This is a genomic window from Roseateles sp. P5_E4 (genome assembly GCF_054049255.1).
Genome location: NZ_JBFUMS010000009.1, coordinates 222,472 through 317,665 on the forward strand (window position 1 = coordinate 222,472; position 95,194 = coordinate 317,665).

95 protein-coding genes and 1 tRNA gene (1 of these 96 cut by a window edge) are annotated in these 95,194 nt (G+C 67.7%); 31 read left to right on the plus strand and 65 right to left on the minus strand.

Going from position 1 to position 95,194, the window contains the following annotated elements; all coding sequences use genetic code 11:
- From ACXJLH_RS18825 to ACXJLH_RS18855, 7 genes are all read right to left on the minus strand, one after another.
- On the minus strand, window positions 1-398 hold the beginning of the coding sequence (locus ACXJLH_RS18825) for a DUF6445 family protein (protein ID WP_457445708.1). The gene continues 1,858 nt to the left of window position 1, outside the view; 398 of the gene's 2,256 nt are visible here — the first part of the coding sequence; the start codon lies at window positions 396-398; its stop codon lies beyond the left edge, outside the window.
- Entirely contained in the window at window positions 395-1,360 is a 966-nt protein-coding gene (locus ACXJLH_RS18830) for a cupin-like domain-containing protein (protein WP_457445709.1), read from the minus strand. The genes ACXJLH_RS18825 and ACXJLH_RS18830 overlap by 4 nt, the downstream gene beginning before the upstream one ends.
- Window positions 1,361-1,383: 23 nt before the next feature.
- Window positions 1,384-2,079 (minus strand): SapC family protein, encoded by a 696-nt coding sequence (locus ACXJLH_RS18835; RefSeq protein WP_457445710.1) that lies wholly within the window; start codon window positions 2,077-2,079, stop codon window positions 1,384-1,386.
- Window positions 2,080-2,095: 16 nt separating this feature from the next.
- Window positions 2,096-3,658, minus strand: coding sequence for a tryptophan halogenase family protein (locus tag ACXJLH_RS18840; RefSeq protein WP_457445711.1), 1,563 nt, complete (start codon window positions 3,656-3,658; stop codon window positions 2,096-2,098).
- 160 nt (window positions 3,659-3,818) lie between these two features.
- Window positions 3,819-6,899 (minus strand): TonB-dependent receptor, encoded by a 3,081-nt coding sequence (locus ACXJLH_RS18845; RefSeq protein WP_457445712.1) that lies wholly within the window; start codon window positions 6,897-6,899, stop codon window positions 3,819-3,821.
- 522 nt (window positions 6,900-7,421) lie between these two features.
- Window positions 7,422-8,111, minus strand: coding sequence for a response regulator (locus ACXJLH_RS18850; protein WP_056195288.1), 690 nt, complete (start codon window positions 8,109-8,111; stop codon window positions 7,422-7,424).
- Complete coding sequence (locus ACXJLH_RS18855) at window positions 8,108-9,610, minus strand: ATP-binding protein (RefSeq protein WP_457445713.1); 1,503 nt, start codon at window positions 9,608-9,610, stop codon at window positions 8,108-8,110. Before ACXJLH_RS18855 ends, ACXJLH_RS18850 begins: the two co-directional genes overlap by 4 nt.
- Before the next feature lie 104 nt (window positions 9,611-9,714).
- Here ACXJLH_RS18855 and ACXJLH_RS18860 point away from each other — a divergent pair, with 104 nt between their 5' ends.
- Window positions 9,715-10,950 carry a cytochrome-c peroxidase gene (locus ACXJLH_RS18860; protein WP_457321688.1) on the plus strand — a complete coding sequence of 412 codons (1,236 nt, stop codon included), beginning with the start codon at window positions 9,715-9,717 and terminating at the stop codon, window positions 10,948-10,950.
- A gap of 90 nt (window positions 10,951-11,040) precedes the next feature.
- Window positions 11,041-13,839, plus strand: coding sequence for a phosphoenolpyruvate carboxylase (gene ppc, locus ACXJLH_RS18865; RefSeq protein WP_457445714.1), 2,799 nt, complete (start codon window positions 11,041-11,043; stop codon window positions 13,837-13,839).
- Between the two features lie 8 nt (window positions 13,840-13,847).
- On the opposite strand, the gene ACXJLH_RS18870 is transcribed toward ppc, so the two are convergent.
- Window positions 13,848-14,918: a glycine zipper 2TM domain-containing protein gene (locus tag ACXJLH_RS18870; RefSeq protein WP_457445715.1), complete on the minus strand. Its 1,071-nt coding sequence runs from the start codon at window positions 14,916-14,918 to the stop codon at window positions 13,848-13,850.
- Window positions 14,919-15,158: 240 nt separating this feature from the next.
- Here ACXJLH_RS18870 and ACXJLH_RS18875 point away from each other — a divergent pair, with 240 nt between their 5' ends.
- Entirely contained in the window at window positions 15,159-15,953 is a 795-nt protein-coding gene (locus tag ACXJLH_RS18875; RefSeq protein WP_457445716.1) for an alpha/beta fold hydrolase, read from the plus strand.
- 1 nt (window position 15,954) lies between these two features.
- On the opposite strand, the gene ACXJLH_RS18880 is transcribed toward ACXJLH_RS18875, so the two are convergent.
- Genes ACXJLH_RS18880 through ACXJLH_RS18895 form a run of 4 tightly spaced genes read right to left on the minus strand, consistent with a single transcriptional unit; the run spans window position 15,955 to window position 20,513 of the window.
- On the minus strand, window positions 15,955-17,304 hold the full coding sequence (locus ACXJLH_RS18880) for a hypothetical protein (RefSeq protein ID WP_457445717.1): 1,350 nt from the start codon (window positions 17,302-17,304) through the stop codon (window positions 15,955-15,957).
- A 28-nt stretch (window positions 17,305-17,332) separates the two neighbouring features.
- On the minus strand, window positions 17,333-18,529 hold the full coding sequence (locus ACXJLH_RS18885) for a hypothetical protein (protein ID WP_457445718.1): 1,197 nt from the start codon (window positions 18,527-18,529) through the stop codon (window positions 17,333-17,335).
- A 35-nt stretch (window positions 18,530-18,564) separates the two neighbouring features.
- Window positions 18,565-19,407, minus strand: a complete 843-nt coding sequence (locus tag ACXJLH_RS18890) for a LytR/AlgR family response regulator transcription factor (protein WP_457445719.1) — start codon at window positions 19,405-19,407, stop codon at window positions 18,565-18,567.
- Window positions 19,404-20,513, minus strand: coding sequence for a sensor histidine kinase (locus ACXJLH_RS18895; protein WP_157281364.1), 1,110 nt, complete (start codon window positions 20,511-20,513; stop codon window positions 19,404-19,406). The genes ACXJLH_RS18890 and ACXJLH_RS18895 overlap by 4 nt, the downstream gene beginning before the upstream one ends.
- 87 nt (window positions 20,514-20,600) lie before the next feature.
- Here ACXJLH_RS18895 and argH point away from each other — a divergent pair, with 87 nt between their 5' ends.
- Window positions 20,601-21,998 (plus strand): argininosuccinate lyase, encoded by a 1,398-nt coding sequence (gene argH, locus ACXJLH_RS18900; RefSeq protein WP_457445720.1) that lies wholly within the window; start codon window positions 20,601-20,603, stop codon window positions 21,996-21,998.
- A 43-nt stretch (window positions 21,999-22,041) separates the two neighbouring features.
- Window positions 22,042-22,521, plus strand: coding sequence for a hemerythrin domain-containing protein (locus tag ACXJLH_RS18905; protein ID WP_056195262.1), 480 nt, complete (start codon window positions 22,042-22,044; stop codon window positions 22,519-22,521).
- On the opposite strand, the gene ACXJLH_RS18910 is transcribed toward ACXJLH_RS18905, so the two are convergent.
- Together ACXJLH_RS18910 and ACXJLH_RS18915 are read right to left on the minus strand one after the other, a co-directional pair.
- The gene (locus ACXJLH_RS18910) at window positions 22,522-24,492 is read right to left on the minus strand and encodes a M3 family metallopeptidase (RefSeq protein ID WP_457445721.1); all 1,971 of its coding nucleotides are present in this window, start codon (window positions 24,490-24,492) and stop codon (window positions 22,522-22,524) included.
- Between the two features lie 65 nt (window positions 24,493-24,557).
- Complete coding sequence (locus ACXJLH_RS18915; protein ID WP_457445722.1) at window positions 24,558-26,450, minus strand: propionate--CoA ligase; 1,893 nt, start codon at window positions 26,448-26,450, stop codon at window positions 24,558-24,560.
- Between the two features lie 237 nt (window positions 26,451-26,687).
- Between ACXJLH_RS18915 and ACXJLH_RS18920 the strand changes: the two genes are divergently transcribed.
- The gene (locus ACXJLH_RS18920) at window positions 26,688-27,407 is read left to right on the plus strand and encodes a C40 family peptidase (protein WP_457445723.1); all 720 of its coding nucleotides are present in this window, start codon (window positions 26,688-26,690) and stop codon (window positions 27,405-27,407) included.
- Here ACXJLH_RS18920 and ACXJLH_RS18925 read toward each other — a convergent pair.
- From ACXJLH_RS18925 to ACXJLH_RS18985, 13 genes are all read right to left on the minus strand, one after another.
- Complete coding sequence (locus tag ACXJLH_RS18925; RefSeq protein ID WP_457355892.1) at window positions 27,397-27,693, minus strand: MmcQ/YjbR family DNA-binding protein; 297 nt, start codon at window positions 27,691-27,693, stop codon at window positions 27,397-27,399. The genes ACXJLH_RS18920 and ACXJLH_RS18925 overlap by 11 nt on opposite strands.
- Window positions 27,694-27,719: 26 nt before the next feature.
- Complete coding sequence (gene paaZ / locus ACXJLH_RS18930; RefSeq protein ID WP_457445724.1) at window positions 27,720-29,762, minus strand: phenylacetic acid degradation bifunctional protein PaaZ; 2,043 nt, start codon at window positions 29,760-29,762, stop codon at window positions 27,720-27,722.
- Window positions 29,759-30,904, minus strand: a complete 1,146-nt coding sequence (locus tag ACXJLH_RS18935) for an ABC transporter substrate-binding protein (RefSeq protein WP_457355894.1) — start codon at window positions 30,902-30,904, stop codon at window positions 29,759-29,761. Before ACXJLH_RS18935 ends, paaZ begins: the two co-directional genes overlap by 4 nt.
- Window positions 30,905-30,933: 29 nt before the next feature.
- The gene (locus ACXJLH_RS18940) at window positions 30,934-31,551 is read right to left on the minus strand and encodes a TetR/AcrR family transcriptional regulator (protein ID WP_457355895.1); all 618 of its coding nucleotides are present in this window, start codon (window positions 31,549-31,551) and stop codon (window positions 30,934-30,936) included.
- Window positions 31,551-32,612, minus strand: coding sequence for a 1,2-phenylacetyl-CoA epoxidase subunit PaaE (gene paaE / locus ACXJLH_RS18945; protein WP_457445725.1), 1,062 nt, complete (start codon window positions 32,610-32,612; stop codon window positions 31,551-31,553). Before paaE ends, ACXJLH_RS18940 begins: the two co-directional genes overlap by 1 nt.
- A gap of 82 nt (window positions 32,613-32,694) precedes the next feature.
- The gene (gene paaD, locus ACXJLH_RS18950; RefSeq protein ID WP_457445726.1) at window positions 32,695-33,345 is read right to left on the minus strand and encodes a 1,2-phenylacetyl-CoA epoxidase subunit PaaD; all 651 of its coding nucleotides are present in this window, start codon (window positions 33,343-33,345) and stop codon (window positions 32,695-32,697) included.
- Entirely contained in the window at window positions 33,342-34,106 is a 765-nt protein-coding gene (gene paaC / locus ACXJLH_RS18955; protein ID WP_457445727.1) for a 1,2-phenylacetyl-CoA epoxidase subunit PaaC, read from the minus strand. The genes paaD and paaC overlap by 4 nt, the downstream gene beginning before the upstream one ends.
- Window positions 34,106-34,399 (minus strand): 1,2-phenylacetyl-CoA epoxidase subunit PaaB, encoded by a 294-nt coding sequence (gene paaB / locus ACXJLH_RS18960; RefSeq protein ID WP_457445728.1) that lies wholly within the window; start codon window positions 34,397-34,399, stop codon window positions 34,106-34,108. The genes paaC and paaB overlap by 1 nt, the downstream gene beginning before the upstream one ends.
- A gap of 11 nt (window positions 34,400-34,410) precedes the next feature.
- Window positions 34,411-35,415, minus strand: a complete 1,005-nt coding sequence (paaA, locus tag ACXJLH_RS18965; RefSeq protein ID WP_457445729.1) for a 1,2-phenylacetyl-CoA epoxidase subunit PaaA — start codon at window positions 35,413-35,415, stop codon at window positions 34,411-34,413.
- A gap of 114 nt (window positions 35,416-35,529) precedes the next feature.
- On the minus strand, window positions 35,530-36,828 hold the full coding sequence (gene paaK / locus ACXJLH_RS18970) for a phenylacetate--CoA ligase PaaK (protein ID WP_457445730.1): 1,299 nt from the start codon (window positions 36,826-36,828) through the stop codon (window positions 35,530-35,532).
- The gene (gene paaI, locus ACXJLH_RS18975; RefSeq protein ID WP_457445731.1) at window positions 36,825-37,253 is read right to left on the minus strand and encodes a hydroxyphenylacetyl-CoA thioesterase PaaI; all 429 of its coding nucleotides are present in this window, start codon (window positions 37,251-37,253) and stop codon (window positions 36,825-36,827) included. The genes paaK and paaI overlap by 4 nt, the downstream gene beginning before the upstream one ends.
- Complete coding sequence (locus tag ACXJLH_RS18980; RefSeq protein ID WP_457445732.1) at window positions 37,253-38,056, minus strand: enoyl-CoA hydratase-related protein; 804 nt, start codon at window positions 38,054-38,056, stop codon at window positions 37,253-37,255. The genes paaI and ACXJLH_RS18980 overlap by 1 nt, the downstream gene beginning before the upstream one ends.
- Window positions 38,057-38,130: 74 nt before the next feature.
- On the minus strand, window positions 38,131-39,072 hold the full coding sequence (locus ACXJLH_RS18985) for a carbohydrate kinase family protein (RefSeq protein WP_056195223.1): 942 nt from the start codon (window positions 39,070-39,072) through the stop codon (window positions 38,131-38,133).
- 72 nt (window positions 39,073-39,144) lie between these two features.
- Between ACXJLH_RS18985 and moaA the strand changes: the two genes are divergently transcribed.
- From moaA to ACXJLH_RS19000, 3 genes are read left to right on the plus strand one after another with little or no spacing between them, the layout of a single operon-like run.
- Window positions 39,145-40,257 (plus strand): GTP 3',8-cyclase MoaA, encoded by a 1,113-nt coding sequence (gene moaA / locus ACXJLH_RS18990; RefSeq protein ID WP_056195220.1) that lies wholly within the window; start codon window positions 39,145-39,147, stop codon window positions 40,255-40,257.
- Entirely contained in the window at window positions 40,250-40,810 is a 561-nt protein-coding gene (mobA, locus tag ACXJLH_RS18995; protein ID WP_457445733.1) for a molybdenum cofactor guanylyltransferase MobA, read from the plus strand. Before moaA ends, mobA begins: the two co-directional genes overlap by 8 nt.
- Before the next feature lie 16 nt (window positions 40,811-40,826).
- The gene (locus tag ACXJLH_RS19000) at window positions 40,827-41,327 is read left to right on the plus strand and encodes a GNAT family N-acetyltransferase (protein WP_056195214.1); all 501 of its coding nucleotides are present in this window, start codon (window positions 40,827-40,829) and stop codon (window positions 41,325-41,327) included.
- On the opposite strand, the gene ACXJLH_RS19005 is transcribed toward ACXJLH_RS19000, so the two are convergent.
- On the minus strand, window positions 41,313-41,885 hold the full coding sequence (locus ACXJLH_RS19005; protein WP_056195211.1) for a YceI family protein: 573 nt from the start codon (window positions 41,883-41,885) through the stop codon (window positions 41,313-41,315). The two genes, ACXJLH_RS19000 and ACXJLH_RS19005, sit on opposite strands and share 15 nt — an antisense overlap.
- A gap of 136 nt (window positions 41,886-42,021) precedes the next feature.
- Here ACXJLH_RS19005 and ACXJLH_RS19010 point away from each other — a divergent pair, with 136 nt between their 5' ends.
- From ACXJLH_RS19010 to ACXJLH_RS19030, 5 genes are all read left to right on the plus strand, one after another.
- Window positions 42,022-42,561, plus strand: coding sequence for an Mpo1 family 2-hydroxy fatty acid dioxygenase (locus ACXJLH_RS19010; protein WP_457445734.1), 540 nt, complete (start codon window positions 42,022-42,024; stop codon window positions 42,559-42,561).
- 346 nt (window positions 42,562-42,907) lie between these two features.
- Window positions 42,908-43,921 (plus strand): 2-dehydropantoate 2-reductase, encoded by a 1,014-nt coding sequence (locus ACXJLH_RS19015; RefSeq protein WP_457445735.1) that lies wholly within the window; start codon window positions 42,908-42,910, stop codon window positions 43,919-43,921.
- 85 nt (window positions 43,922-44,006) lie between these two features.
- Window positions 44,007-44,585 (plus strand): cysteine hydrolase family protein, encoded by a 579-nt coding sequence (locus ACXJLH_RS19020; protein WP_457445736.1) that lies wholly within the window; start codon window positions 44,007-44,009, stop codon window positions 44,583-44,585.
- Entirely contained in the window at window positions 44,578-45,555 is a 978-nt protein-coding gene (locus ACXJLH_RS19025; protein ID WP_457445737.1) for a GlxA family transcriptional regulator, read from the plus strand. Before ACXJLH_RS19020 ends, ACXJLH_RS19025 begins: the two co-directional genes overlap by 8 nt.
- A gap of 146 nt (window positions 45,556-45,701) precedes the next feature.
- Window positions 45,702-45,947, plus strand: a complete 246-nt coding sequence (locus ACXJLH_RS19030; protein ID WP_457445738.1) for a hypothetical protein — start codon at window positions 45,702-45,704, stop codon at window positions 45,945-45,947.
- A 53-nt stretch (window positions 45,948-46,000) separates the two neighbouring features.
- Here the strand turns inward: ACXJLH_RS19030 and ACXJLH_RS19035 are convergent, their stop codons facing one another.
- From ACXJLH_RS19035 to ACXJLH_RS19045, 3 genes are all read right to left on the minus strand, one after another.
- Window positions 46,001-47,140 carry a serine hydrolase domain-containing protein gene (locus ACXJLH_RS19035; RefSeq protein WP_457445739.1) on the minus strand — a complete coding sequence of 380 codons (1,140 nt, stop codon included), beginning with the start codon at window positions 47,138-47,140 and terminating at the stop codon, window positions 46,001-46,003.
- Between the two features lie 10 nt (window positions 47,141-47,150).
- Complete coding sequence (locus ACXJLH_RS19040; protein ID WP_457445740.1) at window positions 47,151-49,307, minus strand: TonB-dependent receptor; 2,157 nt, start codon at window positions 49,305-49,307, stop codon at window positions 47,151-47,153.
- A gap of 109 nt (window positions 49,308-49,416) precedes the next feature.
- Window positions 49,417-50,424 (minus strand): AraC family transcriptional regulator, encoded by a 1,008-nt coding sequence (locus ACXJLH_RS19045; protein ID WP_457445741.1) that lies wholly within the window; start codon window positions 50,422-50,424, stop codon window positions 49,417-49,419.
- A gap of 262 nt (window positions 50,425-50,686) precedes the next feature.
- Between ACXJLH_RS19045 and ACXJLH_RS19050 the strand changes: the two genes are divergently transcribed.
- The 4 genes from ACXJLH_RS19050 to ACXJLH_RS19065 all read left to right on the plus strand — a co-directional run bounded on the left by ACXJLH_RS19050 (window position 50,687) and on the right by ACXJLH_RS19065 (window position 52,810).
- On the plus strand, window positions 50,687-51,130 hold the full coding sequence (locus tag ACXJLH_RS19050) for a hypothetical protein (RefSeq protein ID WP_457323881.1): 444 nt from the start codon (window positions 50,687-50,689) through the stop codon (window positions 51,128-51,130).
- Between the two features lie 107 nt (window positions 51,131-51,237).
- On the plus strand, window positions 51,238-52,005 hold the full coding sequence (locus ACXJLH_RS19055) for a TerC family protein (RefSeq protein ID WP_056195180.1): 768 nt from the start codon (window positions 51,238-51,240) through the stop codon (window positions 52,003-52,005).
- Between the two features lie 29 nt (window positions 52,006-52,034).
- On the plus strand, window positions 52,035-52,412 hold the full coding sequence (locus tag ACXJLH_RS19060) for a DUF1801 domain-containing protein (protein ID WP_457445742.1): 378 nt from the start codon (window positions 52,035-52,037) through the stop codon (window positions 52,410-52,412).
- Entirely contained in the window at window positions 52,412-52,810 is a 399-nt protein-coding gene (locus ACXJLH_RS19065) for a hypothetical protein (RefSeq protein WP_457445743.1), read from the plus strand. The genes ACXJLH_RS19060 and ACXJLH_RS19065 overlap by 1 nt, the downstream gene beginning before the upstream one ends.
- Here ACXJLH_RS19065 and ACXJLH_RS19070 read toward each other — a convergent pair whose 3' ends face one another.
- From ACXJLH_RS19070 to ACXJLH_RS19080, 3 genes are all read right to left on the minus strand, one after another.
- Window positions 52,811-53,653 carry an urease accessory protein UreD gene (locus ACXJLH_RS19070; protein WP_457445744.1) on the minus strand — a complete coding sequence of 281 codons (843 nt, stop codon included), beginning with the start codon at window positions 53,651-53,653 and terminating at the stop codon, window positions 52,811-52,813. It lies immediately after the preceding gene.
- Window positions 53,643-54,287, minus strand: coding sequence for an urease accessory protein UreG (ureG, locus tag ACXJLH_RS19075; protein WP_056195175.1), 645 nt, complete (start codon window positions 54,285-54,287; stop codon window positions 53,643-53,645). The genes ACXJLH_RS19070 and ureG overlap by 11 nt, the downstream gene beginning before the upstream one ends.
- A 79-nt stretch (window positions 54,288-54,366) precedes the next feature.
- Window positions 54,367-55,053 carry an urease accessory protein UreF gene (locus ACXJLH_RS19080; protein WP_457445745.1) on the minus strand — a complete coding sequence of 229 codons (687 nt, stop codon included), beginning with the start codon at window positions 55,051-55,053 and terminating at the stop codon, window positions 54,367-54,369.
- Window positions 55,054-55,406: 353 nt separating this feature from the next.
- On the opposite strand from ACXJLH_RS19080, the gene ACXJLH_RS19085 reads away from it, so the two are divergent.
- A complete protein-coding gene (locus ACXJLH_RS19085) occupies window positions 55,407-56,234 on the plus strand; it encodes a hypothetical protein (protein ID WP_457445746.1) in 828 nt (275 codons plus the stop codon).
- 12 nt (window positions 56,235-56,246) lie between these two features.
- Here the strand turns inward: ACXJLH_RS19085 and ureE are convergent, their stop codons facing one another.
- Window positions 56,247-56,876 carry an urease accessory protein UreE gene (gene ureE / locus ACXJLH_RS19090; RefSeq protein WP_457445747.1) on the minus strand — a complete coding sequence of 210 codons (630 nt, stop codon included), beginning with the start codon at window positions 56,874-56,876 and terminating at the stop codon, window positions 56,247-56,249.
- Between the two features lie 60 nt (window positions 56,877-56,936).
- Between ureE and ACXJLH_RS19095 the strand changes: the two genes are divergently transcribed.
- The 4 genes from ACXJLH_RS19095 (at window position 56,937) to ACXJLH_RS19110 (ending at window position 59,415) form a co-directional block, all read left to right on the plus strand.
- On the plus strand, window positions 56,937-57,125 hold the full coding sequence (locus ACXJLH_RS19095; RefSeq protein ID WP_457445748.1) for an AbrB/MazE/SpoVT family DNA-binding domain-containing protein: 189 nt from the start codon (window positions 56,937-56,939) through the stop codon (window positions 57,123-57,125).
- A 7-nt stretch (window positions 57,126-57,132) separates the two neighbouring features.
- A complete protein-coding gene (locus tag ACXJLH_RS19100; RefSeq protein ID WP_457445749.1) occupies window positions 57,133-57,954 on the plus strand; it encodes a crotonase/enoyl-CoA hydratase family protein in 822 nt (273 codons plus the stop codon).
- The gene (locus ACXJLH_RS19105; RefSeq protein ID WP_457393051.1) at window positions 57,951-58,613 is read left to right on the plus strand and encodes a class I SAM-dependent methyltransferase; all 663 of its coding nucleotides are present in this window, start codon (window positions 57,951-57,953) and stop codon (window positions 58,611-58,613) included. Before ACXJLH_RS19100 ends, ACXJLH_RS19105 begins: the two co-directional genes overlap by 4 nt.
- A 145-nt stretch (window positions 58,614-58,758) precedes the next feature.
- Window positions 58,759-59,415, plus strand: coding sequence for an energy transducer TonB (locus ACXJLH_RS19110; RefSeq protein WP_457325044.1), 657 nt, complete (start codon window positions 58,759-58,761; stop codon window positions 59,413-59,415).
- Between the two features lie 88 nt (window positions 59,416-59,503).
- On the opposite strand, the gene ACXJLH_RS19115 is transcribed toward ACXJLH_RS19110, so the two are convergent.
- From ACXJLH_RS19115 to ACXJLH_RS19135, 5 genes are all read right to left on the minus strand, one after another.
- Window positions 59,504-61,384, minus strand: a complete 1,881-nt coding sequence (locus ACXJLH_RS19115; protein ID WP_457445750.1) for a hypothetical protein — start codon at window positions 61,382-61,384, stop codon at window positions 59,504-59,506.
- A gap of 57 nt (window positions 61,385-61,441) precedes the next feature.
- Window positions 61,442-61,648 (minus strand): TfoX/Sxy family DNA transformation protein, encoded by a 207-nt coding sequence (locus ACXJLH_RS19120; RefSeq protein ID WP_457445751.1) that lies wholly within the window; start codon window positions 61,646-61,648, stop codon window positions 61,442-61,444.
- Between the two features lie 9 nt (window positions 61,649-61,657).
- Window positions 61,658-62,470, minus strand: coding sequence for an alpha/beta hydrolase (locus ACXJLH_RS19125; protein WP_457445752.1), 813 nt, complete (start codon window positions 62,468-62,470; stop codon window positions 61,658-61,660).
- A gap of 44 nt (window positions 62,471-62,514) precedes the next feature.
- Window positions 62,515-63,192, minus strand: a complete 678-nt coding sequence (locus ACXJLH_RS19130; RefSeq protein ID WP_457445753.1) for an ion channel — start codon at window positions 63,190-63,192, stop codon at window positions 62,515-62,517.
- A 163-nt stretch (window positions 63,193-63,355) separates the two neighbouring features.
- Entirely contained in the window at window positions 63,356-64,255 is a 900-nt protein-coding gene (locus tag ACXJLH_RS19135) for a PEP-CTERM sorting domain-containing protein (protein WP_457445754.1), read from the minus strand.
- Between the two features lie 344 nt (window positions 64,256-64,599).
- Between ACXJLH_RS19135 and ACXJLH_RS19140 the strand changes: the two genes are divergently transcribed.
- From ACXJLH_RS19140 to ACXJLH_RS19155, 4 genes are all read left to right on the plus strand, one after another.
- Window positions 64,600-65,430 carry a spondin domain-containing protein gene (locus ACXJLH_RS19140; protein WP_457445755.1) on the plus strand — a complete coding sequence of 277 codons (831 nt, stop codon included), beginning with the start codon at window positions 64,600-64,602 and terminating at the stop codon, window positions 65,428-65,430.
- A gap of 359 nt (window positions 65,431-65,789) precedes the next feature.
- Window positions 65,790-66,458, plus strand: a complete 669-nt coding sequence (locus ACXJLH_RS19145; protein ID WP_457445756.1) for a choice-of-anchor J domain-containing protein — start codon at window positions 65,790-65,792, stop codon at window positions 66,456-66,458.
- 18 nt (window positions 66,459-66,476) lie between these two features.
- Complete coding sequence (locus ACXJLH_RS19150) at window positions 66,477-66,920, plus strand: post-PEP-CTERM-1 domain-containing protein (protein ID WP_457445757.1); 444 nt, start codon at window positions 66,477-66,479, stop codon at window positions 66,918-66,920.
- Window positions 66,907-68,343 (plus strand): PA domain-containing protein, encoded by a 1,437-nt coding sequence (locus ACXJLH_RS19155; RefSeq protein ID WP_457445758.1) that lies wholly within the window; start codon window positions 66,907-66,909, stop codon window positions 68,341-68,343. Before ACXJLH_RS19150 ends, ACXJLH_RS19155 begins: the two co-directional genes overlap by 14 nt.
- A gap of 141 nt (window positions 68,344-68,484) precedes the next feature.
- On the opposite strand, the gene ACXJLH_RS19160 is transcribed toward ACXJLH_RS19155, so the two are convergent.
- From ACXJLH_RS19160 to ACXJLH_RS19200, 9 genes are all read right to left on the minus strand, one after another.
- Entirely contained in the window at window positions 68,485-69,009 is a 525-nt protein-coding gene (locus ACXJLH_RS19160) for an REP-associated tyrosine transposase (RefSeq protein ID WP_457445759.1), read from the minus strand.
- 98 nt (window positions 69,010-69,107) lie between these two features.
- A complete protein-coding gene (locus ACXJLH_RS19165; RefSeq protein WP_457445760.1) occupies window positions 69,108-69,422 on the minus strand; it encodes a hypothetical protein in 315 nt (104 codons plus the stop codon).
- Window positions 69,423-69,615: 193 nt separating this feature from the next.
- Window positions 69,616-70,023 carry a hypothetical protein gene (locus ACXJLH_RS19170; protein ID WP_457445761.1) on the minus strand — a complete coding sequence of 136 codons (408 nt, stop codon included), beginning with the start codon at window positions 70,021-70,023 and terminating at the stop codon, window positions 69,616-69,618.
- A gap of 145 nt (window positions 70,024-70,168) precedes the next feature.
- On the minus strand, window positions 70,169-70,876 hold the full coding sequence (locus tag ACXJLH_RS19175; RefSeq protein ID WP_457445762.1) for a hypothetical protein: 708 nt from the start codon (window positions 70,874-70,876) through the stop codon (window positions 70,169-70,171).
- Window positions 70,873-71,787, minus strand: coding sequence for a HipA domain-containing protein (locus ACXJLH_RS19180; RefSeq protein WP_457445763.1), 915 nt, complete (start codon window positions 71,785-71,787; stop codon window positions 70,873-70,875). The genes ACXJLH_RS19175 and ACXJLH_RS19180 overlap by 4 nt, the downstream gene beginning before the upstream one ends.
- Window positions 71,788-71,967: 180 nt before the next feature.
- The gene (gene ureC / locus ACXJLH_RS19185) at window positions 71,968-73,686 is read right to left on the minus strand and encodes an urease subunit alpha (RefSeq protein ID WP_457445764.1); all 1,719 of its coding nucleotides are present in this window, start codon (window positions 73,684-73,686) and stop codon (window positions 71,968-71,970) included.
- A complete protein-coding gene (locus ACXJLH_RS19190; protein WP_457355940.1) occupies window positions 73,683-73,988 on the minus strand; it encodes an urease subunit beta in 306 nt (101 codons plus the stop codon). The genes ureC and ACXJLH_RS19190 overlap by 4 nt, the downstream gene beginning before the upstream one ends.
- The gene (locus tag ACXJLH_RS19195) at window positions 73,988-74,155 is read right to left on the minus strand and encodes a hypothetical protein (protein WP_457394616.1); all 168 of its coding nucleotides are present in this window, start codon (window positions 74,153-74,155) and stop codon (window positions 73,988-73,990) included. The genes ACXJLH_RS19190 and ACXJLH_RS19195 overlap by 1 nt, the downstream gene beginning before the upstream one ends.
- Before the next feature lie 9 nt (window positions 74,156-74,164).
- Window positions 74,165-74,467: an urease subunit gamma gene (locus ACXJLH_RS19200; protein WP_056195107.1), complete on the minus strand. Its 303-nt coding sequence runs from the start codon at window positions 74,465-74,467 to the stop codon at window positions 74,165-74,167.
- Window positions 74,468-74,690: 223 nt separating this feature from the next.
- Here ACXJLH_RS19200 and ACXJLH_RS19205 point away from each other — a divergent pair, with 223 nt between their 5' ends.
- A complete protein-coding gene (locus ACXJLH_RS19205; protein WP_457445765.1) occupies window positions 74,691-76,190 on the plus strand; it encodes a peroxidase family protein in 1,500 nt (499 codons plus the stop codon).
- On the opposite strand, the gene ACXJLH_RS19210 is transcribed toward ACXJLH_RS19205, so the two are convergent.
- The 15 genes from ACXJLH_RS19210 to apbC all read right to left on the minus strand — a co-directional run bounded on the left by ACXJLH_RS19210 (window position 76,174) and on the right by apbC (window position 91,114).
- A complete protein-coding gene (locus tag ACXJLH_RS19210; RefSeq protein ID WP_457445766.1) occupies window positions 76,174-76,758 on the minus strand; it encodes a nitroreductase family protein in 585 nt (194 codons plus the stop codon). The two genes, ACXJLH_RS19205 and ACXJLH_RS19210, sit on opposite strands and share 17 nt — an antisense overlap.
- Window positions 76,755-77,525, minus strand: a complete 771-nt coding sequence (locus ACXJLH_RS19215; RefSeq protein WP_457445767.1) for a PhnE/PtxC family ABC transporter permease — start codon at window positions 77,523-77,525, stop codon at window positions 76,755-76,757. The genes ACXJLH_RS19210 and ACXJLH_RS19215 overlap by 4 nt, the downstream gene beginning before the upstream one ends.
- Window positions 77,522-78,337 carry a phosphonate ABC transporter, permease protein PhnE gene (gene phnE / locus ACXJLH_RS19220; protein ID WP_457445768.1) on the minus strand — a complete coding sequence of 272 codons (816 nt, stop codon included), beginning with the start codon at window positions 78,335-78,337 and terminating at the stop codon, window positions 77,522-77,524. Before phnE ends, ACXJLH_RS19215 begins: the two co-directional genes overlap by 4 nt.
- Entirely contained in the window at window positions 78,337-79,143 is an 807-nt protein-coding gene (locus tag ACXJLH_RS19225; protein ID WP_457445769.1) for a phosphonate ABC transporter ATP-binding protein, read from the minus strand. Before ACXJLH_RS19225 ends, phnE begins: the two co-directional genes overlap by 1 nt.
- Window positions 79,140-80,012 carry a putative selenate ABC transporter substrate-binding protein gene (locus ACXJLH_RS19230; protein WP_457355946.1) on the minus strand — a complete coding sequence of 291 codons (873 nt, stop codon included), beginning with the start codon at window positions 80,010-80,012 and terminating at the stop codon, window positions 79,140-79,142. Before ACXJLH_RS19230 ends, ACXJLH_RS19225 begins: the two co-directional genes overlap by 4 nt.
- 30 nt (window positions 80,013-80,042) lie before the next feature.
- Complete coding sequence (locus ACXJLH_RS19235) at window positions 80,043-80,444, minus strand: DsrE family protein (RefSeq protein WP_457445770.1); 402 nt, start codon at window positions 80,442-80,444, stop codon at window positions 80,043-80,045.
- The gene (locus ACXJLH_RS19240) at window positions 80,423-80,854 is read right to left on the minus strand and encodes a glycine cleavage system protein H (RefSeq protein ID WP_457445771.1); all 432 of its coding nucleotides are present in this window, start codon (window positions 80,852-80,854) and stop codon (window positions 80,423-80,425) included. Before ACXJLH_RS19240 ends, ACXJLH_RS19235 begins: the two co-directional genes overlap by 22 nt.
- Before the next feature lie 12 nt (window positions 80,855-80,866).
- Window positions 80,867-80,962 (minus strand) — tRNA-Sec (locus ACXJLH_RS19245).
- 1 nt (window position 80,963) lies between these two features.
- Window positions 80,964-82,832: a selenocysteine-specific translation elongation factor gene (gene selB / locus ACXJLH_RS19250; protein WP_457445772.1), complete on the minus strand. Its 1,869-nt coding sequence runs from the start codon at window positions 82,830-82,832 to the stop codon at window positions 80,964-80,966.
- A complete protein-coding gene (gene selA, locus ACXJLH_RS19255) occupies window positions 82,829-84,253 on the minus strand; it encodes an L-seryl-tRNA(Sec) selenium transferase (RefSeq protein ID WP_457445773.1) in 1,425 nt (474 codons plus the stop codon). Before selA ends, selB begins: the two co-directional genes overlap by 4 nt.
- Complete coding sequence (fdhE, locus tag ACXJLH_RS19260; RefSeq protein WP_457445774.1) at window positions 84,253-85,251, minus strand: formate dehydrogenase accessory protein FdhE; 999 nt, start codon at window positions 85,249-85,251, stop codon at window positions 84,253-84,255. Before fdhE ends, selA begins: the two co-directional genes overlap by 1 nt.
- Window positions 85,238-85,864: a formate dehydrogenase subunit gamma gene (locus ACXJLH_RS19265; protein WP_457445775.1), complete on the minus strand. Its 627-nt coding sequence runs from the start codon at window positions 85,862-85,864 to the stop codon at window positions 85,238-85,240. Before ACXJLH_RS19265 ends, fdhE begins: the two co-directional genes overlap by 14 nt.
- A 12-nt stretch (window positions 85,865-85,876) precedes the next feature.
- On the minus strand, window positions 85,877-86,791 hold the full coding sequence (fdxH, locus tag ACXJLH_RS19270; protein ID WP_457445776.1) for a formate dehydrogenase subunit beta: 915 nt from the start codon (window positions 86,789-86,791) through the stop codon (window positions 85,877-85,879).
- Window positions 86,792-86,802: 11 nt separating this feature from the next.
- Entirely contained in the window at window positions 86,803-89,874 is a 3,072-nt protein-coding gene (fdnG, locus tag ACXJLH_RS19275) for a formate dehydrogenase-N subunit alpha (RefSeq protein ID WP_457445777.1), read from the minus strand.
- A 145-nt stretch (window positions 89,875-90,019) separates the two neighbouring features.
- Window positions 90,020-91,114: an iron-sulfur cluster carrier protein ApbC gene (gene apbC, locus ACXJLH_RS19280; protein ID WP_457445778.1), complete on the minus strand. Its 1,095-nt coding sequence runs from the start codon at window positions 91,112-91,114 to the stop codon at window positions 90,020-90,022.
- Window positions 91,115-91,230: 116 nt separating this feature from the next.
- Between apbC and ACXJLH_RS19285 the strand changes: the two genes are divergently transcribed.
- The 3 genes from ACXJLH_RS19285 to ACXJLH_RS19295 all read left to right on the plus strand — a co-directional run bounded on the left by ACXJLH_RS19285 (window position 91,231) and on the right by ACXJLH_RS19295 (window position 94,899).
- Window positions 91,231-92,121, plus strand: a complete 891-nt coding sequence (locus ACXJLH_RS19285; RefSeq protein WP_457355954.1) for a DUF3034 family protein — start codon at window positions 91,231-91,233, stop codon at window positions 92,119-92,121.
- 13 nt (window positions 92,122-92,134) lie between these two features.
- Window positions 92,135-92,584 carry a group I truncated hemoglobin gene (locus ACXJLH_RS19290; protein ID WP_457445779.1) on the plus strand — a complete coding sequence of 150 codons (450 nt, stop codon included), beginning with the start codon at window positions 92,135-92,137 and terminating at the stop codon, window positions 92,582-92,584.
- A gap of 62 nt (window positions 92,585-92,646) precedes the next feature.
- Window positions 92,647-94,899: a TonB-dependent receptor plug domain-containing protein gene (locus ACXJLH_RS19295; protein WP_457445780.1), complete on the plus strand. Its 2,253-nt coding sequence runs from the start codon at window positions 92,647-92,649 to the stop codon at window positions 94,897-94,899.
- On the opposite strand, the gene ACXJLH_RS19300 is transcribed toward ACXJLH_RS19295, so the two are convergent.
- Window positions 94,860-95,194 (minus strand): hypothetical protein (locus ACXJLH_RS19300; protein WP_457445781.1); only part of this gene is annotated, 335 nt, incomplete at its 5' end. The genes ACXJLH_RS19295 and ACXJLH_RS19300 overlap by 40 nt on opposite strands.

The following is a 95,194-nucleotide window of genomic DNA, read 5'->3' on the forward strand; positions in this document are numbered from 1 at the left end:
TCGCTCGCCAGGCCACGCTTGCGGCCTTCCAGCCAGAAATGGTGGAAGCCGGCCGTCCAGTGACCTTTGCCGGTCTTGCCGAAGGAGTGGAAGTAGTTCTCGCCGACGTTGCGCCAGTTCTCGAAGCTGATGCCGAGTTTGAACGTGGCCTGCGTGGCCTGGATGAACTCGCGCTCGTCCAGGTCCAGGATCTCGTGCAGGATGTGCAGCGTCGGGATCGTCGCCTCGCCGACGCCGACCGTGCCGATCTCCTCGGACTCGACGAGTCGGATGTCGTAATGCTTGCCCAGGCATTTGGACAGGCCCGCGGCCACCATCCAGCCGGCGGTGCCGCCACCGGCGATGACGACGCGACGGATGGGTTTGGGAGCGGTGGTCATGGTCGTGGATGAGCTCATCGTTTGAGTCGGTTCTGCAGCATCGAGCGCAGCTGGCGGGCGCTGTTGTCGGTCATCGGCGCGAGGATGCCGCGCGCGGCGGGCGGGATGTGGGCCGCCGTCGTTTCGTCAGCGTCGAAGACATAGTGGTTGAACAGCGCGCGCCAGGTATCGCGCTGGGCCGGCGGCAGGTCGCGCAGTGATAGCAGGGCCATCAACAGCGTGTTGATCGGCTCGTCCATGAAGGCCGGGGACTGCCGCCACCAGAAGTTGACGAGCGCGCTGATGGGCTCCAGCGACTCCACGGCATGCCACCACTGGCTGGGGATGAAGAGCGCATCGCCTGGCAGCAACTCGAAGGTTTGCGCATGCTCCAGCGCCTGCGCGTAACGCGGGAAACGGACGAGGTCGGGCCGCGCGTGGTCGACGAGGCTGATCGGCTGGCCGGCGGGCGTCAGGTCCAATGGGCCGATGTAGAGGTTGGCCACCTGCTCGGGCGGGAACAGCGTGAAGCGGCGCCGGCCCGCGACGACACAGGCGATGTTGTCCGGCAGGTCGAAATGCGCGGCCACCTGCATGCGGTTGCCCAGCCAGATGCTCGCATGCGGGTTGAGGGGCGCCAGCGCAGGCAGGTCGTTGGGCGGGCGCAGGCCGGGAAAGCAGTGGTCGATGCCGGTAGAGCCGAGGTAGAGGGCGTCCGGCGTGCCGGCCAGCAGCTCGTCCAGCAGCGCGCCGAAGGTGTGGGTCTCGTGCCGGAAGTTGAAGCCGGTGAAGTCGGCGTTGTAGAAGAAGCGCCCGCCGATCTCCGGCGCACCGCGCCAGAGGGCCAGGCGCGTGTCGGCGCCGAAGCCGCGCAGGTAGTCGCAAAAATCGGCGTCGGACCGCTGCGCGGCCTGCACCAGCGGCCAGCGCCCGACCAAGCCGCGCATCAGCACGGGCTGGGTGGACTGGAGCACGTCTGCCGGGATCGCTTCGGCGCTCACATCACTGCGCTCCAACATCCTGCTCAGACCTCCCGTGCGAGGTGGCGCTTGATCAGCTTGGTGAAGTTGGACAGCGACGCGATGGCCATGTAGATAGGCTGCAGGTAGTCGGCCTGGTGCAGCAGGCCCACGGTGCTGCTGTCCAGCGCGGCCAGGCGCTCCTCGTGGATCATGTAGTAGCCCACCAGCTGACCACGCGAGCCGTCCGGGCGCTCGACGTCCAGCACGAAGGACTCCAGCAAGTCATGCTGCACCAGCGTCTGGATGAACTCGGTCGTTGCCTGGAAGCCCTCATGCAGCGTGCGCAGCACGGAGTTCGCGTTCTCGGTGAAGTCGGTCGTACCGCCATGCGGCAGGAACACGGCCTCGCCCTCGGCGCCCAGGCTGACGCGCTTGCTGTCCATGTCGACCATCATGCGCAGCTCGTCATCGGCGATGCCGATGGAGAACGGCAGGCGCTGCACGGACAGCGGCAGGTAGTCGGCCTCCCAGCCCTGCTCGGTCAGGAACAGGTTCTCCCCCTCCTGCAGGCCGAACAGCGCCGCCGGCGCGAAGCCGCCCTTGCCGTCAGGCTGGAAGACGATGGGGTAATGCGCCTGGAGCTTGCGGAACTCGTCCACCGTGACGGGCGCCGACATGATGTCGTCGCCCCATTGCGCGCCACGCTGGGTGATGACGCGCAGGTCCTTGTGCTGGATGTTGTTGAGCAGTTGCGGCATGGATGGGCTCTGGAAATCAAGCGGCCGGCGGCATGCCGTGCTCGCGGATGTGTTGGATGAGATCGCGGTGGCGGGGCAGGCCGCCCAGCAACCGCCGGGTGATTGTCGTCACGTCCTTGAGGCCGGTTTCGGCTTGGGTCCGCTGGTCGGCACGCGGGGCCCGCAGCGCGGGCTTGAAATGCATGCCATAGAGCACGTACTGGTAGCTCGCGGCGGGGAAGACCTCTTCGTTGCGATAGAAGTCGTTGCGCGACGGCGCGCGGTGAGCCCAGAGCTGCAGCAGTTCGCGCAGCGACTCGGGTTGCGTCGCTGCGCTGCGGTGCTCGCGCCAGTAGTCCACGTCGTCGCGGCGGCTCAGCACATAGTGCAGCTTCAGGAAGTCGATGATGCGCGACCAGCGGTAGGCGAAGGCCTCGTTGAAGCGTTTGGCGACGAGGTCCATGTCGGCGCGATTGGCAGGCATCTCGTCGCGGATCATCGCGGCCGACAGTTCGACCAGCGCCAGCGCGGACGCCTCCAGCGGCTCGATGAAGCCGGCAGACAGCCCGACGGCGACGCAGTTGCGATGCCAGAAATGCTCGCGGTAGCCGGGGCTGAAGCTCAGCCGGCGTGGCGTTGCGTCGCCCAGCGACAGCCCGTTGCGCTGCAGATGGCCCAGCAGCGCGCGCTCGGCGGCGGCATCGTCGGTATGGCTGCTTGAAAACACCAAGCCGATGCCGCGCCGCGTGGGCAGGCCGATGTCCCACGTCCAGCCCTCGGCATGGGCTGTGGAGATGGTGGCCGATGCGAGCGGCGCCTTGGCATCGGCATGCGGCACCTGCACGGCCAGTGCGCTGTCGTTGAAGAGGACGCCCTTTTGGCATCGGAGGCCGACGCCGTAGTGCTGGCCCAGCAGCAAACTGGCCATGCCGGAGCAGTCGATGAAGAGATCGCCTTCGAGATCGCCGTGCTCGCGGGTCGCAAGCGCCGCGATGTCGCCGTTCTCGTGCGAACGCACGGCGACGAAGTGATCGACGATGTGGCGAACGCCGAGCACCGTCGTCGCATGACGGCGCAGCAGATGGCCGAGCTTGACAGCGTCGAAGTGGTAGCCGTAGTTGAGGACGCCGGCGAAGTCCGGCGTCGTCGTCTGCTTGGGCGCCAGGCTCGCGTCGCACACATGCGGCTGCGCACCCACGCTTTCGGCAAACGCGTGCTCGCCGCCCGCCTGCAGCCATGCGCCTGCCAGGTCGGCCTCGCCATGGCCGTGAGGCAACGTGAAGGGGTGGTAGTAGCGATCACCGGCACCGCCGTACAGCCAGCCGTCGAAGCAGGAGCCCTGCTTGAAGGCTGCGTCGCATTCGCGGATCAGGTCGACTTCACTGAGGCCGATGCGATGCAGCGTGGCGCGCATCGTCGGCCAGGTGCCCTCGCCCACGCCGATGGAGGGCACGTCGGGGGATTCGATGAGCGTGATCTGCAGCGCGTCGGGGCCGTCACCGCCCAGTTCCGCCGCCAGGGTCGCAGCCGTCAACCAACCGGCCGAGCCTCCCCCCAGCACCACGATACGTCGAACGGCTGTCGTCACCTCGGAACTCATCCCGCAAAGTATGGCCGTGCGGGTGCCGGGCACGCCGCAAAGGCCGAGGAATTCTGAAAGGAAATTTGGCCGAGGTGGGCGTTGCGCGCCCGCCTCGGCCAATCTGGGTCGCCCGGCGAACGGCCCCGAGGGGCGTTTACCGGGCGGCGGTGCTCATCGCTCAGAAGCGATAGCGAGCACCGACCAGGTAACGGCGGCCCGTCTGGATGGCGGAGATGATCTCGTTCTTGCTGCGGCCGTGGGTGCGGATGTAGCCATCGTTCAAGTTCAGCAAGTCGGCCTGCAGGGTCAGGTTCTTGCCAATCTTGTAGCCGATGGACGCGTCCACCTGCCCATAGGCCTCGGTGTACCGCGGGTTGTTGCCGTTGTCGTTACCCAAGAGGAACGAATCGCGCCAGTTGTAGGCGGCACGAATCGACCACTGGTCGTTTTCGTAGAAGCCCACCACGTTGGCGGAATCGCTGACACCCACCAGAGGGGACTGCACATCGGTGCTTGACGCGTCGTTGCGGTACTTCAGGCCACTGCGGACCAGCGTGTAGTTGCCCGAGACGCCGAAGCCACTGGTGCTGAACATGTGCTGGAAGTTGAACTCCAGGCCCTTGATGTTGTCGCCACCGGCATTGGACGGCGTCGTGATGTCGAAGATCAGCGGCTGGGCGCCGGGGACCGTGCCCGCAATGTTGCCCTTCAGGAAGTTCGGGTCACTGGCATCGGTGACCGTGACGCCCGGCTGGCCGTTGTAGTTCTTGAAGATGTAGTTGCGCAGCAGCTTGGGACTGTCAGCAGGAATACCCGACGCCCGGGCAGCGTCGAAATACGTGCCACTGGCAGGCTGGTTCAGGCCGGCGAACGTTTGCTGAACCGTTTTCGTGGTGAAGAAGTCGGATACCTTCTTGTAGAAGGCGCCCGCTGCCACATACGACGACTTGGCGTAGTAGTACTCGGCAGACAGGTCCAAGTTCTTGGACTTCAGCGGCTTCAGTGCCGGGTCACCGGTCGAACCGGCGCCGTGGATGTTGTAGCGGCCCGAGTTCGCGTTCAGAGCGACACCGCCCAGCATGTCGCCGAAGTTCGGGCGACCGATGTTGACACCGTAGCTCGCGCGCACCTTGATATCGGACGTCAGGTCGGCATCCCAGTCGATGCTGGGCAGCCAATAGCTGTACTTGCCGTCCTTGGTACCGAAGGTCGTGGTTGCGCCATCGAGCCTCACCTCGTTTTCCGCATACCAGGTGGTGGCGTTGTAGGAGGTGACTTGTGACGAGGACGTGATCTTCGTCTGCTCATAGCGCAGACCGACCGACAGGTTCATCGGGATGGACGTGTCGAACGAGTGGTCCCACTGACCGTAGGCCGCGGTCGACTTCTCGGTGGTGCGCCAATCGTTTCCGTTGGTGAAGTCGGTATACGGCTTGAAGTAGGCATCTGCCTCCGCCGCGCTCAGCGGATTGCCCGGCGGGAGCGACGTCGGACGATACGACTGCGCGTTCTTGACGGCCTGCGCACGCAGTTGGTCGAAGTTCGGCACGAAGAACGTCGGGAACTGGCGCGCGTCGCTGCTGCCAGGAATCCGGCCGTAGAAGCTGGCGATGTTGTACTGGGCGACGGTCATGTCCTTGAACGAGCCTTGCGGGCCGATGCCACCCCAGTCGCCGTGGAAGTTGTTCGAGCCGGCGGAACGATTCTTCAGCTTGGTGAAACCGAGGCCAGCGAGCAGCTTGTCGTCGGCGCTGAGCTTGTAGGTGCCGCTGGCCTGGACCTGGTCGACGTCCTGGTACGAAATGTTGTTCGTGAACTGAGATCCCGTGACGGTGGTCTTGCTGGAGTCGTACTTCAAGCCGGGCGACTGCATGACCGGGAACTTCTGGTCGTAGTACATCGTCGTGTTGCCCTGGTTGAACATTGCCAGGTCAATGACGTTGGTGTCGCCATAAGGGCTGTCCGGATTGGTCCGGGACGTCGAATGGTGAGCGTCGAGATCGATGTTCAGCTTCTCGCTGACCTTCCATGCCGCATTGAAACCGGTGGAGTTCAGCTTGGTCTTGACCGCCTGCTGGGCAGCGTACATCGCGAAGTCGTGCGTGCCGTCCCAGGTGGCCGTCTGGATGATCGGGTCGTAGACCTGGCCCGTGGCGGTGAAGGTCGTGGGCGGCTGGCCATTCAACGGGCCCGAATACGAGGGGCCGAACCAGGAGGAGTTCTCAATGGCGTTCTGCTTGGTCGCGTTGATGGCAATCGTGTGGTCCAGCGTGAACTTCAGTTCCTTCGTCGGGGCGAACTGCAGAACGGCCTGACCGTTGATGCGCTCGCGCTCCAGATCGGTCACGCGGTAACGCACGTCATTCGTGTGCGTCACATAGCCGCTGGTCGGGAAGTTCTTCAGGTTGCCGGCCGGAACACCGTCATACGCCGTACCGGCGGCACCGTTCGTAATCGGCTGAGTTTGCCAACCGTTGCCAGTGAAGGCGTTGTTGGAGCCCGAGTTGCGCTTCGAGTAGTTGCCGCTGATCGAGATGCCGAGCGTGCGGTCCCCGAAGGACGTGCTGTAGATGCCGGAGATTTCTGGCGTGACCTTCGAGCCCGCAATCTCGCCCGGCAGGCGGCCGATCGACTCGTCATAGTTGGCCTTGATGCCGATGCTGGCGATGGTTTCGCGCACATCCAGCGGGCGGGCCGTCTTGACGTTGATGGTGGCGCCGATACCGCCCGTCGGCGACGAGGCACGAGCGGTCTTGTACACCTCCAGCGCGGAAACTGCGTCGGAGGACAGGTTGGCAAAGTCGAAGGCGCGGCCGGCACCATTGGAGGTCGGCATCTGCCGGCCGTTCAGCAGCACCATGTTGAACTGCGGGCCGACGCCGCGAACAGTGACTTGCGAGCCTTCACCGCTCATGTTCCGGTCGATGGACACGCCGGCGATGCGCTGCATCGACTCGGCCAGGTTGGTGTCCGGGAACTTGCCGATGTCTTCAGCCACGATGCCATCGACCAAGCCGCGCGAATCGCGCTTCAGGGTGACAGCGCTGTCAAGGGACCGGCGAATACCCGTGATGACCACGGTCTCCAGGGAGTTGGCAGCAGCCGACGCCGCAGATGCAGGTGCCGCAGCGCCAGCCTGCTGGGCATGCACGGCCGCGGCACCCGTGAGCAACGCGATCGACGAGGCCCACGCAACGGGCTTGAGCCGGATGGACCGCACGGGACCACGCCGAACTTTGGAAATCTGAGGGTGTTTCATTTGTCTCCTTACTTGCTTTAAGCGGCTGTAGCGCCGATTGATGACGACTCTATGGCCCACTGATGCCAGCACTTGGTAGCGTTACCAGCACTCCTCAAAAAAGAGAGTGCCCGTTGCAGGCGCCTGCGTACTGTACGTTTTGGCCTCCCCATGACTCCTGGGGTTTACGCGAGTTGATCTTGCCGTGTGCGCAATCAACAACACCTGCGAAAGCAGCTCTTTCCGGGGTGGCCGGACAGCGAATCGTGCGCTTGCGCGCAACCATCGGGGATGAGCTTTGGTAGCGATCTCAGCATCCTTGCCAAGAGCACATCGATCTGCGGGTCAATTCAAATAGACAACGCTGTCAACAATATCCCAATGTGGCGGAGGATTCAATTGCGTGCGCAGTCTGGTTTTCCCGGAATGGGGACAGAAAGCCCAAGATGGTTCACTTGGGCACCAGAGGGGTGCCTCTGGTTTCAGTGCAGGTACGGCGCCCGTGATGAGTTGTCCAAAAGCAACGCAGTGGAGAAAGCAGGCTCAGGCCAGGTCCAGCCGGTAGCCCACGCCGTACACCGAAGCGATGCATTCCTGGGCTGGCTCCAGCGCCGCCAGCTTGCGGCGGATGTTCTTGATATGGCTGTCGACAACCCGGTCGGACACGTCGCGGAAGTCCTCGTGGATGAGATCCAGCAGTTGGGACCGTTCGAAAACGCGCCCCGGCTGTTGCAGCAGCTGGCGCAACAGGCGGAACTCCACCGGCGTCAACGACAGCGCCTGCTCCTGCCAGACGATGCGCTGGCCCGCCTCATCCACCGCAAAGCCGCCACCCGCCGGCACCAGTGTGGCCGGCGCCAGCCGTCCCTGGGCGCGGCGCAGCAGGGCCTTCACGCGGGCCACGAGTTCGCGCGGGCTGAAGGGCTTGCAGACGTAGTCGTCCGCGCCCAGTTCCAGGCCAAGCAGCCGGTCCAGTTCCTCGACACGGGCGCTGTTGATGAGGATGGGCACGTCGCTGAACATGCGCACGGCGCGGCAGACCTCCAGGCCGTCCAGCCCGGGCAGCATGACGTCCAGCAGCACCGCCGCCGGCATCGGGCCGGTCTTGAGCCTCTCCAGCGCCTGGCGGCCATCGGCCAGCCATTCGCTGCGGTAGCCGGCGGCCTGCAGATAGTCCCGCACCAGGGCCGCCAGCTTGGGCTCGTCTTCGACGATCAGGATGAGATCGCTCATAGGCCATTTCCCTCGGGTTTGAGCGGCAGTGTCAGCACCATGGCCAGGCCGCCCAGCGTCGAGGCCTCGGCGTGCAGGCGACCACCATGGGCCAGCGCGATGGCACGGGCGATGGCCAAGCCCAGGCCCGAGCCCCCAAAGGCGCGACTGCGCGAGGGGTCGACACGGTAGAGCGGGTCGAACAGGCGGTCCAGCTCGGCCTCCGCCACGCCGGGCGGTGTGTCTTCGATGCGGATCTCGATGGCCGTGCCCAGCGAGCGCGCCGACACTTGCAGCAGGCCGGGAGCCTCGGTGTAGCGCAGGCTGTTCTCAAGCAGATTGGCCAGCAGTTGAGAGACTCGCACCGCATCCCAGCACGCGGCCGGCAGCACCTGCGGCAAGGGCGCCTCAATGACCAGGCCCCGCGCCCTGGCACGCGGCGCGATGCGCTCAAGGGCCGCCTGCAGCAGCGCAACCGGCGCCACGGGCTCGAATTCGCAAGGCAGGGACCGCAGCTCGGAGGTAGCCAGCAGGTGGAAGTCTTCAACCAGGCGGGACAGGCGCTTGATCTCTTCCTGCAGCGAGGTGAGCGCCGCGCTGTCCAGCGGCCGTATGCCGTCCACCAGCGCCTCGACCTCGCCACGCAGCACGGCCAGCGGCGTGCGCAACTCGTGGGACAGCTCGGCGATCCAGCGCTGGCGGCTGCTCTCCAGTCGCTGCAGCGCCTCGGCCATGCCGTTGATGTCCGCGTGCAGGCCTGTGATCTCGCTGGCACCGCCGCCATCGCGGGGCGCGGGCAGGCGCACGTCGAACTCGCCCGCCGCGATCCGCCGTGCCGCAACCTGGGCCTCGGCCAATGGCCGCGCCCAGCGCACGGCGAGCAGCCGTGCCAGCACCAAGGCCACGATGAGGACACCCCCGACCACAACGCCCAAGCCGATGTACTGCCGTCGCAGGAAACTGGCGTCCACCCCCTCGGCCGGCCCGGCACGTTCCGCCAGCCGCAGCACGGCCAGCGTCTGGCCATTGAGCTTGATGGCGCGGGTCTGGCCGGGGCGGCCCAGCGTCTCGCGGCGGCCCGCCAGCGGGGTGATGCCATCGGCAGCCAGCACAACGACGCGTGGGCCGAAATTGGAAGGATCGCGGCGCGGCGGTGGTGGGTCGCGGCGCGGGTCAGGCGGCGGACGGCGGCCCTCGGGATCGCCACGCTCCGGTGGCGGCGGATCGTCGGACCGGCCGCCCGGCGGTGGTCCTTCAGCAGGGCCGCCATGCCCCGTCGACACGCGCACGGTGTCCAGCCAGTCACGCAGCGCCGGGCGCCAGTCCTGCGGCGCCCCGCCGCGCCGGGCCAGGTCTCGCTCGGCGGCTTCCATCAGTCGCGTCAGGTGCTCGCCGTCCTGAGCCTGCAGATAGTCACTGAAGCCGGCGCGCAGATTCCAGACCACTTGACCGGCCACGGCCGCGACGGCCGCCAGCGCGATGGTGATGAGAAGCAGAGACAACTGGTGGACAAGACGCATGCGCGCATCTTGCCGGGCAACTGTGGAGCCGGCCTCCACAGTTTCTCCATGCTGGGCCCACGCTCGGCCGGGAAGCTCGCGGCATGCCAACGAAGGAGACCGCCATGCCCGCCCGCCACATCCTGCTGCCCGCAATGCTGCTCTGCCTGCTCGCTGGCTGCGGCGGCGGCGCTGGCGGCGCCGCTGCCGACGCCAGCGCCGATGCCGCCGCCCAGCGCCCACCCCGCACGCCTTTGCCAGCGCCCGTTCCCGTGCCGACGCTGGCCCAGGTCGGCGACCGGTTGTTCGAGGAGGTCAGCCTCTCCGCCAGCGGCAAGCTGGCTTGCGCCAGCTGCCACGTCGAGGCGCGCGGCCATTCGGATGCAACCGGCAGCTTCCTGCCCCTGGGTGGTACCGACGGCACCCACCAGGGCCTGCGCAGTTCGCCCAGCGCTCGTTACCTCGATCAGGCCGGCGCCTTTGGGTTTGACGCCCAGGGCCGGCCGCGCGGCGGGCTGTTCTGGGATGGCCGCGCCAACAACCGCAGCGAGCAGGCGCGCGGGCCACTGTTCAATGCTGACGAGATGGCCAATGCCGACGTCGCCGCGCTGGCAACCCGGTTGCGCGCCCTGCCCTATTCGGCCGACCTGCGTGCCGCAGCCAATCTGCCGGCCGCCGCGACTGACAACCAGTTGGTCGACGCCGCCGTCACCGCACTCGCCCGCTACCAGGCCGATGACGCCAGGTTCCATCCGTTCACAAGCAAGTTCGACGCGGTCCAGGACGGCCGCACCACCTTCACCGCCCAGGAGCAGCGCGGCCTCAATCTGTTCAACGACCCGCAGCGCGGCAACTGCGCCAGCTGCCATGACAGCCGGCCTGTTCAAATCCAGCCAGGCCTGAACCGCGCCCTGTTCACCAACTTCAGCTATCACGCCCTCGGCGTGCCGCGCAACCAGAGCCAGGCCACCGCCAATCCGGCCTTCTTCGATCTCGGCCTGTGCGCCCGCAGCGACCTCGCTGGCCGCGCCGACCTGTGCGGGATGTTCCGCACGCCGACGCTGCGCAACGTCGCCTTGACGGGACCGTACTTCCACAACGCCCGCTTCGCCGCACTCGAAGACGCCGTCGCCTTCTACGCCACGCGTGACCTCGATCCGGCGCGCTGGTACCCGACCGTCAACGGACAGGCCCTGGTCTACAACGACCTGCCCGCCCTCTACCACGGCAATGTCCAGCAAGGCGCACCCTTCCGGCGCGCCGGCCAGCCGCCGACCCTGACCGCCCAGGACGTGACCGACGTTGTCGCCTTCCTGCGCACGCTCAGCGACGGTTTCGCGACAGCGCCGGCGGCACAGTGAAGGGGTCCGCTCCTGAGAAGAAACTGCTAGAGTCACGGAGAGGTAACTTGGTTACTTCTCCTATAGCAATTCCTTCTCGGACGACCTGCCATGCCCTCACGAGCCGCTCCTGCCCGCCAAGAGATCGACAAAAAGGCCGACAAGAATGAACCGCTGGTGGCCGACATCCGGCTGCTCGGGCGCATCCTCGGCGACGTCATCCGCGAACAGGAGGGGCGCGAGGCCTACGAGCTGGTCGAGCGCATCCGCCAGCTGTCGGTGGCCTATCGCCACAAGCACGACAAGGAAGCCGGCAAGCGCTTCGACAAGCTGCTGAAGAGCCTGTCCGGCGAGCAGGCCGTCAGCGTCATCCGCGCTTTCAGCTATTTCTCGCATCTGGCCAACATCGCCGAGGATCGTCACCACATCCGCCGCCGCGACGTGCACGAGCGAGCCGGCAGCCTGCAGCCCGGCTCGCTGGCCTATTGCCTGGAGCATCTGCACGAGGCCGGCATCCGCCCGACCGAGATCGCCGAGGTGCTCAAGCGCGGCTTCATCTCGCCGGTGCTGACAGCCCATCCGACCGAGGTGCAGCGCAAGAGCATCCTGGACGCCGAGCGCGCCGTGGCCGGCCTGTTGGAAGCTCGCGACCGCGCGGGCACGGAGCGTGAGCTGCGCGACACCGAGGGCCTGCTGCGCGCCCGCATCACCCAACTCTGGCAGACGCGCATGCTGCGCTACTCCAAGCTGACGGTGGCCGACGAGATCGAGAACGCGCTCTCCTACTACCAGTCCACCTTCCTGCGTCAGATTCCCAAGCTCTATGCCGAGCTGGAGGAGCACCTGCCCGGCGAGCAACTGCCCAGCTTCCTGCGCATGGGCAACTGGATCGGCGGCGACCGCGACGGCAACCCCAACGTCGGCGCCGTGACGCTCAAGCGCGCCATGCAGCGCCAGAGTGAGGTGGCGCTGCGCCACTACCTGACCGAGCTGCACGAGTTGGGCGCGGAGCTGTCCATCTCGCTGCACCTGACGGGCGTCTCTGCCGACATGCAGAAGCTCGCCGAGCGCAGCCCCGACCAGAACGTCCATCGCATGGACGAGCCTTACCGCCGTGCGCTGACGGGCATGTATGCCCGCCTGGCCGCCACCCTGCATGCGCTGACCGGCACCGAGGCGCTGCGCCATGCCGTCGCGCCGCAAGACCCCTATCGCACACCCGATGAGCTGCTGGCCGACCTGCGCATCATCGAGGCCTCGCTGAAGAGCCACCATGCCGAAGCGCTGATCGCACCGCGGTTGAGCCCGCTGGTCCGCGCCGTGCAGGTGTTCGGTTTCCACCTCGCCACGCTGGACCTGCGCCAGAGCAGCGACCAGCACGAGCTGGTGCTGGCGGAGTTGCTGGCCACGGCCCGGATCGAGGCCGACTACCCGGCGCTCGATGAAGCCGCCAAGCGCGAACTGCTGCTGAAGCTGCTCAACGACGCCCGCCCGCTGCGCGTCATCGGCGCGAGCTATACCGACAAGACGCTGTTCGAACTCGCCACCTTCGAAGCCGCCCGCGAGGCCCTGGCCCGCTTCGGCCGCGAGGCGCTGCGCCACTACATCATTTCGCACACCGAGTCGGTGTCCGACCTGCTGGAAGTGGCCCTGCTGCTGAAGGAAACCGGCCTGCTGCGCGGCGTGCTGACCGAGTATGCGGTCAGCGACCTCATCATCGTGCCGCTGTTCGAGACCATTGGCGACCTGCGCGTCGCGCCGGACATCATGCGCGAGTTCTACGCCCTGCCCGGCGTGCGCGGCCTGGTGGACCGTTCGAGCGGCGAGCAGGACATCATGCTGGGCTACTCGGACAGCAACAAGGACGGGGGCATGTTCACCTCGTCCTGGGAGCTCTACCGCGCCGAGATCGCGCTGGTCGAGCTGTTCGACGAATTGAAGCGCGTCGGCCCCATCACGCTGCGCCTCTTCCACGGCCGTGGCGGCACCGTCGGCCGCGGCGGCGGCCCGAGCTATCAGGCCATCCTGGCCCAGCCTCCCGGCACCGTGAACGGCCAGATCCGCCTGACCGAGCAGGGCGAGGTCATCGCCTCCAAGTACGCCCACCCGGAGATCGGCCGGCGCAACCTGGAAACGCTGGTGGCCGCCACGCTGGAGGCCACGCTGCTGCATCCGACGCAGAGCGCGCCCAAGGGCTTTTTGCAGGCTGCACAGGCGCTGTCGGACGCGAGCTTCGACGCCTACCGCGGTCTCGTCTACGGCACGCCGGGCTTTGCCGACTACTTCTTCGCCAGCACGCCCATCCGCGAGATCGCCGAGCTGAACATCGGCTCACGCCCGGCCTCACGCAAGGCTACGCGCGCCATCGAAGACCTGCGCGCCATCCCCTGGGGCTTTTCCTGGGGCCAGGCCCGCGTCGCCCTGCCCGGCTGGTGCGGCTTCGGCTCCGGCGTGGAGGCCTTCCTCGGCGAAGAGCCGGCACAGCGCGCCAAGAACCTGGCCCTGCTCAAGCGCATGCTCAAGGGCTGGCCCTTCTTCCGCGCGCTGCTGTCCAACCTCGACATGGTGCTGGCCAAGACCGACCTGGCCCTGGCCGAGCGCTACGTGGAACTGGTGGAGGACAAGAAGCTCGGCAAGCGCATCTTCACGGCCATCCGCGCCGAGTTCGACCTCACGCAAGCGGCGCTGAGCCTCATCACCGGCGACGACAAGCGCCTGGCGGCCAACCCGTCGCTGGCCCGCTCCATCGAACACCGCTTTCCCTACATCGATCCGCTCAACCACCTGCAGGTCGAGCTGATGCGCCGCTACCGCCGCACCCAGGCCGACGACCCGGCCATGGAGCGCGTGCAGCGCGGCATCCATCTGTCCATCAACGGCATTGCGGCGGGGCTGCGCAACACCGGTTGAAGCGCACGCTAGCGCTGGTAGGCCGCCAGCGTGTCGCCAACGACGCGCACCGTGTCGCCCACGCGGAAAGACGGCGGGTCGGCATAGACGACCGTGCGCTGCTGGCCGTCGTTCGTGCGCACCACCACTTCGTACTGCGTGCGCTCGCTGTTGCGCTTCTGGATCTCGCGGCCCAGCAGCGCGCCACCCACCGCACCGGCCACGCCAGCGGCCGTGCGGCCATCGCCCTTGCCGAACTGGCTGCCCACCACCGCGCCCAGCACGCCGCCGGCCACCGTGCCGAGCACGCGGCCCTCGCCGTCGACCTGCACGGCATTCACGGCCTGCACGGTCGCGCAGTCATAGCAGGCCTCGGCGCGGCGCGGCGGCAGGTTCACACTGGCATACGCATTGGGCACGCTGCTGCGCACGCTGCGGTCCCCCAGGCGCAACTGGGCCGTCAAAGGCCGCTCGGTATCCACCCAGGCGCCGCGCGGCAGCACATAGGTGCCGGCATATTCGCCGGGGCGAACTTCCTCAAGGACGATGTTGCGTGTCTCGCTGCCCTGGAGCAGCACGGAGGCCTGGCCACCTGGTGTGCCACGCAAGGTATAGCGCAGCGCCTCAGCGCGGCCACGGCCGCGTTCGCGCACAACATCCATGGACTGGATCTCCGGCCGCAGGGCCGTCTCGCCCGGCACCGGCCAGCCCGCCTGCAGCGCTTCGCCCAGCAGCGCCGTCGTGACACGGTTGTCACGGCGCAGATTGGCATGCACCCGCGAATCCGGCCCGATGCGGTCCGAGCGGCCAATGATGTAGCTGCCCTGATAGCGGCCCGCGCTGGTCTCGTCCAGGCGCACCGTGCGCCGGCTGCCGTCGATCTGCAGCAGCACGTTTGCCCCCGGCGTGCCCCAGACCGTGAAGTTCAGCTCGGCGCCCGGCTCGAGGCGGTCGACCTGTTCGACGTCGAAGCCCGTCACGCGCAGCATCGCCACCTGGCTGCTGCGCTGCTGCGCCTGGGCTGGCTCGGCCAGGAAGGGCGTGCTGGCCACCAGCGCACAGGCCAGGGCCGTTGCCGAGAAATGCTTGGCGTGCTTCATTGCGCGCTCCTGTTGATTGGGGAGCCCCAGCCTAGGCGCCACCGCAGTGCAGCAAACATCGGCCTGCTGCCTGCTCACGGGTAGGCCCATACCTACAGCCCCTTCCATGCGACTGGGTTCGTGATCCCCTGCGCCGCCCGCCGGCGCGGCGGCCTGAAACGAATGAAACAAACGCCCGGCCCTGCGCAGCCTGCTTGAAACACGGGCACCGGAGGATGCCGCCACACACCGGAGATCGCCATGACCGAGCCCCACGCCACCCCCGTCGTCTGCCTGCACTCCAGCGCCGCCAGCGGCAAGCAATGGCGCCGCCTCGTTGCCCAGAGTGGTGACGCCTGGCAGTGGCACACGCCCGATCTCTACGGCCATGGCGGCCGGCCCGACTGGCCGGAGCTGATGCCCAGCCAGTTGTCCGTCGAAGCCAACGGCGTGCTGGCCGGCTTGCCGTTCGCAACCAACCAGGGCTTTCATCTCGTCGGCCACAGCTATGGAGGTGCCGTCGCCCTGCAGATGGCCCTGCAGCAGCCGCAGCGCGTGCTGTCGCTGACCTTGTACGAACCCGTGGCCTTCGGCGTGCTGCCAGCCCTGGGTCCGAATGAGCCGGAGTGGGAGGAAATCAGCGGGATCGCTGCCACGCTGAGTGCCGCACTCGACCGCAGCGACGATTTCGGCGCCGCGCGCGGTTTCTGCGCCTATTGGCAAGGTCGCGACGTCTGGCCCGAGATGGACATCGCCGCACAGCTGCGTATCGCCGAAGCCATGCCGACGGTGCGCCGCCATTTCGAGGCCCTGTTCGCCGCGCAATGGAGCGACAGCCTGCTGGACCTGCTGCGCATGCCGGTGCAACTGATCTGCGGCGGCGCCACCCGCGCCAGCGCCCGCCGCGTGGCGCAGAGCCTGTCAGTGCGCCTGCCGCTGGTGAAGCTGCAGATGCTGGAAGGCGCCGGCCACATGGCGCCGATTGCCGAGGCGGGGCGGGTCAATGCGCTGATCCTGGAGAGCCTGGGGGCGATGCAGCGGGTACCAGCAGGTTGACTCAATCCTTGCTGGCAGAGGCTGGCTGGCGCGGCGACAGCGGGTCCAGGGCGCTGCGCCCGGCCGCCTGACGCCAGCGCCCGGCCAGTTCGGCCTCATTGGCGCCAGCCTGGCGCATCTCCATCCGCGCGCGCTCCCAGTCGCGCTGGGCTGCCGCTTCCTGCTGCATCTGCCTCAGCACCGGCTGCAACTGGCACGGCGGCGACGGCGCCTGCATGTCGGGGATGAGGCGATTCATCACGCGCTCCATGGCGCCCTTGCCCCATTCGCTGACCGCTTCGTATTCGCGCGCCCGCGGCTCCCATTGCGGCCGCAGGCCAGGACGGCCGGGCAACGCCGCGCGCGCCAGGGCGATGGCCAGGCCGCGGTCGAGCTGGTCGCCCTGCTGCCACAGCATGCTGGCGACGGTCGCACAGCGGTCCGCCACAACGGAATCGGCCGGCCCGGACCGACAGTGTTCGAGAAGTGGCCGCAGGTTCTGAATGGGCCAGGCCGCAGCGATGCCATTGATCAGGTCGATCTCGGCCTGACCCATCAAACCCGGCGCCTCGCTCTGAGGCAGCCCAAGCAGCAGGGAAAAGGCCTCCTGCTGGTAGCTGCGCGAATAACGCGTCTCGCTCGCCGCGCGCTCCAGTACATAAGCCTGCTGAGCTCGGCCCGCGCCGCTCGGAACGTTCAGCAGCGCCAGCCAGGCCTGCAGATTGGCAGGCTCCAGCCGCGACCACTGTGACGCCTCGACGTTGGCGCAACCGCCCGCAGCACAGGGTCGCAACAGGGCCAGGGCCGTCACCATCGGATCGGTGGAACTGCGGGCACGCTGCTGAAGGCGAGCTCGCGCTTCGTCCTCCGTGCTCAGGTAGTCGGCCAGCGCCTGCGAGCGCGGATCACCCCGTTGCAGTGCCTGGATCCAATGTTGCAGAACCTGGGCGCTGGCCTGCGCCAACAGGCCGCTGCTCACAGACTCGTTCAGCGAGGCCATGGCATCTGCAGCGCCAATGCCTGAAGCGGCCTTTTCGTACAAGGCCTTTCCCAGTCGCAGTTGCTCGGCCGCGCCAAAGCCGCACCAGTCGGCTTTCATGCGCTGGGCCAGCGCAAGGTTGTCATCGGGCACGAGCGCTGCCGAAGCACGTGGCGCGTCGATCGGCCGCGGCAAGGCGTGGGACGCCGGCGGGGCCATGACGCGCGCCAGGATGGTCGCGCCAGCACTCGACGCTGCGACGACCGGAGCACTTTCCTGAGCCATCGAACCGCCAAGATCTCGTGGCCAACCCCGTTTCACGGCCCACAGCGCCAGCAGGGCCGCCACTCCGGCCGCCACGATCCCAACCCAGCGATGCGTCCGTGCAGTCATGCCGTCAACATAGGCAAGGCCGGCCGCCTCAGGGTGGCGCGGATGCCGGCCTGTCCTTCATCACCGTGCGGGCATAGGCCAGCTCGCCCTGGCGAGCCAGCAGGGCGAGCTGTCGCCCCATGCGGCTGAGGCCGCCACAGTTGGGCTCTTTCAACCACCGCATCGAATCTGCCGCCATCGCCTCAAGGACCCGGTTGCCCTCATCGCGCTGCAGAGCCTTGGCGCTGTGCACCAGGCCGACGCGCTCCTCCAGCCTGTACAGCAGGCTGGCTTCGATGAGCTCCGTCGTCATCTCGGGCAGGCGTCGCACGGCTTGCTCGCAAAGCTGGCGCCTGTTGGCATCACCGAGCGTTTCGGGGCGGCAGGCGCGCGAGATCTCGAAGTGCGGGCTTTGCATGATGCCCATGTCTTTCCCAAGCACCATCATCAGAGCCATGGCCTCCTCCGGCGTCGGCTCGGCCGCCGCGACTTCGGCCATGGCGATGGATAGCGGCCTGAATGGCGGGGCCGTGCGGGCACGCTGGGCGAATTGATAGAGGGCCTGGGAAACACCCGCTGCGTCGCCACGCTGCTGGCTGTCCTGCATGCGGGCTTGCCAGGGCCAGGCGTCGCCAGGGTTGAGCAGCTCCAGCCTTTCCAGGGTCAGTGCGGCACAGGCCGTCGGCAGAGGACCGGGGGCCTGCGGTTCTGTCAGGAACACGCCACTGGGATTCGACGCCGGCGGTAAAGGCGGCCTGGCGGCAGCAACTCGGCGGGCTGCATCGTTGCGGCAGGCACTCAGTGCCAGGCGATAGGCTGCCGCGTCGGTGGTCGTGGCCGCGAGCGCGGCGGCCGCCTGCACGTCGTCACGCAGCACGGCGGCGGAGATACGCTGCCCCGGGCTACCCGCCTCCAAACGCCTGAGCAGGCTGGCCCTGCCCTCCTCGGCCTGCCGCTCCCAGACCTGCGCCCAAGGCGGCGGCTCCTCGCTCTTGCCATCCATGTCGGCACGCTTCACCCGGCCGAAGCCGCAGACCTCGACGAATTCCTTCGACTCGGCGCCCGCCGGCCCGCTGGCCTGTGGCTGCACCACGGAGGCCGCGATGGACCGCGCGGCCGCAGTCGCCAGCGCTGGCACCGGCGTCGAGCTGGCCGCGACCGATGGCGCGGCGACTGGCGCCGCCGAGCTGGGCTGCGGTGGCCGCCACACCCGCCACCCGGCCAGGCCGCCGGCAGTCGCCAGCATCAGCAGGCCCAACGCCAGCCACCTCCTGCCTCGCCTCAACGCGCCTGCCCCGCCAGTGCCTCGCGCACGGCCGCCACCTGGCGGCGTGACACGGCCAGCCATTCGTCGACATGGACGACGCGCACCGCCCAGCTGTCGGCCACCTCGGCGGAGTCACCGCCATCCAGCTCACCGAAGGATGTCGGCGCGTGGCGCTCCAGTTCGCGCACGGCCCAGCGCGCCACCAGCGCGTTGCGGTGCACGCGCAGGAAGCGCTCGCCGAAGCGCTGCTCCAGGTCGGACAGGGCCCCGTCCATCACATGGCTTTCGCTGGCGGTGCGCAGCGTCAGGTATTTCAGTTCGGCCTTGAAATACAGCACCTCCGCGATCGGCACGCGCAGCAGGCGGCCCCGGTCGGTCAGCGTGACGAAGTCAGCCATATCAGGAGCGCCGGGCGCGCCGGGCGTGTCCAACGGCTGCTGGGCCTGGGCGGCACCCCGCTCGGCCAGGCGCTGCGCGGCGCGGGCCAGGGCGGCCTGCAAGCGCTCGCGGCGCACGGGCTTGGTCAGATAGTCCAGCGCGTCGAGTTCGAAGGCGCGCAGCGCATGCATGGCATGGGCCGTGACGAAAATGATCAGCGGCGCCGGCAGGCCGGGCTGATCCGCCTGACGCTGGGCCAGGCTGTCGGCGAGCTGCAGGCCGTCGGCGCCGGGCATCTGCACGTCCAGCAGCACGATGTCGCAGCCATGTTCGCGCAGCCAGGCCGCGGCCTGGGAACCGGTGGCCGCCTCGGCGACGACCTCGCAGCGCGGTTCCTGGATGGCGTCGACCAGGCCGCGCAGGCGCAGCCGGGCCAGGGGTTCGTCGTCGACGAGGAGGACGCGCAGGGCTGTGGTCATAACGGCACCAGGATACGCAAGGAAAAGCGCTGCTCGGTGGATTCGATCTCGAAGCGCGCCGCGACATCGTGCATCAGCTTCAGCCGCTGGCGCACATTGCGCAGGGCCAGGCCATGGCCGGCCGTTCGCGTCGGCCCGCCGACGGTGTTGACGATGCGGATCTCGACCTCGGCGCCGCGGCGCATCGTGGTGACCTCCAGCTCGCCGCCCTCGTCATTGGGCTCGACGCCATGGCGCACCGCGTTCTCTACCAGCGGCTGCAGCAGCAGCGGCGGTACGCGCACGCTGTTCGCCTCGGGGTCGAGGTGCCAGACGATGCGCAGCCGCTTGCCGAAGCGGATCTGCTCGATGGCGAGGTAGCGGCGCGCCAGCTCGACCTCCTCGGCCAGCGTGACCGAGGCGCTGGCGTCGGCCAGGGCCACGCGGAAAAGCTCGGCGAGGTCCTCCAGCACGCTCTCGGCGCGCGCCGGGTCGATCTGCACGAGAGCGATGGCGCTGTTCAGCGTGTTGAACAGGAAGTGCGGCCGGATGCGCGACTGCAACTCGACGAGCTGAGCCAGGGCGTCGGCCGGGCGCTGGGTGTGCTCGCGCATCTTGAGCCAGGCCAGCAGCAGGGCCGCGCCGCTGGCGCCGCAGACGGCGATGCTGGCGATGCGCCAGGCGCCGGCCGGGTCTTCGCTCGTCAGGCTCAGAAGGCCAAAGCCCATCAGGGCACCGACGGCGCCGAGCAGCATCAGTGCGCCCCACTGCACCGGCTCGGGCAGGCGCGGCCACAGCCGCTTGGCCGCGCAGACGACGAGCAGCCAGGACAGCACGGCGAACATCGTCACGACCGTGCCGTTGGCCGTCAGCGTCAGCCATTGGCCGGCATCGCGCGCGACGACGGCTACCCCCAGGGCCAGCAACAGCTGCACGCCAAGCACGGCGCGCAGCACCAGGCCAACGTGGCAGACATCGAAGGCGCGCGTCGGGTCCAGCAGCGGCGCCTTGTTGAGCTCGGGCAGTTCAGGCAGCTCGGTGGCCGCGAAGCCCAGCCATTGGCTGAGCTGCATGGACTCGTGCCAGACGCTGTGGTGCGCTGGCGCGCGACGCTTGAAGAAGGGCATGTGGGGCTCGGATTTGTTGGCGTTCGATAATCCCGGGCTGCGCCTGCATTTTGCGCGCTGAATTCCGCCGCCCGCCTCATCTCAGTCATGTCAGACAACCAACTCGCGAATAAGTCCCAAGCCTGGTCCGCCCTCTTCTCAGAGCCGATGAGCGATCTGGTCAAGCGCTACACGGCCAGCGTCGGCTTCGACCAGCGCCTGTGGCGGGCCGACATCGCCGGCAGCCTCGCTCATGCCGAGATGCTGGCGGCCCAGGGCATCCTGAGCGCCGAGGATCACGACGCCATCCAGCGCGGCCTGAACGAGATCGCCGCCGAGATCGAGGCCGGCCAGTTCGAGTGGAAGCTGGACCTGGAGGACGTGCACCTCAACATCGAGGCCCGCCTGACCGAGCGCGTCGGCATTGCCGGCAAGCGGCTGCACACCGGCCGCAGCCGCAACGACCAGGTCGCGACCGACGTGCGCCTGTGGCTGCGCGGCGAGATCGACGAGATCAGCGGCCTGCTCAAGGCTCTGCAGACCGTGATGGTGGAAAAGGCCAGCGAGCATGCCGATGTGATCCTGCCCGGCTTCACGCACCTGCAGGTGGCGCAGCCGGTCAGCTTCGGCCACCACCTGCTGGCCTATGTGGAGATGTTTGCCCGCGATGCCGAGCGTATGGGGGACACGCGCAAGCGCGTCAACCGCCTGCCGCTGGGCGCGGCCGCGCTGGCCGGCACCAGCTATCCACTGGACCGCGAGCGCGTCGCGAAGACGCTGGGCATGGAGGGCGTGTGCCAGAACAGCCTGGATGCGGTGAGCGACCGCGACTTCGCGATCGAGTTCTCGTCGGCCGCCACGCTGGTGATGCTGCACATCTCGCGGCTGTCCGAGGAGCTGATCCTGTGGATGAGCCAGAACTTCGGCTTCATCGCCCTGCCCGACGCCTTCTGCACCGGCTCGTCGATCATGCCGCAGAAGAAGAACCCCGACGTGCCCGAACTGGCGCGCGGCAAGACGGGCCGCGTTGTCGGCCACCTCGTCGGCCTCGTCACGCTGATGAAGGGCCAGCCCCTGGCCTACAACAAGGACAACCAGGAAGACAAGGAGCCCTTGTTCGACACGGTGGACACGCTGAAGGACACGCTGCGCATCTTTGCCGACATGCTGGCCGGCCTGACCGTCAAGCCCGAAGCCATGCGCGCCGCGGCGCTGAAGGGCCATGCGACGGCGACGGACCTGGCCGACTACCTCGTCAAGAAGGGCGTGGCTTTCCGTGACGCGCACGAGGTGGTCGCCCATGCGGTGAAGACGGCGACGGCAAAGGGTGTCGACCTGGCCGCACTGACGCTTGAAGAACTGAAGACCTTCGATGCCCGCGTCGAGGCCGATGTGTTCGACGTGCTGTCGCTGGAAGGTTCGCTGAACGCGCGCAATGTGCTCGGTGGCACCGCGCCGGCCCAGGTGCGCGCCCAGGTGGCCCGCCACCGCGCGCGGCTGGTTTGAGCTGGCTCAACACGCCCTTGTCGCGCCTCACTAGCATCCCCGCATGACTACGCTTGCCTGGACCGACAAACTGGTCCTGAACCAGCCTACGCTGGACACGACCCACGAAGAGTTCGTCGGCCTGCTGAACGCCTTCGGCGCTGCGCTGGACGCCGGCATCGACGCCCTGCCCGCCTACCACGCGCTGTTGGCTCACACCGAAGCCCATTTCGCGATGGAGGAGGACTGGATGGCGCGCTGCGGCTTCGAGGCGCAGAACTGCCATGCCAGCCAGCACGCCATGGTGCTGAACGTGATGCGCGAGGCGCTGCGCTATGCCAATGAGCTGAACGACCGCGAACCGCTGAACATCCTGCGCACGGAGCTGGCCGGCTGGTTTCCGCAGCACGCCGAGATGATGGACGCGGCCCTGGTGTTCACGATGGAGCAGCGCGGCTTCGACCCGGTGACGGGCGAATGCCGCGAACTGGCGGCAGAAACCGCCGCGAGCCACAGCTGTGGTTCGGGCGGTAGCTGCGCCTGACTACTTCTTCAGGTACTCGAAGAACGCCTGTGAGTTGCTCTCGCGGCCCAGGAAGTCCTTGACCAGCTCGGGCGCCGGCTTTTGCGCGCCCTGGCCCAGCACCAGGTCACGGTAGCGCTTGCCGACTTCGGGGCTGAGCTTGTCGGCCGCAAACGCCGTGCGCAGGTCCATGGCGACGACCAGGCTCCACAAATAGCCGTAGTACCCGGCGCCATAGCTGCCGGCGATATGGGCAAAGCCGGCCGGGAACATCGTGCCCTGCACATGGCCCAGCGGCGTGGCGCCTTCCATCTTGGCCCACAGCGGCATCGGCTCGGGCTTGGCGCTCTGGTGCAGCGTGATGTCGTAGCTGGCATACAGATGCTGGCGGCCGAACTGGCCACCCTTGCCGTAGTGCTTGGCGGCCTCGACCTGGTCCACCATCACGTCCGGCACGGGCTTGCAGGTCGGGCAGACCTCCTGCATCAGCTTCAGCACCTTCTTGTCATAGACCCAGTCCTCCAGCATCTGCGACGGCGCCTCGACGAAGTCATGCATGACGCTGGTGCCCGCGGTAGCCGCATAGCGCGTGTTGGACAGGTTCACATGCACCGCATGGCCCAGCTCGTGCAGCAGGGTCTCGACCTCGTCCAGCGTCAGGCCGTTGCGGTCGAAGTTGACGACGAGCGCCGCCACCGGCGTGCGGCCAATGCGCGTCGCGCTGCCGCGCAGCGGCCAGACGGCCGCGTGGTTGTACTTGCCGTCGCGCGGGTAGAGGTCGACGTAGAGCTGCGCGATGGGCTTGCCCGAAGCGGCGTCGCTGACGACATAGGTCTGGGCCTCGTCCTGCCAGAGCTTGTTGTCGATGCGCTGGTACTTCACGCCCATCAATTTCTCGATGATGTGCATCGAGAACTCCAGGCTGGCCTGGGGCGGGAAGTAGGGGCGGAAGGCGTTCTGATCGACGCTGAACTTCTGCAGCTTGACGCGCTCGCTGTAGAAGGTGGCGTCCCAGCGCTCGACCTTGGTCTGCTCCAGCGGCGTGCCCAGGTGCTTGGCCTTGTCGGCACGCAGCTCCTGCAGCTCTGTGTTCTCACGGGCGTTGACGGCACCGGTCACGGAGTCGAGGAAGCGCGTCGCCGTCGTGCCATCCTTGGCCATCTGGCGGCGCAGGTTGAAGTCGACATAGTTGTCGAAGCCGAACAGCTTGGCGTACTCGCCGCGCAGCGTGACAATCTGCGTCAGCAGGTCGAGGTTGCCCTGGCCGCCCTCGTTGACCTTGGCCAGCCACATGCGCTGGCGCGCCTCGCCGCTCTCGGCGCTGCGCATGACCGGCACGTAGCTCGGGTAGTCCACGCCCAGCAGGATGCGGCCCTGCTCGTCGCGCTTGGCCTTTTCCCAGACGCTGGCCGGCACACCCTTGAGTTCGGCCTCGGTGAAGGCCACGCGCGTGCCGGCGTCGCGAATCTTCTTGTTGAACTGCTGGTCCAGCTCGGTCAGCTTGTCCAGGATCTGCTTGGCGCGCTCGCGCTTGGCCTTGGGCAGGGCCACGCCGCTGTCCTCGAACTGGCCCGAGGCCAGGCGCACCAGCTCGGCATCGATGGCGTCCTTCTTGGGCGCCTTCTGCAGCGCGCGGTAGACCTTCTCGTTCTGGCCGAAGCTGGAACCGAAGTCGGCCCAGCGCAGCGAGCAGGCCTGGGCGGCGTCGCGCACGGCCTTGGTCGGATGGACGTTGAGGACGAAGTCATTGGGGCCTTGGTTGTCCTCCAGATAGACGGTCAGGTCGTCATAGGCGGCCAGCCAGCCGGCGTCGACCTTGCGCTTCTCCAGCTGCGCAACGCGCTGCCTGGCGCCTTTGAGGCCGGTGTCGCAGCGGGCCTGCACATCGGCGACGCTGCCGAAGGTCGGGAAATTGGGGGCCGGCAGCTTGGGTTGAGCCTGCGCGGCGGCGATCAGCGCCAGGGTGGCGAGCGTGGTCAGGACGGGTTTCATCGCGTCTCCTTGTGGGAAGGGCGCGATTCTCTTTGCCGGAACGGCCTCAGCCGTTCGGCACTCCCCTATTTCTGCAGCAGGGTTTTTACTTGGATCAATGCGCTCGGATCGTCCAGCGTCGTCAGGTCGCCCGGATCACGTCCCTCGGCCACGGCCTGCAGCGCGCGGCGCAGCAGCTTGCCCGATCGCGTCTTGGGCAGCAGCGTCACGAAGTAGACGCGCGCCGGCCGCGCCACCGCACCCAGCTGGGCGTCGACATGCTTCATGACCTCGCCCTCCAGCGCGAGCGAGGCTTGGCCGGGATCGCGCAACACCACGAAGGCGATGGCGACCTGGCCCTTGAGTTGATCAGCCACGCCGACGACGGCGACCTCGGCCACCGCCTTGTGGCCCGAAATGCATTCCTCGATCTCACGCGTACCCAGGCGGTGGCCGGCCACATTGATGACGTCGTCCGTGCGGCCGAGGATGAAGGTGTAGCCGTCGGCATCGCGCAGGCCCCAGTCGAAGGTGGAGTACACCTCGCGGCCCGGCACGCTCTTCCAATAGGTGTTGACGAAGCGCGCGTCGTCGCCCCAGACCGTCTGCAACGTGCCCGGCGGCAGCGGATGCTCGATGACGAGCACGCCCTTCTGGTTGGGCTCGGTGAGCTCGGCGCCGGTGTTCTCGTCGAGCAGCTTCACGTCATAGCCATACATCGCCACGCCGGGCGAGCCCAGGCGCGTCGGCACGGCTTCGACACCGGGGATGTGGTGGGCCACCGTCAGCAGCGGCCAGCCGGTCTCGGTCTGCCAGTAGTTGTCGATGATCGGGACGCCAAGCCCGTCGGCGATCCAGCTTGCCGTGGGCTCGTCCAGCGGTTCACCGGCCAGGAAGAGCGCACGCAGCGACGAGAGGTCGTGGCGCTTGAGCAGCGCGGCGTCATGCTTCTTCAGCACGCGCACCGCCGTCGGCGCGCTGAACATGACGGTCACCTTGTATTTCTCGACCAGGCTCCACAGCACGGCTGCGTCAGGGTTGACCGGCGTGCCCTCGTACATCAGCGTCGCCATGCCGGCGATCAGTGGCCCGTAGACGATATAGCTGTGGCCCACGACCCAGCCGATGTCGCTGGTGGAGAAATAGGTCTCGCCCGGCTTGCCACCGAAGATCCAGTCCATGCTGGTGGCCAGCGCCACCGCATGGCCGCCGACGTCCCGCTGCACGCCCTTGGGCCTGCCTGTCGTGCCGCTGGTGTAGAGGGTATAGCTTGGCGTGTTGGACTCGAGCCAGACGCAGGGCACGCAGGCGTCGGCATGTTGGCGGCGCAACGCGGCGTAGTCCAGGTCGCGACCAGCCACACGCTCAAAGGGCACCAGGCCGCGGTCCACCATCAGCACCGCGGCCGGCTTGTGCGCGGACAACTGAATGGCCTCGTCGAGCAGCGGCTTGTAGGGCAGCGTCTTGCCGGCGCGGCTGCCCGCGTCGGCGCTGATGATGAGTTTCGGCGTCGCGTCCTCGATGCGGCTGGCCAGGCTGACCGATGCGAAGCCCCCGAACACGACCGAATGGATGGCGCCGATGCGCGCGCAGGCCAGCATCGCGAACGCGGCCTCCGGAATCATGGGCATGTAGATCAGCACGCGGTCGCCAGAGCCCACCCCCTGCGCGACCAGCATGGCGGCCATCACCTCGACCTCAGCCTGCAGTTCGGCAAAGCTGTAGACCTTTTCCTGCCCGACTTCGGTCGACACCCAGATCAGCGCACGGTCGTCGGGCCGCGTGGCGGCATGCCGATCCACCGCGTTGTGGCAGAGATTGGTCGTGCCACCGACGAACCAACGTGCGAACGGTGGGTTGCTTGCATCACAGATTTGCTGCGGCGGCGTCTGCCAATCAATGCGCCTGGCTTGCTCGGCCCAGAAGGCGTCGCGCTCGCTCAACGAGCGTCTGTGGAATTCGGCATAGGACTTGGTCATGCGGGGAGTGTGAATCCGGGGCACTGACGGCAATCTGACCTTTCGCAACACCTTGGCGTGATGAATTGCAGGGTTTTTACGGGGTTCGCCGTCGGCAAAGCCGGGGTTTGCCCTGAAAATCGCGCGCTTTACGTCCGCTTCGATTGACGGTGCCAGGGTGCCCCCCTAACCTCCGCGCCGCTGTCCCGCTCCGCTATCGCGACCGCCCACGGTCCGCCCCGGTTTCTCTCTTCCTGAATGCCCTTGTCTGCTGCCCTGCTGAACCGCATCGCTGTTGCCGGCCTCCTGGCCGCCAGCTTTGCTGCGCATGCGCAAGGCGTGGCCCAGGCCGCGACAGTCACGCCGCCACCAGGCACGATGACGGGAGCCTACGGCCAGAGCCTGCAGCAGCAGGCCGCCACGGACAAGGCCAACACCCAGCCGGCAGGCGCCACCAAGCCCGCAACGGCCCAGGATGCCGTCAGCCGCTTCCTCAGCGAACGCGGCCTGCTGGCCAGCGCTGAATCGGGCGGGTCATCTCGCCTGCTGGCCAGCGTGCGCGACACCGCGTCCGACCTGGTGCTGTCGGCCATGAACTTCCTCGGCGTGCGCTACACGCGCGGCGGCAATTCGGTCGAGAACGGCTTTGACTGCAGCGGCTTCACCCGCCACATCTTCGAGATGAGCGTGGGCCTGGTGCTGCCGCGCCGCGCCGACGAACAGGCCAAGGACAGCAGCCTGCTGCCCATCCACCAGAACGAACTCAAGCCTGGCGACCTGGTGTTCTTCAACACGATGAAGCGCACCTTCAGCCATGTGGGCATCTATGTCGGCGAAGGCAAGTTCATCCACGCCCCGCGCACCGGCAGCGCCGTGCGGGTGGAAGACATGCGCGATTCCTACTGGGCCAAGCGCTTCACGGGCGCACGCCGCGCAGACCTGAAGGCGGCAGCCGGCGAAGGCCCGGTCACGCGCTGACTCCGCCGTTCTCGCGCCAGGACTGCGAGAGCAACTCCTTGACGCAGCCCAGCTTGGCTTTCGCGAGCAGCAGCTTCACGCCGCAGCGTCTGGCGCCCCAGAACAGCGGCTCAACGACGCCGGCCTCACGATCGATCCACGCATCGCGCGAATCCTCGTCCTTGATGAAGACGCGCAGCTCCGCGCCGTCGGGCGTCATCGTCGCGAAGATCTTGCCCTTCGCGCCTGGCAGCCGGAAGGACGTCAGTTCGTGATGAGGCGTTTCGACCGCACCGGGCAGGCCCAAGGCGATTGCTCGGGCCTGCGCTGCGTTCATCCCGCGATGCGCTTGGCCACCAGCGTCAGGATCTCGTAGCTCGCGCACAGCTCATCGCGCTGGTTGGTCACGGCCACATCCCAGCCGATGACGCCTTGCGCGGGCTGGTCGTCGCGCGGCGGGCGGTCGATCTTGCGCTTGGCGGTCAGGCGTGCCTGGATGGTGTCGCCGATCGCCACGGGCGTGACGAAGCGCAGATTCTCCAAGCCGTAGTTCGCGAGCACCGGGCCTGGCGCCGGGCTGACGAACAGCCCTGCCGCGGCCGACAGCACGAAGTAGCCGTGGGCAATGCGCTGGCCGAAGGGCGATTCCTTCGCGGCGACCTCGTCGAAGTGCATGTAGAAGTAGTCGCCCGACAGGCCACCGAAGGCGACGATGTCGGCCTCGCCCACCGTGCGGCGGTGGGTCAGCAGGCTCATGCCCACCTCGACGTCCTCGAAGTAGCGACGGAAGGGATGGATGTCGCTTTCAGTGACGGTGCCGCCGCGCTGGTACTCACCGGTGATAGCCGAGATCATCGTCGGCGAGCCCTGCACGGCGCAGCGCTGCAGGTAGTGCTTCACGGCGCGCAGGCCGCCCAGTTCCTCGCCGCCGCCCGCGCGGCCGGGGCCGCCGTGCTTGAGCTTGGGCAGCGGCGAACCATGGCCGGTGTTCTCCAGCGCGGCTTCGCGGTCCAGCACCAGCATGCGGCCATGCCAGGCTGCAAAGGTCGGCACAGCTTGCGCAGCGAGTGCCGGCGTCTTCGTGCAGATGGTGCCGACCAGGCTGCCGCGGCCCAGCGTCGCCAGGTGCAGGGCCTCCTCGAAATCGCCATAGGGCAGCAGCGTCGTCACCGGGCCGAAGGCTTCCAGGTGGTGGGCGTCGCTCGCAGCCGAGTCGCGGGCCAGCAGCAGCGTCGGGGCGAAGAACGCGCCGTCGCTGACACCTTCGCCCTTAGGCGCAAAACCGTCGCGCCCGGACAGCAGCAGCTCGCAGTTCTTGGCCAGTTGGGCCACGCGTTCGGCCACGTCGGCCTGCTGCGCCTTGCTGGCCAGCGCGCCCATGCGCACGCCTTCGACAGCCGGGTCACCCACCACGGTCTTGGACAGGCGCGCCTTCAGTGCAGTGGCCACCGCATCGATGCGGCTGGCGGGCACGATGGTGCGGCGGATGGCCGTGCACTTCTGGCCGGCCTTGGCCGTCATCTCGCGCGCCACCTCCTTGATGAAGAGGTCGAACTCCGGGTCATCCGGCGTCACGTCGGGCGCGAGGATGGCGCAGTTCAGGCTGTCGGCCTCGGCGTTGAAGGGGATGCTCTTCTTCAGCAGGTTCGGGTGGGCCTTCAGCATCAGCGCGGTGTCGGCGCTGCCGGTGAAGGTGACGACGTCGGCCTCGTCCAGGCGCTCGAACAGATCACCCGTGCCGCCAATGATGAGCTGCAGCGCGCCGACCGGCACCAGGCCCGACTCGACGATGAGGCGCACGCAGGCCTCGGCCACATAGCTGGTGGCCGTGGCAGGCTTGATCAGGCAAGGCATGCCGGCCAGGAAGCTCGGCGCAAACTTCTCCAGCATCCCCCACATCGGGAAATTGAAGGCGTTGATGTGCAGGGCCACGCCCCGCTTGGGCACCATCACATGGCTGCCGATGAAGTGGTTGTTGGCGCCCAGCCGCATGGCCGGGCCCTCGTGCAGCACATTGCTGCTCGGCAGGTCCTTGCCGCCGATGGAGGCGTAGGCAAACAAGGTGCCGATGCCGCCCTCGATGTCGATCCAGGAGTCGCTGCGCGTCGCGCCGGTGTGGGCGCTGATGGCGTACAGCTCTTCCTTGCGCTCCATCAGGTAGGCGGCCAGCGCCTTCAGCACGCGGGCGCGGTCCTGGAAATGGGTGCGCAGCAGGCTGGGCAGCGCCGTGCCGCGCGCAAAGGCCATGGCCTCGGCAAAGTCCAGGCCCTCTTCATGCGTATGCGCAACCACGCGGCCGTTGATCGCACTGGCCAGCGGCTTGGCCGCTCGTTCGCCGACCCAGTGGCCGGCGATGTAACTTTGAAGCGTGCTCACTTGATGAGTTTCCAAGCGCCGTTTTCAATCTGCACCATCACGCGGGCGCGCTGGTCCAGGCCCAGGTGGTCACCTGACGACATGTTGTAGACGCCATGCGCGCCGGCCAGGTTCTTCACGTTTTCCAGCGCATCGCGCAGCGCGGCGCGGAAGGCCGGCGTGCCGGGCTGGGCCTTCTTCAGCGCCTCGGGCGCGGCGGCGGCGAGCAGCAGGCCGGCGTCCCAGGCATGACCGCCGAAGGTCGAGACCGAGCCCTTGCCGTGGGCGGCCTCGTACTTGGCAATGTAGTCCTGGGCGCTCTTCTTCACCGGGTGGTCGGCCGGCAGCTGGGCCGCGACGAGCACCGGGCCAGCGGGCAGCAGCGTGCCTTCGACGTCCTTGCCGCCGACGCGCAGGAAGTCGTTGTTGGCGATGCCATGGGTCTGATAGATCTTGCCGGCATAGCCGCGCTCCCTGAGCGCCTTCTGCGGCAGCGCGGCGGGCGTGCCCGAGCCGGCGATCAGGATGGCGTCGGGCTTGGCGGCGACCAGCTTGAGCACCTGGCCGGTGACCGACGTGTCCGTGCGGTTGTAGCGTTCGCTCGCGACGACGTTGAGCTTCTTCGTCGCAGCGATCTTGTTGAACTCGCCCCACCAGCCTTCACCATAGGCGTCGGCAAAGCCGATGAAGCCGGCCGTCTTGATGCCGTTGTCGACCATGTGGGTCACGATGGCCAGCGCCATCATGATGTCGTTCTGCGGCGTCTTGAAGACCCAGCGCTTTTTCGCGTCGACAGGCTCGACGATGCGTGCCGAAGCGGCCATCGAGATCATCGGCGTCTGCGCTTCTGACACCGCATCGATCATCGCCAGCGAGTTGGGCGTGACGGTGGAGCCGATGACGATGTCGACCTTGCTGTCGGTGATGAGCTTGCGCGTGTTGGCGACGGCCGTCGTCGTGTCGGAGGCGTCGTCCAGCACGATGTAGTTGACCTTCTGGCCGCCGATGGTGGTCGGCATCAGGGCGACGGTGTTCTTCTCCGGGATCCCGAGCGAGGCCGCCGGGCCGGTGGCCGACAACGTGACGCCGACGGTGATGTCAGCCTGGGCCGCCAGGCTCAGCGTGGCGGCCAGGGCCAGGGCGAGTTGCTTGTATGGCTTCATGGGGTCGTCTCCTCGGGATGTCATCGGGTTTATGGAATGAGGGCGGCCTGGCGCAGCTGCACTGCACCGAGGCCGCCAAAGAACAGGTCACTGACCAGAGTGGCGAGCGCCTCGTGCGAGAGCTCGCCGTCGGGCCGCAGCCAGGTGAAGGTCCAGTTGATCATGCCAAAAAGCAGCATGGTCAGCGGCTTGTGCAGGTTGGCGTCGCGCAGTTCGGGACGTACCTGGCAGACGGCCGCCGCGAACTCGCTGACGACGCGGCGCTCCACGTCGAGCAGGCGCTCGCGCTCGGCATCGGCCAGGAACTTGATCTCGCTGGTCAGCACGCGGTGCTGGGCCTGGGCGTCGGCATAGGAACGCGTGAAGCGCTCGATGAGGGCGCGCAGCTGCGCGTCGGGCGTCAGCTGCCGGGACTTGACCTCTTCGACCAGGGCCAGCAGCGCATGCACATGGCTGTCGCAGATCTGGGCCAGCAGCTCCTGCTTGTCCTGGAAGTAGTGGTACAGGGTCGGCTTGGCGACGCCGCAGGCCTCGGCGACCTGGTTCATCGACGTGGCGCTGAAGCCCTGCTCGGCAAACAGGCGGGCGGCGGCGGCGAGGATGTCCTCGCGTTGGGCTTCGAAGCCGGGGGCGCGTTTGCGTGCCATCAGCGTTCGTCGAAGGAAATCACGACCCGCTCCGTCAACGGATGGGCCTGGCAGCTCAGGATGAAGCCGGCGGCGACCTCGGCCTTGTCCAGCGCGAAGTTCTTGTCCATGCGCACCTCGCCCTCGATGAGCTTGCAGCGGCAGGTGGAGCAGACGCCGCTCTTGCACGAGAACGGCACATCCATACCTTCGCGTGCGGCGGCGTCGAGCAGGCTGGGGTCGGTTGAGTGGAATTCGATCTCGCGCGACAGGCCGTCGCGGATGACGGTCACGCGGGCCTGGGGCGCATCACCAGGCTTGACCTCGTGGGGCACGGGTTTGCCGGATAGCGTCTCCGGCGTGCCGAAGCGCTCGATGTGGATGCGCTCGGCCGGGATGCCCGAGCCGAGCAGCGCAGCCTCGGCCTGGTCGTTCATCTCGAAGGGGCCGCAGACGAAGACTTCGTCAATGCTCGCCGCCGGCACCGGGCCGGCCAGGAAGGCGCTGAGCTTGCCCGCATCCAGGCGGCCGCCGTACAGCGGCGCGTCGACGGCCTCGCGGCTAAAGACCAGGTGCAGGGACAGCCGCGTCATGAAGCGGTTCTTCAGGTCTTCGAGTTCTTCCTTGAACATCGTCGACGCGGTGCGGCGGTTCGAATAGATCAGCGTCGCGCGGGCCGTCGGTTCGCGCTCCAGCAGCGCCGTCAGGATGGCGATGATGGGCGTGATGCCCGAGCCGCCGGCGATGAAGAGCACATGGCGGCCCTCGGCCTGCGCGGCTGGCATCAAGAAGCGCCCTTGCGGCGGGTAGGACTCGATGACGTCGCCGGCCTTGAGCTGCTCATGCACCCAGCTGGAGAAGGCGCCGCCATCGACGCGGCGGATGCCGACCTGCAGGCGGCGGTCGGAGCAGATGGAGTAGCTGCGGCGCAGCTCCTGGCCACCGACGCTGGCGCGCAGGGTCAAGTACTGGCCGGGTTCGAAGCCGAAACCGTCAGCAGGCGCTTCGAAGCCGACAACCATGGCGTCGTCGGTGTCGCGCTCGACGGAGGTCACACGCAGGGGGTGGAAATGGAGGGCCATGTCAGTGCCCGCCCGGCCGCCCGAAGGGCACTGGCGCCCCCCTGGGGGGCAGTGAACGAAGTGAACGTGGGGGCGTCATGTTCTAGATCGGCTTGAAATATTCGAAAGGTTCGAGGCACTCGATGCAGCGCCACGTCGACTTGCACGCGGTGGAGCCGAAGCGGGAGAGCTGCTGGGTGCTGCTGCTGTCGCAGCGCGGGCAGCGCAGGCGCGGCACGATGCGGATGGCCTGCTCGCCGCTGCACTGCGGCGGCACGATGCCGTACTGCTGCAGCTTCTCGCGGCCCTCGGGCGTGATCCAGTCGGTGCTCCAAGCCGGCGCACGCTGCATCGTCACGGTCACGTCGCCGAACTCGGCCAGCGCCGCACGCACGTCGTCGGCGATCAGCTCGGTGGCAGGGCAGCCGCTGTAGGTTGGCGTCAGCACAACCTCGACGCCCGATACCGTCTCGCGCAGGTCACGCACGATGCCCAGCTCCACCAGGCTGACCGCCGGGATCTCGGGGTCGGGCACGGCGTTGAGCTTGGCGCGGGCGGCGAGGAGCCTGGAAGGCGGCGTACATGGCTCGCGGTGGGTCGGCAAGGGGTCGGTGGCAAGGCGCGACGCGCAGCTCAGGCCGTCAGCCCGGGCAAGCGGCGCAACGCCGCCAACGGCCTCTTGCAGGCTCACCCCGGAGGGCTGCGGATACGCAGCGCGGGCCGTGGACGCCGACTTCCAGGCTCCGTGGTTCACCACACGCCTCCGGGATACATGCGCTGCAGGTGCTGCATCGTCGCCAGCATGTGGCCCATGTGCTCGCTGTGGATGCCGTCAATGCCACGCGGCTGCATCGCGCTTTCGCGCGGCAGCGTGAGCGTGGCTTCGGCCATCAGCGTGGCCCAGCGGGCGCGCCATTCGGGCTCCAGCTCGTTCCAGGCGGGGCCGACGCCGTCGACACCATCGGCGGCGAACAGTTCGTTGAAATACGGCCACAGCACGTTCAGCGCCGCCTGCATGCGGGCCTGCGACTCCGCCGTGCCATCGCCCAGGCGCACGACCCAGTCGCCGGAATGCTGGCGGTGGTAGCGCACTTCCTTGATCGACTTGGCGGCGATGCCGGCCAGCTCGGTGTCGAGGCTGGTTTGCAGGCGGTCGTAGAGCAGCTCCAACCAGATGGCGATGGCCGCGTTGCGCACGACGGTCAGTGCGAAGTCGCGCCCGCCGCCGCCATCGCTCGGGCTGGCCGCCGCATTCGGCAGTTCGACCAGGATGATGTTGCGGTAGTCGCGCTCCTCGCGCAGAAAGGCGAGCTGGTCTTCATCGCGGCCGGCGCCTTCGAGTGCGGCGGCGTGCGTCAGCAATGCGCGGGCCTGGCCCAGCAGGTCCAGCGCGATATTGGGCAGTGCCAGGTCTTCCTCCAGCACCGGCGCGTGGCCAGCCCATTCGGACAAGCGCTGGCTGTGGATGAGGCAGGTGTCCGCGAGGCGCAGGACGTAGGAGGTCTTGGCGTCCATCACATGTGGTTCAGTTCGTCCGGCAGTTCATAGAACGTCGGATGGCGGTAGACCTTGTCCTCGGCCGGGTCGAACAGGCTGCCCTTCTCGGCCGGGTCGCTGGCGACGATCTGCTCGGAGCGCACGACCCAGATGCTGGTGCCTTCCTGGCGGCGCGTGTAGACGTCGCGCGCCATCTGGATGGCCATGGCCGAGTCGGGGGCGTGCAGGCTGCCGCAGTGCTTGTGGTCCAGGCCCGCCTTGTTGCGGACGAACACTTCCCACAGCGGCCATTCGTTCTTCGGATTGCTCATCTTGTTGTTCCTCAGGCGGCTTGCGCCTTGGTGGCTTGCTTGCGCGCATGGACCAGGGCCGCGTCGCGCACCCAGGCGCCGTCGTCCCAGGCCTTGTTGCGGGCGGCCAGGCGCTCGCGGTTGCAGGGGCCTTCGCCGCCCACCACGGCCCAGAACTCGCGCCAGTCGATCTCTCCGAAGTCGTAGGCGTCGCGCTCGGCGTTCCACTTCAGCGCCGGGTCGGGCACCGTCACGCCGAGGATGTCGGCCTGCGGAATCGTCGCGTCGACGAACTTCTGGCGCAGCTGGTCGTTGGTGATGCGCTTGATGCCCCAGCGCATGCTCTGCTCGGAGTTGGGTGAGTCCTTGTCCGCCGGGCCGAACATCATCAGCGACGGCCACCACCAGCGGTTCACGGCATCCTGCACCATGGCCTTTTGGGCCGCGCTGCCGTGGGTCATCATCGTCAGCAGGCTCTCGTAGCCCTGGCGCTGATGGAAGCTCTCCTCGCGGCAGACGCGGATCATGGCCCGCGCATAGGGCGCATACGAACACCTGCACAGCGGCACCTGGTTCATGATGGCGGCACCATCCACCAGCCAGCCAATGACGCCGATGTCGGCCCAGGTCAGCGTCGGGTAGTTGAAGATGGAGCTGTACTTGGCCTTGCCCGACAGCAGCGCCTCGGTCATCTCGTCGCGGCTGGTGCCCAGGGTCTCGGCGGCGGCGTAGAGGTAGAGACCATGGCCGCCCTCGTCCTGCACCTTGGCCAGAAGAATCGCCTTTCGCTTGAGCGTCGGCGCGCGCGTGATCCAGTTGCCCTCGGGCAGCATGCCGACGATCTCGCTGTGCGCGTGCTGGCTGATCTGGCGCACCAACGTCTTGCGGTAGTGCTCGGGCATCCAGTCCTTGGCTTCGATGAATTCGCCAGCGTCGATGCGAGCTTCAAACGCTTCCTCGCGGGCCAGCTCCTCGGCGCTTTTGACGACCTTGGGCTTGGCCTCGCGAGCCATCAGGTCCATTGCTTGCGTGTACATATCAAGCTCCTCGATTCAAAAACACGAACAAAGCCACAGAGGCACTGAGACAGAGAGAAGAGGCTTCTGAATTCCTCCGTGTCTCTGTGCCTCTGTGGCTGTGTTTTGCATTCATCACTTCTTGCGTTGATCGACGACGCGGCGGGCCTTGCCCACCAGCGTGCGTTCGATGGAATTGTTCGGCTCGACCTGGATGGTCGCCGTCACGCCGATCAGGTTCTTGATGCGCTCCGACAGCCTACGTCCAATGCCGTCGTCGGTGGCGCCCAGCGCCAGCTCGCAGCGGATCAACAACTCATCCAGCGGCCCGTTGCGGCTGACCACGAGCTGGTATTGCCCGCCCAGGCCCTTCTCCTGCAGCACCAGCTCCTCGACCTGGGTCGGGAACAGGTTGACGCCGCGGATGATCAGCATGTCGTCGCTGCGGCCGACGATCTTGCCCATGCGGCGCATGCTGCGCGAGGTGGGCGGCAGCAGGCGCGTCAGGTCGCGCGTGCGGTAGCGGATGACGGGCATCGCTTCCTTGGACAGCGACGTGAAGACCAGCTCGCCCTCGCTGCCGTCGGGCAGCACCTCGCCCGTCTCGGGGTCGATGATCTCGGGGTAGAAATGGTCTTCCCAGATGACCGGCCCGTCCTTGCTCTCGATGCACTCGCTGGCCACGCCCGGGCCCATCACTTCGGACAGGCCGTAGATGTCCACCGCGTCGATACCGGCGCTGGCCTCGATGTCGCAGCGCATCGCCTCGGTCCAGGGCTCGGCGCCGAAGATGCCGACCTTCAGCGACGACTCGCGTGCATCCAGCCCCTGGCGGGTGAACTCCTCCACCAGCACCTGCATATAGCTGGGCGTCACCATGATGATGTCGGGCTTGAAATCGGTGATCAGCTGCACCTGCTTCTCGGTCTGGCCGCCGCTCATCGGGATGACGGTGCAGCCCAGGCGCTCAGCGCCGTAATGCGCACCCAGGCCGCCGGTGAACAGGCCGTAGCCATAGGCCACGTGCACCAGGTCGCCCGCGCGGCCACCAGCGGCGCGGATGGAGCGCGCCACGAGGTTGGCCCAGTGGTCGATGTCCTTCAGCGTGTAGCCGACCACCGTGGGCTTGCCCGTCGTGCCGGACGAGGCGTGGATGCGCGCCAGTTGCTGACGCGGCATCGCGAACATGCCGAACGGGTAGTTGGCGCGCAGGTCGTGCTTGGTCGTGAACGGGAACCTGGCCAGATCGGCCAGCGTCTTCAGGTCGCCCGGATGCACGCCTGCCTCGTCGAACTTGGCCTTGTAGTGCGGCACATGGTCGTAGGCGTGCTGCAGGCTCCAGCGCAGGCGTTCGAGCTGCAGGGCCTGCAGTTCGTCGCGGCTGGCGGTTTCGATGGCTTCGAGCTCTCCGGGGCGCGGACCTTTGACCGTCATGCTTCGAACACCTTTCTGTCGCCCAACCGGTATGAGCGGCCACGGAACACGGCGATGAGATCACCGTCCTGGTTCTTCACGGTGATGTCGTAAAGCCCCGTGCGGCCGGCCAGCGATGTTTCCTCGGCGGTGGCGGTCAGCACATCGCCGAGCCTGGCCGACTTCAGGATATCGATGCCAAAGCCGGAGGCCACCGTCAGCGCATTGCGGCTGTTGCAGGCAAAGGCAAAGGCGGAGTCCGCGAGCGTCGCGATCAGGCCGCCGTGGCAGATGGCAAAGCCGTTGAGCATGTCGGCGCGCACGGTCATCGTCGCGACGGCACGACCCGGCGCGACCTGAACGATCTGCATGCCGAGCATCCGGGTCGCGGCATCGTCCGCGAGCATCACGTCGCGAACCTTCTCGGCGGTCGCTTGCGCATCCATCAACGGTCCTTGAACTCGGGCTTGCGCTTGTCCATGAACGCCGCCACGCCTTCGAGATAGTCATGCGAAAAGCCGAGCTGGCTTTGCAGCGCCGCCTCGAGCTTGAGGGCGGGCTCGAAGTCGAGCTTCATTGCTTCGTCCAGCGCGCGGCGCGTCTCGACCAGCGCACGCGTGGGCATGCCGGCCAGCTTCTGCGCGATGGCCATGGCGGTGTCCTGCAATTCGGCGTCGGGCACCACGCGCGAGATCAAACCCAGCCGCTCAGCCTCCACCGCCTTGAGCTTGTCGCCCAGCAACGCCAGCTCCAGCGCCTTGGCACGGCCCACCAGCCGCGGCAGCAGCCAGGTACCGCCGCAGTCCGGCAGCAGGCCGATCTTGGAGAAGGCCTGCAGGAAGCTGGCACTCTCGCCCGCCAGCACGAGGTCGCAGCCGAAGGCCATGTTGGCGCCAGCGCCGGCCGCCACGCCGTTGACGGCGGCCAGCACCGGCACCGGCATGCTGCGCAGCCGCAGCGCCAGCGGGATGTAGTAGTGATCCAGCATGTGGCCGATGTCCTTCGGAGCCGCACCGGGCTCGCGGCTGGGCGCCACATGCGGATCGGCCAGATCCTGGCCGGCGCTGAAGGCGCGGCCGGCGCCGGTGATCAGCACGCAGCGCGTGGCGCTGTCCTCGGCCGCCGCTTCCAGTGCCTGGCGGAGCTGGCCCAGCATGGCCGCAGTGAAGGCATTGAGCGCCTCGGGGCGGTTCAGGCGCAGCAGGCGCACGCCACCATGCTGTTCGATCTGGATCAGGTGTTCGGACATGGAATTTCTCTACCGACCGGTCGGTTAATCGTAGGAGCCTACGGGATTGGGATCAAGTAGTGCCAGGGAAAACCCTAGTCTTTGGCGATCTCAACGCGGTCCGCGAGCGCAGTGACCAGGGCTGGCCGCGGCGGCGCAAAACCGGCCACCGTGCAGGCGGCAGCCCCGGCTGCCAGAGCCCACCGCAGGTGATGCCCGGCTGGCGCACCGGCATTGCGCATCAGGCTGTCCAGCAGGCCGGCCAGGGCCGAATCGCCGGCGCCAACGGTGTCCACCACGTCCACTCGCGGCGGCCGGCCCGTGGCCTCCTCGACACCGTGATACAGCGTCGCCCCCACCTCGCCGCGCGTCAGCAGCAGCCAGGCACCAGGGTTCCAAGCGGCGATTTGGGCCAGGCCTGAGCGGTAGTCAGGCACGCGGAACAACCCGCGCAGGTCCTCGTCGGACACCTTGATGACATCGGCCAGCCGGCACATCTGCTCCAGCGTGTCGTCGTAGCTCGCGTCCATCGGCGGCGCGCGGAAGTTGGGGTCGTAGCTGATGAGACGACCCTCGCTCTTCAGCGCCTCAGCCAGTGACAGCAGCCGCCCCGCCAGCGGCTGGCGCACCAGGCCCAGGCTGCCGAAATGGGCCCAGCGCAGCCCACGCGTCCAGCCCATGGGCAGGCCTTCGGGGCGGAAATGCAGGTCGGCGCTGTCGTGGCCGATGAAGAAATAGCGCGGCGGGTCGACCTCGTGCACCACAGCCAGCAGCGGCGGCCGTGCCAACTGCTGAATGAAGCGCATGTCCAGGTTGGCCTCCTGGCTGCACTGCCAGATCTCGGCACCGAAAGGGTCCTGGCTGATGGCACCGGCAAAGGCACTCAGCTGGCCCAGCGTCGACATCGCGACCGCCACATTCCAGGGCGAACCGCCGCAGGCGCTGCGCCAGCGGTCCGGCCCGATGCGGATCAGATCGGTCAGCGCTTCGCCAAACGCAATGAACTGCGGCAGGTCGGGGTGAAGGATCTCGGCCATTCGTGCCGATTCAAACGCGCCCGGGCAACCGCCGCAAGTGCCAGGAGATTCGCCCGCTGACACAATCCCGGCATGACCGCCCGCGTGATTCCCCTGCACGACGCTCGCTCGCTACGCGTCGAGCCGCCGGCCTTGGCCAGCCAGACCGGTCTCCCACTGGCCGACGTGCTAGGCCGGCCGCTGCGTGACCTGCGCATCTCGGTCACGGACCGCTGCAATTTCCGCTGCGGCTACTGCATGCCGAAGCAGGTTTTTGACAAACACCATGAATTCCTGCCCCATGCCGATCTCCTCAGTTTTGAGGAGATCGAGCGGCTGGCCCGGGTCTTCGTCGGCCTGGGCGTCGAAAAACTGCGCATCACCGGCGGCGAACCGACGCTGCGCCGCCACCTCGAAACCCTGATCGGGATGCTGGCCCAGCTGCGCACGCCCGATGGCCGCGAGCTGGACCTGACGCTGACCACCAACGGCTCGACGCTGGTGAAAAAGGCGGCCAGTTTGCGGGCCGCCGGGCTGAAGCGCCTGACCGTCAGCCTGGACGGGCTGGACGACGCCGTCTTCCAACGCATGAACGACGTCGGCTTTCCCGTGGCGGACGTGCTGGCCGGCATCCACGCGGCGCAGGCCGTGGGCCTGGGGCCGATCAAGGTCAACATGGTCGTGCAGCACGGCGTCAACGACGACCAGATCCTGGCGATGGCGCGCCACTTCAGGCATAGCGGCATCGTGCTGCGCTTCATCGAATACATGGACGTCGGCGCCACCAACGGCTGGCGCATGGACCAGGTGCTGCCGAGTAGCGAGGTGCAGCGGCGCATCGCGGCGGAGTTCCCCATCACGCCGCTGTCGCACAGCGCTCCAGGCGAGACGGCCGAGCGCTGGGCCTATGCCGACGGCGCCGGTGAGATTGGCTTCATCTCCAGCGTGACCCAGGCCTTCTGCGGCGACTGCAACCGCGCCCGGCTGTCGACCGAGGGGCGGCTCTACACCTGCCTGTTCGCCCATCGCGGGCATGATTTGCGCGGCCTGCTGCGTGGTGAGGAATCGGTCACCGACGGGCAACTCGCCAGTGCCATCGCCGGTGTCTGGAGCGGCCGCGCGGACCGCTATTCGCAGCTGCGCGGCCAGGGCGATCCGACGCCTGATGGCGAACGCCGCGTCGAGATGCATTACATCGGTGGATGAGCTTCACGCCCTCGTTCTGGCCGGCGGGCGCGGCTCGCGCATGGGCGGTGCGGACAAGGGCTTGCAGCTGTTGCACGGCCGCCCGCTCGTCAGTCACGTCATCGAGCGCCTGGCACCGCAGGCGCGCCATGTGCTGATCAGCGCCAACCGCAACCTGGACAGCTACCGCGCCTTGGGCCACGAAGTGCTGCCTGACCCGCCTGGGCTTGAGTTCGCCGGCCCGCTGGCCGGCATGTTGGCCGGCCTCGACGCCCTCCCCGACGACGCCTGGCTGCTGACCGCGCCTTGCGACTGCCCTCACCTGCCGCTGGATCTGGCCCGGCGCCTGCTGGCCGTCGCGAAGCCCCATGGCCTCGCCTTCGCCCAGGCCGGGCGCGAACACCCGACCCATGCGCTGCTGCATGCCCGACTGCGCAAACCGTTGAGAGCCCATCTCGACGCCGCTGGTCGGGCCGTGCTCGGCTGGATGAGCGGCCGGCCCCATGGCATCGCACACTTCGACGACGAAACCGCCTTCGCCAACTTGAACCACCTCACCGATCTGCATGACTGAGGCCCATATCCGTCCCATGCTCGAGCCCGACCTGCTCGCCTACAAGGCGCTGCGCGACGCCATGCTGGCCGGCCACCCCGAGGCCTTCACGTCAGACGCCGAGACCGAAGGCCAGCGCGACCTGTCCAGCTACCGCAACCGCCTGGCCGGCGGCAGCAAGGGCGGCACGTTGTTCACGCTGGTGGCGCTGGACGACGCCCGCCTCGTCGGTGCGCTGACCTGCGAACGCGAACCGCGTGTGAAGGTGCAGCACATCGCCCACCTGATCGGCATGATGGTGTCCGACACCCATCGCGGTCGCGGCATCGGTCGGACCCTGCTCATCGCGGCCATCGCCAAGCTCAAGGCCACGCCCGGCCTGGCCCAGGTCACGCTGAGCGTGACGTCCACCAACCGCGGTGCCATCGGCCTCTACGAGAGCCAGGGCTTCGTGCGCTATGGATGTTTGCCGGACGCGATACGCCTGCCCGACGGGCGCAGGCTGGCCAAGGACTTGATGGTTTTACGGCTCGACTAGCTCGAACTGCACCACCAGCGCGTCCTGCACCGCCAGCAGCCCGCCCAGCACGGTGAACGGCTGGATGCCGAAGTCGCTCTGCCGGATGACCACCTCGCCGCGCGCACGCTTGGCTGCGATCTCCACGACGAACCACTGCCTGCGCGTCGCGCCATGCAGGGTGATCTCCGCCTCGACGACGCGCTGGCCGCCCTCGCCGAGCAGCTGCAGCGTGCGCACGACGACCTCCGGGTGGGCCGCCGCATCCAGCGCCTTCAGCAGATTGGCGCGCGTGCCGGCGCGCGCCTCGTTGTCAACGGTGCTGGCAAAGGCCGGCCCCAGGCGTTCACGCAAGGCCTGCGGGTCAATCTCCAGCGCGTCCAGCCGGAAGCTCAGCATCGGTCCGGCCGCCGGCCAGTCCACGCGCAAGTCACCGGTTCGCAGCACGTGGTTGTGGCCCAGGCGCGCCGCCGTGCCGCCGCGAAAGACGAGGATGCGCAGCTCGTTTCCGGTGGCCTCCGCCGTCACGCGGGCGGGCGGCGGGCTGGCGCAACCGGCCAGCGCGGCCAGCGTCGCCATCAGTAACAGACGGCGCTTCGGTGTCGTTTGCACACTCAACTCAGGGGTTCTCCGAGGGATTTTGTAAGCCGGCGCACAACGATGCTGCGCCGTGCTGGACTAGCATAGCCACCATCCTCCTCAACGGAGCCTGCCCATGGCCAGCCTGTTCCGCCCCGCCCTCGACCTGATGGCGCAATACGCCGCCTATCACCGCGACCGCCGCAACATCGCGACCCATTTCGTCGGCATTCCCCTCATCGTCTTCGCCATCAGCGTGCTGCTGGCGCGCGCCGAGTTCTCAGTGGGCGACGCGCCGATGAATGCGGCCATCGTGCTGTGGGCCCTCAGCGCGCTCTGGTACCTGACCCGCGGCAACCTGGCACTCGGCGTGGCCACCACGGTCGTCAACGGCATGCTGACGGCACTGGCGATGATCGCGGCCCAGGGTTCGATGACGAGCTGGCTGGTCATCGGTGTCGGCAGTTTCGTCGTCGGCTGGGTGTTCCAGTTCATTGGTCACTATTACGAAGGCAAGAAGCCCGCCTTTGTCGACGACCTCGTCGGCCTGCTCGTCGGCCCGATGTTCGTCGTCGGCGAGGGCATGTTCATGCTGGGCTGGGGCCGTCCGCTGTTGGCCGAGATCGAACGCCGCGTGGGCCCGACGCATCTGCGCGACCTGGCTCACCCCGTTTAACGTCGCATTACCGTCACGTCGTTTGTGACCGTGTACCTCCGCTATGCCTTCGCTGCGCTTCCTGCCGCAGTCACCTTCGGAGGCTGGCAGCTTGCGGCTTGGGCCTACGTGCACTTCGGCTGCTCGGGCAGCCTTAAAAGCTTGGCTCCATGCTTTGCGGGGGAGGTGAACCTTCTTCCGTGGCTTGGTCTAGGCCTATTCTGGTGTCAGTTGCTTGTTTGGGTGGCAGTACCCATCTCGCTATGGCTCATGCTTCGCGTCTTTGCGCTTCATCATGCTCGGCACTCTGGCTCTGCAATCTAAACCGTTCCAGCCGACTGCCTTCGGCCGCGGCTGAGCGCCAACAATGACCGGCATTCTTGTCATGGGCGCCGGCTCCGTCGGCTGCTTTGTCGGTGGCCTGACCCAACTGGCCGGCGTGCCGGTCCACTTCGTCGGCCGCCCGCGCGTACTGGCCAACCTGCGCAAGCACGGCCTGCGCCTGACCGACCAGGACGGCCTGGACCGCCACATCCCAGCACTCGACCTGCGCCTGCACGAGGAACCGCCCGCCGGCCTCAAGCCCGACCTGGTGCTGCTGTGCGTGAAGTCTGGCGCCACCGCCGAAGCCGCCACGGCCGTGGGCCTGACGCTGCCGCTGGGCACGCCCGTCGTCAGCCTGCAGAACGGCATCGTCAATGCCGATACCGCCCGCGGGGCCGCGCCGCAACTGCACTGGCATGCGGGCATGGTGCCCTACAACATCGCCGAGATCGGACCCGGCCGCTACCACCGTGGCACCGGTGGGTCGCTCGCGGCCGAGGGCTCGGCCGAGGATCTGGCCCTGGCCGCCTGGCAGACGGCCCTGGCCCGCATGGGTATGGGGTTGGAGCTGTATGCGGACCTGGCACCGGTGCAATGGGGCAAGCTGCTGCTGAACCTGAACAACCCCGTCAATGCTTTGTCCGGCCGGCCGCTGCGCGATGAATTGCTGGAGCGCGGCTATCGGCGCGTGTTGGCGGCCCTGCAGGAAGAAGCCCTCAACCTGCTGAACGCCGCGCAGCGCCCGGTCGCCCAGCTCACGCCACTGCCGCCACGCCGGCTGATCACGCTGCTGCGCATGCCGACCTTCATCTTCCGCCTGGCCGCCGCGCGCATGCTGCGCATCGACGCCAAGGCCCGCTCCAGCATGGCCGACGACCTGACCCAGGGCCGCACGACGGAGATCGACGCGCTGTGCGGCGAGATCGTCCGCCTGGCGCGCAGCCAGGGACGCAGCGCACCGCTGAGTGCGCGCATGCTGAACCTCGTCGAGTCCTGGCCCAAGCGCCGCCGGCCGTACACACCGGCCGAGCTGCTGAGCGCTCTAGGTTTGTCCTGAATTGATCCATCTCCGTCTGCCAGCGCGTGGCGGCGGATGCATGATGGCGGAACACTGAAGGCCTCAACCAACAACGAGGCCCACCATGACCACCGCCCTCATCGTCATCGACGTCCAGCACTCCTTCACCCAGCGCTCCAGCTTCGAAACCGACGGCCTTGCCGCCTACCTGGCCGCGCAAAACCGCCTCATCGAGGGCTTCGAGGCCGCCGGTCTGCCCATCGTGCGCGTCTTCCACGTGCAGCCCGATGCGACCGGCGCCGACCCCTTCAGCCTGGAAAGCGGCCATGTGCGCCCGCTCGAAGGTCTGCGCGACTTCAAGGCCGACCTGACCGTGCACAAGACCCGCCACAGCGCCCTGGTCGGCAGCGGCCTGGACGTGTGGCTGACGCAGCAGGGCATCCGCCAGCTCGTCATCAGCGGCATCCGCACCGAGCAATGCTGCGAGACGACGACCCGCCATGCGTCGGACCTCGGCTGGGAGGTCATCTATGTGCCCGAGGCGACACTCACCTTCACGATGCAACACCCCGACGGCTCGCCCCTGACGCCCGCCCAGCTCCGCGCCCGCACGGCGGCCGTGCTAGACGGCCGCTTCGCCCGCATCATGGATGCGGAAGGCGCGCTACGGGCCGTCACCCAAAAGGACGCCGCGATTGCCTGACCCCAAGCAGGTCTTGTTCGTCCTGCAGGACGACAGCCTCGTTCTCGACTGGGCCGGGCCCGCCGAGGCCCTGCGCCTGGCCAGCCTGGAGATCGCCGCGCTGAAGCTGGATGTCGCGCCCTTTGCCCTGCGCTTCGCCGGCACGCGCAGCGAATCCACAGGCTCGGTGGGCATCCAGCTGCAGGCGCTGGAGCCGCTGCCGGAAGATCTGCCCGATGGCAGCTGGATCGTGCTGGTGGGCCGCACCTCGGCCGCGGAGGCGAAGTCGCAAGCGGCCCGGCGCGAACTCGTTGCCTGGCTGTCTCGCCTGGCCCCCGGCCGGCCGGGGCTGCGCCTCGTCACCGTCTGCTCCGGCGCCCTGCTCGCGGCCCAGGCCGGCCTGCTCGACGGCCGCCGGGCGACCACGCACCACCAGCATCTTGGCGACCTTGCCCGCCTCGCGCCCCGCTGCACGGTGCTGCAGGACCGCGTCTTCGTGCAGGACGGCGAGGTGTTCACCAGCGCCGGCGTGACGGCCGGCATCGACCTGGCCCTGCATCTGATCGCCGCGCATGCCGGCGAGCTGGTCGCCGCGCGCGTCGCCGAGCAGATGGCCGTGGCGCTGCGCCGTGGCCCGGGCGACCCCGAGCTGTCGCCTCTGCTGGCCCACCGCCAGCACCTGAATGCGCGCCTGCACCGCGTGCAGGACGCGCTGAGCGTGGCACCGGCCGAGGACTGGCCGCTGGAGCGCATGGCCGACCTCGCCGCGACCACGCCGCGCACGCTGAGCCGCCTGTTCGCCCAATACGCCGGCACCAGCCCCCAGGCCTATCTGCGCGGCGTGCGCCTGGCCGTCGCCAAGCGTTCGCTGGAGGCCGGCGCCAGCGTCAGCGCGGCCAGCGAGGCGGCCGGTTTCAACTCCGAGCTGCAACTGCGCCGCGCCTGGGCCGCGGTCGGCTGGCCGGGCACGCCATCCAGCGCCAGGCGCTAACGCAGGGCCTGGGTGGCGCCGGTTCGTCCCGCGCAATTGCAGTTCATCCGCCCGCGCCGGCGATCCGTCGCCCGGCACTCGCGGCGCCCGGGGTCAGTGACGAAACTGCAATCACTGACACAGCGAACCACCCACCGGAGCCCACCATGAACACCGCCGCCAAGACCTTCATCGTCGCCATCGCTTCCGTCGCCGCCGCAGCCGCTGCCGGTGTGAGCCTGGCCAACCGCACGGCGGCTCCGGCCACCGAGATCGTGAAGCTGGAACGCGTGGTCATCGTTGGCAAGCGTGCCGAAGCGCCGGTGGTGGCCCAGCTGCCGCGCGTCGTCATCGAAGGCCGTCGTGACGTGACCACGGTAGCCGCCGCCCAGACGCCGGTCTGGATCGTCTGAGCCCCACGCTGCCGTCAGTCACCCCACCCGCCGCTGGCGGGTTTTTTCTTTTCCTAGGCGCAACAGGCATAAAGCGCCTGCACCAGCATCGCCGCGTTAGGCCCGCCAACAACACCCGGCGCCATGCGGTTCATCATGTAGGCGAGGCAGAGCCGCCTCTGCACGTCCACCAGCACCAGCGACCCGCCCCAGCCGCCCCAAAAGCAGATGCGCTGCTCGGGGATGAAGGGCAGCGTGGCCGGTTCGGGCAGGCCGTAGCCGATGCCCATGCACAGCGGCACGCCGAGCACGAGGTCGATGCCGCGGGCCTGCACGTCGAAGATGCGATCTACGGTCTGCGGCTTGAGCCAGCGCCGGCCGGCCAACGTGCCCTCGCAGGCAACGATGGACTGCAGCCGCGCCACCGAGCGCGCATTGCCATGGCCGTTGGCGGCGCCGATGTCGGCGCGGCACCAGTCCTCGCGATGGCTGTAGGCCGCGTCGGGCGCTGGGTTGCCCAGAGTGCGCAGCATGGGGCTGTCGGGCGGGATGGCCGAGAAGTCGACCGGCATGGGCGGTGGCGGCACAACGCGGGCCACGCGCACATCGTGCTCGGGCGGCAGGCCGATGTGGAAGTCTGCCCCCAGCGGCCCGGCCAGCTCGCTGGCGAGAAAGGCGCCGGTCTTCTGCCCGGTGATGCGGCGGATCAGCTCGCCGACCAGATGGCCGTAGTTCAGCGCGTGATAGCCCGAAGCGCTGCCCGGCGTCCACCAGGGCGACTGCGCCGCCAGCAGCGCCGTGCTGCGCTCCCAGTCGCAGAGGTCGCCCATGCCCATGGGCTGCTCCCAGCCGCTGACGCCCGAGGTGTGGCCCAGCACGTCGCGCACCAGGATGCCGCTCTTGCCGTTGGCGGCGAACTCGGGCCAGTAGGCGGCCACGGGCGCGTCCAGGTCCAGCTCGCCGCGGTCGGCCAGCAGCAGGGCGCACAGCGAGGTCATGGTCTTGGTGGTAGACCAGACATGGGTCAGCGTATTGCGGTCCCATGGCTGCTGCTGCGCCTCGTCGCGCCAGCCGCCCCAATGGTCGAGCACCAGCTCGCCCTCGATGGTCAGCGCGAGTGATGCGCCCAGGTCGTCGCCGCGCTCGAACAGCGCGTCGAACGCGTCGGCGAGCGGTTCCCAGCGGGGCTGGTGGTGGCCCAGCAGATGCTTCATAGCGGTCTCCTCAGAAGTCGTAGCTCGCGCCGATGGCGAACTGGCGCGGCGGCGTGTAGGTGACCTGGCGGGCGGCGCCCAGCAACGGCGAGGCGATGCTCATGCTGGTGTAGGCCGTCGTGTCGGCCACGTTGCGGACGTTGGCCCAGAGCTTCCAGTGGCCGGCAGCCGGCCGCAATGTGGCGGTGAGGTTCAGGAGGCCGTAGGCGCCCTGCATCGCATCCGGCGTGTTGAACTCGGTGAAGTAGAAGCGGCCGCGCCAGCTGTAGTCGGCGCGCAGCGTGGTGCGCAGCTCGCCCACACTGCCGGCCCATTCAGCCCCGAGCGTGGCCTGCTGCTTGGAGGCCTGCGCCAGTTGGCGGCCGCGCACATTGACCGGCGTTGTGGGGGCGTTGCGCAGGTCGACGTTGGTGAAGTCCGTGTACTTGGGATCCATCAGGCCGAGGCCGACAGACAGCGTCAGCGGCGCGATGGGCTTGACGGCGGCTTCGACCTCGACGCCGTCGATGCGGGCCGCCGACGCGTTGGCCAGGAGGGTGGTCGCCTGGCCGACCTGCGACACCTGCATGTCCTTGTAGCGGCTGCTGAAGACGGCGGCGCTGAGCACGCCGCGGCGCTCCAGGAACTCGGTCTTGAAGCCGAGTTCGATGCTGCTGACCTTCTCCGGCTTGACGAGATTCGGCTGCAGCGCGCCGAGGTTGACGGCGCCCGACTTGAAGCCATGTGCCCAGCGCGCATAGGCCAGGGTGCCGGCGGCGGGCTTGTATTCGATGCCGACGCTGCCCGGCGTGCTGGTCCAGCCGTCGCTCGGGTGGCCGGTGCCGGCCAGACCGAAGGCGGCGATGTTCTGGTACTCATCGGCGCGCTTGCTGTCGTGGTTGACGCGCAGGCCGGCCAGGAGCGACCACTGCGGATTCAGCATGTAGCGCAGGTCGGCATAGGCGGCGCTAGAGCGCGTATGCACGCTGCCACCGAGCAGGAAGCCGACGCCGCCCGGGAAGGGCACGGTCAGCGGCGCGCCCGGCACGAGAAAGCCCAGCGGCACCTGGGTGAGGATGGTGATGTCCTGGCTCTGGTCGAACTGCAGGGCCGTCACGCCGACCAGCCATTGCAGGGGGCTGCCCTCGTCGGAGGCGAGATGGATGTCCAGGCTCTTGTCGGTGCTGCCGGTCAGGAAGCCCGAGGTCGTGACCGCGGCTTCGGTGGTGTCGCTGTCCCAGAGCCGGTCGACCTTGCTGCGCCGCCAGCTCAGGGACGCGCTCAGAGTGTTCGTGCCAATAGGCAATTCCAGCAGCGCCTGCGCCGTGTTGACCTCGACGCGGTTGCTCGAGCCCTGGCTCTTGACGACGCGCGGGTCGCTGCTTTGCGTGACGCCATAGAGCAGCACCGGAATGGACACCGGATCGGGCAGCACCGGCACGCTCATGCCGGCGTCGCGCTCGCGGTAGTGGCCGGCTACCAGGCGCAGCGTGCCCAAGCCAGCGAGACCCGACTGCACCTGTCCCCGCAGTGCGCGGCTGGACTGGTCATCCAGGCGCCGCGGCCCCTCGGCCAGCGGGTTGCGGGTGTAGCCGTCGGCCTCTTTGACCTGGTAGGACAGCCGCCCCTCCAGCCCATCGCTCAAAGGCCCGGAGACAAAGCCTTCGCTCTCGCGCCGGCCGTCATTGCCGAGCAGCAGCCCGACACGCGCCTGCAAGGTGGAGGTCGGCAGCGCCGAGATGATGTTGACCGCGCCGCCGGTGGCATTGCGGCCATAGAGGGCGCCCTGAGGCCCGCGCAGGATCTCGACGCGCTGGGTGTCGAACAGGGCGGTGTTGGAGCTGGTCTGGTCCGACACATAGGCGCCGTCGGCATACAGGGCCACGCCGGGGTCCCCGCCGGCCAGGATGAAGACATTGCCGATGCCGCGCACAAACAGCTGGGTGGCGCCCTGCCCGTTCGTGAATGCGGTGTTGGGGCTGAGCATGACGAGGTCGGCCAGGCCGGTGTCGCCGCGCTCGGCCAGGCGGGCGCCGCTCAGCGCTGTGATGGCGGCGGGCGTGGTGTCCAGCACCGTCACGCGGCGCTCGGCCGTGATGACGACGCGCTCGATCTGGTTGGTTTCAGGAGCGGTCTGGGCCGCCGCCAGCGTGGACGCCGCGGCGAGCGCTATAGGGCTGAGTCTCATGCTCTGTCTCCGGTCGCCGCGTCTGTGTGGCGGCGTAAGAGCATGGTCGCGAGCCCGCTGGCAGTCGGCTATGGCGAATCGGCAGCGCGATGTGCCGAATCGGAACTTCTCAGCCCTTCAGCGTCTCACTCGGTGATTCGCCAAAGCGCTCGCGGTAGCGCGCCGCGAAGCTGCCAAGCTGCCAGAAGCCCCATTGCGCGGCGACAGAGGTCACCGTAACGCCCGGTGCGGCGGAACGCAGCTCCTCGCGCGCCCGGTCCAGCCGGTACTGCTGCAGATAGCGCTGTGGTGACACGCCGAAATGGCGCTCGAAGCCGCTTGCCAGCGCGCGCACGCCGACGCCGGCAGCGCGGGCGATCTCAGCCACCGACGGCGCCTCGGCCGCGTGGGCGTGGATGTAGTCGCGGGCCCGCCGCGTGGAGGCAGGCAGTGCGGCCGGAGCATCCAACCCGCGGGTGTAGTTGTTGGGCCAGGCCAGCAGCAGCTCGAACAGGGCCGCGTCGCGCAGGCCGTCCTCCAGCCGCGCGGCGGCCGCATGCGGGTAGGCCGGCGTGGCGGCCAGGTGGCCGAGCACACGCAGCAGGGCCGCCACCGGCGCGCCGCCGGCCTGGGCGCGGCCCTCGAAGCGCAGCGCATGGGCCATGTCCGAGCCCAGCAGCGCGCGGCAGGCGCTGCCCATGTCGGCGTCCGCCACGCGCAGGTTCAGCAGTTCCATGTCACCCGACATCTCCAGCCCCTGCACCTCGTCGGGCGCGATGACACCGGCATCACCGGCGCCGTACAGGTCGCGCCGGCCGCCACGCCAGACTTCGCCCTGGCGAAGATAGGAAAACACCCAATGCCCATGGGCGCGCGGCATGGCCATGCGGGTGGACGTGCCGTAGCGCACCTCGCCCAGGTGCAGGCGGGCGAACTCGGCGCCGCGCAGCTTCAGCGCCAGGCCGTTCTCGTCGCCGATGCGCAGGGCATGCGGGCCATAGACGCCACTGAGCACGGCCTGGGCCTCGTCGGGGTTGCTGGTCTCACAGACGGCGACGAGGCGCGAGTTGCTCAGCGCGGCATCAACCTCGGCCCCTTGCAGGGGCTGGTCGGCGCTGACGGCGGCGATGGGCAGCATGGCCGGGTTGTAGGCCAATTCCCGGCCCACCGCCATTGGTGCAATGCGTGGACGCGACAGTCACCCCCGAGACAGGCGTGACGAAGCGCATCCCCTAGTTCGAGCCGTCCCCAAGCTGTCCGTGCAACCCGTCGCAATCGCGCCGAACTCGGTGGCCGATTTGCCGCCCCGGTCGCATCGCTGTCCTCGCGGTCGCCCCGTTTCACACACTGCCGCCGCCCGCAGCCTCACGCTGGCGTGCATCAACCCCAAGGAGCAAGCCATGAACTTCAAAGCCACCCTGTGCGCCGCCGCCGCGGCCTTTTCCCTGTGCCTGTCGCTGCCGGCCCTGGCCGAGGATTCCAGCTACACGCCGGGCTCGGTCTGGTTCTTTTCCAACATCCAGATCGAACCGGGTCATTTCGAGAAATACATGGACTACCTCGGCGCCAACTGGAAGAAGGTGCAGGAGCTGGGCAAGAAGGAAGGCATCATCGTCTCGTACCACGTGCTGGCCGTGAACGCCCAGCGCCATGGTGAGCCCGACCTGGTGCTGGCCGTCGAGATCAAGGACTACCAGAACAACGCCCAGCAACTGGCCTTCCAGAAGAAGATCGAAGCCATGCTGGCGGCCGACACGCGCAAGCAGGACGTCGCCGCCGGCGAGCGCGGCGTCATGCGCAAGCTGATCGGCAATATGCAGCTGCAGGAACTTATCCTGAAATAGGCCCCAGGCCCACACCCAAAGCAAAACCGAAGCTTCGTTCAGCCTGAGGCTGTCCGCGGCCGGCAGGGCGCTGGCGACAATGCCCGGCTCACCACGGACCGCCCGCCATGCTTGAACTGCTCTCCGACCCGCAGACCTGGATCGCCCTCGCCACGCTGACCGCGCTGGAGCTGGTACTGGGCATCGACAACATCATCTTCATCAGCATCCTGGTGGACAAGCTGCCCAAGGCCCAGCAGGAAACCGCGCGGCGTGCGGGCCTGTTCGCAGCGATGTTCATGCGCATCGGCCTGCTGATGGTGCTGGCGTGGATCGTCGGCATGGTCGAGCCGCTGTTCAACGTGCCCGGCGTCGAACGGGGCATCTCGGGGCGCGACCTCATCCTCATCGGCGGCGGCCTCTTCCTGATCTGGAAGAGCACCGGTGAAATCCACGGCTCGCTCGAAGGCGAGGACGAAGACACCAGCGCCGGCGGCAAGGCCAAGGCGGCCTTTGGCGCCGTCATCCTGCAGATCATGGTCATCGACCTGGTGTTCTCGCTGGACTCCATCATCACCGCCGTCGGCATGGTGGACGACGTGCGCATCATGATTGGCGCCGTCATCGCCTCGGTCGGTCTGATGATGCTGTTCGCCGGCCCCATCGGCCGTTTCGTGTCCAACCACCCGACCATCAAGATGCTGGCCCTGAGCTTCCTGGTCGTCGTCGGCGTGGTGCTGGTCGCCGAGGGCTTCGGCCACCACGTGCCCAAGGGCTATATCTACTTCGCGATGGCCTTCTCGCTGGGTGTGGAGATGATGAACATCAAGATGCGCCGCAAGTCGGCCAGCAAGGTCAAGCTGCGCCAGCAGATCCCTGGCAGTTCGGGCGATTGAAGCGATGATCCGCGGTCATGGAAAAGCTGATGCGTTTCCCGACCGCGGTCCCGCACGATCCGAACATTGAGGCCTGGATGCAGGCCCATACGGGCGCGCTGGGCGACATTGCCCGGCACTGGTTCGACGCCATGCGCCGCTGCGGCGCCGACGTGCGCGAACTGCTGCATGACGGCCACCCGACCGCCTGCGTCGGCGACGCGGCCTTCGGCTACGTCAATGCCTTCACGGCCCATGTCAATGTCGGCTTTTTCAAGGGCGCCGAGCTGGCCGACCCGGCCGGCCTGTTGCAGGGCACGGGCAAGGCCATGCGCCACGTCAAGCTCCGGCCCGCCGAGCCCGTCGACGAGCCCGCCCTGCGGGCACTGATCGAGACAGCCTGCGCCGACATGCGCAGGCGCCGGTGATGGCGCTGCGCCTGCAGCCGTTCGAGGCCTTCGACGACCTGCCCTTCAGCCTGGGCGTCGAGGACCTGGTCGCAAGGCTGGGGCCGCCTAACCAACATTCCCGCAACGCGGCCGCGCTGGACGAGTACGACTACGGCCATTGCGTGCTGCGCTTCCAGGACAGCGGACGCCTTGAGGAGATCACCCGGCGCGCGCCGGTGCTGCAACTGGGCACGGTCGTCATTCCCTTTGCCGCGCTGGGCGGCTTCGTGCTCGCGCAGGATGCCGACGCCTTCGAGCGCGCCGGCTTTCTCGTCAGCCCGACCCTGGGCATCGCCTTCGTGCCAGAGGAGCCCGACTGGGTCACCGCGCTGGCGCGGCATTGCATTCCGACATGGCGGGCGCTGGAGCAGCGCTGATCAGGTGGCCCAGATGCGCGGGTCTGTGCTCGACAACGCCCACAGCCGCTGGCGCCAAAGCGCCCTCACCCGCCGCAGCGCCAGCGTCACCGTCTCGACTTCGTCGCCGACGACGCGGGCAAGCAGCATTGCGCCGCGCGGGCTGGCCAGATGCGTGACGCCGCTGCGTGCCACGTCGTCCAGCAAGGCGCGGCTGTGGGTCAGCAGCGCGTCCACATCAGCCAGTGTGCCGGTCTGCGCATAGACCAGCGTGCCGAGCACCCGATGGCCGGCCAGGCCACAGGGGCCGTCCATCAGCGCCGCGTCCGTCGCATCCAGCCAGCCACGGTCCAGCCATTGACCGGTGATCTCCAGATGCTGCAGCATCCGGCCGGTCACGAAGGGTTGCGCCGCGGCGGGCAAGCCCAGGCCCAGCACCTCGGTCGCGAACAGGCTGGCGCCCGGCGCGAGGCTGAGCTTCACTTCGTTGCGGGCGATGCAATCCGGATAGGCCAGCGTCTCCTGCGGCAGCCATTCCAGGCGAGCGCCCTCGCCCACCGTGGCCTGCACGACTTGGGCCGCCTCGCCGGCGTTGGAACGATAGAAGCGCGTCGCCGCCGGTGTCGTCACCAGCAGATGGGCACCGGCCTGCACGTCGACGTGGATGTCGAGCCGGTCACCGCCAACCAGGCCGCCGGGCGGATGCACGAGCACCGCGTGCGCGATGGCACTGCCCTCGGGGTAGAGGGTCTTCAGCAGGCGCAGCGGGCCATCGTGGCGGGCATGCACGCGGGTGGCGTTGCCGCCATCGCGCGCCGCGCTCAGCGTCAGGCGCGCCGGCCAGCGGATGGGATCAGCCGACAAGCAGGCCCTTGGTCTCGATGAAGCGCACCACCTCGTCCAGGCCGTCGCGCGTCTTCAGGTTGGTCATGACCCAGGGCTTGACGGGCCGCATGCGGGCGGTGTCACTGCGCATGACGTTCAGGTCGGCGCCGACATGAGGCGCCAGGTCGGTCTTGTTGATGACGAAGAGGTCGCTCTTGGTGATGCCGGGGCCGCCCTTGCGCGGGATCTTCTCGCCGGCGGCCACGTCGATGACGTAGATGGTCAGGTCAGACAGCTCGGGGCTGAAGGTGGCCGCGAGGTTGTCACCGCCGCTCTCGACGAAAACGATGTCGGCGTCGGGGAACTTCTCCAGCATGCGGTCCACCGCCTCGAGGTTGATGGAGCAGTCCTCGCGGATGGCGGTGTGCGGGCAGCCGCCGGTCTCCACGCCCATGATGCGTTCGGGCTCCAGCGCACCGGCCACTGTCAACAGGCGCTGGTCCTCCTTGGTGTAGATGTCGTTGGTGACGACAACCAGGTCCCAGCGCTCGCGCATGGCCTTGCACAGCATCTCGACGAGGGTGGTCTTGCCAGAGCCCACGGGGCCACCAACACCGACACGCAAAGGCGGTAGCTTCTTGGTGCGGTTGGGAATTGCGTGCAAGGGAGTCATGTGAGCCCCCCAACCTGCCGCTGAGCGTCAGGCCCCCCGAGGGGGATAAAAAAACTTGGAGCGGTCCGGCGTTTTTTTGTCATGAGCGGAACAGTCGTGAATATTGATTTTCGTGGCGGGCGCCATGGATGCCGAGCAGCGGCGCGAAGGCCATGGGCTCGGGCGCTGCCAACGCGGTCGCCACGGCTTGCGGGATGACTTGCACGAGGCGTGCCAACAGGCGCTGCCCCGAGGTCTGGCCCAGGGGCACGCAACGCACCGCGGCCTGCATCAGGTTCTCCGCCCAACCGAAGGCGATGGCCTGCAGCGCCGGCTCCAACGCAGCACCGCGGGACGCCGCGACTGCACCCATGACGACGGGCCAGGTCGGCGCCGGTTTGAGCTTTTGCAGCAGGGGCAACACCGCGGCATCGGGCATCAGGCCCTGCATCCAAACCACGAGGCTGCGGCCCATCTGCTGGGCCTGCTGCAGGCTCTCGCTGGTTTCGCGTGTCTGCAGCACCCAGGCATTGAGTTCTGCCAGCCGCGCGCCATCAAGCGCCAGCGTCGCCGCGTGCGCCGCCGCCGCGATCGGCAGCTCGGCGCGCGCCTGCACGAGTTCGAGCTGGTTCAGCAGCCAGTTGCCGGCACTGGTCTCGTCATGCACGACGCCGGCGTCAACCGCGGCCTCCAGGCCCTCGGAATAGCTGAAGCCGCCGACCGGCAAGGCCGGCGAGGCCAGCCAGAGCAGGTGCAGCAGCGAGGTGGGGGCAGCGGGGGTCGGCATGGGGCGATTCTGGCCCCGCCAGACGCACCCAACCTTCGCCATCAGAAGTGGAATGCGACGCCCGCGCCGTAGAAGCGCGCCGAGAGAGTCTGCTTGGGGGTCGTTGCTGCCCCAGCCTTGCAGGTCAGGCCGCGTCCAGTCGGTGGCCACTGGGGGCGACGGCCTGCGGCGGGCGGCGGGCGGCGGGCGGCGGGCGGCGGGCGGCGGGCGGCGGGCGGCATGCTAGTCGCGAGTTGTGCCGTGCTGCAGCCATCGGCGGCACCTAGGCCGCAACGGGAAAATTGCCGACCTACCTGCTACCGCTCACACCGGCGCCGTGCCTACACTGCGCCGCACTTCAAGGAGGCTCAAGCATGCGAGACAAGACAGCGGCCGTCAGACGTCCCGCCCTGGCCGGGCTGTTCGCCGCGGTGCTGGTCAGCGCCACGCCTTGCGCCCAGGCCTGGGAACCACCAGCCGGGGCCAGCGCCCACGAGATCCTGATCGGCGCTCGCAAGGATGCCGACGAGGGCCGCTTCGCCGTGGCCGCCGAGAAGCATCTGTGGTTCCACGAGCACGTGCTGGAACGCGATCCGGCGATGTCGGGCGTGCGCATGTCTTTTGCACTGTCCGACTGGGCCTCGTTGGCGCACCGCTACGCACCCGCCATGACCCAGCTGCTGGCCGTGCGCGACCAGGCCCTGGCACGGATCGATGCCGGCGGCCGCCCGGGCCAACAGGCGCTGGGCGAGGTCATCCACATCAACAACTACCTCGGCGGCCAGAGCGAGTCCACCCGCGACGCCTTCAAGCGCCTCGCCGACCGCGACCCGGTGCTGGCCGAGCGCGACGTGCTCGACGCGCTGCCCGCGCTGATCCAGCTGAACGAGTTCGAGCTCGCGAGCCAGCATCTGCGCGTCGACGCCGTCGTGGGCCGTGTGGAAAGCCTCTACAAGCTCATCCAGGAACATCCGCCGAGCAAGCTCTCGGCCAGCGAGCGGGCCGAGATGCTGCGCTCTCAGCAGCGCGTCATCGACGTGCAGCTGGCCCGCGTGGTGCTGGTGCTCGGCAAGGAACGGCGCGACGCCGAGGCCGAGCAGGTGCTGGCACGCGGGCGAGCCTTGCTGGGCCCTGAAGCCAGCGTCCACCACATGACCCAGGCGTTGCGCGGCGTTGCGCCTCCGGACGACCGCGACGGCTGACGCGCGCGGGCGTCAGTGCCCGTGCCCGTGCCCGTGGTCGTGGTCGTGGTCGTGCTTGCAGTCGGGGCCGTGCACGTGGACCGGAATGGGCAGCGGCTTGCGCGCCGGTGCCGACGCCGTTGCATGGTCGTGCGCGTGGCCATGGGCATGGTCGTCATGCCCATGGTGATGATGGCCATGCCCAGCCCCCTCGCCATACGCCCCAGCCTCGGGCTCGAAGGCGGCCTGCGCTTCGGTCACGATGAGGTGCTGGCGGCGCAGCATGTCGGCCAGCACGGGGTCGGGCTCGAACTGCAGCAGCTCGGCCTGCAGCTCTAGTGGCACATGGCGGTTGCCGAGGTGGTAGGCGGCGCGCAGCAAATCAAATGCGGAGCCGTGCTCTGCGCAGAAACGCACCTGCAGCACGGGCTGGGGGGCGGCGATGACGCGCAGCAGGGAACCGTCTTCACCCACAAGCACGTCGCCGCCGCGCAGCGCCGTGCCGCGGGGCAGCACCACGGCAACTTCGCGACCGGAACTGTCAGTCGCGCCGAATCGGCTCTTGCTGCGGGTGTCCCAATCGAGTTCGAGAGCGGGCGAGCGCTTGAGCAGCACGGCGGCGAGGCCACCGCCTTGAGGGAGGCGTTTGGAGAAGGTGTGCATGATGGGTTCGGAGGGCAACTGGTTAGTATTGTCGACGCGGTCACCTCAGGAGCGGCAAGCATGGACATCGTTCAACTGGTAGAGGCGCAAGACTCTCTCGGCTTTGTGCTTCCCGACGCCGTGCTGGCACGCCTGAATCTCGCAGCAGGTGACACCCTGCAGCTGACCAAGACGCCCACTGGCATCCTGCTCACGCGAGCCAATGCCGCAATGACCGAGCCGCAACCCGACTCCGTTCCACCACCTTGACTCCCCAATGACCGCGCCCACACTCGAAACCCTCACCGTCTCCGTCCAGGACCACATCGCCACCGTCCGCCTGAACCGGCCGGACAAGGTCAATGCGATGAACGCGGCGATGTGGCAGGACATCCGCCGCGCCTTCGACTGGGTGGACACGCAGCCAGAAGCGCGCGTCGCCGTGCTGGAAGGCGAAGGCAGGCACTTCACCGCCGGAATCGACCTGCAGATGATGATGGGCATCGCCCCGCAGATCGAAGACCCCTGCGACGGCCGCACCCGCGAGGGCTTGCGCCGGGTCATCCTGGACATGCAGGACACGTTGACCAGCCTGGAGCGCTGCCGCAAGCCCGTGCTCGCGGCCATCCACGGCGCCTGCGTCGGCGGCGGCATCGACCTGATCTGCGCCGCCGACATGCGCTACTGCAGCGGCGACGCCTACTTCTCCATCAAGGAGATCGACATCGGCATGGTGGCCGATGTCGGCACGCTGCAACGCCTGCCCAAGCTGATCGGCTCGCAGGGCCTGGTGCGCGAGCTAGCCTACACGGGCCGGCGCGTGGAGGCGGCCGAGGCGCGCGAGATCGGCCTCGTCAATCGCGTGTTCGACAGCCGCGAGGCGCTTGGGGTTGGCGTGCGCGAGATCGCCGCGACGATTGCGTCCAAGTCGCCGCTGTCCATCCGCGGCACCAAGGAGCAGCTGAACTACGCCCGCGACCACTCGGTGGCCGACGGCCTCAACTACATCGCGACTTGGAACGCCGCGATGTTGATGAGCGAGGACCTGACCAAGGCCATGATGGCCGGCAAGGGCGCGGTGCCCTCGTTCCGCAATTGAGCGCGAACGCAGCGGACGCCGGCACCGCCACGTTCTACGACGGCTACGCCACCCAGTTGGCCGCCACCGAGGCCAGTCGCAGCGCGATGCTGCCCCTTCTCGAAGCTGCTTTGCCGCCGGGCGCCTGGGTGCTGGACGTCGGCTCGGGCTCGGGCCGGGACGTGGCGGCGCTGCAGCAGGCCGGGTTCGAGGCCTTCGGCGTGGAGCCCAACGCCACCATGCGCGAAACCGCGCTGCGGCTGCGGCCCGGCCTTGCCGGACGGCTGCGCGACGCCAGCCTTCCCCAACTGGGCACGCCCTTCTCGGACTGCTGCCCCCAGGGCTTCGACGCCGTGGCGTGCAGTGCCGTGCTGATGCACATCGCCCCCGCCGACCTGCCCGGCGCACTGGCTTCGCTCGCTCGGCAGCTTCGCCCTCTCGCCGCAGGCGACGTGGCCCGCTGCCGGCCCGCACTGCTGATTGCCCTGCCGGAAATGAACCCCGGCCAGTTGAGTGGTGACCGCGACGCCGATGGCCGTCGGTTCCACAACCACGCCCCGGCCACGGTGCAGCGGCAGCTCACCGAGTTGGGACTGATGCTGGAGAGCAGCAGCGTCAACGACGCGGTGCTGGCCAGCACCGACACGCGCTGGCACATGCTGGTGTTCAGGCGGATCTGAGCGCGTCGCGAAGAGCTTCGCCATTGCGACGCGGCTCGTCATCGCAGATGTTCATTCCAGCACCCGATCAGGCAACAATTCCTGCGTGGATCGAGGCCCGCTGTGACAGCCCGCCGACCGGATTCGTTCACCCAGGGAGAACCGCGTGGATTTCGCTCAATGGCAGCACCGCCCGGGCAGGCGCTTCACCGGCATCGGCGTCGTGGTGCTGCTGCATCTCGTGCTGGGTTGGGTCTTGGTCAGCGGCCTGGCGCACCACATCGTCCAGGTGGCCCGGCAGGCCCCTGTGGAGATCAAGCTCATCCAACCAGAAACACCGCCGCCGCCATCGCCGAAGATGGCCTTGCTGCCACTGCCCACCTTGTCTCCCCCACCGCCGCGCTTCATACCGCCGCCCGAAGTGCAGGTGACGCAGCCGCCGGAGACGACCGTCGCCGCCGCAGCCATCCCCCAGCCTTCGCCTGGCGCGGGCACTGAAGCGGCACCACAACCAGGCCGGGGCCAGCCGGGAGGCGCGCTGGTGCGCACACCGCTGCAACTGGACTTCAGCAAGTGCGGCTCACCGGCCTATCCCGACATCGACGTGCAAGGCACGACGATGGTCGTCTTCACGATGGACATCTCCGGCGCCATCTCTGAAGCGCGCGTGGTCGAGTCCAGCGGCCCGTCACGCAGGCACAAGGTGCTCGACAGACTGGCCGTCACCTTCGTGCTGTCCTGCAAGGGCACGCCCGGCACGGTGAATGGCAAGCCCGTTACGCTGCGCGGCATCACGCCCATCACCTGGAACCTGAAGGACTGAGAAGCCGGCTTTGGCTAGGACGGGCGGGCCTGCCCGCGTGCGTTGGCCATCCAGCGTCCCTCGTGCCGCGCCGCGCTGAATCCCGTGGCTAATTCCTTTTCGTGCTGTCCGGCGCGAGCTTGCGCCGCCTCATGGCTTCCATGCGCAGCCCCTGCGCGGCAGCAATCAGTTGGCTCTGCTGCGCGGGCTTCCCAGCGCTAAGCGCCATGGTCTCGAGGAAGGCTGCCGAGGCTTCCGCGTTGGAGATGAACTCCACGCTTTGCAGCGTGTCCTTCTTGTCGATGGTCCACTCCTTGAACGGCGCGTCGGGCGCTGGGTTGCGACGCATCTCCGCAAGGATGTCGCCGCGGGTCACGCCCGCTTCGAGGCGGCCCTGCCACTGCCTGGCCCATTGGGCCGCAGGCTCGTCGCGCACGTTTTGCGCCAGCGAAACGAGCGTATGGTGGGCCTCGTCCGCATTGCCGGCATAGGCGTAGGCCAGCGCAGCGGAGCGAGCGAGCGCGTCGACTTCGCGCGCGGTCTGCCAGGCCGAGATGACACCTTCCAGCGCTGCGCTGTCCGGGGCATCCGTGGCGGCCACTTCGGTCTTGAAGACCGCCAAGGCAGCTTCCGGCGATTGCGGGTTCAAGCCGCGGGCGCGCTGCAGATGGGCCTGAGCAGCCTGGAGATAGGCGCGCCTGGCATCGCCCACGTTGCGCTCGGCCAGGCGCAGGTTCGCCATGCCCAGCAGGTACCGGGCCTCGAAATTGGCGTCCTCCCCTTGCAGAACGGCATTCAGCGCCGGCAGGGCGTCCTGCGGGTTGCCCCAGTCGATCTGCGCCCGGCTCAAGGTGAGGCGGGCCAGGTCGTCGTTCGGGAACTGCGCCGCCAGGCCGGCGACCTTCTTCAGCAGCGCCTCCCCGGCTGGCCGGCTCGGGCACGCCTTCAAGGCGGCATCCGCCAGCACGAATTCGCCCGCCGCACGGGGCAGCGCATGAAACCTCACCCGGCTGGCGGGCAGCGATGGGAGTGCCACACGCAGGGCATCCGTGCCCCGAAGGCTGTACCGCCACATCACCTGCCCGATCTCGGATGCCTTCAGGCCGTAGGCCCGCTCGAAGGCCGTCGTCGGGGAGGCGCCGCGGTCGACGAGCCCGAGATAGCGGTTCAGGCGCTGGCGCCTTTCTTCCGAGGACAGCATGTAGTGCGTCAACAGCCAGGACTTCGCCTCGAACTCCAGGCGCGCCCCGCCCGGTCCGGCATAGTTGTGGGCGTTGGCGAGCTTCTCCTCCAGGACGTCGCCATACTCCAGGCTGGATACCCGGTTGTCTCTGACAAGTCGCAGGTAGCCACCGATCTCCTTCGGCACCCGGCCCACCACCATCTGCTTTTCCGAGAATCGCGCGGCGGAGAAGTACTGCGCAAAGCCGTCGACGAACGACGTCGGGACGCGGATGTCCGTGTGGCGATAAAGGAAGTGCCGCGCATACGCCTCGAAGACATAGGACAGGGTGTCGTCCAGCGGTGAACGGTCGAGTTGCTCGTCGGCGAGGCTGGGGACGCGTTCCAGATGCACGCCGAATCCCTGGACGCCGGAAGCGCAACTGCTGTACAGGCCCACGGCATCGGCCGGCACGCTGGCATCAACCTCACGCAAGGCCGAGACCCGGCTGTGGTAGTACAGCGTCAGCTTGGGTTCCTGCTGGTCGGCCTTGCCATTGGTTTGATGATTAGGCCGGGTGTAGAGGCGCAGCAGATGGTCGAGCTTTTCCAGGTTGTCCAGCAGCTGGGTGACGTCTTCCTGGTTGGCGTCGGAGTACACGACGAAGCGCTGGCTTTCGGCCCGGACCCACGCGGAGAGGTCGTCCTTCTTGCCGGCCACCTCCACGCGCTCCAGGTTTGCCGGGCGGGTTTGCTGGGCGCCGGCGGCGCAGGCCGACAGCAGACAGAAGGCGGCGGCGAGCGTGTTTGCCCAGGGTCCCTTGCGCATTGGCTGTTCCTTCTGGAAGTGTGGCTCGGTGCGTGGTTGCAGATCCGAGCTTTCATCCTAACGGCCAGTCGCTGCCGCGCGGGCGCCCTCCAGGGCCCAAAGCAGGTTCAGCGACACATTGTTATGCCCGGCCCGCTTGGCCCGGACGTAGGTGGCGACGGCGCCCAGCGCGCGCAGCTCTTCAAGCGTCGTGACGCCGACGCTAGCCAGCATCGCTGCGGACTTGGGGCCGAGGTTGGCCAGGGACTCGATCGTGTCTGACATGTGCGGACCCTAGTCGATCTGGTCGATCGCCCAATCGAACGACGGGTCGCCCACGTCGTTGTGCGCGATGTTGAAGTCCTTGCGCTGGATCAGCAGGTCCACATAGGCGCGGCCCTTGTAGCGCGCCTCGTAGGCGATCACGTCGTTCACGTTGCCGGGCGCATTCGCGCTGGTCAGGATCAGGTGCACGGGTAGACGGGGGCTGGCCGTGAAGCGCGCCTGTTCGTCCTGGATGTTCCTGGCCGTCAGCGCCCAGAAGGCGCCATCGAACAGCAGGTAGTTCCTGAAGAAGGGCGTGCCCGCGGCTTCGGTGCTCAGCAGGATGGAGCCCAGCAGCCCGCCGTAGGACGTGCCCGAGAAGCTGCGCACGCCCGTCGTGCGGTAGTTGGCCTCGATCAGCGGCGCCAGTTCCTCCTTCAGGAAACGGGCATAGGCCGGCGCGCCGTTGACGGTGTAGTCGATGGCCCGACGGTCACCCGGGCCCTGCTCGATGTTCACCAGGATCATCGGCTTGCGGCGCTTGTCCAGCAGCTGCGAGAACGAGTTGAAGCTCCACTGCCCGTCGGTCGCGTACATCACCGCATAGCTCTTGCCCGAGGTCGCGTAGTTCTCCGGCAGGTAGACGTGATACGGGTAGGTGATGCCCGTGATCCTGGACGTGATGGACTTGTCGCGCTCCAGCGTGCCCACGTAGACGTAGTTGGGCGTGATCACCACCGGCGGCGGCGTGACGGCCGGCGTCGCGTCGCTGCTCGACCCGCCACCGCCGCAGGCGGACAGCAGGCAGGCAAAGCTCAGAAGCAAACACCGGCGTCTGGACATGGAAGGCCCTCGAGTTGTCTTCTGCGCAGTTCCGGGCACTGCGGTCACGCAGACCCCCGGCGCAGCAGCGTCAGCCCGATCAGCCTGGACACCACGGCCGCCAGGTAGCCCACGCCAACGAACATCTCCAGGCTGGTCGCAGCCCGAGCCAGCGGCCGCACCGGGATGACGTCGCCGATGCCCGTGCTGGACAGCAGCGCGAAGCTCAGGAACATCAGCTCGGACCAGGTGCGGGGCTGTTCGGCGTTGACGGCGGCCGAGAAGCTGCCTGGTTGCACCGCCTGCAGCACCACGAAGCTGTAGGCAAAGCCCCAGGCCAGCAGTGTGAAGGTCGCGCCGGCCGCATACAGCTCGTCGGTCGTCGCATGCATGTCGCTCATCATGTAGGCGACGAGGCTGCCGGCAGCATAAAAGTAGAACAGCGCTTCCAGCGCGGCGGACCAAGGCTGCAGCCAGTGCATTTCCCACACCGCCTGCAGTACCAGCATGGCGATGGCCGGCAAGGCCAGGCAGACGCTCAGCCACGTCAGGCCCGGCGTGCGGCGCACCATGCCAGTCGTGAAGATCAGCACCGTGATGCCGAAGGCGCTCAAGGCGATGGGGCCGGCACGCGTCGATTCGAGGATCGGGTAGAGCAGCAGGCCCACCAGCTGCACGATCAGCAAAATGGCCGACGGGTGGCGGCGCGTAAGGGCGAGAAGTCTTCGGTGGGGCACTTGCATGCCGGGATTCTGTGCCGTACGGCTTCGCGCCAGGCGCGAATCAGGGGCGCGCCTCGCTCGACTGCCGCTGACGCAAACCGGCGCGCTTCCTTCGGCGGATCTCAGAAAGGCGTCGGGCTTCGCGATCCGAGATCGATTGAAGTCGCCATTCGCACAGGCCTGTTCAGCCGCGCCGACGAAGCACCAGCGCCAGCAGGCCGCCACCCAGCAGCAGCGCCACCGAGGGCTCGGGAACCGGCGCATAGGGCACGTTCCAGTCGATGCCGCTCTGGCTGCTCAGCGTGTAGCCGATGGCACTGCCGGCCACCGTGACGCCGCTGACGCCTTGCCATGTCAGCGTGCTGGCGAAGTCGCTGGCGGCCTCGCTGAACCAGTTCGGCCCGGCGCCGGCCGTGCCAGCAGACGCTCGCGAGAAGACACCCAACTCGAACGGCGTGCCCAGCTTGACCGTGACGCTGAAGTTGACGTCCTGGTCAATCACCTGGTGAAACGGAAAGCCGCCCTGCCCCTGGCCTTGGGCGCGAAAGCTCTGCCCGCCAACCGGCGCGTTGTTGAGCCAGACCTGGCTGCCGATCCGGGTGTAGCTGTTGCCGATGGGCAGGCCATCGAGCACGCCGTCGAGATGGACGCTGAAGCTCACCACGGCGTTCTGGCCGACCTGGGCCGGGTTGGCCGGCATCAGCGTCCACGTGTCGGTCCATCCTGCCGTGCTTTCGGCCGCTGCGAAGCCGGCGCTGGCATTGGCGCGGAAATGTGCGTACATCCCGACCGAGCCGTAGGTAGCGCTGCCATGCGAGTCCGCCTGAATGGAAGGCGTTGCCTGGTTGTAGGTGCCGCTGGTCGCCAGTTGCTGTCCCGGCGTGGTGGTCGAGGCCGCGTTGCAGTTGGACAGGCCCGGCCGCCAGTCGAACAGATTGCCTTCGGTCGGGAAGGCGCCAGTGGCCAGGCCGGCGCAACTCGATACGAGAGCGCCCGTGGCGCCGAGATTCTGTTGGCTCAATTCGGCCGCGAAGGTGGGCAAGCTTGCCAGCGCGAGGGGCAGCACTTTGAGGCAGAGGCGCATGTCGGGCTCCTTGTTTGGTGGCCGAAGGCTATGCGTCTACCCAGGCGCCGTCAGTCCCTAAATCCGGCTGATCCCTGGCGTGCTGGAAATACGTCTGCACACCGAAGGTGTCGTGTTCGGGGGCCGCCGAAATGTGGTGTTTGCGGTGTCTTGCCAGCGAACGGGCTGGGACCCCGGTTTTCGGCTTTTCCGCGGGCGCTTTGGTCGACCTGCAGTCCTGCTCCTTACAGCAGCACCCCCATCCGGGTGGTCGCTATGAACCTAGGGAGTAATGCCTGCGGCCTGGCGGCGACTGCAGCACGCGGGGTGTCGCCCCGCGTGCCAACCAACAGGAGATCTCTCGAATGAACAACGCACATCACACCGCCCCTGCCCCCCACCGCACAGCCATCACGCCCCATCGGCTGGGCGCCCTCGGAGTGGCGCTTGCGGCTGCCCTCTTGCTTCCTCAAGGGGCCGCCGCACAAGCACCGGCATACCAGATCACGTTCAAGAACCTGACGAGCAATGCCGCGGCGACGGGGGCGGCGACGACACAGACCGGCCAGCGGCTTTCGCCACCGGTGTTCATCACGCACAGCGACGCCTACACGGCCTTCACCGTCGGCCAGGCCGCGCCGGAGACGATCTGGCGCATTGCCGAAGGCGGCAATCGCAGCTTCCTGCTCGACGAAGCCAACGCCCTTGTCGGCACGAGCGTGCTCAGCGTTGCGGCGCCGCTGTCTGCGCCTTTGCCTCAACAGGACTCCGTGACGGTCATGGTGAATGCCAATGCCTCCCACCACCTGCTGTCGTTTGCCAGCATGCTGGGCTGGACGAATGACGGCTTCATCGGCGTCAGTGGCCTGGACCTGTCGACCATCACCGGCACCGTCACGATCAACCTGTACGGCTACGACGCGGGTTCGGAGAAGAACAACGAGGCCAACGGCTTTCTCGGCGCACTCGGGCTGGGCAACGCCCGCGATCCCGAAGGCGGTTTGATCACCACCCACCTGGGCATCCGGGGCGACGCGAACGCGCCAGCGGCCTGGAACTGGCTGCCCGGCCCCGCAGCCAGCCTGACCATCAGCGCTGTGCCCGAGCCGACCACCTGGGCTCTGCTGGCGGGCGGACTGCCGCTGCTTCACCTGCTGCGCAAGCGTGCAGGCGCCGGGAACGCGCACAAGGTCTGAGCGAAGTTGGGTAGAGGATGTGAAGGCAGCGGCGGGGCCGGCAGCAGCATGTCCACGCCAGCGCGGATGCCGCCTGCTTGGTGCTGTAGGTAGCGCCGGCACGGTCGGCTGATGCGCATGTTCAAGCGGCTTCATTAGTACGTTGCCAGCTTCCCCCCAACAAGAGGGCTTGCCACGAGGCAACCACGAACCTAGCCTCGCCAATCGGACGGATGCAGTGACTGACTGATCTTGTCGCGAGGGCTACTGGACAGGCACTTCTCGCCAACTGCCCAGGCCGGCGAGGTTGCGGCCGGAAAGAGTGGTTGCTCCGAGACGGCCTGCGCCTCCAACCCAAATGCGGTTAATTCGGAGTGTTCATGAAGATCACAAGACTTGGCGCAGCCTTCGTATTGGCAGGATTGGCTACGCTTTCGCAAGCGGGTGTCCTCCTGAGCGAGGGCTTCGACGACGTGGCGACCCTGGCCGGCAAGGGCTGGGTCCTGGCCAACGTCAGTTCACCCAGCCCCGGCACCGACTGGTTCCAGGGCGACAACACCACGGCGTTTACCGCGCAGGCGGGCGCTGCCAACGCTTACATCGCTTCCAACTACCTGGCCGCTCCTCCCGGCGGGTTCATCGACAACTTCCTGATCACACCGTACTTCTCCCTGGAGTCCGATGTGACCCTGACGTTCTATGCCCGCGGCGACGGTTCCGCGGGTGCGGGCTTCTCCGACACCTTTGCCGTGCTGGCCGGCGCCACCGCCCAGGGTGGCAGTGAAGTCGTCACCGAGAGCCTGTCGCCGACGGTGGCATTGGTTGATGACTGGACCGCGTACACCGTGATGCTGCCCGGGTTGGGCGCGGGCGCGATAGGCCGCTTCGCCTTTGAGTACTTCGGCGACGCCGACACATCCAACTACATCGGTATCGACACTGTGATGGTGGCCGCGGCCGAATCAAATGCCGCGCCCGAACCCCAGACCATTGCGTTGGTGGCACTGGGCTTGGCTGCATTGGTGCAGGCGCGCCGCAGGTCGGTCTGACACGAGAGGATGATCACCATGGCTCAAATCAAGTTCAAGGCTGCGGGTCTGATTGCCGTCATGTCGGTGCTCGTCGGGTCGGCCCCGGTATTTGCGGCCGATGCGGTGGGAATGCGCATCGTGCGCGACCCGGTGACGGGCCAGCTGCGCCCGCCCACGGCCGACGAAGCGAAGGCGATGGACGAGGCCGCCGCCAAGGCCCGCGCTGATGCGGCCGCTGCCGCACCGGGAGCCAATCCCGACACCCGTGATCCGGTGGAAATCCGTACGACCAACGGCGTGCGCTACCGCGTCAACGATGCCTTCTTGTCATATTCGGTGGTCACCCGCAAGGCGGACGGTTCGCTGGACATGCAGTGCGTGACCGGGAAGGAAACCGCAGAGAAGCTGGTCCGCGACCCCAAGGCCGCCGTCTCCACCGTTGATCAATCTCGCGGGAAGCACAGCCATGAAGAAAAGTGAGTTCCTGGGCGCACTGGCGGGCGTCCTGCTGGCCGCCTCTGTCCTGCAGGCGCAGGCCGCAGCCACCATCGTCATCCAGAACTTGAACGCCGCGGGCGAAGGGTTCAACGACCCGACGCCTGCAGCTCCCGTGGGTGGCAACGTCGGCACGACACTCGGCCAGCAGCGCCTGATTGCCTTCCAGACCGCGGCCAACATTTGGGGTGCGACGCTCACCAGCTCGCAGACCATCGTCATCCGGGCCAGCTTCGAGCCGCTGACCTGCACTGCAACCTCCGCCGTTCTGGGCAGCGCCGGCGCATGGAACATATGGCGTGACTTTGCGGGCGCGGCCAAGGTCAACACCTGGTATCCCCAGGCGCTCGCCAACAAGCTTGCCGGCGTGAACCTGAGCGCTGGCGACCCGGTCGATGGCCAGGACATCCGCGCGCGCTTCAACTCGCGCCTCGGCTTGTTCCCAGATTGCCTGCCAGGCTCGCCCTTCTACCTCGGACTCGACAACAACCACGGTCCGAACGTCGACCTCATCACCGTGCTGCTGCACGAGTTCGCTCATGGCCTGGGCTTCCAGACCTTCACCAGCGGCAGCAGCGGTGCACAGTTCGACAACCGTCCGTCGATCTGGGATCACTACATCTACGACGACACGGCCAAGCTGCTGTGGGTGGACATGACCAACTCGCAACGTGCGGAGTCGGCGTTGAACACCGGCAAGCTGACCTGGAGCGGAGCCGGGGTGCTGACCAGCCTGCCCACGGTGCTGAGCCTGGGCACGCCCTCGCTCACGATTGGCGGGCCCGCGGCCGGTTCCGCGGCGGGGCCGTACAACATCAGCACGGCCTCCTTCGGCGCGCCGCTGTCGTCGTCCGCCGTGACCAGCACGCTGATGCCGGTGGTTGATACCGGCACCTCGACGGGTCTGGCCTGCAACCCATTGAGCGCCGCCAACGCGCTGGCCGTGAATGGCCGCATCGCCTTGGTGGACCGCGGCACCTGCACCTTCGCCATCAAGGCCAAGAACGTGCAGAACGCGGGCGCCATCGGTGCGATCGTCGTGAACAACGTCGCAGGAAGCGCGCCCGCCCTGGGCGGCGCCGACCCGACAGTGACGATTCCAGTGATCAGCGTGTCCCTGGCCGACGGGAATCTGTTGAAGACCGCGCTGTCCAAGCGCACGCGCACTTCCTCGGGCGTCACCGCGCTGATGGGCGTGAATGCCTCGCAGTACGCCGGTGCCGACATTTTCGGCCGAGCCCGCCTGTTCGCGCCGAATCCGTTCCAGAGCGGGTCGTCGGTATCGCACTTCGACACCATCGCCTTCCCGAACCTGCTGATGGAGCCGGCAATCAACGGCGATCTGCTGCACGCAGTCACTCTGCCCCAGGACCTGACCTTCGCGTTGCTGAAGGACATCGGCTGGTAGGCCGCACTTCACTGGGATCGACTCAGGGGCGCGGAGAAATCCGAACTCACACGCACGGCATCGCCGCGCCTTCCTGGCGGGCTGGGCGGCAACGGCACCTTGCACCCGCAGGTTTGGGTGAGCACAGCGAACCCCAACGCTCTATTCGCCCGCATCCATCTCCGCGCCACTCACGCTTGCCCGACCAGCGTCGATGACGCCTTCGCGAATGAAGCGATGAATGCTGGAGTGCGGCCAGTCCGCCGCTCGTTCGGCCCAGCCATGCTTGACCGGATTGAAGTGGATGTAGTCCACATGCCGCTCGAAATCGGCGTCGTCGCGGATCAGGTGTTCCCAGTAGCGCGGTTGCCAAAGCCCTCGCTCCCCTTTTGCAGCCCGGCTCGCACTGACGCGCTCGCCCGCCGGTATCTGTCGCGAGCAGCCCTGCTTGATGAGCATGATGCGCGTGGCGAAATCAGCGTCCTCCCGCAGCAGCGTCATCAGCAGGTGCAGGTGGTCGGGCAGCACGCAGACGGCGTCCAGCACGAACGGGCGTGACGTGCGTACGGTACGGAAGCTGTTCCGTAGCGCGTTGATGTGATCCGTCAGCAGTTGCCCGCTGCGGTCGGCCGCGTTCAGCGTGAAGAAGTAGGTAGCGCCCGGGGTGTCGGCGCGGCGGTAGCGCATCGGGCTTTTCGTAGGTTGGGGTGAACGGAGTGAACCCCAACGCATTCTGCCGGCCGAGATGTTGGGCTTCGCAGGCTCAACCAACCTACTAGCTGAATTTACTTTCTGCAGGCACCGCTGACAGCCTGTGTGATCAGCCAGACAGCGGAACTAGCAGCGAAGGCGGTGTTTCCGGTAGCGTCGATCACCGAGGTCGGCTCCTGCGGCGGCGGCACGGTCGGGAGTTGGTAGACCTCACGATTGGCCGGCGAGATGCAAGGCCGGATTGCTGTCGCTGCAATCGCCTTGCCCAGGCGACTGTCCTCGCCCTGCGCGGCAGCATGCGGCGCCTGAGCAGACAACATCGAGCGTCGGACGCTCAGGTCTAGCGAACGCCCCGAAAACGCCGCACCTGACTCCGGTGTGGCGATCAAGGCTGCAGCGGAAGGTCTGGCGGGACGCACAGTCGAGCCCGTGTCGGACTCTTCCGCTGCACACGGTGATGCGATGAACGCATGAGCCGCGAGTAGCGCAAAGGACGCAATATTGAAGCGCATGCCCGACTATAAAGTTCGGCAGGTTGGGGTGAACGGAGTAACCCCCAACGAATTCTGCCGGCCCACCCCATCAATCGGATGGATACGCTGGCTTCCAGGTGTAGATGAACACTGCGATGGTCATCACCAAAGTAGCCAAGAGATAGACAGCCGGCCAAACACTGTGACTGCAGTTGGCTTCGTCAGCATCCGGCCCAAGGCCCGGGCAAAGAACTTGACCCATTACCACCAGCAAGGCTGCCAAAACAAGGAGTGGGAACAACCACCGCACCCATCGCCGCCCCTTGATGAGCCAGTAGCCGAGCGCACCGGGCCCCGAAGCCAAGGCCGTCTTCAACAGCAGACCAACGCCTCCTCCCGGCGCACCTACCGCTTCAGCGGAACTGCCCATCCACAGATGAGCTGTTGTCACGAAGGTGAATGTCCAGCATGTGATGGCGATGGCCCAAATGGGGGCCGGTACATCCTTGGTGTTCACGCTTTGAGGCGCCGTTTGGTTCGGCAGTTGAGTTGGTTGAGGGTGAGCGGAGTGCACCCAACGCAGTCTGCCGGCCGAGATGTTGGGGTTCGCAGGCTCACCCCATTAACCTACCGGGCTTGGGTCACCTGAGGCCGCCTGGCAACTAGCGAATTTCGATCCGCACGAACACTCTTGGGCGCGTCTCTGTACCGTTCAGCCGATCAATAGTGCCGTGAATACGTCCGTCTCGCATCCATCGCTGGAACTGCTTGCGCATGATCCTGTTGACGAAGCCAATTGGGTGCCCTTGCCAGCGGACTATCACCGCGTCCTCATCGACCGTATTGCCGGGATCGCCGTCGAAGACGACCGTGTCTCCGGCGCGAAGGTGGTTGACGTCTTGCTTGCAGACATACCGAACACCCGCAAGCTCCGTGAGGAAGTCGAGAGGCACCTGAGCCTCTGGGAACACAGGGATCAATTCGAAGCCATCGCTAGGAAGTGCGGCGCCGGTGTAGCCGAGCAATGCCATGCTCGACGCGGGGAATGGGTGAGGCAACCGATGCCTGTCCAAGTACTCAGCGAAGTCTTCGCGCGACCGAGGAGGCAGCCGGCGCAAGAAGGACTCCAGCACGCCGACGTGGAAGGCATCCGTGCTGCGCAAATCAAACGCCTGGAAGCCTTGAAACCCGGCGTCCTTGGCAGCTTCGAAATCTTCGGTGCCACGAAGGTAATGGAAAGCCGGCAGTCCTTCACCGTCAATGTGAACGATGCCAACACTGCGTCGCAATCGGTCAGGCACGCTCAGATCCACAGGCCGCCAAGTAAGCCAGAGCGCTGTAGGTTCAACGATGTACTTCAGTGTGTTCATGGGGGGCTGCTAGCTGCCCGCAGAAGGGGCAAGCGACGTGCCAGGAGCCGGGTTACGAATTTCAACCGTTGGGCAGTCAATGGTACTGGCAGCTGCATCGACATGAGGTCAGCCAAAACGTGTTCAAGCTGGTGCGGCGTCAAGTTGTCCAGGAGTTCGGCTATTTCGCCACGAACTTGCGGCCACAGGGCGAAGACGCGCTGAACAAGATCTATGTGCGTGCAACGCTGAAGCTCCGCCGGCGCCGTGCCAGCACGCCACCTGATGTGATGAGTCCCTCTGGCGATGTAGCGATCCAACTGCTCGTCCGACCAGCCACCTACACGGCTGAGGTCGAGTTCACTTCCAAGGCTTGTGCCGTTGTCGAAGCACGGGCTCAACCTGCACCCCGTCGTTTTGCCGTTGGCAAGGCCGAAGACGATCGACCAGTTATCTTGATGGCGATCCGTGTTACCTATCAATGCATCGAACACAACGGCCCCTGCCCACCAATGCCGCCAATTCGTAGTTAGGCCAGCCCCAATGCTGAGCGCGCGCATGAGGTTCGCGTTGTCCTGAAAGTTGTGGGCACTGCCCTTCTCTCGATCAAAGTCTGGGTGAATCTTCTGAAGGAAATCTCCACCGAGGACAGACGCCTCATGTCCGTCCGTAAAAAACCATTCGATGAGTGCGCCGCAGATGCCAGTCTCCGAGTTCCAGGCAGCGAAGGCCGGCGGGACCTCAATGCCCATCTCGCAGCCAACCCGGTATGCAATAACTTCAGCCCAGTACTGTTCTGGGTAGGCTTTTCTTGAACGCTTGAAGAGGTATCGCCGCCCAGGAACGATGACTGGGTCATTCCCTTCCAACGGCGCAAACCTAGCTTCCTTCGCTCGCTTGCCTTCTGGGTAAATGCCGAAGTCCTCGTCCAACTTCCAAGACGCTACGTCGATGGCAGTGGCTTGTACGAGAGGTGGGCGAGGCATCGATCTGGTGAGCGTGGCGTGCCAAGCTGCACGAACAGTGGACTCTAGCCGCGCTCTTCTGAACGATGACTGACTGCGCGAAGAATGTCTGGGCGGCTAGCCCCGGTTAGCCCTTGCACCTGATGTTCAAAACAAAAAATACCTCTGCGCCATCGGCAACTCCTTCGCCGGCTCGCAGGTCAGCAGCACGCCGTCCGCCCTCACCTCGTAGGTCTGCGCGTCGATCTCCATCACCGGCAGGTAGTTGTTGAGCAGCATGTCGGCCTTCTTGACCGAACGACAGCCCTTCACCGGTACCAGCGTCTTGGCCAGGCCCAGCTTCTCGACGTTGCCCTGCCCGGCCTGGCTGACGAAGGTCAGCGAGCCTTGCTGAAGCGCCGCGCCGAAGGAGCCGAACATCGGCCGGTAGTGCACCGGCTGCGGCGTAGGGATGGACGCGTTGGCGTCGCCCATCGCGGCGGCGGCGATGAAGCCGCCTTTCAAGATGAGTGACGGCTTCACGCCGAAGAAGGCGGGCTTCCACAGCACGAGGTCGGCCCACTTGCCCACCTCGATGCTGCCCACCTCGTGGCTGATGCCGTGGGCCAGCGCGGGGTTGATGGCGAGCTTGGCGAGGTAGCGCTTCACGCGGGCGTTGTCGTTGCCGGCGCCATCGCCGGGCAAGGCGCCGCGCTGCACCTTCATCTTGTGCGCCGTCTGCCAGCAACGCAGGCTCACCTCGCCCACGCGGCCCATGGCCTGCGAGTCGGACGAGAACATGCTGATGGCGCCGAGGTCGTGCAGGATGTCTTCGGCGGCGATGGTCTCGCGGCGGATGCGGCTCTCGGCAAAGGCCAGGTCTTCGGCGATGCCGGCGTCCAGGTGATGGCAGACCATCAGCATGTCGAGGTGCTCGTCCAGCGTGTTGACGGTGAACGGCCGCGTCGGGTTGGTGGAGCTGGGCAGCACGTTGGCTTCGCCCACCACACGCATGATGTCCGGCGCATGGCCGCCGCCCGCGCCTTCGGTGTGGAAGCTGTGGATGGTGCGGCCCTTGAAGGCGGCAATCGTGTCCTCGACGAAGCCGCTCTCGTTGAGCGTGTCGGTGTGGATGGCGACCTGGGTGTCGGTCAGCTCGGCCACGTTCAGGCAGTTGTCGATGGCCGCGGGCGTGGTGCCCCAGTCCTCGTGCAGCTTCAGGCCGATGGCGCCGGCGTCGATCTGCTGCATCAGCGCCTCGGGGCGGCTGGCGTTGCCCTTGCCCATGAAGCCGAGGTTCATCGGGAAGGCTTCGGCCGCCTTCAGCATCGTGGCGATGTGATGCGGCCCAGGCGTGCAGGTGGTGGCCAGCGTGCCGGTGGCGGGGCCGGTGCCGCCGCCGATCATGGTGGTCACGCCGCTCATCAGCGCCTCTTCGATCTGCTGCGGGCAGATGAAGTGGATGTGGGTGTCGATGGCGCCGGGCGTGACGATGAAGCCCTCGCCCGCGATGATCTCGGTGCCGGGGCCGATGACGATGTCCACGCCGGGTTGCACGTCGGGGTTGCCGGCCTTGCCGATGGCCGCGATGCGGCAGCCGCGCAGGCCGATGTCGGCCTTGACGATGCCCCAGTGGTCGAGGATGACGACGTTGGTGATGACGGTGTCGACCGCGTCACCCGGGCCGGGACCGTTGATGAGCTGGGACTGGCCCATGCCGTCGCGCACGGTCTTGCCGCCGCCGAACTTGACCTCTTCACCGTAGCCGCCGGCACGCAGCGTCAGGTCCTGCTCGATCTCGATGACGAGGGCGGTGTCGGCCAGGCGCAGCTTGTCGCCGACGGTGGGGCCGAGCATCTCGGCATAAGCCCTGCGGGAAATCTTCATAGCTTGCCCTGCACGAGGCCACGGAAGCCGTAGACCGTGCGGTCACCGGCCAGGTCGACCAGCTCGACGGTGCGCGTCTGCCCCGGCTCGAAGCGTACGGCCGTGCCGCTGCAGATGTTCAGGCGCATGCCGCGCGCGGCCTCGCGGTCGAAGCCGAGGGCCGCGTTGGTCTCGGCGAAGTGGTAGTGCGAGCCGACCTGGATGGGCCGCTCGCCGGTGTTGGCGACCTTCAGCGTCAGCGTGCGGCGGCCCGGGTTGAGTTCGTGTTCACCCTCAGCGGTGATCAATTCGCCCGGCACCATCACTTGCGGCCCTTGGCGAACCACCAGATCGCGAAGCCGGCCGCGGCGACGAGGGCCGTCATGCCGACGCCATCCCAACCGTGCAGGTGGATACCCGGTGCGCCGTGGCCGTCGTGGGCCAGGGCGGAAGCGCCGATCAACGGCAGCAGCAAAAGCATTTTGCGCATGGGAAGGGCTCAGGCAATGGGTTGATGAACGGTCACGAGCTTGGTGCCGTCGGGAAAGGTGGCCTCGACCTGGATCTCCGGGATCATCTCGGCGATGCCGTCCATGACATCGGCCCGGGTCAGGATCTCGCGGCCCTCGCTCATCAGCTGCGCGACCGTCTTGCCGTCGCGCGCGCCTTCGAGGATGGCGGCGCTGATGAAGGCGACGGCCTCGGGATAGTTGAGTTTCAAGCCGCGCGCGCGGCGGCGCTCGGCGAGCAGTGCTGCAGTGAAGAGCAGCAGCTTGTCTTTCTCTCGGGGAGTGAGTTCCATCTCGCTTTGCTCGATATTTTTCAGTCAGCCCGAGCGACCGCAAAGGCCGGTCGAACACGTGGAGTGAGTTCCATCTCGCTTTGCTCGATATTTGATGTCGACCCATCGTAGCGAACACCTAGCTTGAAGCGTGCCAGAGGCAGCACTTCCCTAAGTCTGGGGATTCGAGGGCCGGAACCGAGGCTCAGGATGCTTGTCTGCACGCATTTTTCAGGAGACCGCCATGCCCATCCCGCTCAAAGGCCACGGCCTGCTCGGTACACGAGAACAGAAGTTCGTCCGCTTGCTGCCCGAGAACCCCAGGCCCTTCAGCGACGCCAGCCTCGACGCGCTGGCCGCGCTGATGGTCGTGCCGGACGACGAGCTCAACGACGGCGCCGACGCCGAGGAGAACCTGAAGGTGCCGGCCGGCTACACCTATTTCGGCCAGTTCATCGACCATGACCTGACGCTGGACGTCACCTCGTCCTTCTCACGACCCACGGACGCCGCGTCCAACCTGCGCAACCCGGCCTTGGACCTGGACTGCGTCTACGGCGCCGGCCCACAGGACCAGCCCTACATGTACGCCGCCGACGGCGCCACGCTGCTGATCGACCCCACTGGCCTGGATCTGATGCGCCAGCCGGCGAATGGCCGCGCCATCATTGGCGACAAGCGCAACGACGAGAACTCCATCGTCTGCCAGATCCAGCTGGCCATGATCAAGTTCCACAACGCCGTCGTCGCCAAGCTCGCTGCCAGTGGCGACACCAGCAACCTCTTCGAGCGCGCCCGCGCCGAGGTCACCTGGACCTACCAGCGCGTCGTGCTGGAGGACTACCTGCTGCGCATCGTCAACACCCACACCTACGACTTTTTCACCCAGCGCCGCGCGGCCCTCGGCGACGCCGCCTACGACCTCTACGTGCCGACGCTGCGCACCCAGCTGCCCAAGGAATTCGTCGGCGCGGCCTACCGCTACGGCCACTCCATGGTCAGGCGGGGCTACCGGCTCAACAGTGCCACCAAGAAGCTCATCTTCGACGGCGGCGACCTCACCGACGACAGCCTGATCGGCTTCCAGCCGCTGCCCGCGGCGCATGTCATCGACGACTGGGGCCGTTTCTTCTCGCCGAGCTTCGGCATCCCCGTCAAGAACGGCCCGGAGCCGGTGGAGAACAACCCTGCCGTGCGGCTGCAATGGGCCTACAAGATCGACCCTTCGCTGGTGGACCCGCTGGCCAAGCTGCCGCCCAGCGTGGGCGGCGGTGCGTCGCTGGCGGCACTCAACCTCAAGCGCGGCAACCTGCCCAGCTATGCCATCGCCACCGGCCAGGCCTTTGCGGCCAAGCTGCGCGAGAAGCCGCTGACCCCCGACGAATTGATGGTACGCGCCGAAGGCGCCGACGGTTTCACGTTCAAGAGCATCGAAAGTGCCGACAAGCGCTTCCTGACCGAGACGCCGCTGTGGTTCTACATCCTGGCCGAGGCGCAGGCGCCGGTGTTGAGCTACTGGCGCGAGGCCGGCAAGCGGGACCTGAACGACGACGACTTCGCCAGTGGCCCCTGCTCGATCTCCCAGCTTGGCCCGGTGGGCGGGCGCATCCTGATGGAGGTGTTCAACGGCATCGTCGACGCCGACCCGCGCTCCTTCCGCAATGCCGCGCCGGCGGGCTGGGTGCCGATGATCGGCAACGAGATCAGCTTCTGGAACTTGCTGAAGTTCACCGGGCTGGTGTGAGCGGCTGCCACTCCACGAGCACCTGATCGGCGGCTGGCTTGCGCGCAGGCCCGGTGGGGCGGCGCGCGGGCGTGCCCAGCGCAATCCATCCGACCAGCGTCTCGCCCGGCTCGCAGAAGGCCGCGGCGATGGCCGGGTTGCGCACCTTGGCGCCGCTGAGCATCTTGCCGCCAAAGCCCAGCGCATGCGCCGCCGTCAGGAAGTTGGCGATGGCGCCGCCCACGGCCGCCCATTGCTCGTGGGCCGGCACCTGCGGGTGGCCCAGGTCGATGCGGGCGACCACGGCGACCGTCATCGGCGGCTTCAGCGCCCGCTCGGCATCCAGGGCTGCGCCCTCCTCGCCCTTGCCGGCCGCACGGGCCGCGTCGGCAAACAGGGCGGCCATGCCCTGTCTTGCGGCGCCGCGCACCAGCTTGAACCGATAGGGCACCAGTTCGGCGTGGTCGGGTGCGCGCAGCGCGGCCTGGACCATCAGCGCGAGCTGCTCGTCGCTGGGGCCGGGCTCGACGAGATGCTTGGGGCCGACCGAATAGCGGGTCAGCAGGGCTTGCAGGGGTTCAGGAATCATCGCGTGAGGCTTTTGCGGGCGACCCAGGACAGCGCGTCCACGAGGCCGACCAGCGCGATCATGCCGGCCAGCACCGTGCACGTCTCGGCCATCTGGAACAGGCCCAGGTGGTAGCTCAGCATCTGGCCCAGGCCACCAGCCCCGACGACGCCCATCACGCTGGCCGCGCGGATGTTGTTCTCCCAGCGGTACAGCGTGTAGCTGACCAGCTGCGGCAGCGTCTGCGGCAGCGTGGCGAACAGCCACACCCGCCCCTCGCCCAGGCCGCGCTGGCGCAGCGCCAGCGCCCCGGCCGCCGGCGCGTTCTCGAAGCTCTCGGCAAACAGCCGCCCCAGCACGCCGCTGGTGTGAAGGGCCAAGGCCAGCGTGCCGGGCAGCGGCCCCAGGCCGGCGAGGATGAGCAGCTGCGTGGCCCAGACCAGTTCGGGCACGCTGCGCAGCAGGTTCAGCACCATGCGCGCCACCGCCCGGCCCACGCCCTGCCCGGAGGCCGGCAGCGCCAGCAGCAGGCCGCCAACGACCGCCAGTGCTGTACCGAGAGCCGACATGGCCAAGGTCTCCAGCAGCGCCCAGCCGGTCTTGGCCATGAATGCCGGCGCGAGCTGCGGCGGGAAGAAGCTCATCCCGAAGCGGCCCATGCTGGCCAGCGCATCCGCGCCCAGGAAGGCCGACCACTGCAGGTTCAGCGACCAGAAGCTGGCGATGACCAGCGCCAACAGGCCGGCCACCACGGCCCAGGTCGACGCTCTAACGGGTTCGCGTGTCATCCCAGGCGCCCGCGCAGCCAGCGGCTGAAGGCGTCGCTCAGCATGACCAGGCCGATGAAGACCAGCAGGATGGCACTGACCTCGTTGCCGGCGAACATCTTGGACGCGTTGTCCAGCTGCTGGCCCAGCCCACCCGCACCGACAAAGCCCAGCACGACCGACGATCGCACCGCGCATTCCCAGCGGTAGACGGTGTAGCTCAGCAGCTCGGGCAGGCAGCTCGGCAGCGCGCCGAAGCACAGCGCCTGCCAGCGCGTGGCGCCGGCGCTCAGCAGGGCGTGCGTGGGCGCGGCATCGGCGCTTTCCAGGATCTCCGCATACACCTTTCCCAGCATGCCGCCGTAGGCGATGGCAATGGCCAGCACGCCGGCCGTGGCGCCCAGGCCCACGACGCGCACGAACACCAGCGCCCAGATCAGCTCGGGAATGGACCGCAGCGCCACCAGCAGCGCCCGCACCGCGCGGCGCAGCCAACGTGCCGGGCCGGGCCGGCCCTCCAGCGTGCTGGCGGACAAGCGCGCCGTGGCCAGCAGCGACAGCGGCACGGCCAGCACCAGCGCCAGCGTGAGGCCCGCGGTCGCGATGGCCACCGTGCGCCAGGTGTCCCACGCCAGCATCTGCAGGAACTCGGCGTCGCTGCGCATGTGGATGAACTGCGCGAGATAGCGCCCGGTGGCGCGCAGGCCGCGCTCGTCCAGCAGCGTCCAGGGCTTGAACTCGGACAGCACCAGCAGCGGCCACAGCAGCACCAGGCCGATCAGCAGGGCCAGCCAGCGGCGGTTCAGCGCCGGGTCGCGCAGGGCGGGATTCATCAACGGCACATCGCCTGCGGCAGAGGCACGGGCTGCGGCAACGGCGCGATCTCGGGCGGCGGCTCCAGCTGGCTGCGGTAGAGCTCGTCCAGCAGGTCACCGCCCAGGCCCGACGGCGCACCGTCGAACACCAGCTGCCCGGCGCGCAGCGCGATCACGCGTGGAAAACGCGCCAGCGCCAGGTCCACCTGGTGCAGGCTGCAGACGAGCGCGGCGCCAGCGGCGCGGGCGCCGTCCTGCAGCGCCGCCAGGGATTGCCCGGCGCGCGTCGGGTCCAGCGCGGCGAGCGGCTCATCGGCCAGCCACAGTTGGGTGTCGGACACCAGCAGCCGCGCCAGGCCCACACGCTGGCGCTCGCCGCCGGAGAGGCGGTCCACACGCAGCCAGAGCTTGTCGGGCAGGCCGAGCTTTTCGAGCGCGTCCTGCGCAAGGGCCGCGTCCGGCGGGCTCCACAAGGTGCGCAGTGCGCGGCCGAAAGACATGCGCGGCAGCCGCGCAGCCAGCACGGCCACGGCCACGCGCTGGCGTGGTGGCAGCGGCGGATGCTGGGGCGCCAGTGCAATGCCGGCACGCAGCCGGCGGCGCTCGGCGCGCGCCAGCGACCAGGGCTCGCGGCCCAGCAACGTGAAGCGGCCGGCCAACGGGCATTGCATCAGCGCGAGCAGGTTCAGCAGCGTCGTCTTGCCCGCGCCGGAGGCGCCGATGACGGCCACCTGCTCGCCGGCGGCCAGCTCAAGAGTGATGCCGCGCAGCACCGGCGCCACACCGCCCAGCGCGGCGGCGTCGACGCCATTCAGTTCAATCATTTCAACAGACCAGCGTTCTCGGCAGCGGCCTTGATGCCGACGTAGTTCTCAGGCTTGGTGGCGATGAACTTGGTCGCACGCTGCAGGCCGAGGATCTCCTTGCCCTGCGCCGTGTTCGGGTCCAGTGCCAGGAAGGCGGCCTTGATCTTGTCCTGCAGGGCCTGCGGCATGTCGGCGTGGACCGACCAGTTGTAGTCGTAGTAAGGCGGCGTCGTGTAGAAGACCTTGACCTCGTTCGGGTCGACCTTCTTGTCGGCCACGAACTTCTCCCAGACCGAGATGTTCAGCGCACCGGCGTCCACCTTGCCGCTGGCGACGGCGGCGATGGTCGCGTCATGCGCGCCGCTGAAGGCCACGCGCTTCAGGTCCACATCGGGGTTGATCTTGGCGGCCAGCAGGAAGCTGCGCGGCATCAGGTGGCCCGAGGTGCTGCTCTGCGAGCCGAAGCTCAGCGTCTTGCCCTTGAGGTCTTCCAGCTTGGCGATGCCGCTGGCCTTGTCGGTGATGAAGACGGAGCGGAACTTCTCGTCCTCCTCGCGCTGCACCAGCGGGACGATCTTGCCGCCCGAGCGCACATTGGCCTGAACAAAGGTGAAGCCGCCAAACCAGGCCAGGTCGATCTTCTTGTTGACGACGGTCTCGACAGCCGCGGCGTAGTCGGTCACCGGCGTCCACTCGACCTTCATGCCGAGCTTGCTCTCCAGGTAGGCCCCCAGCGGCGCGAACTTCCGCGCCAGCTCGGTGGGCGACTCGTCGGGGATGGCGGTCACGCGCAGCACCTGCTGAGCCTGGGCCGCGGCGCCGGTGAGCGCCAGCACGGCAACCAGGCCACGCGCCACACGGGCGACGGAACGGGGGAAGGCGGTCATCAGGGTTCTCCAGTCGTGGGAAGCAAGGGGTCAGAAAACGAGCGTGGCCCAGGCGGGGTCGGCCGCGCGAAGGGCGTATTGGACCGCACCGCCGTGATGACGGCCGGCGGGGATCAGATCGGCCAGCGTCAGGCCCTGCGCCGCGAGGGCGTCGGAGCAGGCGAAGAAGCGCGCGCCATGGTCCAGCGCGTCCTTCATCCAGCCGGCAATGGTCTTGTCGAAGTGCTCTGACGCGCGCAACTGGTCGGCCACGCCGGGCTTGAGAAGCAGCACCGCCCGAGCCGAGAAATAGACCTCGACCTGCAGTTCCAGAGCCGCTGCCGCGGCGGCATGCGCGAACGGCGTGGCCAGGCGCACCGGGTCGTCGGGATCGGCCGCCCAGAGCAGGATGGCGAGGCCGGTTCGAGACTTCAGCTCAGCTGGTTCAGCCATGCCCACTCCTGCATCGCCTGGCGGATCGCGTCCCCGCCGCTGGCGAGCCGGCCCTTCTCGGCGTCGAGATTCGACGGCTCGAGCTCGACCAGCCAGCCGGCGTCATAGGGTGATTGATGCACCAGCTCCGGCCGTTCTTCCAGCGCCTCGTTGACCTTGACGACCCGGCCCGACAGCGGTGACTTCACCGACACGATGGACTTGGCCAGCTCCACAACGCCGATGGAGCGGCCCTGCTCGACCTCGCTGCCGACCGGCTTGGGGCGGCACATGTAGATGTCGCCCGAGGCCTTGAGGCCCAGGGCTGTGATGCCGATGCGGACATGGCCGTCGGGCAGCGGTTCGGCCCAGGTCTGGTCGTCGACCCAGTACCAGAGCGCCTCGGGCATTTCGGTGCCGGCGATCAGCATGGACGGGCCCGATGGCGGAGGGGCGAGGGAGTCGAACCCTCCCAGCGGCGCGTGGCGCCACCCACCGGGTTTGAAGCCCGGCCGACACACCGGTGTCGTTGCCCTTCCCTCATGACGTGATGCTTTCGGCGAACAGCGCGCTGTCCGCCCGAAGCCGATGTTCGTCGCCCACGCGGCGCAGCAGCCCAACGCGGTCGAAATGTTCCAGGTGCTGGATGGCCCGCTTGCGGCCCAGGCCGGTCGCGTCGCGGAAGGCCGCGGCGGTGACCGTGCCCTGCTCGGCGCCGATAGCGCGTGCGATGCCGGCGAGCCGGGTCATCGTCGCCGTGTCGCAATAGAGGTCCTTCACCACCTGGTGCAGCTCGCCTTGCCGGGCCAGCCGCGCCAGCGTGGCGCGCATCAGCGGCTCGGGCTCGGCGCAGTCCTTGGCGAGGTCGCGGGCCCAGGCGCCTTCCGCACCCGCAGCGGCCAGCCGGGGCGCGATCTTCTCGGCGATGCGCTGCTCGGCGGCCGACAGCTGCACGCCGTGCTCGGGCAGGTGCATGCAGCCGCCGCGCTGGGCGATGTGACCCGCGGCGCGCAGCTCAGCCAGCAGCTGGCGCCACAAGGCCTCGGCGATGCGGGGCGCGACGAGGCGGCGCAGCCGCGCGGCATCGGGGCCGAGTTCGTCAGGCGACTTCGCATGAAAGTCGGCCAGCGTGGTGAGCAGCTTGGTCGTCAGCGCCGCACGGGCCTCGGTGCCCAGGGACCAGCCGTCCAGCGGCTCGGCGAGGCCCTCGGCCTGCGCAAAGCGGGCCAGGTCCAGCCCCAGCGACGACAGCGCCGTCAGCCGCTCGCGGCGTTGCTCGGCGGTGGGCAGCTCGCAGGCCGCGAGTTCGGCAAGCCGCTCGGGGGCACGGCGATAGCGCGCAGGCGCAAAGGGATCGAGCACGATGCCGCCGGCGATGGTGCGGCTGGCGCCGGCATCGCGCAGCACGAGGCGGTCGCCGCGCCAGGCACCGACGGGCGCGTGGCAGACGAGCTGCACGCGGGCCGTGCCGCCGGGCTCGATGGCGTCGCCGTCCAGCACCGCCACACTGGCCATGACGGCTTGGGCGCCGAGGTGCAGGTGAACACGCGTGCCCGAGCGCAGCGGCCTGGCCTCGCCGGGCCATAGCGTGAGCCGCGCATCGAGGCGTTCGGTCGCTAGCGCCACGGCCGGCGCGGTCAGCCACTGGCCGCGCGGCGCCTGCTCCTTGGCGAGGCCGGCAAGCGCGACGGCGCAGCGCTGGCCGGCCTGGGCTCGCTCGACAGCTCGGTTCTGCGCATGCAGGCTGCGCACGCGCGCGCGATGGCCCTGGATGACGAGTTCGTCGCCGACCGCGATCTCGCCGGCGTGCAGCGTGCCGGTGACGACGGTACCGACGCCGTCGAGGCTGAAGGCTCGGTCGACTGCGAGGCGGGCGGCGAGGTGCTGGGAGGCGCGGGCCGGCAGCTGGCGGGCGGCGTCGAACAGCAGGTCGCGCAGTTCACCTAGGCCATCGCCCGTGGGCGCGGACACGGCCAGGATGGGCGCGGTATCCAGGCCCGTCCCGGCGAGCAACGCCCTCACATCCTCCTGCAGCGCGGCAACGCGGCCGGGCTCGGCGCGGTCAGCCTTGGTGATCACGACGACGCCGTGCGTCAGGCCCAGCAGGCTGAGCACCGCCAGGTGTTCGCGCGTCTGCGGCATGACGCCGTCGTCGGCCGCAACCAGCAGCAATGCGAAGTCGATGCCGCTGGCACCGGCCAGCATGGTGTGCACCAGCTTCTCGTGGCCGGGGACGTCGATGAAGCCGATCCGTTCATCGTGATCAGGGACATCGAGATAGGCATAGCCCAGCTCGATGCTGATGCCACGCGCCTTCTCTTCGGGCAGGCGGTCGGTGTCCACACCCGTCAGCGCACGCACGAGCGTGGTCTTGCCGTGGTCGATGTGGCCGGCGGTTCCCACGATCACGCCAGGGCCTCCTTCAACAAGGCGAGCTGAGAGGTCAGCAGCGCGGGCTCTTCGAGGCAGCGCAGGTCCAGCAGCAGCCGGTTGTCCTGCACGCGGCCGATGACGGGTCGTGGCAGCTCGCGCAGCGCGGTGGCCAGCGCTTCAAGCGTGCGGCCGCGGCCGTCGACCGCGCTGATTGCCAGGCCGGCAGACGGCAGCCGCTCGACAGGGAGTGAGCCAGAGCCGATCTGGCTCTGCAGTGCCACCGTCTCGACGGTGAAGCGCGGCGCGACAGCGGCGGCGATCTCGAGCAGCAGGCGTTGGGCCAGCGCGGCGATCTGGTCCTGAGGCCTCGTCAACAGGCGCAGTGTCGGCAGGTCCCGCGCCAGCCTTTCGGGCCGCAGATAGAGCCGCAGCGTGGCCTCCAGCGCCGCGAGGGGCAGTTTGGACAGGCGCAGCGCGCGCTTCATCGGGTACTTGCGGATTCGGCCCACCGCGGCCTTGCTGCCGACGATGAGGCCGGCCTGCGGGCCGCCCAGCAGCTTGTCACCGCTGAAGGTGACGACGTCGCAGCCGGCCGCGAGCATGGCCTGGGGCAGCGGCTCGGCGGGCAGGCCGTAGGCGGCCAGATCCACCAGCGCGCCGCTGCCGAGGTCGGTCATCAGGGGCAGGCCGGCGGCATGCGCGATGGGCGCCAGCGTGGCCTCGTCCACCGCCGCCGTGAAGCCCTGCACCTGGTAGTTGCTGGTGTGCACCTTGACGATCAGCCCGGTGCGCGGCGTGATGGCCTGCTCGTAGTCGCGCGGGTGGGTGCGGTTGGTGGTGCCCACCTCCACCAGCGTCGCGCCGGCCGCGGCCATCACGTCGGGCAGGCGGAAGGCGCCACCGATCTCGACCAGCTCGCCGCGCGACACGATGGCTTCCTTGCCATGGGCCAGCGCGGCAATGCCCAGCAGCACGGCCGCGGCGTTGTTGTTGACGACGGTGGCGGCCTCCGCGCCGGTCAGCTCGCACAGCAGGGCTTCGATCAGTTCGTCGCGGTCGCCGCGGCCACCCGCGGCGAGGTCGAACTCGAGGTTGTTGGGCGAGCCCATCAGCGCCAGCACCTGCTGCAGCGCAGCGTCGGCCAGCAGGGAGCGGCCGAGGTTGGTGTGGATGACGGTGCCGGTCAGGTTGAGCACGGCGCGCATGGCGGGCCGCATGCGGGCCTGCACGCGGGCGGCGAGCGCGGCGGGCAGGCCGTCCAGGTCCGAACGGGTCAACGCGCCGGCCAGGGCCTGGGTGCGCAGCGCGTCCAGCAGCGCCCTCGCCTCCTTGGCGACCAGCGTGTGGCCATGCTCGGCCACCAGCGGCGCGGCTTCGCGCAGCAATCTGTCCAGGGCCGGGAGGTCTTTTGGACTTGCCTTGGAACCGTGGACCACGGATTCGTCGGGCGCAGCCATCAGTGCTCTCGTCCTGGCGGCGGTGCCTCGTCCGGCTCGCCGAGCAGCAGCAACAGGTTGACGCCATGCGGATGCAAGCCGGCTTCGCCGACCAGCAGGTCCAGTGTCAGGCTGGCGAGGTCGTCGGCCAGCGGCTCGACGCCGTTGTCGCGGGCCGGGTGCATCAGCTTCAGGTAGTGGCCGCACTCGCTGCAGCACTCGGCCTGCACGACGGCACCGGTGGTGGTCGAGGCGCCATCGGCCGCGACCAGGCTTTGCAGCGAGATGCCCTTGGTGCTCTGGCAGTGCGTGCACTTGATGCGCACGTAATGCCATTGCGTGGCGCACAGGCCGCAGGCGAGATAACGCGCGCCCTCGGCCCCCAGGCGCTCCAGCGAGGCGACCGGGCGGGAGCCACAGCAGGGGCAGAGCGTGGGGTCGTCGGTGCGGCCGAAGGGCGGCACGGGCGCGTCGACATGCGCGGCATAGGTCTGCCGCACGAGGCGCGTGAAATGCAGTTGCAGGCCAGCGGCGATCAGCGGTGCGCCGGCCAGGTCCAGCCCCAGCATGACGCCGGACAGCAGGCGGCCGGCCTGGGTCTCCAGTTGCTCGTCGCTGGCGGCGGCGAGCTGCAGCGCGGCGGCCTTGGCGGGACCGTCGGGCAGGCGGCGGGCCAGGTCGGTCAGCAGGGCACGCAGCGAGTCGCGCCAGATGGGCTCGCGCGGCCAGGTTTCGGCCGGCAGCAGCGGCGCGCCGGCGCGGGCGGCGGCGTCGATGTCGTCCGGCGTTGGCAGCGGCACGGCAACCTGGGCCGACAGCGCGCGGTGCTGGGCGTCGGCCAGCTCGGCGACGAAGCGCAGGAAGTCGCCCATGGCATGCCCGTCGGCCAGCGCGCGCAGGCGCAACGCGCGATCGGCAAACACGCCGGGCTCGGGCAGGTGCAGAAAGCTCAGTTGCTCGCCGGCGCGAACGGCGATCTCTTCCGGGCTGAGGATCTTCTGGGAGCTACCGACGGTCATTGGTCATTTCGCGATGCCATAGCGCGTGATTCTGGCGCGCCCAGCCCTCGGTCACCGTGCCGCGCGTCATGGCGCGCAGCGAGCCCCTGACCCAGATGGCCGCGTAGACGTGCACGACGACGGTCAGGATCAGCACCGTGGCCGACAGCGCATGCAGCACGACGGCGATGCGCCGTGCCAGGATGGGGAAGCTGTCGGCGAACCAGGGCTGCCAGAAAACGAAGCCGGTCAGCACCAGCACGAGCAGGCTGGCGGCCATGAGCCAGAACACCACCTTCTGCCCCCCGTTGTAGCGGCCCACGGGCGGCATGTGGCTCTTGTCGCCGCGCAGCATGTCGCCGCTGTGCCTCATCCATTCCTTGTCCGCCTCAGTCATGCGGTTGTGCCGCCACAGCTTCATGAACATGACGACGAAGCACAGCGCCATCACCACTCCCATGAAGGGATGCAGGATGCGCGCCCAGGTGCCGCCGCCAAACAGCGCGGTCAGGAAGTAGAAGGCCGGGTGGAAGAAGGCCAGGCCCGAGAGGCCGGCACCGAGGAAGAACAGCACGATCAACCAGTGGTTGGTGCGGTCGCCAGCGCTGTAGCGCTGCAGAAGGCGGGTTGCCATGGTGCGCTCCTGTCAGGCGGTGGGGTGGTCGGCATCGTCACGGGCGACGTTGCGATCCGCTTCGGGGTCGTCCGGGTCCTCGATGGGACCCACGCGCGTGTAGTGGAAGAAGCCCGCGATGACCGCGCCGATCATGGCCGCAACAGCCAGCGGCTTGGCCGCGCCCTTCCACAGCCACACCAGCGGGCTGATCTTCGGGTCCTTGGGCAGGCCGCTGTAGAGCTCGGGCTGGTCGGCATGCTGCAGCACATAGACGACGTGGGTGCCGCCGACGCCGGCCGGGTCGTAGACGCCCGCGTTGGCATAGCCGCGCTCCTTCAGGTCGACGACGCGTTCGGCGCCGTAGTCCAGCATGTCCTCCTTGGTGCCGAAGCGGATGGCGCCGGTCGGGCAGGCCTTGGCGCAGGCCGGCTCCAGGCCGACGCCGACGCGGTCGGAACACAGGCTGCACTTGTAGGCCTTGCTGTCGACCTTGCTGATGCGCGGCACGTCGAAGGGGCAGCCCGTCACACAGTTGCCGCAGCCGATGCAGTGCTCGGAGATGAAGTCGACGATGCCGTTGGTGTACTTGACGATGGCGCCGGGCGCCGGGCAGCTCTTCAGGCAGCCCGGGTCCTCGCAGTGCATGCAGCCGTCCTTGCGGATCAGCCATTCCAGCTTGTCTTTCTCGACCTCCACTTCCGAGAAGCGCATGACCGTCCAGCTCTGGGGCGTCAGGTCGCGTGGGTTGTCGTAGGTGCCGTGGTTGTCGCCGACGTCGTCACGCAGGTCGTTCCACTGCATGCAGGCCACCTGGCAGGCCTTGCAGCCGATGCAGGAGGACACGTCGATGAGCTTGGCGACCTCGGCCACATGCTTGCGGGCCTGGGTCGATGGCGTCGTGGTGGCCGAGCGCTTGGCAATGTCCAGGGATTGAAGTGAAGACATGACGTGTTCCCTCAGGCTTTCTCAAGGTTCACGGTGAAGCTCTTGAACTCCGGCGTCTGCGTGTTCGCGTCGCCCACGAAGGGGGTCAGCGTGTTGACCAGATAGCCGGGCTTGGCCACGCCGACAAAGCCCCAGTGGTTCGGCAGGCCCACGGTGTGGATGCGCTTGCCGTCCACGTCCAGCGAAGGGATACGCTTGGTGACAACGGCCACGGCCTTGATGAAGCCGCGGTTGCTGCTCACCTTGACCCAGTCGCCGTTGGCGACGCCCTTCTCCTTGGCCAGCTCCTCGCCGATCTCGACGAACTGCTGCGGCTGCAGCACGGCCGAGGTCAGCACGTTCTTGGTCCAGTAGTGGAAGTGCTCGGTGAGCCGGTAGCTGGTGGCCACGTACGGGAAGTCCTTGGGCGTGCCGAAGGCCTCCATGTCGCCCTTGAAGACGCGCGCGGCCGGGTTGGACTTGGCCTTGGCGTTCTGCGGATGCATGGGGTTGTTGGCCAGCGGCGTCTCGAAGGGCTCGTAGTGCTCGGGCAGCGGGCCGTCGACCAGGCCGGTCGGTGCAAACAGCCGCGCCACGCCCTCGGCAGTCATGATGAAAGGCCGCACCGCGTCGGCATCGGTCGGGTTGGCGTCGGGCCGGATGTCGGGCACGTCGGAGCCGCCCCAGCGTTCGCCGTTCCAGGCCATCAGCCGGCGCTTGGGGTTCCAGGGCTTGCCGGTCGGGTCGCAGGACGCCGCGTTGTAGAGCACGCGCCGGTTGGCCGGCCAGGCCCAGGCCCAGGCCAGCGTCTGGCCGATGCCATAGGGGTCGGCGTTGTCGCGCCGGGCCATCTGGTTGCCGGCCTGCGTCCAGGCACCGGCATAGATCCAGCAACCGCTGGAGGTGCTGCCGTCGTCGCGCAGCAAGCCGAAGCCGCTGAGCTGCTCGCCTGCCTTGGCCAGCACCTTGGTCGCGTCCTTGGGGTCGGTCACGTCGGCCAGGGCCTTGCCGTTGTACTCCTTGGCCAGCTCCTCGGCCGAGGGGTTGGTGGGCTGCAGATAGGGCCAGCTCAGGTTGACGATGGGGTCGGGGAAGGCGCCGCCCTCCTTCACGTAGGCCGCCTTCATGCGCATGAACAGCTGCGCAATGATCTCGGGATCGCCCTTGGCTTCACCGGGGGGCTCGGCGCCCTTCCAGTGCCATTGCAGCCAACGGCCGGAATTGGTGAGGGACCCGTCCTCCTCCGCGAAGCAGGTGCTGGGGAAGCGGAACACCGTCGTCTGGATGTCCTCGCTCTTCACGTCGTTGTGCTCGCCGTGGTTCTTCCAGAACTCGGCGGTCTCGGTGTTGAGCGGGTCGATGACGACGAGGAACTTCAGCTTGGACAGGCCGCCGATGATCTTCTTCTTGTTGGGGAAGCTGCCGACCGGGTTGAAGCCCTGGCAGATGTAGCCGTTGAGCTTGCCCTGGCCCATCAGTTCGAAGGTCTGCAGCACGTCATAGCCCTTGTCCCACTTGGGCAGGTAGTGGTAGGCCCAGTCGTTCTCGGCGGTGGCGGCCTTGCCCCACCAGGCCTTTTGCTGGCTGACGAAGAACTTGGGATAGTTCTGCCAGAAGCTCATCTGGCCGGGGCGCAGTGGTTTGAGTGCGCGGGTCTTGTAGTAGGTCTCCAGGTCCTGCTCGCTGTCGCGGGCCAGGCTCATATAGCCCGTCAGCGACGTGGACAGCAGGCCCAGGTCGGTCAGCCCCTGGATGTTGGAGTGGCCGCGCAGCGCATTCATGCCGCCGCCGGGCAGGCCGATGTTGCCCAGCAGCAGCTGCATGATGGCGCCGGTGCGGATCATCTGCGAGCCCTGGCTGTGCTGTGTCCAGCCCAGGGCGTACATGATGGTCATGACCTTGTTGGGCCTGGAGGTCTCCGCGATCATTTCGCAGACCTTCAGGAACTTGTCCTTGGGCGTGCCGGTGATCTTGCTGACCTGCTCGGGCGAGTAGCGCGAGTAGTGCGCCTTCATGATGTTGAGCACGCAGCGCGGGTGCTCCAGCGTCGGGTCGACCTTGGCGAAGCCCTTGTCGTCGAGCTCGTAGCCCCAGCTCTTGTTGTCGTAGCGGCGCTTGGCTTCGTCGTAGCCGCTGAAGATGCCGGCTTCGAACTTGTAGTCCTCACCGACGATGAAGCTGGCGTTGGTGTAGGCCTTGACGTACTCGGTCTGGATCTTGTTGTTGGTCAGCAGGTAGTTGATGACCCCGCCCAGGAAGGCGATGTCAGAGCCCGCGCGGATGGGCGCGTAGTAGTCGCTCATGGCGGCCGAGCGCGTGAAGCGCGGGTCCACGACGATGAGCTTGGCCTTGTTGTGGTGCTTGGCCTCGATGACCCACTTGAAACCACACGGGTGGGCCTCGGCGGCATTGCCGCCCATGATCAGTACCAGGTCTGCGTTCTTGATGTCCACCCAGTGGTTGGTCATCGCGCCGCGGCCAAACGTCGGGGCCAGACTGGCCACCGTCGGGCCGTGTCAAACACGTGCCTGGTTGTCGAATGCGAGCATCCCCATCGAGCGCATCGCCTTGTGGGTGATGTAGCCCGCTTCGTTGGAGGATGCGGAGGCGCAGAGCATGCCGGTGGTCAGCCAGCGGTTCACCGTCTTGCCGTCGGCGTTCTGGGCGATGAAGTTGGCGTCGCGGTCGGCCTTCATCAGCTTGACGAGGCGGTCCATGGCCTCGTCCCAGCCGACACGCTTCCACTCCTTGCTGCCCGGCTCGCGGATCTCGGGGTGCTTGAGCCGGTTGGGGCTGTGCACGAAGTCCAGCAGGCCGGCGCCCTTGGGGCACAGCGTGCCGCGGTTGACCGGGTGGTCGGGGTCGCCCTCGATGTGGATGATGGACGACGTGACGTTCTTCGCCTTGTCGCCCAACGAGTACATGATGACGCCGCAGCCCACCGAGCAGTAGGGGCAGGTGTTGCGGGTCTCGGTTGCCCGGGCAAGCTTGAAGTTGCGCGCCTCGGCCAGGGCGGCCGTTGGCGAGAACCCCAGCGCTACCAGGCTGGACGCTGCCAGCCCCGCGCCGCTCACCCGGAAGAAAGCCCTCCGGTTCATGTCCATTCGGCTGTCTCCTGCGGGCAGGGCCCGCTCTTGTGCAGGAACGAATCACGCCAGCAGCCATCGTTGGCCACCGCGACGTGATTTCTTCACAAAGGAGGGCCCTTGTCCAGGCAGGGCAACCCTGGGGGACTGGATCAGTCGGGTATCAGGTGGTTTTGGAAATCGAGATGCTCGGGAACTTGGCCGAGTAGTCCTTGCCCTGGGCGGCGATCTTGGCCGCGACCTTGCGGGCCAGCGCCTTGTAAAGATTCGCTACCTCACCGTCCGGCTCGGCAGCCACCGTGGGCGTGCCCGAATCGGCCTGGGCGCGGATGCTCATGGCCAGCGGCAGCGAGGCCAGCAGCTCGGTGCCGTACTGGGCCGCCATCTTCTGGCCGCCGTCGGCGCCGAAGATATGTTCGGCATGGCCGCAGTTGGAGCAGATATGCACGGCCATGTTCTCGACGATGCCGAGGATGGGGATGCCCACCTTCTCGAACATCTTCAGGCCCTTCTTGGCATCGATCAGCGCGATGTCCTGCGGCGTCGTGACGATGACGGCGCCGGTGACGGGCACGCGCTGCGACAGGGTCAGCTGGATGTCGCCGGTGCCGGGCGGCAGGTCGATGACGAGATAGTCCAGCTCCTGCCAGCGGGTCTGGCGCAGCAGCTGCTCCAGCGCCTGCGTGGCCATGGGGCCGCGCCAGATCATGGCCTGGTCGTCCTCGACGAGAAAGCCGATGGAGTTGACCTGCAGCCCGTGCGCGATGTGGGGCTCCATGTTCTGGCCGTCCAGCGACTCGGGCCGGCCGCTGGCGCCCAGCATCAGCGGCTGGCTGGGGCCGTAAACGTCGGCATCCAGTACGCCCACGCGGGCGCCTTCGGCATGCAGGGCCAGGGCCAGGTTGGCGGCCGTCGTGCTCTTGCCCACGCCACCCTTGCCGGAGGCGACGGCGATGATGTTCTTCACGCCCGGCAGCAGCTGCACGCCGCGCTGCACCGCGTGAGCGACGACCTGGGTGGTGATGGCGACGCTGACATTGCCGACGCCCGCCAGTCCCTTGGCCGCGGCGATGACAGCCGCGCGCAGGGCCGCGTGCTGGCTGGCAGCCGGGTAACCCAGTTCGATGTCGACGGCGACATCCGCGCCATCCACCTTGATCGACCTGACCGCCTTGGCTTCACCCAGCGGGCGGCCGCTGCCGGGGTCCACCACGGCTTGCAGCAGGGGTTGCAGCTGGACATCGGAGATCGCGGTCATGGCAGGGAACAGTTCACGGCAAACGGGGCGAACAGTCTAGCCCGCAAGCGGTCTGCATCCAGTCGGCGGGCTTTGTGCGTAGAGTGAGGCGGCCCCGCATTGCCGCCGGAGATTTCATGCGCCGACCTGTTGTCTTGCTTGCCGCCGCCCTGCTGGGAACCTCGGCCCTTGCCCAGTCCGGCAAGCTGCTGTTGACCGGCGGCGTGTCCAGCATCGACGGCGCCGCCGGCGGTGGGCTGACGCCCTGGGCCGTGACCGGCAGCTATGCCACGGCCGGCGAAGTCGGCGCCACCGCCTTCGTCACCCGCGCCAAGACCGGCAACTACGGCCTGCTGACCTATGGCGCGGCCATCGCCTTCCACGACCGCATCGAGGTCTCGCTGGCCAGGCAGGACTTTGACACCGAAAGCAACCTCGCTCCCCTCGGCCTGGACGGCCTGCACCTGAAGCAGGACATCCTGGGCGTGAAGCTACGCGTCATTGGCGACGCCGTGCTGGACAGCGACACGCTGATGCCCCAGATCGCCATCGGCCTGGAGCACAAGAAGACCCACGCCGGCAACCTCGGCCCGACGCTGTTCGGGCCACTCGGCGCCAGGGATTCGGGCACGGACTTCTACGCCAGCGCCACCAAGCTCTTCCTGGCCGACGGCGTGCTCGTCAACCTGACGCTGCGCGCCACCAAGGCCAACCAGAATGGGCTGCTGGGCTTCGGCGGGGCCCAGGGCAAGGGCTACCGGCTGCAACCCGAGTTCTCGCTCGCCAAGCTGCTGGCCAAGAACCTGGCCGTCGGCGTCGAGTTCCGCGCCAAGCCGGACAACCTGAACCAGTCGGTGCTGGGCGCGGGCGCGCTGAAGGAAGACGACTGGAAGGACATCTTCATCGCCTGGGCGCCGAACAAGCATGTCTCGCTGACCGCTGCCTGGGTGGACCTCGGCCGCATCGCGCCGGCTGTGCAACCCAAGCGCCAGACCGGCGGCTATCTGTCCGCGCAGTTCGCGCTCTGACCCGGAGTTCGCCATGGCCCGCGCCGTTCTTGCCTGCCTGCTGCTCACCTGCGCTGGCGCGTTCGCGCAGACGCCCCCCGCCAACGACAGCGTCTACCAGGCCTGGGGCGGCAAGGCCGGCATCCGCGCCGTCATGGACGACTTCGTGCCGCGCCTGTTGACCGACCCACGCACGGCGCCCTTCTTCAAGAACACCAACCGCGAAAACCTGGCGACCCAGCTGACCGATCAGCTCTGCCAGGAGGCCGGCGGCCCCTGCGTCTACAAGGGCGTGCCGATGAAGCTGGTGCACCAGGACCTGGACATCGCCCGGCGCGACTTCAATGCGCTGGTGGAGATCCTGCAGCAGGCCATGGATGCCAAGGGCATTCCCTTCAGCGCGCAGAACGGCATGCTGGCCAGGCTGGCGCCGATGCACCGCGAAATCGTCACCACGGTGACTGAAACGCGGCAACGTCGGTAAAGAATTCTTTCGTTAACCGCGGCGCCACAAGGCGGCCGGGCCCGCGCGGCACACTGCCGGCCATGCAACTCACCCGTGTATCCGCGGCCGCCCTGCTGGTGGCCTGCGGCAGCTTGCCTGCCCTTGCGCAGTTCCCCGCCGCACCCGATGCGGCGGCCTCCGCGCCGGCTCGCCCGGCGCCCAAGCCCGCCGACGCCAAGTCCGAGCAGCTCAAGCGCGTCGAAGTCACGGGCACGGCCACTGACGAATCCATCCGCAAGGCCTCCACGGCCAGCAAGATCGTCATCACGCGCGAAGAGATCGAGAAGTTCGGCGACTCGACGCTGGGCGAGATGATCAAGCGCCTGCCCGGCGTGACCACCGGCGGCCGCCCGGGCCGCGGCGGCGACATCCGCATGCGCGGCATGGGCGGCGGCTACACGCAGATCCTCGTCAACGGCGAGCGCATGCCGCCCGGCTTCTCGCTGGACCAGCTGCCGCCCGAGCAGGTCGAGCGTATCGAGGTGCTGCGCGCACCCACGGCCGAGTACGGCACGCGTGCCGTCGCCGGCACCATCAACATCGTGCTGCGCGAGGCGTTGAAGAAGAAGCTCAACGAGTTCCGCGCCGGCTTCGCGACCGAGCGCGGCCAGATCAGCCCCGGCATCAGCTGGACGCGCAACGACAACTTCGGCGAGGGCCATGCCTACAACCTGACCGTCAACGCGATGCGCGGTGAGCGTATCGACGACATCATCAATGACACGCTGACCCATACCGTCGCGAGCAACAGTGACAGCCTGCTGACCTCGCGCGGCCGCACCGAAGACCAGCGCAGCGCGCTGAACCTGACCGGCCGCGTGCAGTTCAAGCTCAACGCGACGGACAGCCTGGCCATCCAGCCCTTCATCGTCTCGACCAAGTCCAGCAGCAACACCCAGCTGCTGCAAACGACGACGCCTCAGCCCAATCCGCAGCCGCCCGGCTTCTTCGACCAGGCCGACACCGACGGCGACAACCGCTTCACGATGGCGCGCCTGAACGCGCAGTGGCAGAGCAAGCTGAGCAGCGACACCCGCGTCGAAGCGCGCGGTGGCCTGGGCCGCGCGCGCGGCGAGAGCCACAGCGTGCGCCAGGAACGCCTGGCCGGTGCGGCCACGCGGCTGCAGGACGACAACAACACCAGCCGCGACAGCAACTGGAGCGCACTGGCCAAGATCTCGCACAACCTGGGCGGCGACCATGCTCTTGTCAGCGGCATCGAGGGCGAAGGGACAACACGGCACACCAACCGCGTGACCCTGGTCAACGGCGCGCCCCAGCCGGGGCTGGACGATTTCGGCGACGACCTGGACGCGTCCTCGGTGCGCGTGGCGGCCTATGCGCAGGACGAGTGGAACGTTGGCAAGCAGTGGGACTTCTACGCCGGCCTGCGCTGGGAAGGCATCACCACCAAATCCAGCGCCGCAACTTACGACGCGCGCAACAAGTCCAGCGTCTTCACGCCGCTGGCGCATGCCCGCTACAAGCTCGACGACAAGGGCCGCGACATGATCCGCGCCAGCCTGACGCGCAGCTACCGCAGCCCGCAGCTGCAAGACCTGATCGCGCGGCCGACCATCAACAGCCAGGTGCCTCACCAGGCCAACACGCCCGACCGCGCCGGCAACCCCGACCTCAAGCCCGAGCTGGCGACCGGCTTCGAGATTGGCTACGAGCACTACCTGACCAAGGGCGGCCTGCTCAGTGCCAACTTCTTCGCGCGCCGCATCTCGAACCTGATGCGCACCGTGACGGCGTTGGAGACGGTGCCCTGGGCCGCGACGCAGCGCTGGGTGGCTCGCCCGCAGAACATCGGCAAGGCGTCGACCGCTGGTGTCGAGTTGGAGGCGCGCTTTCGCCTCGATGAGTATTTCGAGGGTGCACTGCCCATCAATGTGCGCAGCAACTTCAGCGTCTTCACGTCGCACGTCGAGGGCATCCCGGGGCCGAACAACCACATCGACGGCCAGCCCAAGGGCACGGCCAACCTCGGCGCCGACTACCGGCTGCGCTCAGTCCCGCTGACGCTGGGCGCCTCGCTGAACTGGACGCCGTCGACCACCATCCAGCAGACGCTGATCACCGAGACCACGGCCAGCCGCAAGGCGGTGGTCGACGCGTTTGCGCTATGGGCCATCAACACGGAGCAGTCGCTGCGGCTGTCGGCGACGAATCTGTCGGCGATGGATTACTTCACGGGGACGGTCTTCTCCACTGGGGATCAGGTCATCACGTCGCGCAGTGGGGGGCCGAGTTATACGCAGTGGCAGCTGCGCTGGGAGATGAAGATTTGATGGTTTCGTTGGTTGTCTTTGCGTAGAGCGCTGGTGATCGCTGCATTGCCGGGAGTCCGTCCCGGCGGCCGGGTAACTTTCTTCTGCGGGGCCAGAAGAAAGTCACCAAAGAAGAGGCCCTGAACCGCACACGAGCGCGACGACGCCAGGAGCGTCGCGCGAAAACTTTCAGCGCCGTTTCGGGACGACGCGACCCGCTGCGCTCTCGCTGCTGTCTTTATGACGAGCACCATCGATCGTCCCATCACGCCGCTTAACGTCGGCTGCACGCCGAACTCATCAGGGAATGCAGCGT

Excerpts from the sequence above, each read along its gene's own strand:
- ACXJLH_RS19205 (WP_457445765.1), top strand. The coding sequence starts at position 74,691 with ATGCCCATCCCGCTCAAAGGCCACGGCCTGCTCGGTACACGAGAACAG.
- ACXJLH_RS19085 (WP_457445746.1), top strand. The coding sequence starts at position 55,407 with ATGCGAGACAAGACAGCGGCCGTCAGACGTCCCGCCCTGGCCGGGCTG.
- ACXJLH_RS19020 (WP_457445736.1), top strand. The coding sequence starts at position 44,007 with ATGACCACCGCCCTCATCGTCATCGACGTCCAGCACTCCTTCACCCAG.
- ACXJLH_RS19190 (WP_457355940.1), bottom strand. The coding sequence starts at position 73,988 with ATGGTGCCGGGCGAATTGATCACCGCTGAGGGTGAACACGAACTCAAC.
- ACXJLH_RS19065 (WP_457445743.1), top strand. The coding sequence starts at position 52,412 with ATGGCGCTGCGCCTGCAGCCGTTCGAGGCCTTCGACGACCTGCCCTTC.
- ACXJLH_RS19100 (WP_457445749.1), top strand. The coding sequence starts at position 57,133 with ATGACCGCGCCCACACTCGAAACCCTCACCGTCTCCGTCCAGGACCAC.
- ACXJLH_RS18940 (WP_457355895.1), bottom strand. The coding sequence starts at position 31,551 with ATGGCACGCAAACGCGCCCCCGGCTTCGAAGCCCAACGCGAGGACATC.
- ppc (WP_457445714.1), top strand. The coding sequence starts at position 11,041 with ATGCCCTCACGAGCCGCTCCTGCCCGCCAAGAGATCGACAAAAAGGCC.
- ACXJLH_RS19175 (WP_457445762.1), bottom strand. The coding sequence starts at position 70,876 with ATGAACACACTGAAGTACATCGTTGAACCTACAGCGCTCTGGCTTACT.
- ACXJLH_RS18910 (WP_457445721.1), bottom strand. The coding sequence starts at position 24,492 with ATGAAACCCGTCCTGACCACGCTCGCCACCCTGGCGCTGATCGCCGCC.
- moaA (WP_056195220.1), top strand. The coding sequence starts at position 39,145 with ATGACCGCCCGCGTGATTCCCCTGCACGACGCTCGCTCGCTACGCGTC.
- ACXJLH_RS18885 (WP_457445718.1), bottom strand. The coding sequence starts at position 18,529 with ATGCTGGCGACTGCCGGCGGCCTGGCCGGGTGGCGGGTGTGGCGGCCA.
- selA (WP_457445773.1), bottom strand. The coding sequence starts at position 84,253 with ATGGCTGCGCCCGACGAATCCGTGGTCCACGGTTCCAAGGCAAGTCCA.
- ACXJLH_RS19000 (WP_056195214.1), top strand. The coding sequence starts at position 40,827 with ATGCTCGAGCCCGACCTGCTCGCCTACAAGGCGCTGCGCGACGCCATG.
- ACXJLH_RS19200 (WP_056195107.1), bottom strand. The coding sequence starts at position 74,467 with ATGGAACTCACTCCCCGAGAGAAAGACAAGCTGCTGCTCTTCACTGCA.
- ACXJLH_RS18870 (WP_457445715.1), bottom strand. The coding sequence starts at position 14,918 with ATGAAGCACGCCAAGCATTTCTCGGCAACGGCCCTGGCCTGTGCGCTG.
- ureG (WP_056195175.1), bottom strand. The coding sequence starts at position 54,287 with ATGACTCCCTTGCACGCAATTCCCAACCGCACCAAGAAGCTACCGCCT.
- ACXJLH_RS18890 (WP_457445719.1), bottom strand. The coding sequence starts at position 19,407 with ATGACCACAGCCCTGCGCGTCCTCCTCGTCGACGACGAACCCCTGGCC.
- ACXJLH_RS19160 (WP_457445759.1), bottom strand. The coding sequence starts at position 69,009 with ATGCGCTACCGCCGCGCCGACACCCCGGGCGCTACCTACTTCTTCACG.
- ACXJLH_RS19135 (WP_457445754.1), bottom strand. The coding sequence starts at position 64,255 with ATGCGCCTCTGCCTCAAAGTGCTGCCCCTCGCGCTGGCAAGCTTGCCC.
- ACXJLH_RS18840 (WP_457445711.1), bottom strand. The coding sequence starts at position 3,658 with ATGAGTTCCGAGGTGACGACAGCCGTTCGACGTATCGTGGTGCTGGGG.
- ACXJLH_RS19045 (WP_457445741.1), bottom strand. The coding sequence starts at position 50,424 with ATGCTGCCCATCGCCGCCGTCAGCGCCGACCAGCCCCTGCAAGGGGCC.
- ACXJLH_RS18905 (WP_056195262.1), top strand. The coding sequence starts at position 22,042 with ATGACTACGCTTGCCTGGACCGACAAACTGGTCCTGAACCAGCCTACG.
- ACXJLH_RS19035 (WP_457445739.1), bottom strand. The coding sequence starts at position 47,140 with ATGAAGCATCTGCTGGGCCACCACCAGCCCCGCTGGGAACCGCTCGCC.
- ACXJLH_RS18850 (WP_056195288.1), bottom strand. The coding sequence starts at position 8,111 with ATGAGCGATCTCATCCTGATCGTCGAAGACGAGCCCAAGCTGGCGGCC.
- ACXJLH_RS18915 (WP_457445722.1), bottom strand. The coding sequence starts at position 26,450 with ATGACCAAGTCCTATGCCGAATTCCACAGACGCTCGTTGAGCGAGCGC.
- ACXJLH_RS18935 (WP_457355894.1), bottom strand. The coding sequence starts at position 30,904 with ATGAAGCCATACAAGCAACTCGCCCTGGCCCTGGCCGCCACGCTGAGC.
- ACXJLH_RS18860 (WP_457321688.1), top strand. The coding sequence starts at position 9,715 with ATGCCCGCCCGCCACATCCTGCTGCCCGCAATGCTGCTCTGCCTGCTC.
- ACXJLH_RS19215 (WP_457445767.1), bottom strand. The coding sequence starts at position 77,525 with ATGACACGCGAACCCGTTAGAGCGTCGACCTGGGCCGTGGTGGCCGGC.
- ACXJLH_RS19080 (WP_457445745.1), bottom strand. The coding sequence starts at position 55,053 with ATGCCGACCCCCGCTGCCCCCACCTCGCTGCTGCACCTGCTCTGGCTG.
- ACXJLH_RS19055 (WP_056195180.1), top strand. The coding sequence starts at position 51,238 with ATGCTTGAACTGCTCTCCGACCCGCAGACCTGGATCGCCCTCGCCACG.
- ACXJLH_RS19225 (WP_457445769.1), bottom strand. The coding sequence starts at position 79,143 with ATGATTGAACTGAATGGCGTCGACGCCGCCGCGCTGGGCGGTGTGGCG.
- ACXJLH_RS19015 (WP_457445735.1), top strand. The coding sequence starts at position 42,908 with ATGACCGGCATTCTTGTCATGGGCGCCGGCTCCGTCGGCTGCTTTGTC.
- paaK (WP_457445730.1), bottom strand. The coding sequence starts at position 36,828 with ATGACGGTCAAAGGTCCGCGCCCCGGAGAGCTCGAAGCCATCGAAACC.
- ACXJLH_RS18835 (WP_457445710.1), bottom strand. The coding sequence starts at position 2,079 with ATGCCGCAACTGCTCAACAACATCCAGCACAAGGACCTGCGCGTCATC.
- ACXJLH_RS19240 (WP_457445771.1), bottom strand. The coding sequence starts at position 80,854 with ATGCTGATCGCCGGCACCGAAATGCCCGAGGCGCTCTGGTACTGGGTC.
- ACXJLH_RS19130 (WP_457445753.1), bottom strand. The coding sequence starts at position 63,192 with ATGCAAGTGCCCCACCGAAGACTTCTCGCCCTTACGCGCCGCCACCCG.
- ureC (WP_457445764.1), bottom strand. The coding sequence starts at position 73,686 with ATGAAGATTTCCCGCAGGGCTTATGCCGAGATGCTCGGCCCCACCGTC.
- ACXJLH_RS18880 (WP_457445717.1), bottom strand. The coding sequence starts at position 17,304 with ATGACTGCACGGACGCATCGCTGGGTTGGGATCGTGGCGGCCGGAGTG.
- ACXJLH_RS19290 (WP_457445779.1), top strand. The coding sequence starts at position 92,135 with ATGGCCCGCGCCGTTCTTGCCTGCCTGCTGCTCACCTGCGCTGGCGCG.
- ACXJLH_RS19120 (WP_457445751.1), bottom strand. The coding sequence starts at position 61,648 with ATGTCAGACACGATCGAGTCCCTGGCCAACCTCGGCCCCAAGTCCGCA.
- ACXJLH_RS19155 (WP_457445758.1), top strand. The coding sequence starts at position 66,907 with ATGAAGAAAAGTGAGTTCCTGGGCGCACTGGCGGGCGTCCTGCTGGCC.
- ACXJLH_RS19115 (WP_457445750.1), bottom strand. The coding sequence starts at position 61,384 with ATGCGCAAGGGACCCTGGGCAAACACGCTCGCCGCCGCCTTCTGTCTG.
- ACXJLH_RS19295 (WP_457445780.1), top strand. The coding sequence starts at position 92,647 with ATGCAACTCACCCGTGTATCCGCGGCCGCCCTGCTGGTGGCCTGCGGC.
- paaC (WP_457445727.1), bottom strand. The coding sequence starts at position 34,106 with ATGGACGCCAAGACCTCCTACGTCCTGCGCCTCGCGGACACCTGCCTC.
- ACXJLH_RS18980 (WP_457445732.1), bottom strand. The coding sequence starts at position 38,056 with ATGTCCGAACACCTGATCCAGATCGAACAGCATGGTGGCGTGCGCCTG.
- ACXJLH_RS19195 (WP_457394616.1), bottom strand. The coding sequence starts at position 74,155 with ATGCGCAAAATGCTTTTGCTGCTGCCGTTGATCGGCGCTTCCGCCCTG.
- paaB (WP_457445728.1), bottom strand. The coding sequence starts at position 34,399 with ATGAGCAATCCGAAGAACGAATGGCCGCTGTGGGAAGTGTTCGTCCGC.
- ACXJLH_RS18845 (WP_457445712.1), bottom strand. The coding sequence starts at position 6,899 with ATGAAACACCCTCAGATTTCCAAAGTTCGGCGTGGTCCCGTGCGGTCC.
- ACXJLH_RS19005 (WP_056195211.1), bottom strand. The coding sequence starts at position 41,885 with ATGGCGACGCTGGCCGCGCTGGCCGGTTGCGCCAGCCCGCCGCCCGCC.
- paaI (WP_457445731.1), bottom strand. The coding sequence starts at position 37,253 with ATGGATGCGCAAGCGACCGCCGAGAAGGTTCGCGACGTGATGCTCGCG.
- ACXJLH_RS19125 (WP_457445752.1), bottom strand. The coding sequence starts at position 62,470 with ATGTCCAGACGCCGGTGTTTGCTTCTGAGCTTTGCCTGCCTGCTGTCC.
- argH (WP_457445720.1), top strand. The coding sequence starts at position 20,601 with ATGTCAGACAACCAACTCGCGAATAAGTCCCAAGCCTGGTCCGCCCTC.
- ACXJLH_RS18985 (WP_056195223.1), bottom strand. The coding sequence starts at position 39,072 with ATGGCCGAGATCCTTCACCCCGACCTGCCGCAGTTCATTGCGTTTGGC.
- fdxH (WP_457445776.1), bottom strand. The coding sequence starts at position 86,791 with ATGTCTTCACTTCAATCCCTGGACATTGCCAAGCGCTCGGCCACCACG.
- ACXJLH_RS18875 (WP_457445716.1), top strand. The coding sequence starts at position 15,159 with ATGACCGAGCCCCACGCCACCCCCGTCGTCTGCCTGCACTCCAGCGCC.
- ACXJLH_RS19010 (WP_457445734.1), top strand. The coding sequence starts at position 42,022 with ATGGCCAGCCTGTTCCGCCCCGCCCTCGACCTGATGGCGCAATACGCC.
- ACXJLH_RS19050 (WP_457323881.1), top strand. The coding sequence starts at position 50,687 with ATGAACTTCAAAGCCACCCTGTGCGCCGCCGCCGCGGCCTTTTCCCTG.
- ACXJLH_RS19095 (WP_457445748.1), top strand. The coding sequence starts at position 56,937 with ATGGACATCGTTCAACTGGTAGAGGCGCAAGACTCTCTCGGCTTTGTG.
- ACXJLH_RS19060 (WP_457445742.1), top strand. The coding sequence starts at position 52,035 with ATGCGTTTCCCGACCGCGGTCCCGCACGATCCGAACATTGAGGCCTGG.
- ACXJLH_RS18920 (WP_457445723.1), top strand. The coding sequence starts at position 26,688 with ATGCCCTTGTCTGCTGCCCTGCTGAACCGCATCGCTGTTGCCGGCCTC.
- fdhE (WP_457445774.1), bottom strand. The coding sequence starts at position 85,251 with ATGACCGTCGGTAGCTCCCAGAAGATCCTCAGCCCGGAAGAGATCGCC.
- ACXJLH_RS19030 (WP_457445738.1), top strand. The coding sequence starts at position 45,702 with ATGAACACCGCCGCCAAGACCTTCATCGTCGCCATCGCTTCCGTCGCC.
- ACXJLH_RS19140 (WP_457445755.1), top strand. The coding sequence starts at position 64,600 with ATGAACAACGCACATCACACCGCCCCTGCCCCCCACCGCACAGCCATC.
- ACXJLH_RS19285 (WP_457355954.1), top strand. The coding sequence starts at position 91,231 with ATGCGCCGACCTGTTGTCTTGCTTGCCGCCGCCCTGCTGGGAACCTCG.
- ACXJLH_RS19230 (WP_457355946.1), bottom strand. The coding sequence starts at position 80,012 with ATGACCGCCTTCCCCCGTTCCGTCGCCCGTGTGGCGCGTGGCCTGGTT.
- ACXJLH_RS19145 (WP_457445756.1), top strand. The coding sequence starts at position 65,790 with ATGAAGATCACAAGACTTGGCGCAGCCTTCGTATTGGCAGGATTGGCT.
- ACXJLH_RS18855 (WP_457445713.1), bottom strand. The coding sequence starts at position 9,610 with ATGCGTCTTGTCCACCAGTTGTCTCTGCTTCTCATCACCATCGCGCTG.
- ACXJLH_RS19150 (WP_457445757.1), top strand. The coding sequence starts at position 66,477 with ATGGCTCAAATCAAGTTCAAGGCTGCGGGTCTGATTGCCGTCATGTCG.
- apbC (WP_457445778.1), bottom strand. The coding sequence starts at position 91,114 with ATGACCGCGATCTCCGATGTCCAGCTGCAACCCCTGCTGCAAGCCGTG.
- ACXJLH_RS19265 (WP_457445775.1), bottom strand. The coding sequence starts at position 85,864 with ATGGCAACCCGCCTTCTGCAGCGCTACAGCGCTGGCGACCGCACCAAC.
- ACXJLH_RS19040 (WP_457445740.1), bottom strand. The coding sequence starts at position 49,307 with ATGAGACTCAGCCCTATAGCGCTCGCCGCGGCGTCCACGCTGGCGGCG.
- ACXJLH_RS19235 (WP_457445770.1), bottom strand. The coding sequence starts at position 80,444 with ATGGCTGAACCAGCTGAGCTGAAGTCTCGAACCGGCCTCGCCATCCTG.
- phnE (WP_457445768.1), bottom strand. The coding sequence starts at position 78,337 with ATGAATCCCGCCCTGCGCGACCCGGCGCTGAACCGCCGCTGGCTGGCC.
- ACXJLH_RS19210 (WP_457445766.1), bottom strand. The coding sequence starts at position 76,758 with ATGATTCCTGAACCCCTGCAAGCCCTGCTGACCCGCTATTCGGTCGGC.
- paaE (WP_457445725.1), bottom strand. The coding sequence starts at position 32,612 with ATGGCCCTCCATTTCCACCCCCTGCGTGTGACCTCCGTCGAGCGCGAC.
- ureE (WP_457445747.1), bottom strand. The coding sequence starts at position 56,876 with ATGCACACCTTCTCCAAACGCCTCCCTCAAGGCGGTGGCCTCGCCGCC.
- paaA (WP_457445729.1), bottom strand. The coding sequence starts at position 35,415 with ATGTACACGCAAGCAATGGACCTGATGGCTCGCGAGGCCAAGCCCAAG.
- ACXJLH_RS18895 (WP_157281364.1), bottom strand. The coding sequence starts at position 20,513 with ATGCCCTTCTTCAAGCGTCGCGCGCCAGCGCACCACAGCGTCTGGCAC.